The organism is Paenibacillus vietnamensis, from assembly GCF_020169515.1.
GTDB classification, from domain to species: domain Bacteria; phylum Bacillota; class Bacilli; order Paenibacillales; family Paenibacillaceae; genus Pristimantibacillus; species Pristimantibacillus vietnamensis.
This window is the reverse complement of record NZ_JAHMHW010000004.1, coordinates 172,469-287,811: the sequence shown is the minus strand read 5'-3', so window position 1 is coordinate 287,811 and position 115,343 is coordinate 172,469. Positions and strand designations below refer to the sequence as shown.

The window sequence follows — 115,343 nt, the reverse complement described above, 5'->3', positions numbered from 1 at the left end:
GTCGCCCCCGTAACGAGAATCGATTCCCCGAGTGCAATGATAATAAATAGGCCGCACCGCTCGGCCATATGCGACCCTTCCACGTTCCAGACCGTTGTCGGCGTCCGGCCGATGCGCGGCGTCCAAAACCCTAACGAAGGAGACACATATTCGATTACAAGCGCGATAATCCATAACGCAAGCCGCGTTTCGCCCTCCGCGATTCCCCCGGCAATCCAGAACACCCCCGACAGCGTAAGCCAGGAAAGTATCCGGACAAAATTGATCCTAAGCTCTTGAGACCCGTCGCGAAGAACCCATATGGTATATGCAGTACGTCCTACCTGTAATAAAGTGTAAGCGACGGCAAAATAAAGGCCGGCTGTTTCAAATGCCTTAGGAATCGAAGAAGACATGATAAGTCCAATCAGCATCAGAACGATCAGCATGACACGAACGTGCTTGCTTTCGGGATTAAGCGTGTTGATGACCCAAGCGGTGAAGATCCAGACCCACCAGACGGCCATCGTAATAAGCGCCAGCTCGACAGCGCCTGCCATCGTGAAATTTTCCAGGAAGGAATGCGACAGCTGCGTAACGGCAAATACAAAAATCAAGTCGAAAAACAATTCGATAAACGAAACTTTCCCTGAGTCGCTGTTCCCTCGGCTGCGAAGCAGCAGGGCTCTTGCGGATAACGGCTTCATCCTTTCACTCCTTAGCGATTTTGACGGATCCAATTTGCTATATTTCAAGATCCATTGTAGCACGGGTAGGAATTGGAAGTCTCGTATGGAAATCAAGGAAGAGGAGAAGAAGATGGACGATCAATGGAAGATATCAAAACACGATCCGGAGTGGAAAAATATTTTTAATAACGTCGCTTCAACATTAAGACATTCGCTCAGGGAAGCGGCTGTACGCATCGATCATGTCGGTTCGACATCGGTTGCCGGTCTGGATGCCAAGCCGATCATAGATATCCAAATCTCTGTTTTGGATCTCGATAACGATTTCTTGTATAGGCCGCAGCTGGAACAAGCAGGCTTTGTATGCAGAGAAGAGAACCCCGACATGACGAAGCGGTATTTCCGGGAACAGCCGGGAACTCGCAGAACACATATTCATGTCCGGCAAGCGGGCGGCATTTCGGAACAGTTGACCTTGCTCTTCAGAGATTATTTGCGCGTACATCCTGAAGATTGCTTAAGGTACGCTGTGGAAAAACATCGGCTTATGGAGCTATACCGAAACGAGCGGCCCAAATACGTGGAAGGAAAAGGGCCCATCGTTTGGGACATTTTGCAGAAATCGCATATCTGGTCGCAGGAAACGGGATGGAGGCCCGGAGAGCCGGATTGGTAGATTAATTTGTCCAATAGCAGACGTCCTATGGCTGAAAGAAAAAGCGATAGGACTCTTTGTTGGTTTATTTCCCGCGGAGCAAGCGATGCTGTCGATCGGAGCGGTTAAGGGAATCGAATTCGGTGCGGGGTTTGCGACTGCTTCCATGCTTGGAAGCGAGCATAATGACGGGATGGACGGCAGCGGCTTTCTAAGCAATCATTCAGGTGGAATCGTCGGCGGAATCAGTACCGGGCAGGACATTGTTTTTCGGATAGGCGTCAAACCGACCTCGTCCATTTCCGTGAAACAGAGCACGGTCAGCCTTAGCGGAGAAGAGCGGGAAATTCGGACGGAAGGCAGGCACGATCCGTGCATTTGCCCGAGAATCGTGCCCGATGTAGAGGCGATGGCGTGTTTGGTGCTGGAAGATATGCATAAAAGACAAGCGGCCTTGCTTGGCTAAATTTTTTTGATATATGGCGAAAAAAGAAGGGATTTACAGACCTGCTCTGTAAATCCCTTAATCCTAAGGCCTGATCGTCACCCTTGTATGAATGGGCACAAGTCTGGATAACTGCAAGACATCCTCGTTGTACATGCGGATGCATCCGTGGGACACCAGACCGCCGATGGAGGACGGGTCGTTGGTGCCGTGGATGCCGTAATGAGGCTTGGACAGCCCCATCCAGAGGACGCCGAACGGTCCGCCGGGATTCGGCTGCTTGTTTATGATAATATAATCGCCACTCGGCGTCTGGGTCACCATTCGGCCTATGCCGACGGGAAATCCCCGGACGACAATATTGTTGTCGAGCAGGTAAAGCTGACGATCGGAGAGATCGACGATAATCCGATAGGCTGGCATAGCCGCAGGCCCCCTCTCGCTTTATGCTATGTGCGAAAGGCGGCTCCTGTCTCCTCTATCAGGTAAATTAGGCTGAAACATTATGGAAGCGTGCAGGCTAATGCCCGGCAGCCTCATGATCGTTCGAAAGCTTCAGCACCTCGAACAGCTTGAACAGCAGGCTCAGCGCGATTGCAACGACTGTGGCGAGAGCCATGCCGCTCAGAGAGAAATCGCCGATCGTCATCTTGACGCCGCTTAAACCCGTGACGAGTACGATCGTGCTCAGAAACAAATTGGTCGGCTTGCTGTAATCGACCTTCGATTCGACGAGCATACGGAGCCCCGATGCGGCGATAACGCCGAACAGAAGCAGCGATACCCCGCCCATCACCGGACCCGGAATGCTGGAGATCAAGGCGGAAAACTTGCCGGAGAAAGACAGTACGATCGCTATGACGGCCGCGCCTCCGATGACGAAGGTGGAGTACACCCTGGTGATCGCCAGCACGCCGATATTCTCGCCGTACGTCGTATTGGGCGTGGAGCCTGCGAAGCCCGACAAAATCGTCGAAATGCCGTTGCCGAGCATCGAGCGGTGAAGTCCCGGTTCCTTCGACAGATCCTTCTCGACGATGTTGCCCGTGACGACCAAATGCCCGATATGCTCCGCGATTACGACAAGTGCTGCTGGCGCAATGGCAATGATCGCCGTCCACTCAAATTCGGGAAACGTAAATTGCGGAGCTTGCACGAAGGCTGTTCCGCTAACCTTGCTGAAATCCGTAAAATCCATGAAGTAGGCGATCATATATCCGCAGACGATGCCGAACAGAATCGGGATGATGCGCATAAAACCGCGGAACAGCACGGAGCCGAGCACGGTAATGGCAAGCGTGCTTGTAGATAGGATGACGGTTTTCGGATCCATGCTCCAGGCCGACGCATCCGCTCCCTGCTGCGGGATCCAGCCGGACATGGCTGCGGCAACGGGGATAAGCTCAAGGCCGATGATCGCGACAATCGCACCCATAGCGGCAGGAGGGAACACAACGTCAATCCAGCCCGTGCCTGCAGCTTGAATGATAAGCGCAACGATCGTAAAAATAACGCCAGCTGCAATGAACCCGCCCAGCGCTGCCGCATAATGGCCTCCGCCTGCCGCCTGGTCGCCGATGACAGCGCCGGCCGGAGCGAGGAAGGCGAAGCTGGAGCCGAGGTAAGCGGGTATTTGTCCTTTACAAATCCACAGGTACAGCAGTGTGCCGACCCCGTTCATCAGCAGGCATATGGCCGGATCTACGCCTAGAAGGTTCGGGACGAGCACCGTCGATCCGAACATGGCGAACAAATGCTGCAGGCTGAGCATGAAGCTTTGCCCGAGCGGGGGTCTTTCGTGAACCCCGATTGTTTTTTTCATATGGACAGGCTCCTTCATTAATAGTAATAATGTGCGAATGACCCTTGTCGATTCTACATAGTACAGCATCGGTTTGGCAAGGGTTTTCCTAAACTCGATGAATGTAAAAAGTTTGTCCCCGGTTTACGGCATGTTTCGTAAAAAATTTTTCTAAAGCTTCCTGCGTCTCGACTTCCTGCAGAAAAGTCTGATGATTTGGAGCATATATCGTAACATTCTTGGCTTATCAGCCGTCATTCCTCCCTTTAAAATGAACAAAGAAAGCGCTTAATTCAAATACTTGAGGGAGGTAAAACGATGGTAAGCAAAGGAAGGTTCGGCAAAGGGTGGCTCGTGCTGCTGGGCATCGCGCTGCTTTTGCAAGCTGCATTCACGGCGCCGATGGTCCGGGCTGTAGGACAGCAGGAAGCGGGTGCCGAAGAAGTGCTGTATTCCTACGAGGCGGAGGCTGCCGGGAATACGCTTAGCGGCAAAGCCGAGGCGAAGGATTGCGCCGCTGCCGCGGGCTGTTCGGGCGACCGGCTGGTCGGCGGATTATGGGGCGGCTCGGCCTTGCAGTTTAACGACGTGACGGTAAGTGCCGGTGGCGTCTATGTCATGTCGGTGCACTACATTTCGGGCGACCCGAGATCGTTTGCCGTCAGCGTGAACGGCGGAGCGGGCGACCATTACGATCTGCCGAAGACGGCGGATTGGAATACGCTCGGCAGCTATGAGCTGGAGCTGGAGCTGCAGGAAGGAACGAATACGATCCGCTTATATGACGAAGGCGGTTATTCGCCGGACATTGACAAGATCGACTTAAGGCTGTCGGACGGCGGAACGGGCACCGATCCGGGCACGCCGGCCGAGGGCACGGTATACGAGGCGGAAGCGGCCGATAACGTATTGACCGGCAATGCCGTCGTACGGGCGTGTAATGCGGAAACGGCATGCTCCGGCGGAAAGAAGGTAGGCGATGTATGGGGCGGCTCCACGCTGACCTTCCCTAATGTTGCTGTGGACACGGCGGGTGTCTATTTATTGAAGCTCAGTTATATTTCCGGCGATCCGAGGCCCGTTTCGATTCAGGTGAACGGCGGGGCATCCGAGACGTACACGCCTCCTAAAACCGCCAGCTGGGATACGCTCGGCGAATACAGCATCGAGGTCGAGCTGGCGCAGGGCAATAACACGATCCGCTTTGACGATAACGGCGGCTGGTCCCCGGATATTGACAGCATCGAGGTGATCAGCTCGGGCGGCGGCGGAGAGGATCCGGGTCCGATCGGAGAGATCGGCAATATCGGCGAGATGACCGATTCCGTCAAGTTCGGCAATATCAGTGTAGAGGAGCATGAGCGTGGGCTTACGTTCGGCAACGGCGTATACAGCATTACGTACAACACCGATTCCGGGCTGGCTGCATACGAGTGGGACGGGAAGACGGTTGCCAAGGGCATTTACAGCACCGTGCAGCTGGAGTCGTCGCTGAGCAGCCGGGATTATGAGGAGCATTCCTTTGAAATCGACCAGGTAGAACGCATGAAGGACGGACATGGCAAAGGAGTGCGCGTTACGGTCGTCAACCGGGAAGAGGGCTTGCCCGAAATGAAGCAAATTTACCGCGTTTACGATAAACTGCCTTATTTCCTTGTCAGTCAGGAGCTGAGCGGAGATAGCGAGCTTAGCACGAACGACATGGCACCGATCGTCCTGAATGCGGCCGGCGGCATCGATATCGGCAGCTATGAGGACAACCGGGTGCTGATCGCTCCGTTCGATAACGACATGTGGTCGAGATACCAGGCGCGCACGATCAATACAAGCCTGAATACGAGCAGCTATGTCAGCTCGGAGCTGACGGCTATTTACGACAACGGCAGCCGCAGCGGTCTGGTGCTCGGCTCGGTTTCGCACGATACGTGGAAAACGGGCATCTCCTGGAGCGGCTCGAACGACCGTATTAACAAGCTGAAGGTCTTCGGAGGCTTTTCGTCGCAAACGTCGACGCATGATGTGGTGCCGCACGGAAAGGTGACGGGCAAGACGATCGTTTCGCCGGTTATTTTCGTAGGCTATTATAAGGATTACCGCGACGGGCTCGAGGGCTTCGGCCGGGCGAACGCCGCAGTGGCGCCTCCGCTCGCATTCGAAAAGGGCGTACCGAAAGGCGTACCCGTCGGCTGGAACAGCTGGGGGGCTTACGAAAGCGGCTTGAGCTACGACAAAGTGGCGGCCGTGTCGGATTTCTTCAAGCAGGAGCTCGGCAAATCGGACTTCTCGAACAAAGGCACCGTGTACATTAATATGGATTCCTATTGGGATAACCTCTCAGACCAGCAGCTGAAGGATGCCGTACAGCTGATCCGGAACAACGGGCAGAAAGCCGGCATTTATTACGGACCGTTCGTCTATTGGGGCAGTAATATGAGCCAGCCGGTCGAAGGCACGGACGGGAAGTTTACGTACGGGGATATCGTTTTGAGAGATGCAAACGGAAATCCTCTGCCTACCGTGGACGGCGCTTATGCGGTCGATCCGACCCATCCGGGCTCAAAGCAGCGGGTCGAATATTATATGAACCGTTTCAAGGCATATGGCTTCGAATATATCAAAATCGATTTTCTGACCCACGGCTCGTTCGAAGGAGAGCATTACGACAAAACGGTGCAGACTGGTATTCAGGCTTACAATCAGGGAATGGCTCATCTTAATGAGACGCTGGATGGCAGCATGTTCATCAGCGCATCGATTGCGCCTCTGTTCCCGAGCCAGTACGCGCATGCAAGGCGCATATCCTGCGATATCGACGGCACGCTTGCGAAAACGGAATACCAGCTGAACAATTTAACCTATGGCTGGTGGCAAAACGGAACGATTTATTCGTACACGGATCCGGATTACATGACGCTGGTCAAGGCCGGATCGCTTGAGGGCGCCCGGACACGAGTGAATTCGGCCGCCATTTCGGGCACGGTCTTTATGAATTCCGATGACGTGCTGGATCCGAAGGCGCGCGAGTACATGCTGGAGCTGCTGACCGACAAGCAGGTGAACGCGGTTGCGCTGAAGGGCAAAGCGTTCAGGCCGGTCGAAGGCAACACCGGAACCGCCGCCGCCGATCAGTTTGTGCTGAAGGACGGGAAGGATTACTATTTGGCCGTATTCAACTATACGAACGAAGCCGTTGCGAAGACGGTCGATTTCCAGCGGGCCGGCATTCCGCGTGAGGCGGAGGTAACCGTGACCGATCTTTGGACGGACGAGGCTGTTCGCGTGACCGATGGAGGCTTGTCGGTCAGCCTGGAGGGCGCGCAGTCGAAGCTGTTTAAGATTACCGTGAAAGCCGGCAATAGTAACTAGACATCCGATAGCATAGTGAGCCGGAACAACGCTACTTTTTAGCGCTGTTCTGGCAGTTCGGGTTACTTTGGGGAGCAATAGTGATAGGTTTTATCGTTATGCTGCTGCTAATCAAAGCAAGCCTCGGGGCCATCCTTACGGATGAATGCCCCGAGGCTTTTTAATCGCGGAACGAGCTTATATCGCCGCCCAAGGACGGAGTACGCTTGGCCTGCTACCGCCCGGGAATGCGGATCGTCACAGAGGTGCCGATGCCGAGACGGCTGAAGACGGACACGCCGTACGAGTCGCCGAACATCAGCTTGATGCGGTTGTCTACGTTGCGGATGCCGTATCCGGTTAACATATCTCCGCTTTCAGGCAGCAAGCTTGATTTGCCGAGCCGGGGGATGCCCATTCCGTCGTCGATAACCTGCAGCACGATATCAGATCCTTCCCGGAAAGCTTTGATGATGATGTTAATGCCCTGCTGGTCGTCCCAAATCGCATGATTGATGCAGTTTTCCACGAACGGCTGCAGCGTCAGCTTCACGACCGGGCACGGCAGTACCGATTCGTCGATCTGGTAATGGACACGCAGCAAGTCGGCGAACCGGATCTGCTGGATGGAAATGTAATACCGCGTGAGCTGCAGTTCCTCGTTGAGCGACAGCTGACTCTTCCCTTTATTGAGAGAAATACGGTAAAACTTCGCCAGGTCGGTTACCATCTTGTTGATTCTCTCATCGGAATGGCGGATGGCGAGAGAGGAGATGGAGGCCAGCGTGTTGTACAAAAAATGCGGATTGATCTGCGCCTGCAGCACGTTCATTTCCGCTTCCCTTTTATCGATCTCCTTTTTATACACGTCGGAAATCAGGCTGTTCAGCCTTTGCGTCATTTTACGCAGCACGTTGCCCAGCTGTCCGATCTCATCCCGTCCCAGAGAACGGATATCGACGAGCTCAAATTCCTCGCGCTCGATGCGGCGCACCATTTTCACCAAATATTCCACTCTTATCGTAAACAGCCTGGCCGTTACGTAGATGAGCACAGCCATGACGCCGAGACTGATCAGCGCAAACATCAAGATTCGTTTTGCCGTATCGTTCGCTTTGGAGAGGAAGCTGTTGTAGGGCACAAGCGATACGCTTCTCCAGCCGTATTTGGTCGTGTTGTAGACGACAAGCATTTTTTCGCCGTTATAATGGCTGTCGAAGCGTCCCATGCCTCCCGAGGGAAGCTCGTCCTGGAGAAATTCGCCGAGCGGTTTGCTCAGCATGCTTTTGTCTCTTGCGGACATGATAATGCCGTGTTCGTTCACGATCAGCACCGTTTTGTCGGCCGTTTCCTTCTCCATGAGGCGGAAGATGTCCGATTCCAGCACGTTAAGCGTCAAAATGCCGTATGGGCTGTTAATATCGCTTATATTCAGCTTTCTGACGAGCGTGAACATCGGCGGCTGATCCGGATCGGGCGGAGTGGTGACGAAGCGGACATTGCCGTAGGTGTCTTCCAGCGACCGGTAAATGAGCGATTCGCGGAACGCCTTATCCATCCGCTTGACATAAAAGCCGTCCGTCGGCAGCGAGCTGTTGTTGATGTATACCGCTATCGAATGGAGGTCGGGATTGGTCGTGAGCATGTTCACGAACGTGTTGTTGATATATTTGTACGCGTCGACGAACAGGCTCGGATCCTTCGAATAGTTGTTCGTCAAATACGCCCGCAGCGTTTGATCCAAATACAGGGTGGCCGACAGCTTCGTATAAGAGTCGAGCTTGTTCTCCAGGTTCGTGTTGATTTGGGCGACCGATACGACCGTATTCGTATACATCTGGTCGGAGAGCTCCCCTTTGATCGTTTGATAGGAATACAGGACGAAGAACAGGAGCGGAATAATGGCCCCGAGCAAAAACATGACAAACAGCTTCTCCCGAAGGCGCAGGTTGTTCAAGGGCTTCGTCAAATTGCCAGCCAGCTTTTTCATGCGCTTCACTCCAGCCTATAAATACATTTTCCGGTATTCGTTCGGGGTGCTGCCCCGGTGTTTCTGGAAGACGGAGCAGAAATAAGAGACGTTCTCGTATCCGACCTTGTGCGATACCTCGCGCACCTTGAGCGATTTATCCTTCAGCAGCTCGGCCGCATGGTTCATTCTGACCTTCGTCAAGTAATCGAGAATCGTTTCGCCTGTTTTTTCTTTGAAAATCGTACGGATATAGTTCGGCGACAAATATACCTCCCTTGCGATTTCCTCCACCGTGAGAGGCTGATGATGCCGCTCGGCGATAATTTTGGCGATCTGCTCGGCCACCGCCTGATTGCGGTCGATCTCCCTGTCGCTTACGGCCTTTAACTGCTCATCGCAAATGTGCAGAACATAGCTTTCGATATGTGCGGCCGTGCCCATCGACGAAATTTCCTTCCAGTGATCGGCGAGCAGCAGCTCGTTCATGGCGCTTGCCAGCAGGGCGGAGAAATGCTGCTCCAGCGAGGCCAGCAGCCGGATGACGGCGCGAACGGCAAAGGAGCGGTCGACCCTGTTATCCCTGATTGTGGCGAAGAAGCCCCCCGCGAGCTTGCTTGCCTGCTCGGCATCCCCGGCTTGAATGGAAGCCGCCAGCTTCGCCGCCAGCGTATCCGCATCTTCATCCAGATGCGATACAGTCAGCGCTTCGTCCGGCGTGATGACCGATCCTTCCAGCCTGTAAAATTTCTCCGCGTTGCTGCGCCGGGCTTGCAGGCATGCTTCCCGGATCTGCCCGGGAGCGCTGCCCGGCTCTGATAAGCCTACGGTGACCTGCACGGCGGAATCGCCGGCGACCTGAGCGCGGAAGCGCTCCCAGCCAAATCGCGCCGCAGCCGTTTCCTCGCCCTTCGGCCGGAACAGCAGCAGGAACGCGTTCGGCTCGGGCTCGGCCAGAATATAGGCGGTATGCAATTGCTCAGCAGCGTTCCGAAGCCGCTCGCCGAAGCTGTCCGCCGGAGCGGATTCCGTTTTCAATGCGGCATATTGCCCAGGCAGCGGCTCTACGGTCACGTATGCGGCCGCATATTCCCGGTTGCCCGAAAACTCCGGTGCGGCGAGCTCCCATTTGCCGGCGAATTCCGGCTGCTTCTCCGCATCCGGCTCCCGCAGAAGGCGCAGCAGCAGCTTTTCCCGCACCCAGTCGCCGCCCTGGCCGGCCAGCTGCTCTTCCTCGCATTTTTTCTTTACTTTTTCCAGAAGAGCGAGCAGCTCCTCCATATCGATCGGCTTGAGCAAATAACCTGCCGCTTCCACATTAAGCGCCGCTTTTATATATTGAAATTCGTTATGCCCGCTCAAATAGATCAGCTTGACGTTGCGGTCGATTTGTTTGGCTCTTCTGCCGAATTCGAGCCCGTCCATAATCGGCATGCGAACGTCGGTAAGCACCATGTCCGGCTTCAGCTCGGCGAGCAGCCTCAGAGCGTCTTTGCCGTTGCGGGCCGTTCCGACGACTTTGATGCCCGTCTTTTCCCAAGGAACATAGTGCTCGATCGTTTCCAGCTCGATCGTTTCGTCATCGACGAGTAAGATGCTGTACATGCCTGGATCCCTCCTATTAATGTACCCTTCGCCTTTTATACCAGTTTATCTGCAATGACGCAATTCAACAATGGAACGGGCGGAAGTAAGGCGGATTGGAGCATGAATCGGTGAATGCTATTATAGAACTTCCGTGCATGCGAAACCTATAATAAAGTCACAAAGCAACGCAAGACAGGCAGGAGGCTGGCAAGAATGGATACTCTAATAAAAGCGGAAACAAGCAAAACCCGCATTCCGAAAGGAAAAAGCATGACGGGAAAAGCAAGCTTGCTGGCAAGGCTGAAAGAACAGCGGCTGCTGTTTGTGCTTATGCTGCCGGCGATTATCGCCACGCTTCTGTTCTCCTATGTGCCGATGTTCGGGATTTACATGGCGTTTATCAATTATTCGCCGGGAGGCGGCACGTTTTTCAGGCAGTTTTTTACGGCTGAATTTACGGGGCTGCAGTGGTTCGAATATTTTTTCACCAACGGTGATTTTTACCGCATCATGCGAAATACGCTGGCGCAGAGCGTGCTGTCGCTGCTGCTGGGCTTCCCGATGCCGATCATTTTGGCGCTGATGATTAACGAACTGCGGAACGGCTGGTTCAAACGAACGTTTCAGACCGTATCCTATATGCCGCATTTCATCTCATGGGTTATAGCCGCGAATATTATCATTACGCTGCTGTCCTCCGGAGGCGTAGTCAACAATATTTTGACGGGCCTCGGCATTGTGGACGAACCGATCCAGTTCATGCAGAAGGGACCGCTGTTCTGGTGGATCATCGCGATCTCGAACACTTGGAAGGACATGGGCTTTAACGCCATTATGTATTTGGCCGCGATTTCAGCGATCAACCCGGAGCTGTACGAAGTGGCGAAGGTTGACGGCGCTAGCCGGCTGAAGCAAATGCTGCACATTACGCTGCCCTCGATTAAACCGACTATCGTTATTTTGGCCATTTTGGCCGTAGGCGGCATCTTGAATGCGGGCTTCGACCAGCAGTACCTGCTTCAAAATAACACGGTGCTTCAGTATTCCGAGGTCATCGACACGTACACGTACAAATACGGCCTCCAGAACGGCATGTTCTCGTACGGAGCGGCCGTCGGCCTGTTCAAATCGCTGGTCGCCTTCATTCTAGTAATCAGCGTTAATGCGATGGCCAAAAAAATGAACGAGCAGTCGCTGTTCTAAGAATACCGGAAGAGGAGAACGCGCCATGGTGAAAGACAAAAAAGATTTTCTGTTTATGTCCGTCGTCTATTTGTTTATTATTTCCGTCTTTATCGTTACGTTTTATCCCTTTTGGAACATCTTCATTATTTCGTTGAACAGCGCCGAGGATACGCTGCGGGGCAATCTGTATTTGTGGCCGAGGGAGTTCAGCCTCGCGAGCTATCGGCAAATATTGAACGACCGCGAGATTTGGACGGCCATTCAGGTGACGGTGCTGCGGACGCTAGCCGGAACGCCGCTGGCGGTGCTCGTCATCAGTATGCTTTCCTTTTCATTAAGCAAGAAGGAGCTGGTAGGGGGCAGAGCCTGGACGCTGTACTTCGTCTTCACGATGTATTTCGGAGGCGGGCTGATCCCGTACTATATGGTGCTCAAGAGCTACAACCTGATCGACAACTTTATGGTGTTCGTGCTGCCGGGCATGATGAATGTCTTCTATATGATCATTGTCCGCACCTTTATGCAGGGATTGCCGCAGGAGCTTGACGAGTCGGCCAAGATGGACGGGGCGAACTACCTGCAGATTTTTTTCAAAATCATTTTGCCGCTGACCACGCCTGTCCTTGCAACGATCGGACTGTTCACGGCGATCGGCCACTGGAATTCCTGGTTCGACTCGTACGTGTTCACGTATAATCCGGATTTGAAGACGCTTCAGGCGGTGCTGGTCAAAATTTTGAATCAGTATCAGACCGGCTCGATGGTCGGAGATGCGCAGCAGATGGCGAACGCCTCCAAACGGATGGCCGTGTCGCCGGACACGATCCGGATGGCCGCGACGATGGTCGCAACGCTGCCGATCATTATGGTTTACCCGTTTCTGCAAAAATATTTCGTGAAAGGGATGACGCTAGGCGCGGTCAAAAGCTAACGCTTATTTACGGCCGCACCGGGAGGACGTTGATCCTGCAAGGGAGGTGCTGCAGCCGGGCCCGGAACCAGGGGTTCGAGAGTAAGTATAAATTTCACTTTATACTGGACTTATATTTCATCGCGAAACGAGCTTTTGCCGCCAAAGGACGGCGTCAGCCGTTTACGCTTGAGGGGGATGTTAGGCATGTATGCAAAAAAATGGATGCTGTCCATGCTGACGGCCATTATGACGATTACTTTAATGTCGGCTTGCGCTTCAGAGAAAACGAACAAACCGGATAATACAGCGCCTGCTGACGGCGAAACAGGGGATAACGTCGGCACGGAGCCGATTACGATTACTTTTTTTGACAAAAATACGGGCGACAAATTCGATAATGCCGTAGCGAAGGAAATTACGAAGCGTACCGGCGTGACGATCGAAATCCAGCAGCCGACCGGCAATCCGACGGAGAAGCTGAATCTGATGCTGGCGAGCGAGGATTTGCCGGACATCATCATGTTTGACCGCTCAAGCGACCTCGTTGCCAAGTATATCGAATCGCGCGCCATTATTCCTTTAAACGAGCTGATCGAGAAATACGGTCCCGACGTGTCCGAAATGTACGGCGATGTGCTGAATAAGACGCGCTACAAGGACGGCAACAACTATTATTTGTCAAACTGGTACGGCCTTGAGCATGAACCGGTGTTCGCGATCAATATGCGCAAGGACATCGTGAAGGAGCTGGCCCCGGCGAAGGCGGAAGGCGGCGAGCCGTTTACGGCCAGCGAGTTCAAGCAGCTACTGACCGATTTCAAAGCGAAGTATCCGCAAATCGACGGCAAGGCAACGACCGCGCTTACGATGGACGGCGAAAATTTCGGTGGCTCACTCGGCACCTTCAAAGGAATGTTCGGACTCAAAAATTTCTATGAAGTGGACGGCGCGCTGCAATATGACGTCAAAAATCCGAAATACCGCGAAATGATTTTGTTTATGAACGATTTGTTCCGCTCCGGCCTGATGGATAAAGAGTGGGCGATCAACAAACGCCAGGTGTGGGAGCAAAAAATTGCGACGGGCACCGTATTCGCCTCTACCGGCGCGTATTGGGACGTAGGCGGCGCCAACACGATTCTTCGCAAGGACCGCAGCGAGGACGCGCAACTGTTCCCTTATAAGGTAGTAGCTGACGGACTGGATCCTTCCAAGGCGACTTACGGCGGACGCAGCTCCCTTGGCTGGGATGCGATTGCGATTACGAAGAAAAACAAAAATCCGGAGCGCACGATGCAGTTCATCAACTTCCTGGCGAGCGAGGAAGGCCAATATTTGCTCATGTGGGGCATCGAGGGTCAGCACTGGGATATGAAGGACGGCAAGCATACTCCGCGTCCGGAAGTGCTGGAAGGCTTTAAGAACGACTGGAACGCCTATACGAAAGAAACGGGCATCCGCAAATGGACCTGGTTCGTGAAGACCGGCAAGGGCTCCGACGGTACGCCGTATGATTTGCCTGGCCGCTATGAGCGTTCGGTCATCGACCAGATGGCGCTGAAAAACCTGTCCGATACCGTTTACGATTCCGCGATTTATGACGGACTCAGCCCGCAGGGAGGCACGCCGGAGGCGCTGAACGAGCAGAAGATCAGCGATATTACGAAGCAGGCTCTCACGAAGGCGATCATGGCGCCGTCGGCCGAGGAGGCAGGAGCTATTTTCGATCAAATGCTGTCGGATATGAAGGCTGCCGGAGACGAGAAGGTTGAAGCCGTCTATACGAGCAATTACAAAACACGTCTGGAGCTGTGGAGCTAACTGCTTTGCGGAGTGCAGGTTTCAGGTTACGGGGGTCAGCTTAGCTGGCCCCTTTTCACTACTATGACAAACAGGGGAGATGGTTGAAATGGCAGTAAAGGAGATCAGGCTGGAGAACGAAAACGGCATTTGTAAAGCTGAAAACGGTAAAGTTGCAGTGGAAGTCAATTTGAACGATGGAACGGTTTCGCTGCAGTGGAGCGGCGGCGAGGAGCTGAGGGGGTTGCATGCGGAAGCCCGATTCGGGCAGGAACTTGTACGATCCGATCAATACGGCAGGCACGAGCTGCCGGAGTCCTCGGTTCATGTGCTGGACGACAGCTTCGGCAAGGGAATCGGCTGGACGGTTATCCACGAGGAACCGGGTAAGCCGGTGCTGATGCAGCATTGGCGGATGTATGAAGGTCTGCCTTATGTGTTAACGGAGCTTGAGGCGGCTTGCGCTCAGGACTGGGAAACAAACGAGCTGGCGCCGCTCGCGGCATATTTGAACGACGGCAGTTTAATGGGGTTTGGAGCTGAGCCGGATGAAGCGGCAAAGGAGGAGGTCAGGGCGCTGACCGTCCCTTTCGATAACGATAAGTGGGTGCGTTACGGCTCCAGCGCGATCCCAAGCAGCGTACAAAGTTACGAGGTAACCGCTGTCTATAGAGCCGGCAGCCGCAAGGGCTTCGTGCTGGGGTCGGTTGCACATGACACGTGGAAAACAGGCATCACCGTTGAGGGAACGTTCGCCGGTGAAGTAGGCCGATTGCGCGTATATGGCGGTGCGGCCGACATGCAGACGCGGGATACGGTTCCTCATGGCACGCTGCGCGGCAAGTCGATTTCCTCTCCACTTGTTTTTGTAGGAGCCTTTACGGATTACCGCGACGGGCTTGAGGCTTACGGTCAGGCAAACGCGCTTGTTGCGCCGGCTCTTCCTTGGAGCGAAGGTGTGCCTTTCGGCTGGAACAGCTGGTCCGCCGTCATGACGAAGCTGGATTTTGACGTCTATGTCCACACCTCCGACTTTTTTGCGGGAGAGCTGCAGCAGAACCATTTTGCCGGTCAGGACGGCAGCTTATATGTAAATTTCGATGCGTTTTCTGATAACTTGACCGAGGAGGAGCTTAAAGAGGCGGTTAAGCGTGTGAAGACGAACGGGCAAAAGCCGGGTACGTATTATACGCCGTTTGCTTTCTGGGGAAGCAACCCGGATACACCTGTGGAAGGGACTGACGGCAAGGTTATTTACCGGGAAATACTTCTTAAGGACCAGGCCGGAAGACCTTTGCCAAAGCTGGACGGCGCCTTTCCGATCGATCCGACGCATCCGGAGGCGCTAAAGCGCATTATGCGCAAGCTCGAAAGTGTCGTGGAAGCGGGCTATGAGTATTTGAAAATGGACTTTCTGACCCATGGCGCCATGGAAGGCGTTCATTACGATCCAAGCGTCCGAACAGGCATTCAGGCGTACAACGTTGGAATGGCCGCGATTCGCGACGCGCTTGCGCCGGAGAAGCTGGGGCGCCCGTTCCTGATCAACCTTTCGATTGCGCCGCTGTTTCCGCACGGGTACGCTCATAGCAGGCGCGTTTCCTGCGACGCGTTCGGGACGGCTGCCGATACGGAATATATGCTGAATGCGCTCACGTACGGCTGGTGGATTAACGATCACCTGTACCGCTTTAACGATCCCGACCATGTCGTGCTGTACAAGAGCCATAATCAGCGGGAGACGACCGAGCATGAAGGACGAAGCCGCCTGAACAGCGCGGTAATTGCGGGCACCTCCCTGCTTCTCGGCGACGACTACCGGGTGGAGGAAGCTGCGCGCAGGGCTAAGGAATGGATGACGAACCGCGAGGTGATGGCGCTTGCGCGGCGGGGTGAAACGTTCCGACCGGTCGAGGGCCGCAGCGGCAGCGGCGGCGAGGATCTGTTTATGCTGCGAGGCGCCGAAGGCACCTGGGTGGCGGCGTTTAACTTCAGCGAGTCGGCAGTCAAAACGATCAGCGCTTCATTTGAGCGTTTAAGCATCGATCCGCAGAACGGTCTGGCCGTCCGCGATTTGTGGAGCGGCGCGGAATGGATCGTCGAGAGCGGCGCGACCACCTGCCTCATTGAGCTTGAGCCGGCGGAATCGAAGCTGCTGCTTATTAAGAATTTTCCCTGCATTTAAGCGCCCCGAGCCAAGCTTTACGTAAATTTCGAGACCAACTCCTGCCGCGGGCGTATTACCCCTTATGACGAATTTTTCTCATAATTCTCAGAAGGGGAGAGGTGGCAGGAAGCATGGATCAGAATCAGGGTCCTAACGTAGCGCATGTGAATACGCGCAGGCCTCCGGAGCTAAAGCCGGGCACGGTGAAAAAGCTGGTGATCGGCATTGCGGCGGCAGTCATTGTTATTTTTCTAGGAGCTACGTCATTTTATACGGTACAGGAGCAGGAGCGCGCCGCTATTATGACTTTCGGCAAGTATACGGGGGAGAGCTCGGCAGGCCTTCATTTCAAATGGCCGTATCCGATTCAGCAGGTTCATACGGTGCCGGCCGAGCTGACGCAGCGCATCCATATCGGCTACCGCGTGGAAGGGGGCCAGGAAACGCCTGTCGAAGACGAGGCGATGATGATCACGGGCGACGAAAATATCGTATCCGCCGACGCGGTCGTGCAGTGGAAGATCAGCAATATCCGCGATTACATGTTTAATATCGACGATCCGGAGCAGTTTCTGCGCAACGCGGCCAGCTCGTCGATCCGCTCGGTTATCGGCTCGGAGAAGCTGGATTACGCGATTACCGACGGCAAGACGGTCATTCAGGATAAGGTGCGGGAGCGGCTCGTCGAGCTGCAGGCGAAGTATAATACCGGCATTCAAATCATTGATATCAAGTTTCAGGACATTGAGCCGCCAAGCGGTCAGGTCGCGGAGGCTTTCCGAGAGGTTACGAACGCAAGGGAAGAGAAGAATACGAAGATCAACAACGCGGCCAAATATGAAAATGACCGCATACCGAAGGCGCGCGGCGAGGCGCAGGCGCTGATCGAGAACGCGGAAGGCCAGAAGAAATCCCGTATATTGAACGCGGAAGGCGACGTCGCGAAATATAACGCGATTTACGGCGAATACAAAAATAATCCGAACGTGACGCAAAGCCGTCTGGTCATGGAGACGCTCGAGAAAATATTGCCGAACGCACAAATTTTCATCACCAATTCAAACGGCGACACGGTTAACTACTTGCCTCTGAACGAGCTGCTGCGCAGCGGTTCTAACAGCGGATCGTCACCGCAGGCATCGGCGCCTCCGGCTCAGGTTCCGTCTGCCGGCGAAGCTGCTGAAGGAGGTAAGGCGCAATGACAAAAAAGCAATGGATAGGTCTTATAGTCGGCGTACTGGCGATCATCCTGGTTTCCGGATCGATGTACGTCGTAAGGGAAGGCGAATATAAAGTCGTTTTGCGCTTCGGGGAAGCAATGAGGGCTGTCGGCGAGCCGGGCCTCAAATTCAAGGTACCGTTTATCGAGAACGTATCGACGCTGCCGAAGTACCAAATGACGTACGAGAGCACCCCGACGACCATTTTGACGAAGGACCAGAAGCCGATCGTTGTCGACAATTATACGGTATGGCGGATTACGAACGCATCGCAATTTTTGAGAACGGTTCAGACCGTAAGCGGAGGCGTCCAGCGTCTGGATGAGGCGGTTTACAACTCCGTCAGACGGAAGCTGTCGGAAGTGAACTACGACAATATTATCAGCGAGAACACCGCGAGAGGAAATATTAACGACGAAATTACGCTGGACGTCAAAGCCGCTTTGACGCGCGATAATTACGGCATCGAGGTCATCGACGTACGCATCAAGCGGACCGATTTGCCGGAGGAAAACAAGCAGAGCGTGTACAACCGGATGATATCCGACCGCCAGTCGATTGCGGCGCGGTACTTGTCGGAGGGCGATGAGGAATCGCGAAAAATTACGTCCAAAGCGGACCGCACCGCAACGGAGCTGATCGCGCAGGCGGAGGCCGACGCGAAGAAGATTATCGCCGAGGGAGAGCGGGAGGCTGCGAAAATTTATAACAAAGCCTACGGCAGCGATCCGGAATTTTACCAGTTTTACCGTACGCTCGAGAGCTACATTACAACGCTTCAGAACGAACCGGTGATCATGATGCCGATCGAATCGCCGTACGCGAAAATTCTGCTCGGCCAATAACGGATAAGAAGAAGAGACGGCTTGCCGGTCATGAACCGCAGGCCGTCTCTTTTTTTTCAGGAATGAATTGATGAATAATCGAGAAAAACGCCAATAATGTTAGCTTCCGAAAGGTTGATGTGTATGTAAGCGCTTTTCATCAACCTTTTTTTTCCCATTTGACGGAAAGCCGTCTGAATGTACGTTTTACATTAAGCACCGACAGGCGTAATATACAATTTGCGTTAAGAAAATATTGTTTCCAATTCTAAATCGCTGAATTTCCGCGAAAGGAAAACGGGGGAACCAACTATGACAACTGCCGGGTTGCGAGAAGCGCCAGGCAAGCGTCATGCGGGGTGAATCCTGACCGGCGGGCTCATGGAGTCCGTCGTCAGGTAGGGCGACTCTTGCCGTCCGAATCCGACAGCTAACCTCGTAAGCGTTGTTTGAGGGAGGGTTGTGAACTTGTGCCGAACACAGGGTCCATACCTGTGTTTTTTGCATGCCAAAAATAGCGCTGCGGCCGTTAAATGTCCATAATTTGTAAAATACACTCCGGTTCGGCAGTGGATTCAAAGGGTAATCTATAAAAAACATGGCGGTGAAACCGGTGATTTCTTTAAAACGTTTTTTAATCGGCCGGCCTTTGAAATCGACCGAATTAGGCGAACAGAAGCTCAATAAGACGAAGGCGCTCGCCATTCTGTCTTCCGATGCGCTGTCGTCGGTCGCGTACGGGCCCGAACAAATTTTGCTTGTGCTTATTACGGTAAGCGCCGCGGCCTTCTGGTATTCGATTCCGATTGCAGTAGGCGTGCTGGTCTTGTTACTCGCACTTATTTTGTCTTACCGTCAAATTATTTACGCCTATCCGCACGGGGGCGGTGCTTACGTCGTCTCGAAGAAAAATTTGGGTATCTATCCCGGTCTGGTGGCCGGCGGTTCGCTGCTCGTCGATTATATTTTGACGGTGGCCGTGAGCGTCTCTGCCGGCACCGATGCGATCACGTCGGCTTTTCCGAGCCTGCACGCCTACAATGTCATTATTGCAATCGCATTTGTATTATTCATAACAATATTGAATCTGAGGGGCGTGACGGAGTCCGCTTCCGTGCTGGCCTACCCGGTCTATTTGTTTGTGCTGGCCCTGTTCATCCTGATCGGTGCGGGTTTGTTCAAAATCGCAACCGGGCAAGTATCGACCGGGCTGCACACGGCGATCGGCACTCCGGTAGCGGGCATAAGCTTGTTCCTGCTGCTGCGGGCGTTCGCATCGGGCAGCTCCGCTTTAACGGGCGTTGAAGCGATCTCGAACGCGATTCCCAACTTTAAGTCGCCAGAGCCTAACAACGCATCCAAAACGCTGGTATCGATGGGCTTGCTGCTTGCATTCCTGTTTTCCGGAATCGTCTTTTTAGCGTACTATTACGGTGTCGTTCCCCGCGCCGAGGCGACCGTCGTATCGGAAATCGCCGAGGAAGTGTTCGGACGGAGCTTTATGTATTACTTCATTCAGGGAACAACGGCGTTAATTCTGATATTGGCCGCCAATACGGGGTATTCCGCTTTCCCGCTGCTGGCCGTCAATCTTGCGAACGACAGGTTTATCCCGAGAATGTTTACAATACGGGGAGACCGGCTAGGTTACTCGAACGGCATTATCATACTAGGTGTTCTTTCGATCATTTTAATTATTGCCTTTAAAGGCCAAACCGAGCATTTGATTCCCCTTTATGCGGTCGGTGTGTTTATTCCCTTCACTTTATCCCAGACGGGGATGATGGTGAAATGGATCCGGGAGAAGCCAAAGGGCTGGGTTCCAAAGCTCATCATTAACTCTGCCGGAGCGCTGATCTGTTTTTTGGTCACTATTATGTTCTTTTTGACCAAATTTCCGCAGGTGTGGCCGGTACTGGTGTTCCTGCCGCTTATTCTGTACCTTTTTCACAGAATCAGAAAGCATTATGAAGCGGTTGCCGAACAGCTGCGAATTACGACCTGCGAGCCTTCCGCACCGATCGAGGGGAACGTCATTATTTTGCCTGTAGCCGGCATCACCCATGTTGTGGAAAACTCGTTAAACTATGCCAAATCATTGGCCGCGGATCAAATTATCGCCGTCCATATCCCTTTCGAAAGAGAGAACGAAGCGGTCTTCGCGGAAAAATGGAACAAATGGCAGCCGGATGTGAGGCTGGTGACCCTGCATTCCCCTTATCGAAGCCTGATCCATCCGCTGACCAAATTTATCGATACCGTGCAGCGCAAGGCGGGGGAATCGAATTATCAGGTGACGGTCGTGATTCCGCAGTTCATTCCGAAAAAAGCGTGGCATAACATCCTGCATAACCAGTCCAGCCTTCTCATCCGTGCGCACCTGCTCTTCCGGAGAGATGTCATCGTGACGACCGTCCCTTATCATTTAAAAAAATAAACGCTGGAACGGTCTGTTTGCAGGGGAAAATTAACGCAAACCTAGCATTAATTTAGATTAAGGGTTTCTCATTTTATTTTAATAAATGGGCGCAAAAGCCCTTTAATGCTAGGTTTTTTCTCTCAGAGGAATAATTTATGAAACGCTAAACCTGCTATATTGTTACTACCACATCACAGGAGGTAACAATAAATGCAGCTTAGAAAAATCATCACGAAAACATTGATCGCAAGCATGTGCTTGACGACAGGCTTCACGGCATTTGAAATGGTACAAGCTCCGCAATCGGCAACGGTGTCGGCTGCGACTAGAGATAGAGTGGTTAGCATTGCGAAAAGCTATATCGGCCGCGTATCTTACGACTGGGGAACTAGAAGTCCTAGCCGCTTGGTATTCGACTGCTCGTCGTTTACGGAATTCGTATTTGCGAAAGTCGGCGTTGACTTGAAATGGGGCACGAAATACCAGTCCAAACAAGGGCGCTACGTAAGCAAAAGCAATCTTTATCAAGGCGACCTGATCTTCTTCGATACGATCGGCAGCAACAACCGCGTCATTAACCATGTCGGCATTTACATCGGCAGAGGCAAGTTTATTCACAACACGCCTTCCGTGGACGGAGTTACGATCAGCTCGCTTACGAGCGGATACTGGAAGGGCAGATACGTTACTGCTCGCAGAGTTCTGTAATAAATTAGAATAATCGCAGCCTTTCCTCATAAAAAAGCGGTCCAAGAGCATGTCAACATGCTTGCGGACCGCTTTTTTTGCAAATATAAGAAAGTATAAATTTAACTTTATACTGGACTTATATTTCATCGCGAAACGAGCTTTTGCCGCCAAAGGACGGCGACAGCCGTTTACGCTTGATTTGCATGACCGGGCGGGCTATTTATTTCTTTTTCGAGATCGTATATGATTTACTCCATTACGTTCCCTATGCATCACGACCGAAACGATCCGGAGGAAGCCATGCCAACGCCAAAACGGAATATACGCTACATGCCCTTCACGTACAAAATGATGATCCCGTATTTGATTCTCGTGCTGCTGACGGATGTTTTTATCGGGTACATTTCGTATACGATGCTTATTCAATCCAGAACGGAATTGGCCGAAACGAATATCCGCACGGCGATGGAGCAGACGCGCAACAATTTGAAATACCAGCTGGACGAAATCCAGCGCATGTCGGACACGTTTTTCGGCAGTCAGGCGTTTCAGCGCGCGCTTCAGACGAAGGGAGACCTTCTGGAGCAGTATTTGACGATGCTTGACGAGATCGTTCCCCCCATGCAGGCGCCGCTGCAGCTGTACGGCAACGATATCCGCCTCATCGTCTATGCGGCCAACGGGGATTTAACTTTTATCCAGGGCGATAATATGACGGAAGAAATAAAAGACAGCGATTATTACTTGCTTCCTTTCCCTGAAATTTCGGATAAGGAATGGTACAAGGAGCTTCAGCGCACCGGCAAGGATAATCTGTGGATGCAGGTAGAGACGGACCAGTCCCTTGAGAACATATCCCATATCCGCAAGCTTGTGACCTTTAGCGATTACAAAACGGTTATCGGTTATATCCGGATCGCGACTAGACTGAACGATTTGCTCGGCGATTTCAGTACGTTTCCAGTGGAGGAAGGAGTCGTCCTGCGGCTGCTGGACGAGACGTCCGGCACGAACCTGTACCAGCGCGGCGGGGCGGATGGCCATGTGTCTGAACAATCCTTTCTCGTCTTGCGGGAGAGCGTTCCGGAGACGGGCTTTGTCATCGAAACGCTTGTCCCTTACTCCTATCTGGCCAAGGATGCCGGACGGCTCCGGTCCGCCATTATAACGGTATGCGCGATCAGCTTTCTTGTTATGGCGGTTATCGGCTTTTTTGTGGCAAGGCTGTCGGGGCGAAAGATGAAGCGGATCGTCACCTTTCTCCGCTCCTTTCAGGAGGATAATTTCCAGAAGAGGCTGCGTTTCAGCGGCAACGACGAGTTTGTCCAGATCGCTGACGCCTATAATATAATGGCTTCGAACATTCAGGAGCTGATCCGAAGCGTCTACGTACAGGGCATCCAGAAAAAGCAGGCGGAGCTCGAAGCGCTGCAAGCCCAGATCAATCCGCATTTTTTGTACAATACGCTGTCTACGATAAGCAGTCTGGCCAACCTCGGCGAAACGCGCAAGGTGACGGGCATGGTCAGCGGCCTTGCGAAATTTTACCGGCTGTCCTTGAACCAGGGCAATGTGTACATTCCGCTTGCCAAGGAGCTGGAGCAAATTGAAACGTATCTGGAAATCCAGAGAATCAAGTACGCGGATGCTTTCACCGTCTATTTCGATATTGAGCCCGAAATAAAGGATTACCGGGTCATCAAATTGATTTTACAGCCGTTCGTCGAAAATATTTTCAAGCACGCCTGGTTCGGGGAGCAGATTGCGATCCGGATTGCAGGCCGGCAGGCAGGTGCCTGTATCGAGCTGAAGGTGATCGACAACGGGATCGGCATGAGGCCGGAAACGGTGGATAAGCTGCTCGTCGGACCGGTCCAATCGGACAGCTACGGCCTGAAAAACGTAGACGACAGGATCAAGCTGCGCTACGGCGACGAATACGGCATTCAAATCGGAAGCGTGTACGGCGGCGGGACGACGGTGCTGATCCGGCTTCCGGCGGACGCCGGAGGCTTGGCCGATTCCGATGAGGCATAAACGGGTATGAACGGAGAAGGAGCATGACATTCATGAACATATTATTGGTGGACGACGAAGCGGTCGATTTGGAATGGCTCAGGCGCAGGGTCGCAGGCAGCGGATTGGATCTGCACATCGTCGGAACGGCAAACAGCGGCTTCAGCGCGCTCAAAATCGTGCAGTCGGAGCAGGTCGACATCATTTTGTCCGATATTCGCATGCCAATCATGAGCGGCATGGAATTTGCGCGCAAGGCGAAGGAGCTGAACCCGCAGGTCCAGATCGTGTTTATCAGCGGCCACGAGGATTTCTCCTATGCGAAGGAGGCGCTGCAGCTGAGTGCATCCGGCTATTTGCTCAAGCCGGTCGATGACGGAGAGCTGTACGGCATGCTGGCGTCTTTGTGCGAGAAGGTAGAGAAGGAGCGCGCGCAGCACCGCAGCTTGGCGGAGGCGCTGTCGCTTGTTAACCAGGAGCTGCTGCTTCGCTGGTTGGACGACCCTCGGCAAGGGCAGGCGCTGGAGCAGCATGTCGGTGAATTTCTTGCTCCGTTTCTGCAGCGGGGTACGGCCGCAGCCATCATCGAAACCGACGATTTGGACTGGAAAATTCCGGAGTCGGACAGACGCTCCTGCCTTGCGGCAATAGGCGAATGCATGGAAGATTTCGCAGGCAAGAAGCAGCTTGGCACGCTGATCGGCAGCCGCGACTCCAGATTCGTCCTGCTCTCCTCCGTACAGGAGGAGCGCTACGCCGCTTTGCTGGAGGAGCTGATCGGCACAGTTCGCGGCGCTTTTCCGCTTACGATTACGATCGGAACGGGCATGTATGCCAAAGACATGGAGGGGCTGCACGAATCGTACCGCCAGGCTCAGGCCGCTTTAAGCGCGAAATGGCTGCTCGGCAAAAACCGGCTGATCAAGGACGGCTCCAAATCCTCTCCGAAAAGCCCGCTGCCGCCCAATCTGGAACAAACCGTCGACCGGATGCTGGCTGCCATTCTCGAATACGATCTGGTGACGATCGACGATTGTCTGCTGCTGCTCTTCGACCGGCAGGTTACGTTAAAGCAGAAGTCGGATATTTACGACCTTATTATTCGGATTACGTCGAAGCTGCATGCGGATTTGCTGCAGCAGAACGAAAATTTGTACGAGCTGCTCAGGTGGGAGTCGCATCAGCCCGCCGTCCTGTTCCAATTCGAGACGATGGACGATATCCTTTCCTGGATGAGAAGAAGGTTCTTCGAATTGTCGGAGCTGCTGTATGTGAAGAAGCAGAAGCAGAAACGCAAGCTGGTCGAGGAAATTATCAAATATATCGACGAAGGGCTGGAGCACCGGATCACGCTGAAGGAGGTGGCGGCGCATTTCGATTTTACGCCCAATTATCTCGGTACGCTGTTCAAGGAGGAAACCGGTACGCTGTTCAGCGATTTTCTGAACGAGAGGCGGATGAACCGGGTGTGCCAGCTGCTTGCCGACCCGACGTTGAAGGTATACGAGATCGCCGAGCGCGTCGGCTACAAAAACATTATCTATTTCAACCGCCAGTTCAAACAATCGACGGGCATGACGCCCGGGGAATACCGCAAGAAACATAAAATCTAAAACGCAAGCCCGCGTCCGGACGGATCGCGGGTTTCTTTTTTTGCCGTCCGGACCGGATATAAACTTCTTTTTTTCAAATCGTAGATTATGTATTACTTTTAGTTGTTTGGCTTCCTTATTTCAGCTCCCGGGTCTTTTATATAATAAAAACACAAACAAGAGAGAAACGGGAGGAGAGTACGGATGAACCGACAAGGATTTTGGGGCGAGGTGCGGAAAAACAAAGTGCTGCTGATGATGCTGGCGCCGGCGGTTCTGTTTTTTTTATTGTTTGCCTATGTGCCCATGGCCGGGATCGTGCTTGCTTTTAAACAATTCAACTACGACGGCGGCATATTCGGAAGCCCATGGAACGGGCTGGACAATTTCCGGTTTTTCTTCGATTCCGGCAATGCCTGGATGGTGACGAGAAATACGGCTTTGTACAACATAGCTTTCATAATCGTCAATAATGTGCTGCAAATCGCAGCGGCGATCCTGTTGTTCGAAGCGGTCGGCAAATGGTTCCGCAAGCTGACTCAAACGGTTATGTTTCTGCCGTATTTCATTTCCTGGGTCGTCGTCGGCGCCATCGCTTACAATCTGTTCAACTATGACGTCGGCACGCTGAATTCGATTTTGACGGCGATCGGGCTTGAACGGATTGACGTGTACAACACGCCTTCTTACTGGCCGTTCATTCTCGTTCTGGTATCGGCCTGGAAGGCGCTCGGCTACGGCTCGGTCATGTATTTGGCGGCGATTACCGGCATCGACACGGAAATGTACGAGGCCGCCGAAATCGACGGAGCAAACGTATTCCAGCGGATCTTCCATATTACGATTCCGAATCTGTATCCGACGATCATCATCCTGGTGCTGCTGGCGGTCGGCAACATTTTCAGAGGCGATTTCGGGATGTTCTACAACATGGTCGGCAATAACGGGCTGCTGTTCTCCTCTACCGACGTGATCGATACGTTCGTATTCCGGTCGCTGACGACGTCGAACGAAATCGGGCTATCGGCTGCGGCAGGCTTCTATCAGTCCATTCTCGGCTTTGCGACGATTCTGCTGGCCAACTATGCGGTACGCAAATACGACAAAGACCATGCTTTGTTCTAAAACGGAGGGATGACCATGAGTGCTACGATAACCAACGAAACGACGGCTCTGACCAGGAAAGGCGCCGGCAAAAAACAAGTGGACCGCCTGCTGCTGACGGTTCTCGGCTATGTGTTCATATCGCTGCTGGCGGTTCTATGCATCATTCCGTTTCTGCTGATCATTTCTTCCTCCCTGACGGAGGAAGCCAAAATCGTCGAAAACGGCTTCCAGCTGTTTCCGACCGCATTCTCGGTGGATGCTTACACGCTGCTGTTCAAATATCCCGCACAAATGGTGAAGGCGTACGGAGTAACGGTTGCCGTAACGGCGGTCGGAACGCTCGCCGGACTGTTTCTGACGGCAATGACGGCTTACGTGCTGCAGCGCAAGGATTTTAAATGGCGCAACAAATTTTCGTTTTTCTTCTTCTTTACGACGCTGTTCAGCGGGGGGCTTGTTCCTTGGTACCTGATGATCGTCAATTACCTTGATTTGAAGGACAGGCTGATCGTGCTTATTCTGCCGATGCTGCTGAACGTGTTTTATATTATCGTCATGAAGTCGTTTATGAGCGGCATTCCCGAAGCGATTACCGAATCGGCGAAAATCGACGGAGCGGGGGACTTCCGGATTTTTATCCAGCTAATGCTGCCTTTGTCCAAGCCTGCCCTGGCCACGATCGGCCTGTTCATCGCCTTGGCGTACTGGAACGATTGGTACAACGCGCTGCTGTTTGTCAGCAACGAGAATCTGATGCCGCTTCAATATTATTTGTATAAAATGCTGGGCAACATGGACGGCATGCGCCGAGCGATGGTCAGCTCGGGAGCAGTCGTAACGATGAACATCCCGACCGAGAGCCTGAAGATGGCCATGACAATCGTGGCTACCGGCCCGATCCTGCTCGCTTATCCGTTCATTCAGCGGTACTTTGTGCAGGGCTTGACGATTGGCGCAGTGAAAGGATGACCTCAGGGAAACCTGGTTATCATAAAAAAATACCTTACAGGGGGAAATTACCGGTCATGCAGAACAAAAAATCATTTATGCTATTATTCGTCTTCGTGTTCGTATTGGCAGCGGTTTTAAGCGCATGCGGAAGCAATCATAATGCCGGCGGCAATACCGGGGCGAGCAATACGCCTTCGGAAGGCTCGGCGGAGCAGACAAGCGGGGGTACGGGCGAGGCGCTTGTCATCAAGATGCTCCTGGTCGGCGGCAAACCGATCGAATACGACACGGTGTTCGGCGAGCTGAACAAAAAGCTGAAGGAAAAAGTGAATGCAACGGTGGAAGCCGAGTTTCTCGACTGGTCCGACTGGACGCAGAAATATCCGCTCAAGTTCGCGGCCAGCGAGGATTTCGACATCGCCTATACGGCAAACTGGGCGTTTTATAACGACCAGGCTTTGAAAGGCGGCTTCCTGGAGCTGACCGACGAGATGCTTAAAAAGAACATGCCGCTGACTTGGGAAGCGATGCCTGCCGTCGCTTGGGAGCAGTCGAAGGTAAACGGCAAGCAGTACATGGTTCCGAACAATAATCCGGAAGTCATTGACAAAGCGGTGCTGATCCGCGAGGATCTCCGCAAAAAATACAATCTTGATCCGGTCAACAGCCCTGAAACGTTTGCGAATTACGTGAAGACGGTTGCCGCTAACGAGAAAGGCATCAACGCTTACAACGCTAAAGCGGCCGACGGCTGGAAATGGCACGAGCTGGACCAAATTTTGCTGGAGCAGCAAAACGAGTGGAATCTGGTCGACTACAGCATGCCGCTTGCTTACAAGCTTGACGATGCAAGCGGAAAAGTATTCAACGTATACGATACGCCGGAATTCGCAGAGCTTTTGAACTACTACAAGGATCTGGCGGACAACAACGCTTGGTCGAAAAACGTTGTAAGCAACAAAAATGACGTTTGGCAGGATATGAAAGCAGGCAAAACGGCTTCTTACTCGCATAATCTGGGTACGCTCGCCATGAACCTGGCCGAGCTGCGCAGAGAGCAGCCGGAGGTAGAGCTGGCAATTGCGGATCTTACGCCTGACAAGAAGAAAATCGCGGCGATATCGACGCAAAACGGCTTTGCCGTCCATGCGACGTCCAAAAAGGCGGAGCGGTCGCTGATGGTGCTCGACCTGCTGCAAAACGATAAAGAAATTCATGACCTGTTCATGTACGGCATTGCCGGCACGCACTATGAGGCGGTAGGAGAAGATAAATTCAACGCGACGGCAGGCACGCCTAACTACACCGGCTTCTCCAACTGGGGCGCGAATTCCCCGCTGAACCGCAAGGACGCTTCTTATCCTGCGGAAGCAGATGCGATCGCCACAGAATGGGAGCAAAAGGTATACAACTTCGAACTGGAAACGTTCGTGTTCAACGACGCCAATGTGAAGAACGAAGTAGCGAACGTAGGCAACGTAATGCTTCGTTACGCGATTCCGCTCGAGTACGGTCTGATCAAGGATATCGACAAAGGCCGTGCCGATCTGATCAAGCAGCTGAAGGCAGCCGGCATCGACAAGCTGCAAACCGAGCTTCAATCGCAAATCGATGCGTTTCTGGCCAGCAAGTAAGAGCAGAAGAAGGAGGTGACGCAGGTCCCCTCCTTTTCTATTCCATTTCTTTCTATTACATATCCGCTGAGGAGGAAAAAAAGTGAAAAAGGCATGGAGTCGAAGAGGAATTCATCTTTTATTGTCTTTTGTGTTAGCGCTTACAACGATGGTTGCAGCCGTCCCTTCGCATAAAGTGGAAGCGGGGGCGGCGGAAAATGCGAATTTGGGGCAAGCGGAGGAGCCGGCCGGGCCGGAGGAGTTTATTAAAGGCGCCGATCTTTCCACGCTGCAGGCCATCGAGGATAAGGGGCTCAAGTATTATCAGGACGGTGCAGAGACGGATCTGCTTACGATTATGAAGGATCACGGCGTCAACTATGTGCGCTTGCGCGTCTGGAACGATCCGGTGCAGGCGGGCGGCTATAACGATAAAGCCAAGCTGCTGGAAATGGCTGAACGGGTGAAGGCGGCGGGGCTGAAGCTGCTCGTCGATTTCCATTACTCCGATTTTTGGGCCGATCCCGGCCAGCAGATCAAGCCGCAGGAGTGGAGCCAATTGCCGTTCGCCGAGCTGAAGCAAGCCGTTTGCGATTACACTGCGGAAGTGCTGACAGAGCTGGCGGCTTCCGGCGCATATCCGGATATGGTTCAAGTGGGCAATGAAATCAACAACGGCATGCTGCATCCGGACGGCTCGACTGCGAATTTCGCCAATTTGACGCAGCTGCTGAAGGAGGGCGTCCGTGCGGTGCGCGAGACGACGCCGGACGGGCATGAAACGAAGATCATGATTCATTTGGCCGAAGGCGGCGACAATGACAAGTTCGTGGGCTTTTTCGATCAGGTGGAGGCGGCCCAGGTCGATTATGACGTCATCGGCATGTCGTATTACCCTTACTGGCATGGCACGTTCCAGCAATTAAAGACCAATATGGACGATATGGCGGCGCGGTACGGCAAGCAGATCGTCGTAGCGGAAACGGCCTATCCTCATACGCTGGAAGACGGGGACGGCCTTGGCAATATTGCCGGAGAGGATCAGGTCCGCATCGCGGGTTTTGAGGCTTCGCCTGACAACCAGCGGCTGGTGACGGAGCTGGTCATGAATACGGTCGCACATGTGCGGGACGGTAAAGGGCTTGGCGTGTTTTACTGGGAGCCGGCCTGGCTGCCGGAAGTAGGCTGGAAGGTAGGGGAAGGCAACGGCTGGGAAAATCAGGCGATGTTCGATTTTGACGGAAATGCGCTCAGCTCGCTTGACGCGTTCAAGTTTACTCCAGGCAGCATGCCGGAGAAGCTTCCGGTCACGGTGTACGCATCTCCGGCAATCATCGTCGCGAAAGGCTCGGAGCCTTTGCTGCCCGCGACCGCCTCTGTGCTGTACAACGAGGGCTCGATTTCTCAGGCAGCCGTGGTATGGGATGAAATAGCCGAAGGCAAGCTGAGCAAGCCGGGTGTATTTACGCTCGAAGGCACGGTGGCCGGCATGGCGCAAAAGGCATCGGTCGACATTAAGGTGCTGGCGAATCCGAATATGGCGAAAAATGCGGGTTTTGAGGAAGGAAGCCTTGATCATTGGACGTTGAGCGGCACGGCAGGCTCAGGCAAAATCGAGAACAATGCAGGCAACGCGCATTCCGGAGCTTATGCCTTCAATTATTGGAACGGTTCGGCATATGCGTACCGGTTAGCGCAAACCGTTACCGGCCTTGCGGACGGCACCTACACGCTTAAAGCGTGGTCGTCCGGCGGCGGAGGCGAGACGAAGCTGAAGCTGTTCGCGGAGACGGCAGGGGCGGCTGTCAAAAGCGTCGACGTCGTCAACACCGGCTACAATGTATGGAAGCAGTATACGGTGGACGGCATTGTCGTGAAGGACGGCCAAGCGACGGTTGGCTTTGATGTCGAAGCGCCTGCGCAGGTATGGGGTTATTTCGACGATATCGAGCTTGTCATGGACCCGCAGGAGGATCCGGCGCCGGACACGGGGAATACGGGTACCGCTCCGGCGCCGGCTCCGAGTCCGGGCCTGGTAACCGTGACGGAGGAACAAATCGTGGAGGATACGGACGGTACGGCGACGGTCAAGCTCCCGGAGGACGTTACGGAGGTCGTGCTGCCGTCCGGCGTCTACGACAGGCTGAACCGGCAGCCGGTAACCTTCGAAGCCGGCGGGTTATCCGTCACCGTTCCGGTGGATCTGTTCCGGGAGCTGCAAAGCTTGGTACCTGCTGCGTCCGGCGGCTCCATCACGCTGAAGCTGAAGAAGGTCGCAACGGCGGATGTCGAGGAGCTTCTAGCGCAAAACGGCAAGCAAACGGAGCAGACGGAAATCAAAGCCGTCGGGCAAGCCTATGACTTCAAGCTGTCGATCCGTAACGGCGCAGGTGAGGAGGCGTCGCTGTCCCAATTCGTGAAGCCGGTCACAATCCGGTTGAAGGGGGACCCCGGCTTGAATGCCCGTCATACCGGCATCTATTATCTCTCCGAAGACGGAGCTTTGGAGTATGCGGGAGGAGAATGGAGCGAAGGCGAGTGGACCGCGCAGGTTGAGCATTTCAGCATGTATTCGGTGCTTGAAGTAACGAAGCGGTTCGGCGATGTGCCCGAGAGTTATTGGGCGCATGAGGCGGTCGGCGAGCTGGCGGCCAAGCAAATGCTTCTCGGCGTTACCGATTCCATGTTCGAGCCCGGCCGGGAGATGAGCCGTGCGGAATTCGCCGCATTGCTGGCAAGAGCTTTGAAGCTCAAAGAGCGGAAGGAGCATGCCTTCGCAGATGTCGCGCCGGAAGCCTGGTATGGCGGTGAGGTGTCGGCCGCTTACGCGGCAGGGATTATTCAGGGGCGCAGCGAGACGGTTTTTGCACCGGAGGCGCTTATTACACGCCAGGAAATGGCCGTTATGCTGGTGCGGGCTTACGCTTACCTGACTGGCGGCGATGCGGCAACCGGTAAGGAGCTTGCCTACGCCGATGCGGATGAAGCCGCCGAATGGGCGGTGCCGTCGATCCGGTCCGCGACGGAACTTGGCCTGCTGAACGGCCGCGGTCTCAGCCGATTCAAGCCGTGCTCGTACATGACCCGTGCCGAAGCGGCGCAGGCGGTATCCCGTTTGATCGGTTTGTAACGACGGAAGGATTCGACTTTATCCTAAGCAGGCAGCTTCGTTTAAGCGCAGCTGTTTGCTTTTTTCAAAGATTGGTATTGAACGAATTTCATTGCGAAAAGGATCAGATTCTATCTATGATGACTTATCAGATGTTTGGAAATGAAACAGGAAGGCAGCTGGGATCCAGCCGCCCTCCTATTTAATAATTAGATTTCCTTTTCGTAAGAAGAGGCTTTTCTGAGCAGTGAACTTTTCATAACGGATTCTTTTGTCTTTTGTTTTTGAATGTACTCGTTTTGATAATAAAATTCCTCATCTTGCAATAATTCGAACAAAGTTTGGCTGGCAGCTTGAGTCGCCAGTGTTTCATCCTGGAGTAAGTAATAAGCGACTTGATAACTGAAGACCTCGTACTGCTTTAATACGGCTGCTCGTTGTCGTAGTAAATCTTGCTTCTTAGGCGTAACCATCCCCAATACCATCGTATACCTTCCTTAACCCAATTACCTAATCGTTTTCCATGCATAAGTCATTTATGTAAACTTATTCTATCATTAGGATCTAATTTCCTCTATGTTCTTATATTCAACAAAAATATGTGCAGCCTTAGATCGATAATTGTAGAAAACCCCTCATTTTGTGAAAAGTCAGCCCCTCTAAACCGTGGATCGGACAGCAATTCGAAGCTAATCTAAGAAAACACAAAAACGGCCCTGTCGCAAATGAGGCGGATAGCGGCCGTTGCTATGCAGATCAGTAAGACTGATTTAGGAATGAAATTAACAAAATGACCATTCTGTAAATGGGTGAAAACGCATGTGGGTAGCTGAAAGCGGCTGCCAGCGATGCGTTTTTCGTTTTTTTCGGTCCCATAAAAAACTTGCACTTAACATTTTGATTTTATTGTATCATTTAGTTAAACATTTCGGGTCGGAGGAGGATTACCCCTGAGACCATCTTAAGGTGTGAATACCGTTCAGCCAATCACCAATCCGTGACCTGGAGAAGATCCGTCAAATAATTGGAATTACAGACGCATGATTGATGAGGCGATGCAAAACTTTTCTTTGTAAAGATGAGTTTAAAAATAAGACCGATACAGATGTCATTAAATACGTCTAAGATTATCCGCGGGGAATTGTACCATAAGCTAAAGTGCATAAACTTCATTATGACATCCTGAACTTTTATGACAAACCCAACACCAAATCATCAAATGGTGTTGGGTTTGATTGTATTCTGTATGGCTGGACTGGCAGAAATGGAGGCGGAGACAATTCGAGAAAGAACCCAGGCCGGCTTACAAGCCGCTCGGGCTCGAGGTAGAAAAGGAGGAAGACCGCCATTGGATAAGGACAAAGTGGAAATGGCGCTGCTTCTGTATGACAGTCGGAAATATACCATAAAAGAAATAACCGAACAGACCGGAGTGTCTAAAGCAAAGCTATATCAAGTTCTCAATGTCAGGTAATGTTAAGTATTACCTGTATGTCAGCACATACTCTGTGACTCATCAAGGAGCCGGCGAGGGGATCTCTTCGGGTACGTCATTAAGCTAAATGGAAGCAGGAAAGTTTAATAACTTCACGAATACCTTTAAGCATGGTGCGAAAAATCATTACAATGGAGATATAAAGATGGAAACCATTAATTTTTGGAGACTCAATCATCCTCAATATCAAAGTCAAAGACAGGAAGAATATATTAACGGTTACGGTGAACATCCATATGGCTTACCAGGCATCGATTGTAAAGGATGTGGTGAGATCTGGAGTAATGTAAGAATTCTTCCGATTTCATGTCCTGAAGAGTATAGGAAGAATAAACATATAACCAATGTTTCACCAACACCAGATCTAGTGCATCGTAATTTACAATCGGGAATTGCGATCGCCATAGGACAAAAAGAATTTAAGTTCCTTCCTGGTGATAAATTTCAACCAATTTACTTAGATATAAAAACTAAACCAAAGGCTGATTTTTTGTGGAGCACTTTAGGAAGTGTTCTTGTCTCAGAACGTATTAAGAATGAATTTGAGCATCTCCAACTAACTGGCATTCAATTTGCTCCTGTTACAATGAGAAAAGTCGGTGACAAATTAATAAAATACCCCTTTGAAATAAAACATGAAAATGAATTTTATTATGAAATGATCATCACAAGTTACTCGAAGTCTCCGTCAGGCGCGGAAATAATAACCACATGCGAGTATTGTGGTCGAGAAGCATTCGATCGTAACAAGAGGCGCATTGAAATGAAACAAGATATGTGGAACGGACAAGACGTATTCTTTTTGAATACAACGATCTGGATCATTGTAACTGACAGAGTAAAAAAAGTTCTCCAAGAGCTTGAGGCAACAAACATTGTTTTTGAGTCATTGAGCTAACAGATATACGTTAGACATTGAATGCCCGAGATATTATAAAGAACGGTGATGCCTTAATGATATTTGAACGGTTTATGAACGAAAAATTTCCATACCTCGTATTGAAACCACCATTATTCTATAACTGGGATATCGGAATTAGATTTGAACTGGGCGATCCACGTTTCTACGACTTAGATACAAATCATTATATGGAGCGAGTGTACTTTAGAGCTATTGAATTATTTAAAGCTCTTCATGACAACAATGATGAGATTGTTATTGTTACTAATGGCCATTTCGCTGATAAACAAAGAAACCAAGTGAAAAAGCTGTATCTATACAAAAGGTATATTAAGAGTAAACGTTTATTAAGAAATCTAAGGCTTGATGTAATACCGTATGTTTTTGCTGATGAAGACGAAAATCCTGACGAATTAACAAAGACTTATCGATATATGATCACTTGCAAAGTATATGAGCTGGATTATCGCAACTTATTAAAAGCTATCTGTAACCAGGATGTAGGAATAAAGCCTAAGACACATCATGATGTATTTTTTTTGAATATCAACAATGGAACGATATATCATGTCCATGATGATCGCGGATGCGATATAATTTCTCATTCTAATCAAGCAATTAAAGAGATTTATTTAAAATATAAAGACTGGATTTTAGATTATGATAGGGAAACAATTGATAAAACATTTGAAGAGTAATTCTATGACCTCGGCAACACGTGTACACCTTTCTCATTACGGGCACGTTAGTTTAGAGCCATCCAGGAGCAGTTTGCCACCGCGGCAGCTGCTCCTGCTGTCGTTAAGCTAAAGAGGGGGATATTTTAACCAGTTGAGTCCATATAATTGTGTAAAATGATGAACTTCATAAAAAGTAAGCCATGAAGTAAATACTCATCTAGAAGAAGTTGTCCAGACCATTCCAGAGGAGAGTATTTAATCATGGCTCAATATCAGGTTACACTAGATCACCAATTATTAAACCAACTTTTTATCGGAGAAAATCGAGATGCTGGTGTTGCTGCTTTGCTCGAGACGGTTTTGAATCAAGTGTTGAAGGCACAAGCGACGGAGCAATTAGCAGCTACGGAATACGAGCGTACACCCGAAAGGCTAGGACAACGAAATGGTAGCTACTCTCGCGGATTGACAACGCGTGTGGGCAGTATTAACTTGCAAATTCCAAGGTTCAGGGACGGGAAGTTCTCAACTGAGCTCTTTAAGCGTTACCAGCGTAGTGAGCAAGCGCTCGTACTTACGTTGATGGAACTTGTGATCAATGGCGTTTCTACCCGCAAAGTGGCTCGTGTCACCGAAGAACTGTGCGGCAGGGAATTTTCAAAGTCTACCGTTAGCGATTTGTGCAAGCAGCTTGATCCAATCGTTCAAGGATGGAATAACCGCTCCCTGGACGAGGTAGCTTACCCGTTTGTGACGGTAGATGCCATGTATGTGAAAGTGCGCGAAGATGGCCGAATTCGTTCCAGAGGTGTCTTCATTGGTTATGGCGTGAACACCGATGGCAATCGAGAAATCCTCGGACTTGCAGTAGGTGATACCGAATCAGAAGCAAGCTGGGGCACGTTCTTTAGCCAATTAAAAGAGCGCGGCCTGCGTGGCGTCGATTGTATAACCAGTGACACACATGGTGGTTTGGTCAAGGCGATTCGCCAGCACTTTCAAGGTGTTACGTGGCAACGATGCCAGACACATTTCATGAAAAATATACTGGATGCTGCACCAAAGTCACTACAAGGTAGCATAAAAGGCATGGTTCGCACGATCTTTGAAGCGCCGAACATAGACATCGCCAGGAAGTGTTTAAAGGACACATTAGACGCTTTTCAAGGCAAGGCGCCAAAGGCCATGAATACGCTCGAGAATGGCTTTGACGATGCAACAGCTATTCTTGTTTACCCTGAGGAGTACCGCGTACGATTACGTACTTCCAATGGGATTGAACGTGTTAACGGCGAGATTCGTCGACGCGAACGTGTCATTCGAATTTTCCCAAACCGTGAAGCCGTAGTGCGCATGATCGGCTCCGTACTCATGGAGATGGAAGCACAATGGGAATCAAACCGTAAATTCAAGGACATGTCTGCTTACCATGAATGGTGCAAAAACCGTTAATATCCATTCGTACGACGTAGATGGGATTTTACACATAATTATGGACTTGACCTTTTAACCAATTTTTATAATGTATTAAGATGTTTGAGAAGTTCGCTGAAATAGACGTTATCTGAAATTTGAAGTAAGATCATAATAAAGTTCAAAACAAGGGAAGATCTAATTCATGAGATACATAACACTTTCAATAATTTTTACCATTACTCTTTTAGTGGCATTTGCTTTCTTCTTCGGACCATTTGGTAGTTTTGTTTTACTAGTTGTTGCTGCAGGAATTATTGGTCATTTGTTCTCAATAACAAAAAAATTAGATTCTAGGGTTTATGAATTAGAAAAACTACAAGGAATCATTAAGGATGATGACTATAATTTAAGTAATGGAAAAATCGAAAAAGAGTTAGAACAGTATATTGAAAAAGACGAAAATAAATAAACGTTATGGTTTTTCAAAGATGACTTCAACTTCAGATAACACCATTTTTAACGCATCGATCCATTCGGTAAGGTCCTCTGCCTAACGGGAACTATAATTTAACACTCACCAAGACGAGGCTGTCTGCATATATAGTGCAACCGACATTCGTCGGAAGTATTGAATACAAGAACGGTATATGAAATACCTCAAACCAATTTAAGGCGGAACAACAGTGGAAAATCAAATAGTCTCTCTGAAATTAACATCAGACTGGGTAGTCAAATGGAATCACTTTTACGAGATCAATACTAATGAATTCATTGATGAATCATTCCCATGTCAGATGGATCTGATAGAGGATATTGTTTACTTTATAAATCAATCAAGAAACAGAATGCTTGATTTAGGGTGGTATCCTGAAGGAAACCCAAAAGGAAAATATAGATTGGTTCTCATTGAAATGGATGAAGAAGAAGATAAGCAAATAGAAAACTGGAATAATCCTTTAATTACATTTACATCAAGAGATAACATCGAAATCAAGAATAAAGTTAATGAAATATTGAACAAGGTAAGTGAAGGACTTCTATAAGAGAGAAAGATTTCATTGTAATTCAAGAAACCATCATCGAATGAACGGCACCTTGCGTTCAACTAACTGAGACGTTAACTGGATACTCCAATTGGTACTGGATGGCCATAAGGTTATTAAGGATTAGGTGAGAATATGGAAGATAGACGAAATAGAAGATGGAAATTAGAACAAGTCCTTGAGAAACAGAAGTTAAGACAAGAAAAAGTGTATGGCCAGTTGTTTGAGGAATGTATTGTGGCCTTAGGTGATGGTACTAGAATATTGTCAAATGAAATGAGCGAAAATGTATATGACTTGCTCCAAAATTTATATCCTTTTACATCCTGGTCGAGTATCGATTGGGAAAAGGTTAGGTTTAAAAGGGTTGTAGATGATGTTGCTGAAATGGAACATTTTCTAAATAAACAATATGGACAAGTAAATGCAGAAGACGTATTTGTTATCTGGAGTTATGGAGACTTCCCTGTAGTACAGACGCGGCTTCACAAAATCGTTGACTCTTTAGAAGATGTATTGGCGGTTAGTTCTGATACTTATGTTCTGTTCCCTTCAAAGTTCGTAGTTGAATTTCATCATGAAGGAAAAATCACTATTGGTCAGATAGCTGAATAAAGAAAGACTATCGCGGCAGCTACCCAAAAGGATGAGCTGCCTTTTCCACGTTAACGAGGCAGGATAATCCAGTAAATCTGCCGAACTATTGATCGAAAGATACCTTCCATAAGGTTAAAGGTGATTTCTTTGAAAACGTTTCGGAAAAGAGAAAAACAGATTATAATTAATGGTTATCGATTTCACATCGTTATTAATGAAATACCAAGTAATGAATTTGTCAATTTTAAGGTGTATTCATCTAATACCTCATATTTTGAAGTATTGTTTACATGGAAAGGCAGTTGGCACTTCAACCTTCATAGACCAAAGAATTGCGAACGTTTAATTAAATATGCAATTGCAAATGGGTGGGAATATAGTCTAGAAAAGAAAACTTTGAAAATCGGACAAGGTGATTTTCTAATTGAACAATTAGAATTGGATGTTTGATTTTTCGGATTAAGCTAAAGGGTAACTATACTTCAAATGGAGGCAAAATGATATGGATAAGAAAATGAATGATTATGATTGAGTTTGACATCTCCAGACCAAAACAGAAGGAACTTTACGATTGGCTCGAGAGAGTATCCAAAAAAGAATTTAACGAGGAAACAATTAGATATTGGTACGAAATGATGAATCTACATAAAAGAGGCCATAGCGATAGGATTCTTGAAGCCGAACACTGAACTGACGAAGACGATAGTTGAACGCTACATGAATTTTCGGTAACAAAAAATACGAGATTGATTGGCGGGAAAAATCTTTGACGAATCTCCAGAATCTAACCGATAAATATATTGAAGGAGCTAAAAAATATGGAACTGCAATAAACAGCGGAAACTCTCGAGTTGCGAACAAACAACATTCCATCGTTGAAGAAATTTGGCAATTTATGCAAAAATAAATTTGTCAGAATGGAACAAGAAGTAAAGGCTTCCTTGCTATAAAGCCAAGGCTAAACGAACGGATACGTTACTTAAAAAGGGATTGGTGGCTTTGCGCAGTCAGACGATCTCTTATTTATTGAATATTTGGCAGATTACGTTAGCAACTTATCTCAGAAATAAAGGAATTGAGATGTCTAACGAAAATTAGATTTTGGGTCCGGTACAGGCATAACCCAATTTGGAGGTAGTTATGAATAAGAACCAAATTCTAGATCTTCTAGTAACGTCCGGTCTTGAAGTATATAAAGACCGGTTCGATTCCTTGATCATTTCGTCGTATCAGATTCAATTGGAACCAGTTGAAGACTCCTACTTCCCCTTGGGTGTGAGCAAGATCGGCGGTCAACCAGACCTGGCTGCTGACGTTGAGTGGCCAAAATGGAAAGGGTACAATATGTCGTTCATAGCTCAAATAAATCTGGCCGATTTGCCCGATCCTACGCCACTTTCGCCGAGAGGTCTACTTTCTTTCTTTTACGCGGTAGAACCGATGTACGAAGATGAGGACTTCTATGATGATCCAAACACTTGCCATGTCATCTTTACGCCGGTCGAGGGGCTTTCAGGACTTACCCGCAAACCTCTGCCCGAACTCACAGAAGACGCCATCTTCAAGCCAAACGGGGTCACATTCTCGCCCGTACTTTCAGTACCTGCTCCAGAATCGGCCTATTTGGAGAGTATGGGGCTTGGATGGAACGGGAATCGTGAACATTTCGATAAATACTGGGAAGTCTTTATTGAGAAGTACAGAGAAATCACCGAAGCTAGTGATATGGTTCACCGATTGTTCGGCCATCCAGATCAAATACAAGGTGATATGCAAGTAGCTTGCGAGGTTATGACAACTGAACTCACATATGAAATGCTCAAGGATCCTGGAGTCAATGAACGCGCTATAAAGTCCGCGTTGAAATGGAGGCTGCTTCTTCAAATCGATTCAGAAGAAGAGAAAACCGGCATCATGTTCGGGGACGTCGGTCGCGTTTATTTTTGGATTCGAGAGGAAGACCTCGCGGAACAACGCTTCGATCGGGTTGTATGCGAGATGCAGTGCTACTAGTCATTACCCTCATTCGGAAGTGAAAGCTAGCTATCAATTTGTTCCGCTATAGGGATAACGTTAGTCAAACTCCGCTCATTGTACTTTTATTACGAAAACCGGATTTCCTGTAGAGTAAAGGGTCCGGTTTTTTCATGTGATGAATTTTTTTCCCCTCTAAGATAAGTTTTATAAAGCATGCTTTTTGAGACGAAGAAATAAAGTATGTTTTTACGTGTCAAAATTCCATAAAATGATTTTAGATACGTTCCATCATTTACATAGGTTTTTTGAGACATATTCTACGGATGCCAGGCTCTAGGCAGCACATCACCGAGCGGCTTAATCGTTTCTTACAATTTCTATAGACTTTAAAGAAAAATCCGACACCGTACGAACTAAATAAAGAAACGTAAAGTAAAGTAAAGTAAAAGTAGCCCCGCTTGCATCCTGAACGATAATTTCTTTATTAAGTTTCATTCGTTACTATAAGCCATACATGCATTTTTAATGGTACTACAGAAATATGGTACTGTTGCGGATGTAAGTTCATGGTGTATAGTTAGCTCATTCACAGTCGACTTATGGTCTTGCCGACAATAGGAAGGTGAATGCAGGGTGGAGCTGACAATCGATAAGAAGCAGGAGCTGCGCCGGAAGGCCGGTATCCTAAAGCAATATGAGATATACGGCTACCAGGTCGCTTATTTTTTGCTTGAAAACGAAGCTTTGGCCGAGCAAGCGGCTATGAATGCATTAACGGAAATGTTACATAACGCCCCTTTTTTTCTGCAATCCCCGCAGCAGCAGCAGCAATCCGCGAAGCAAGCCGTCATCAGGCACTCCCTGCTCGTTAAGGGAGCCGCTTCGAAATCAGATCCGATACCCCGATAATCTATTGAATCCCATCAGGCCCAATAGCCCAATTGGTATTTTTGAAGCTTCTAAACGTTCGTCCATAAGCTTGGCCCTCTATTCTCATAACATAGAATAGAGGTGAATGCAGTGTATAAGAGACGATATGCCAGTCAGAGAATAAGAGGAAAGCTGCTCGTGAACCGGTATTTATCGGCGAGCAGGAAGCTGAAGCCTCTTATTCCGCGCACGGCCTGGTTCAGCCTGAGCAATTTGGAAAGCATGATGAACCGTTTTGACGCCGTTTATTTGAAGCCGGATGTCGGCTCGCTTGGCAAGGGCATATTCAGGCTGAGCCGGTCGGAATCAGGATTCGAGCTGTACGAGATAAAAGATAACTTGCAGCTGTACGCAGCCTTCGGCACTCTAGCCGAGGCGTACGAGCATGTGGACCTCGCCCGAACATCCCGCCTCATTATTCAGGAAGCTGTAGCTTTGGATCGTTTGGACGGCCGTCCCTACGATATCCGGGTTATGGTGCAGCGCAGGCGGCGCGGTCCGTGGGTATGTACCGGCTTTATGGTGAAGGTGGGGGCTGAGGGGAAGATCGTCACGAATTACCATCAAGGCGGAGAGCTTATTACAATGGACCGGCTTGGAGATTTGCTGGCGTTATCGGCCGAGCAAACCGACGGACGCATCCGGCAGCTGAAACGGACGGCGCTGCGAATATCCCGTACATTGAGTGCGAGACGTTCCGGCATGCATGAAATGGGCATAGACTTTGCATATGATGACAAGCAGAGATTATGGGTGCTTGAGGTGAACTCCAACCATCCGCAGTTTCATCCGCTCAAGGAGCTTGACCCGCATGCATACGATCGGATGATGCGCTTCGCCGCAAGCTACGGCAGGCGCAGCGCGGAATAATGATGGGTATGGCTAAACCGCCTGCGGGCGGTTTTTTTTGTTGTGCGGCACGTCGGAAGGCAGGAGCTGGCAGCCGCTGCTGGCAGCTGGCATGCGCTTTGTGCAGCAAAATGAAGTATTGCCGGTGTGCAAACCACTGTGCCGAAATAAATGGATTTACTGTGTATAAATTCGGCTAATTTCCGCACATTCTCGAAATAACGGGATCCGGCACATTTATTTTTCTGAGTATAGCCCGATTCGGACAGAAGTGCCGGTTTTACATGCATCAATTCCATCTATTTCATCTCAACTTTCCTCTAACAGGATAATAAGGGCATTAAATACAGTAATGATTCCCCAGCTTGCTGGGCTCAGATTAACTGCCTAATCCGACAAATGTGTAATAATACCTTACATAAGTGTTGACAGGATGCGAAACCAGCCCTTATACTTCGTTTTAACGTTAGAAAACATTACAACTGAATAAAGGTTCTCATGATTGCCATTGAGAACGAAATCGCTGTCTAGGGTTCCGCTCCTTGCAGCTGACGGGAGGCCGGCAACGGCCGCCGAAGTCGGCTTCAAGCAGGCCAGGTCCGAGAGACGGCATATAGAGGGCGAAAGGCGGATTGCGCATCCGCGCCTCTATATAACACGGAAGGATAAAAGCCTGGGAGATTAATCTCCCGGGCTTTATTTTTTTATAACGAAGTTGAGGGGGATATGAACATGAGCATGAGCATGAGTATGAGTATGAGCTTGGACAGCATTTGGAGCACGACGATCGGACCGGGCGGCAAATGGTCGGGGACGGTCGGCCGCGGGAAATTGCTTCGGTTTACGGCTCTGGAAGCGGGGGCGAACGTTTCCTTGCTGCTCTACAACGCTAAGGATTTGACGGAAAGGTACAACATGCCGGATACGGTAAAAGCGCAGCATACGTCGCATCTGACGAAGGGCCATGTGCTCATGAGCGACAACGGGCGGGTGCTGGCAAGCATTGTGGAGGATGAGCTCGGCTGGCACGACACGTTCTGCGGGTACACGCTGCGGGCCGGGACGGATGCCAAATACGGCAAAACAAGCTACCAGGAGCTGAGAAACGATTGGCTGCGCAGCGGCCAGGAAAATTTTGCGGTGGAGCTCGTGAGAAACGGGCTTGGCGTTCGGGATCTTGTTCCCAACGTGAATCTGTTCTCGAAGGTGTACTGCGACGGTCAGGGGGCGATGCACTACGCTGAAGGCCACTGCCCGGCGGGAGCAAGCGTCACGCTCAGAACGGATATGGATGTGCTGCTGCTGTTGTCCAACACGCCGAATCCGCTCGATCCCGGCACGACCTATCCGTCCGTTCCGGTGAAGCTTGAGGTGCTCGAAGCCGGGCCGGTAAGCGGAGACGACTACTGCCTGAACTACCGGCCGGAGAACAGGCGCGCTTTTGAGAACAACGGCGAATATTACGCGCTGCTCGGCCTGCAGCATCAATTTACCGGATCGGGAGGAATGGAAAATGGCTGATTTTAACCGGGTGGAAAGCCCTCGCAAAATCGAGGATGCCGTTCTCGACGAAATCATTTTTGCAGGGGACGGCTGGATGCATGAGCTAAAGCCGGGGCAGGCGCTGAGGATCGTGGATCTGGAGGGGAATCAGGCGGCGGATACGCTGTTCTACGATGCGGATCATCCCGAGGACCATTACAGCGCGGTCGCGACGATCGCGGCCCAGGGCAATATTTATTTGACGGCGGGCTCGAAGCTGCTGTCGGAATCCGGCAAGGAGCTGCTGACCATCGTAGCCGATACATGCGGACGCCATGACACGGTCGGCGGCTCCTGCTCGGCGCAGAGCAACACGGTCCGTTATTCGCACGACAAGCTGCATATGCACAACTGCCGCGACACGTTCATGCTTCAGCTGGCTAAGTGCGGTGAAAGCTACACCAAACGCGATTTGGCGCCGAACGTTAACTTTTTTATGAATGTGCCGGTAACGGAGGAAGGCGGGCTACAGTTCGCCGACGGCGTATCGCATCCGGGAGCGTATGTGGAGCTGCAATCGATCGCCCGAACGACGGTGCTGATCAGCAATTGCCCGCAGCTTAACAATCCGTGCAACGCCTACAATCCGACGCCAGTGCGCGTGCTGATCTGGGAGCAATAGGGGAGCGAAAGGACATATTCATCGGAGAATAGAGGAGAGGGTATTATGTTCACAAAAGTGTTAATCGCAAACCGCGGCGCGATTGCCGTCCGCATCGAGCGCACGCTGCGCAGGCTCGGCATCGCATCGGTTGCCGTCTATACGAAAGCCGACCAGGACAGCAGGCATGTCGATGAAGCGGACGAAGCCGTGCTGATCGGCGAAGGTCCGGCGAAGGAAAGCTACTTGAACGCGGAGCTGATCCTGAAGACGGCGATCGAGACGGGGGCGCAGGCTATCCACCCGGGCTACGGCTTCCTGAGCGAGAATGCGGATTTTGCCCGGGCTTGCCGCGAGCGCGGCATTGTGTTTATCGGTCCGACTCCCGAGCAAATGGAGCTGTTCGGCCTCAAGCATTCGGCGCGCGAAATAGCCGAGCGTGCAGGCGTTCCGCTGCTGCCGGGCACCCCGCTCATTACGGAGCTGGCGGATGCGCTTGACCATGCCCGCCGGATCGGTTATCCGGTCATCCTGAAAAGCACGGCCGGCGGCGGAGGCATCGGGATGCGCGTCTGCGCGGACGAGGAGGCGCTGCGCTCCGCCTATGACGGCGTTAAGCATTTGGCGGAGACCAACTTCAAGAACGGCGGCTTGTTTTTGGAAAAATATATTGCCCGTGCCCGTCACGTCGAGGTGCAAATTTTCGGCAGCGGCAGCGGCGAGGTCGTCACGCTCGGGGAGCGCGACTGCTCGATCCAGCGGCGCAACCAGAAGGTTATCGAGGAAAGCCCGGCGCCGAATTTGACGGACGAGGTGCGCACCGCGATGTTCGAGGCGTCGCGCCGGCTCGCCGAGGAGGCCGGCTACCGAAGCGCGGGGACGGTGGAATATTTGTACGATCCGGAAACGGGCGGCTTCTATTTTCTGGAGGTGAATACGCGGCTGCAGGTCGAGCATGGCGTAACCGAGGAGGTGCTCGGCATCGATCTCGTGGAGTGGATGGTGCGCGAGGCGGCCGGCGAGTTGAAGGATTTACGTTCGCTGGTCAAGGAGCCTTCCGGCCACAGCATACAAGCCCGCATCTATGCGGAGGATTGCCTGCTAGGCTTCCGTCCGAGCGCCGGACAGCTGGATAAGGCCGTATTCTCGGCCGGCGCCCGCAACGAGTCGTGGGTGAGGGACGGCATGACGGTTACGACACTCTACGATCCGATGCTCGCCAAAATTATCGTGCACGGGGCCGACCGCGAGGAGGCGATTCAAAAGCTGATCCGCGCTCTGGAAGAAACGAGAATGTACGGGATTACGACGAATTTGCAATATTTGCAGGCGCTGCTCGCGGATGAGGACGTCGCCGATGGCAGCGTATATACGCAGCTGCTGAACGGCTTTGAGCCGGAAGAACGCGCGATAGAGGTGCTCGACGGCGGGGTGCAGACGACGGTGCAGGACTGGCCGGGCCGGGTCGGGCATTGGGATGTCGGCGTACCTCCTTGCGGGCCGATGGATCCGTATTCGTTCCGGATCGGCAACAAGCTGCTCGGCAACGCCGATGACGCGCCGGGCCTAGAGCTGACGCTGCGCGGAGGGGCGTACAAGTTCCGCAGCGGCGCCTGGTTCTGCGTCACCGGCGCGGATATGCAAGCGGAGCTGGATGGCGGCAGGATCGATCCGTACCGGCCGGTTTATGCGGAGCGGGGCCAGGTGCTGAGCTTCGGAGAAGCTAAGGCGGGGCTTCGTGCCTATTTGCTTGTGGCCGGCGGCTTCGATGTGCCGCGGATACTGGGTAGCGCGTCGACGTTTACGCTCGGCGGCTTCGGTGGACACGGCGGCCGGGCGCTGCGTGCAGGCGACGTGCTCGGAATGAATAAGGGCGCGGAGCCGGAGGTGCCGGCCGCTTTGGCGCCGGGTTTGCGCCCGGTCATAACGAGCGAATGGACGATCGGCGTCATTCCTGGACCTCATTGTACGGGCGAGTTTTTGAAGCCCGAATATTTGGAGCAGCTGGCCGCGACGACGTTCGAGGTGCACTTCAACAGCTCCCGCACGGGCGTTCGACTGATCGGGCCCGCACCGCTCTGGACGCGCGAGGACGGCGGCGAAGCAGGCCTTCACCCGTCGAACATTCACGACAACGCGTACGCAGTCGGTACGCTTGATTTGACCGGAGATATGCCGATTCTGCTCGGCCCGGACGGCCCAAGCCTCGGCGGTTTCGTTTGTCCGGTAACGACGGCGTCGGCGCAGTTCTGGAAAATCGGGCAGCTGCATCCCGGGGATAAAGTGCGCTTTCAGCTTCTTACGCTGGAGGAAGCCGATTCGCTGCGGGAGGAGCAGGAGCGTTATCTCGCGGCAATCGGCGCTCCGGCACGCGAAGGTCTGTCGCTTTCGGACCTTCCGGCCGCAAAAAACTCGATGTCGCCGGAATATCCGCTGCTTGTGCGCGAGACGGAAGGCAGGCGTTTTCCGATCAGCATCCGCTGCAGCGGAGACGAGAACCTGCTCGTCGAATACGGCGAGCTGGAGCTTGATCTGACGCTGCGTTTCCAGGCGCATGCGCTGATGCAGGCGATCGAGCGGTCAGGCTCCATTCCGGTGCTGGATTTGACGCCGGGCATCCGCTCCCTGCAGGTGCATATCGACCGTTCGCGAATTACGGTCGGCGAGGCTTGCAAGCTGATCCTGGAGCTGGACAGCTCGCTGCCGCCGCTGGAGTCGATTAAGGTGCCGTCGCGTATCGTTCGTCTGCCGCTTTCGTGGGACGATCCGGCAACGCAGCTGGCGATTGACCGCTATCAGCAGACGGTCCGTCCCGATGCGCCGTGGTGCCCGAGCAATATCGAATTTATCCGCCGGATTAACGGGCTGGACAGCATCGAGGACGTTCGGAAAATCGTATACGACGCGAACTATTTGGTTCTGGGGCTCGGCGACGTTTATTTGGGGGCGCCGGTAGCGACGCCGGTCGATCCGCGGCACCGGCTCGTGACGACGAAGTATAATCCCGCGCGCACGTGGACCCCGGAGAACGCCGTCGGCATCGGCGGAGCTTACATGTGCGTATACGGAATGGAGGGGCCGGGCGGCTATCAATTTGTCGGCCGCACGATCCAGATGTGGAACAGGCTCCGCAGCACGGAAAGCTTCCAGCCGGGCAAGCCTTGGCTGCTCCGCTTTTTTGACCAGATTCAGTTTTATCCGGTGGAAGCGGAGGAGCTGCTTCGGCTGCGCGAGGATTTTCTGCGCGGACGGTACGAGGCGGACATTACGGAGACGACTTTCGACCTCGGCGAATATTTGGCGTTTTTGGCGTCCATCAAGGACAGTGCGGCGGCGTTCAAGGAGACGCAGCAGGCTGCGTTCCAGGCCGAACGCGAAAGCTGGAAGGCGCTTGGACTTGCAGAATATGCAGCGGAGCCCGAGCCGTCCCGTCCGGAGCAGGAGGAGGAGCTGGCCGAAGGAGCGGCCGCAATCCGGTGCACGATGCCCGGCAGCGTGTGGAAAGTGCTCGTTCAGCCGGGCGAGCGGGTCAAGAAGGGCGATACGCTTATCATTGTAGAGAGCATGAAGATGGAGTTTTCCCAGCAGGCGTCCTGCGACGGCGAGGTTTGCTCGGTAAATGTGGCTCCCGGCGATCAGGTGCATAACGGACAATTGATCGTAAGTATTATGCAGCATAAGGAAACGGAGGCGATCGTATGAGTAAGGCTGGCTTGAAAATGCCGCAGAAGCTGTCGCTGAAATGGCTGCGAACAGGCTACGGGGAGGGAACGGTGACGCCGGAGGACGTAGCCGCTGAAATTGTGAGGCGTTCCGAGGCGGACGCCGGCATGAACGTGTGGATCGAGCCGCCTTCGCTTGAAGGCATGCGCCCTTATCTGGAGCGTCTTCGCTTCCTCGACATGGAGAGCGCCCCGCTTTGGGGCATCCCTTTTGCCGTCAAGGACAATATCGATCTGGCCGGATTTCGGACGACGGCGGGCTGCGCCGAATTCGCTTATACGCCCGTGAACCATGCAAGCGTAGTAGAGCGGCTCGTCGCCGCAGGGGCGATTCCGGTCGGCAAAACGAATCTCGACCAATTCGCCACAGGCCTCGTCGGCACCCGGAGCCCTTACGGGGAGACGCATAACGCTCTGCGCCCGGAGCTGATCAGCGGCGGCTCGAGCTCAGGCTCCGCCGTTGCGGTCGCACGCGGCCATGCGGCATTCTCGCTCGGAACGGATACGGCAGGCTCGGGACGCGTGCCGGCGGCGCTGAACGGGCTCGTCGGCTATAAGCCGAGCCTAGGCGCTTGGCCGGTGAAGGGGGTCGTTCCGGCATGCGAAAGTCTGGACTGCGTGACGGTTTTCGCTCATACGCTGGAGGACGCGCTCGCGGTGGATGCCGTTGCTCGCGGAGCGGATGAGCAGGATCCTTGGTCGCGCGGCGTGCAGCGGCTCTCGGCCGAACGGCCGGCGAAGCTGCTGCTGCCGAAGGGGGAGCCCGGCTTTTACGGCCCGTTCGAAGGAGCTTACCGGACCGCATGGGAGAAGGCAGCCGGCCGGCTGCAGCGGCTCGGCATCGAGGTCGAGGAAGTAGACGTTCAGCTGTTTGCGGATGCGGCCGCGATCTTGTACGGCGGCCCTTGGGTAGCCGAGCGCTGGGCCGGGTTAAGCGGTTTTATCGAGTCGCATCCCGGCACGGCGTTTCCGGTGACGGAGAGCATTCTGCGCTCCGGTGCGGCTGCGGAATACGATGCGGCTTCGGTATTCAAGGCGATGCACAATCTTCAAGCGTATAAGCTGGAAGCGGGCAAGCTGCTCCGGGGAGCCGTGCTCGCGATGCCGACCTGCGGCGGAACCTGGACCCGCGAGCAGGTGAGACGGGAGCCGTACAGCACGAACGGCGATATGGGAAGGTATACGAATCACTGCAATCTGCTGGATTTGTGCGCGGTCGCGGTGCCTGCAGACCCGGCGGAGGAAAGGCTTCCGTTCGGCATCACGCTGTTCGCGCTGGCGGAGAACGAGCATCTGATCACGGGTGCGGCCGCGGCGTTTTTGGGCGGTGCTTTGCCGGCGAAGGATTCGGCAGACGAGCAGTCGTACGCGCCCGCAAACGAACCGGCAAGCATGCCGGCGGATAAACCGGTGGGCGCGCCAGTAAACGGGTCGTCGTACGTGCAAGCTAACGGTCCGGCAAGCATGCCGGAGGATGAGCCGGTTGACGTGCCCGCAGACAAGCCAGCAGATGCGCATGCGATCGTGGCCTTGATCCCGACGGACGCCGCGGTGACGGTGGCCGTTTGCGGGCTGCATATGCGCGGTTATCCGCTTGAGAAACAGATGCTGGGGCTGCAGGCACGATTTGTCGGGGAAGCGAAGTCCGCTCCCCGCTACAAGCTGGTGAAGCTGGCGACGACGCCGGCGAAGCCGGGAATGATCAAGCAGGAGCAGGGCGGCGCTTCCATTGAGCTCGAGCTGTGGGAAATGTCCCCGGCCGCCTTCGGAACGTTTACATCTCTGATTCCGGCGCCCCTCGGCATCGGGAAGATCGAGCTGTCGGACGGACGCGAAGTGTCCGGCTTCGTCTGCGAAGCGTATGCCGCCGCAGGGGCGGAGGATATTACCGCTTACGGCGGCTGGCGTTATATTCCTGAAGCCTGATCGATGAAACAATTCATTTCGTTTGGTCAAGGTTAAGTTGTTCTCGCGAACATTTCTATCGCTCTTCTCGGCAGGGCCGCTAGTTTTGGCGGAATTGCGATAGTTTCTATCGTTATTACGGCTCTGCGGCGTAATGAAGAGGCGGTTGCGAAACCCGCCGTAACACATCCAAAGTGAATGAAGGTTCACGCAGGTTGCTCAAGGAAGCAGCTCCGCGAACTGCTTGGCGGCCGCGGACAAAGGGGCGCCGCGGAGCGTTGCGATGCCGATGCTTCGCGAAGGTATAGGCGGGTGCAGCGGGATTTCGACCAGCTCTCCGGCTGCCAGCTCGTCCGCAGCGTAGCTGCGGATAAGGAAAGCGAGCCCGAAGCCGCTTCTCGCAAACTGCGCAAGCAGGTCGGTGCTGCCAAGCTCCAGCTCCGGGGACAGCTTCGCGCCGTGCGCATCGGCATATTCGTCGAGAAAGCGGCGCGTGCTGCTTCCCCGTTCCAGCAGCAGCAGCGGATGCTTGTGCAGCTCCTCCAGCTTCAGCCCTTGCCTCGCGGCTTCGCTGTCCGCATAGGCTTTTCCACCGACGAGGCAGTCCTGCAGCGGCATGCTCTCGCGAAAGCTGACGAGGCTGTCGGACGCCGGCAGATGAACGATGCCCAGATCGATTTTGCCGTCCTTGAGCAGGGCGACCGTTTCCGGTGTCGTCCGGTTCGTCACTCGAATCCGGATGCCGGGATAACCGGCATGAAACCGCTCCAGATAGGGCATCAAAAAATGCTTGCAAAGCGTATCGCTGGCGCCGATATTGATCTCGCCGCTGAGCAGGCTGTGCATTTCCGCGATTCTCCGCTCGCCGACCTCCATGAAGCTGAACGCCTGCTCGATATAACGGTAGAGCACCTGTCCCTCCGTCGTCAAAGTGACCCCCTTCACGCTGCGCAGAAACAAGGGCCCTCCCAATTTCGCCTCAAGCTGCTTGATCGTATGGCTGACGGCTGGCTGCGTGATGTACAGCTGCTCCGCCGCCCGCGACAGGCTGCCGGTTTTGGCCGTCCAATAAAAGACGCGGTACCATTCCAGATTGGCTTGCATAACCATTACCTCATTTTATATTAGATATTAGAAATATCAATTTTTCTAATGTTGCTGAGCTTATTATAATAAACCGTGCAAGGCGATGACAAGATCGGAGGCGGTTTGGCATGACGGTGACGGCAATCGTCGGGGCAACCTGGGGAGACGAAGGAAAGGGCAAAATGACGGATGCGCTGGCGGCGCAATCGAGGTATGTCGTACGGTTTCAGGGAGGCAGCAACGCGGGGCATACGATCATCAACGAATACGGAAAATTTGCGCTGAGCATGCTTCCGTCCGGCGTTTTTTATCCGGAGGTAACGAACGTGATCGGACCGGGCGCGGCGCTCGATATCGAGTCGCTCCTGCGCGAGAAGGAGGCGCTGGCAGCCGGGGGCGTGCCGGCGTTTGCCCTTCGGATTTCGCAGCGGGCGCAAATCGTCCTTCCGGTTCACCGGCTGTTCGACGAGCTCGAGGAGCGGAGGCTGGGCGACAGCCGCTTCGGCTCGACCAAGCGGGGAATCGCCCCGTTTTATGCGGACAAATATGCAAAGCTCGGCATTCAGGCGGCGGATCTGGAAGACGGTCAAAGGCTGCTTCTTAAGCTGGAGCAATCGCTCGCAGCCAAAAACGTGCTCCTTCAACATTTATACGGATGCGAGCCGCTTGACGCCAAAGCGCTGCTCCCGGAGCTGCTCAAGCTGGGACAGCGGATTAAGCCGTACGTATGCGATACGACCAGGCTGCTTCAGGACGCTTGCCGCAGCGGCGAGCCGATTTTGCTGGAGGGACAGCTTGGAGCTCTGCGGGATCCGGATCACGGGATCTATCCTTATTCAACCTCGTCATCGACGCTGGCAGGCTTCGCTCCGGTCGGCGCCGGCGTTCCGCCCTATGCAATCACTCGCATTATCGCGGTCGTGAAAGCCTATTCGACCTGCGTCGGGGCCGGCCCTTTTCCTGCAGAGCTGGCAGGAGCGGAAGCCGACGAGCTGCGCCGCAGGGGCGGAGATGCCGGGGAGTTCGGCGTCGTGACCGGCCGTCCGCGGCGGGTTGGATGGTTTGATGCGGCAGCCGTCCGCTACGGCTGCAGGCTCCAAGGGGCGACGGAAATCGCACTGACGAATTTGGATGTGCTCGGCTATCTCGATGAAATACCGGTATGTACGGGATACGAGCTGGACGGGACAATAACCGGCGATTTTCCGGTAACCGCTCGGCTGGCCGAAGCGAAGCCGGTACTGCGCCGTCTGCCGGGCTGGAGGTGCGATCTGTCCGGAATCCGCGAGTTCGGCGAGCTCCCGCATGCGGCGAAGGAGTATGTCCGGTTTGTCGAAGCGGAGACGGGCGTGAAGGTGTCGAGCGTGTCGGTCGGTCCGAGACGGGAGCAGCTGATCCGGCTGTAAGGTGAACGAGGAAGAAGCAGCCCGGTCAGCGGACTGCTTCTTTTTCTTTGCGCGGCCAAAACGTATAGCTGAAGCTGATCAAAAAGTCGATGCCGACAATGAGAGACCACAGCCGCATAGTGCCTAATAGAGCTTCGGTTCGCGCCGCTTCGCCGGTCATGGCGATCATCCCGTACAAAATGGCGGAGCCGACCGCGAATGCGAGCAGGTGATGGAGCCAGGCGATCCGTTCGTGACGAGCATGCGCCTTACCGCTCTTCGGTTTTCCGGCCGGGGCGGGACCTCCTGCGAACCGGAAGGCGAAGCGCTCGTCCGCCCATTTGATCATCCGGTGGCCAAAGGCAACCGAAACGCCGATGTAGACGGCAGCGATGCCGTGCGCCATGGTCGCTTCGGCTCCTCCGCGCAAATCGTATGCCGCGGCGATAAGCAGGGCGAGATCGATCAGAGGCGTACAGATGAGCAGAAAAGCTCCGAGCTTTTTCCATCTTAATAAATAGCGGGCTGCCAAGCCGGCAATGACGAACAGCCAAAACCCGACTTCGCAAGCGATAATAAATGCGGTGATCATGTGTTCTTCGGCTCCTTCTGATAAAATGAGGGCATACCGTAAGGGTCCAGCCAATGGAAGAAAGGAATGTGCTTATGATGAAAAAGCTGCTCGTCGTCGGAAGCATCAATATGGATATTGTGAGCAATGTCGACCGGTTTCCGCTGCCGGGTGAAACGATTCACAGCGGCGAGGCGTTATTTTTCCCCGGGGGAAAAGGGGCCAATCAGGCCGTTGCGGCCGCGCGCGCAGGCGCCGGATGCGCGATGGTCGGTGCGGTGGGGACAGATCCGTTCGGCGACAAGCTGGTGCGAGGGCTGGAAGAGGATGGGATCTCCACAAATTTAATATTACGGAAGGAAGGCAGCTCCGGTTTCGCAATTATTACGGTTAACGGCGAAGGCGAAAATACGATCGTGCTGTCGCCGGGAGCGAACGGCCTGCTTACGGCCGGCGACGCGGCGGCCGCGATACCCGACTGGTCCGGCCTGCATGCGGTGCTGCTTCAGAACGAAATCCCGTGGGACACGACATGCTCGGTCATCCGCAGCGCGAGCGCCGGCGGTGCGCGCGTATTTTTTAATCCCGCCCCGGCCAGGGAGCTGCCGGACGAGCTCCTCTCCCGGATCGACACGCTAATCCTGAATGAGACCGAAGCGGCCGCCGTCTCCGGAACGGCGGTGAACGATATCGAATCCGCGCAGGCCGCCGCAGAGCGGATTATCGCCAAAGGGACGAATACCGTCATCGTGACATTAGGCGAGCAAGGCTGCTTCTGCCGAACCTCGAACGGCCGTGCGTTCCGGGTCCCTGCGTTCAAGGTAAAGCCGGTCGATACGACGGCTGCCGGCGATACGTTTTTCGGCGCCTATGCAGCGGCGGAGGCAAGCGGTCTCGGACTGCGGGAGGCGCTCGAATTTGCCGCGGCCGCCGCAGCGCTCGCGGTGACTAAAGCGGGAGCCCAGGCGTCCATACCGGCCAAAGCCGAGATTGAAGCCTTTTTGCGAAAGCTGGAGCCATAGGGGGAATGCCGGCCCCGCCTCCCGGAACGGAAAATAGGCTTGCAAAAACTAATACCATTAGTTTATCATAAAACTAATGTCATTAGTTTTTAAGAGGGGGCCGATTTTAATGAGATTTGTCCGCGAGAAAACGATCGTCCAGCTGACTTATTTGCCGAAGCTGTTTCCCGTTAATTGTTATCTGGTCGAGGAGAAGGACAGCTTGACGCTGGTAGACGCCGCTATGCCTAACAACGCCAAAGCGATTTTGCAGGCTGCCGAGCAGATCGGGAAGCCGATTGCGCGCATCGTGCTGACGCATGCCCATGCCGACCATATCGGCGCGGTCGACGGCTTGAAGGCGCTGCTGCCGGAAGCGCGCCTGTTCATATCCGGCCGCGAGGCAAGGCTGCTCGCCGGCGACGTCTCACTGGCCGCGGGGGAGCCGGATGCTCCGATCCGCGGCGGCGTGCCGAAGCCGGGCGCCATGGCGTCGAAGCCCGACGAGCTGCTGCAGGGAGGCGAGCGGATCGGCTCCTTGCTTGCTGTTCCGGCTCCCGGGCATACGCCGGGCTCGATGGCTTTTATCGATACGCGGAGCGATGCGCTAATTGCCGGCGATGCCTTCCAGACGAGGGGCGGGGTCGCCGTAGCCGGCCAGATGAAGCTGCTGTTCCCGTTTCCGGCGATGGCGACCTGGCATAAGCAGACGAGCATCGACACGGCCCGGAAGCTATCCGCTCTAAAGGCGTCGCTTCTGGCGACAGGCCATGGCGAGATGGCGGCCCATCCGCAGCGTCTCCTTGACGAGGCGATCGCGAATGCGGAAAGGGCGCTGGCCAAAGCCAAATAAGAAAGGAGGTGCAGCGCTCATGTCTCCGAGAAAAGGACTGGATTTGCCGGCCATCGTGGAAGCGGCCGCCGAAATCGCCGATGCATCCGGCTTCGAGGAAGTGACGCTCGCTTCGCTTGCCCAGAAGCTCGGCGTCCGTTCCCCTTCCTTATATAATCACGTAAACGGCCTGCCCGAGCTTCGCGTCCGGCTTGCCGTTCACGGCTTGAAGAAGCTGAACGAAGCGATCTCGGCGGCGTTAGACGGCAAAACCGGGGACGAAGCGATGCACGCCGTCGCCGCGGCTTACCTCTCATTTGCGAGATCGCATCCGGGGCTGTACGCGCTGACGCTGCGTGCGCCTTGCGCGGAGCATACGGAATACGCGGAAGCGGCGAGCGCGCTGGTCGATCTGCTTGTTCGGACGCTTCGCTATTATAACTTGGATGAGGAACAGGCGATTCATGTCGTCAGAGGACTCCGGAGCTATTTGCACGGCTTCGCCCATATCGAGAGCCAGGGAGGATTCGGCCTGCCTCACGCCGTCGACGAAAGCATGGAAATCGTCATGCAAATTTATTTGAACGGACTGCGCCAGTATAAAGCCTAACAAAATAACGAATGGACGAGCGGCCTGCTGACATATGGCAGACTTCCCGCCCTTGCACGACCGATTGACAAGCCTTATGGATGAAGCTTGCCGGGCGGTCGTGTTTTTTTGTGCGCCTGCTGACAGACAGCCCTATAAAAATGATTGCATTAGCCTATAAACGCACCTCCGAAACCGTGTAAAGTGGTTGTCAAACAAGCTTCCGGAAGAAGGAAGCAAAGCCGGATTCGTTTGCCAAAAACGAGAGATGGCAACGAGGGGAGAGGACAAGCATGGTTACGGGCCTGGCGCAATTGCGCGGTCGTTTTGCCGAGCCGGATCCGCATTACGGACCGGTGCCGTTCTGGTGGTGGAGCGGCGAGGAAGTGACGGAAGAAAGAATACGCTGGCAGCTTCGGAAATTCCGGGAGGGCGGCCTCCGCAATATCGGCATTATCCATCTGGCCCCGACCGGACCGCAATACGGCTCCTGCGGCGACCGTCCCGTCTTCATGAGCGAGGAATGGTGGACGCTGTTCGAGGTTGCGCTCAGGGAAGCCGAGCGGCTGGGGATGAGGCTGTGGTTTTACGATCAAATCGGGTTCTCCGGCGCCAACGAGCTCGCGCGACTTGTGGCTGAAAATCCGGAACATGCCGGATATCAGCTGCGCAGATACCTTTTATCGGAACAATTGCCTTCCGGCTCGCAGCTCTTGCTGGAGACGGAGGAATATCGATATGCCGCCGTCCGCCAAGGCTTTAACTGGCTGGATCCGCGGGCGTCGGCCGCCATTTTGGACCGGGTGCACGGCGAGCTCGAAAGACGCTTTCCGGACGACCTGGGACGGACGATCGCGGGCAGCTTTCAGGACGAGCTTCCGCCGCTGCCTCTCTGGTCGCCCGATGTTCCGCTCATTTACAGCGAACGTTACGGCGGCAATTTGTTGGATGCGCTTCCAGCGATGTTCGACGATATTCCCGGCGCGGCAGACGTTCGGCGCCGCGTCTATGCGATCGCGGCGGAGCTTGCCGAACGCGCTTTTTTCATTCCGCTTGGGGATTGGCACCGGAAATACGGCATGCTAATCGGCTGCGATCAAGCCGGTCCGGCGCGCAGAGTCGACGTTCACGGCGCGCAGCGGCTGTATCTCGACTATTTTCGGACGCATCGCTGGTACAATTCGCCCGGCGCGGATATGGACGGCGATTTGAAAGCCCATTCCTCTATCGTCCATCTGAACGGCGGATCCCGCGTATGGCTGGAAGCCTTCCATTCCAGCGGCTGGGGAGGAACGATCGAGGAGACGATGCATTGGCTCGTGCCGTGGCTGCAGACGGGCGTAACGCTGTTCAGCCCGCATGCCGTTTATTATTCCACCCGCGGCGGCTGGTGGGAATGGGCGCCACCGGATACGGGCTGGCGCCAGCCGTACTTTGAGCATTACGGCGTGTTCGCGGATACGGTCAGCCGGGTTTGCCGCCTGCTGAGCGAAGGGACCCATGTGGCCGATATCGCCGTTCATTATCCGTCATACGCAGCGGTAGGTTATTTGTCGCTTGACGATGTGAAGCCGCGCGAGCATCCGATGGGAGCTTCGAACCGGGATCCGAACGAGCGGATTACGCAGCTGCGGAAGGCGTACTGGAATGTAGCGGGAACCACTCACCGAAAGGATACCGAAACGTATGAGGGCACGCTGCGCTGCCGGGGGCTCGACTTCGACGTCGTGGACGATTCCGCGCTGGAAAGAAGCGGAGTGCGTGACGGGAAGCTCGAAATTGCGGGCGAGCGGTTCCAGGTGCTGGTGCTTTGCGGAACCGCCGTATTGAATGCCCCTGCGCTTGCGAAGGTGCAAGCCATGGCGAAGCAGGGCGGGCTGGTCGTCGGGGTGGATGTGCCGGAGGATGAACGCAGCATGCTTCCGGGCGTCGTGTTTGTCAGTACCGCGGAGGAAGCGGCCGCCCTCATCGAGGAGAAGCTGGACAAAAGGGTCGAAGGTCCCGGCCAATCGCTTCACCGGCGTACGGACGAGGCGGATATCTTCCTCCTGCTGCCGGAGAACGGCGCTCTGCTTCGGATGCACGAGCCTGCAGGAGAGTCCGCCAAGCCGCTTCCGGCTGCCGTTTACCGGCTGCGGACGGCAGGCGTTCCGGAGCTGTGGGATCCGGTAAGCGGCCGGACCGAGCCCGTTGCTTACACGCGCGAAGGCGAATGGATTCGCGTGGAGGCGGTCTTCGACCATTGGCCGGCCGCGCTGATCGTCTGTGCGAACGAATTGGATGCGTACGCACCAAGTCCGGCTATCCCGGCCGCGGGAAGAGAGCGCTTTCCCGCCGATCCGGGCGAATGGACGGCAGGCGGCGGAGAGATCCGGACGCTGGACGATTGGCGCGTACGGGTCGAAGCGACGCTGGACAACCGGTACGGCGATTTCGACCTGCATAACGACCAGCGGGGCATAATGCCGCCCGAGCGGCGCATCATGCAGGTCCGTACGGAGCGGTCAGGCGAAGACGGGATAGCGGAAGGCTGGCATAAGCCGGAGATGCCGGAAGCGGACTGGGAAGAGCGGCTGTGGAGCGAATCCGCCTATTGGCATGTTCATAAGGGGGAGGCGTTCGATGCGGGCAAAGCGAAACCTCTCGTCTACAGCACGGTGTTCGGAGATTTGGCGTTCCGGTCCTGGGCCGGCCGGATGGGCCGCGTGCCGCGCAGGTTTTTGCATCTGGGCGAAGCGGCGAAGGGCGAGCATGTATGGGCCGTCACAAACGCCGTTGCCCCGAAGGAGGGGCAGTACTGGATCAGGACGGAAAGCAATGCCGAGCTGATCGGCTGGGTGAACGGAAAACCCGTCGAATTCAGCGGCGGTCCCGAAGAGAAGACCGCTTCGGTTTGGCTCGCCGAAGGTCAGAATAAGGTCGTGCTTCGCGCGGAATCCAGAAAGGACGGCATGCAGAGGGCCGGAATCGAGATCAACGAATCGGCTGCGGAGCCGCTGCCGAAATGGATTTATGCCGGGCAGCCGAATTCCGAATCAAGCTTGAGCAAGCTGCTGGCAGCTCCGGAGGACCGTCCGGTGAAGCGCATTCGCCTTGTTTTCGCCGCAAAGGGAAGGGCGGTGCTGCAGGTGAACGGCGTCTCCGTCACCGAGCACGGGGATTTTAATCCGTACATTCGCCAGGGCCAGGAAGAGGTCGATATTACCGCCTATTGGCGCGAAGGCCGGAACGAAATCAGGTTCCTGCTGCCCGAAGGCAAAGGCGAGGTGTTCGCGGACGGACGAATCGAGCTGCTGGACGGAACGGCGATTCCGTTCTGCACCGGTCCGGACTGGCTGGATGAACAGGGGCAGCCTTCGCTGGCGCTTCACGCGGGAGTGCTGCAGTTTGCCGAGACGGAATCGCTCTGGATCAACGATCGTCCTCATCCGCTTCCGGATGTGGGGTGGCTCATGCCCGGCTCGGCGCCTCAAGTGCCGCCCGTCCCGTTTGTCCTTGACATTGACGCGATCGGACGGCCGGTCTGGCTGAGGTTCCCTCTGCCGGCAGGCGCGCATCGGCTGCGTCTGGAGACTAAGGGCAAGGTACGGCTGTGGATCGGAGGACAAGAGGTGCCGTTTGCGGGCGGCGGCTCCGAATTCGCTCCGCAGGATGCGGGCACGATAGCCGCCGTACGGATCGAACCCGACGGCGCCTATACGGAAGCCGCGGTCTTGAGCGCTCCGGTGCGGTTCGAGATCGTTCCCCACCGCGGGCAGCTGGGCGACTGGCGAACGGCGCTGCATTTGCCGCATCACAGCGGAGCCGTGGAATACGAAACCAGGCTGGAACTGGCGGAGGAAAGCGCAGTTACGCTTGATCTGGGCCATGTCCGGGGAACGGCCGAGGTCTGGGTAGACGGAGCGCCGGCCGGTATCCGTGTGTGGAGGCCTTATCGCTACGCGATCGGGACGATGCCTGCCGGCTCGCACAAGCTGCGCATCCGCGTCACGAATACGCTTGGCACGCACTACGAGCACGGACGTCCGACGAGCCTCGTCGGCGCGAATCCGGCCGTCACTTATTGGGACAGGACGCACCGTCCGGAATGGCAGGCTTCTTTTCCGACAGGCGGCTTATACGGTCCCGTGCGCGCATCGATTACAAAACCGGGGGAGAGCAGCAAATGAATATCGATAACTGGTTAACGCCTTATAAATGGGGCAAGCCCGTCCTTGTCGGCTCCGGCGAGAAAGGCGCCTTCGATTATCATGCGGTTGATTGCCCATTCGTGTTCCGTCACCGCGGCCGCTTCTATATGATGTACGTCGGCTTCGACGGGGCCGGCTATCAGACGGCGCTTGCGGTCAGCGACGACCTGCTGAACTTTGAGCCTCTGTCGACGATATTGCGCCGTAACGAAGGCTCGGACTGGGATTCGAGAAACGTGGCGGGAACCTGGCTGCTGCGGGATAACGATATGTACGGTCCCGGCACGTTGAAGAAATGGAACGGCAAGTATTGGCTTGCTTATCATTCCTATCCGGGGGACGGCTACGAGGAAGGCTCCGCCAAAATCGGTCTTGCGTGGACGGAAGACGAAAACCTGCTCGAATGGCACCGCCTGCCGGAGCCGATTCTGACGCCTGAGGAAGGGGAAGAGTGGGAGCGAGGGGGGCTCTATAAGGAGTGCCTGCTGGAGCACGAAGGAACCTTCTATCTGTTCTATAACGCCAAAAACAAAAACCGCGGCCGCTGGATCGAGCAGACCGGACTTGCAACTTCGCAGGATTTGATCCGCTGGACGAGGCATAAGGACAATCCGGTCATCCGCGTCACGCCGGAAGCCTGGGACAGCGGCTTCGTCAGTGACCCTTGCGTGCTCCGGGACGGAGACCGCTGGGCCATGTTCTACTTCGGCTTCGATTACAAGAAGGCGCAGGAGGGAATCGCCTATTCCGACGATCTCCTGAATTGGACGAAGCATCCCGAGCCGATCATTGCGGTCGGCGATCCGGGCGAGCTTGACGAAAGCTATGCTCATAAACCTTCCGTTATCGCTCATGACGGCGTTTTATATCACTTTTATACGGCATGCAGAAAGCCGCAGGAAGGCGATAGAACCTGCAATTTTTTCCCCGAATACCGGACGATAGCCGTCGCGGCCTCGCGAAAGCTTTGACCGGGCCCGGCTTCTTGCCGGCGGGCCTGACCGGCGTTTGAAGCAATGAAGCGGCCGCTTCCGGGCGGTCATAAGGAGGAGCATGGAGCATGGTGGCATTGGCTGCGATCGAAATTTCGGCATTACGTACGGAGGGAATACAAAATCCGCTCGGCCTCGACGTCGGCAGACCGCTGCTCGGCTGGTCGTTCGGCAAGCCGGACGCGGCCGGAGGGGGCCAAAGCGCCTACCGGATTGCCGTTGCAACCGATGAGGAACGGCTGAAGGCGGATAAGCCGGATGTCTGGGACAGCGGAATGGTGAGAATCGGCGCGCACACGTCCATCCTTTACGAAGGAGCCGCACTGCTGCCGAGGCAGCGGTATTACTGGCGCGTGACGGTTTGGGACGGGCAAGGGCAGCCTTCGACAAGCGGCACGGCGTGGTGGGAGACGGGCATGCTGGACGAAGAGCAATGGCGGCCGGCACGCTGGATCGGCGCCGCTGGAACGTCCGGCGGAAAGCCGCTCGTTCAGCTCCGCCGCTCCTTCCATGTAAAGGGCCCGGTTGCCCGTGCGCGAGCATACATTTCCGGACTCGGCCATTACGAGCTGCGTTTGAACGGAGCGAAGGTTGGCGGGCGGGAACTTGAGCCGGGCTGGACGGAATACGATAAAACCGTGCTGTACTCGGTCTATGATTTGACTTCCATCGTCCGGCAGGGGGAAAACGCGGCCGGCGTTATTCTCGGCAGCGGCTTTTACCATGTGCCCGGCGGACGTTATACAAAGTTCAAAGACAGCTACGGCGAGCCGAAATGTCTGGCCGCGCTGATCATCGAATATGCTGACGGCATTACGGAAACGATCGACACCAATTCGTCTTGGTCGATGTGCGAAAGCCCCCTCACCTTCTCCTGCATCTACGGCGGGGAGGATTACGATGCCCGGCTGGAGCAGGAGGGCTGGGACGAGCCGGGCTTCGAGGAGCATGAAGACTGGAGGCCGGCCTGCGTGCTGCAGCCGCCTGCGGGCAAGCTGTCGGCGCAATCGGCGCCTCCGCTTGCGGTAACGAAGCGGTTTTCGGCGTCCGGCGTAACGGAGCCCCGCAAAGGCGTTTACGTATACGATCTTGGCCAAAACTTTTCGGGCTGGCCCTCTATCCGCGTCAGCGGGCCGCGGGGAGCGCGGGTCAAGCTGAAGCCTGCGGAGCTGCTGACGGAAGAGGGCTTGGCCAATCAGAAATATTCGGGCTCGCCATACGAGCTGAACTATGTCTTAAAGGGCGGACGCGTCGAGGAATGGCAGCCGAGGTTTACGTACTACGGCTTCCGCTACGTGCAGGTCGAAGGCGCGGTTCCCTTCGGAGCGGAAAGCGGCGGGGAAGCGGAGCTTCCGGTGCTCCATGCGCTTGAAGGCCAATTGATCGCACCGGACCTTCCCTTAAGCGGCGGCTTCCGGTGCTCGGATTCGATGCTGAACCGGATTCACGAGCTGATCGATTGGGCGATTGTCAGCAACATGAAGAGCATCTTCACGGACTGCCCGCACCGCGAGAAGCTGGGGTGGCTGGAGCAGCTTCATCTGATGGGTCCATCCGTCATGTTTAATTACGATATTGAAGCGCTTATGGGCAAAATCATGCAGGATATGGCCGACGCCCAGCTTCCGAACGGCATGGTGCCGACAACGGCGCCGGAATACGTCGTGTTTGAGGAGCCTTGGCATATGTTCCGCGATGCGGCCGCCTGGGGAGGCTCTTATGTTCTGGCCGCCTGGGAAATGCTGCAGCGGTATGGAAGCAAAGGCCCGCTCGCCAAACATTACGACGGGATGCGCCGCTACATCGAGTATTTGACCGAAGCTGCGGACGGGCTCATCCTCCGGAACGGACTCGGCGACTGGTACGACATCGGACCGAAAGGGCCCGGTTTTTCGCAAAATACGCCCGTCGAGCTCGCGGAGACGGCCATCTTCTTCGGGCTGGCCCGCGCAATGCGGCAAATTGCGCTCGTCTTGGGCAAGGAGAAGGACGCTTCCGCCTATGAGCAGCTAGTCGAAAACATTAAAAAAGCGTTTAACGCAGCGTTCTACGATTCTTCCGCCGCGCAGTACGCCGAAGGAAGCGACGCGGCCATCGCCATGCCGCTTGCGATCGGCCTTGCCCCGGAGGAACGGCGCGGCGAGCTGCTGGACCGACTCGTCCGGAACATCGCGGAGCGGGGATGGCGGACGACCTCGGGCGACGTCGGCCACCGGTATGTGCTGCTGGCGCTCGCCCGCGGCGGACGTTCGGATGTTATTTTCCGAATGACGCGGAACACGGATACGCCCGGCTACGGCTACCAGATCGTGCACGGCGCAACGGCGCTGACCGAAGCGTGGGACGGACCGAGCGTAGGAAAATCGCAAAACCATTTGATGCTCGGCCATCTCGAGGAATGGCTGTACAGCGGCCTGGCCGGTCTGGATTACCGTTACCGGCCCGATACCGGACGCTTCCTTGTCACGGTGAAGCCGGCAATCGTCCCGGACGTCGCCTGGGCGGAAGCGTGGCAGCAGCTGCGTCCCGGCAGGGCGGGCGTGCGATGGGAGCTCGGTCCGGCGCGCACCGTTTCGATAAAAGCCGACATTCCCGCAAACTGCGAAGGCCGCATCTGCGTTCCTGCCGCGCCGGACGCAGAGGTGCGCATGAGCGGACCGGACGCCGAACGTCTCGGGTACGAGAACGGCTATGCGGTATACCGCACGGGTCCGGGCTCTTATTACTTTACCGCCGCTTACTGAAGCGTGCGGCTGACGGCCTTGGGCCGGCGCTTTCGGCCGGTTCAGGGCCGCCGCGATATTTTGAACGCTTAAGCCGGAAAGGAGCAGTAAACCTATGAGATTGCGATTCAATCGGAAATCGCCGGATTATGAGAACCCGGACATCCTGCAGATTCACGCCGAGCCGGCAGAGGCGCGCGGCATTCCTTTTCAAGACAGGGAGACGGCGCTCGCGGCCGCGGCCGAGTGCGATAAATACGCCTCCTCGTACGTCCAGTCGTTAAACGGCGAATGGAAGTTTCATTATGCCCCCAGTCCCTATGATGCGCCGGAGCTTTTTTATGAAGAATCGTATGCAGGCGAGGATTGGGACCGGATTCCGGTTCCGTCGAACTGGCAGCTGCTGGGCTACGGAACGCCTTTGTACAGCAGCAGCAAATATCCGTTCCCGGTCGATCCGCCGCATATTCCGAAGCTGAACCCGACAGGCTCTTACATGCGCTCGTTCGATCTGCCGGAGCATCGGGCGGACGGCGACGTTTTTCTTGTTTTTGAGGGCGTAGACTCGGCCTTTCACGTCTGGATCAACGGCGAGGAGGCCGGCTTCGGCCAAGGCAGCCACAACCGGATGACGTTCAAGGTAACGGACCTGGTCCGGCCGGGGGTTAACAAGCTTGCCGTCCGCGTTTATCAATGGTCGACCGGCAGCTATCTGGAGGATCAGGACAAATGGCGGCTTAGCGGCATTTTCCGGGAAGTGTACCTGCTATCGTTCCCTTCCGCCGTCCGCCTGCAGGACACCCGCATCCGGACCCGGTTATCCGAGTCGTACGACAGCGGAGCGCTCGAGCTCGAACTAAGCTTTGCGGCGTCGTCCGGCAGCACCGGCGAGGGGTATCGGATCCGTGCGGAGCTGCTGGATGCCGGCGGATCGAAGATTGCAGCCAGCGAAAATGGCGTTCCCCTCTTGACCGGGAGCTCGCAGGAAGCAGACCTTCGGATCGAGCTGCCCGTGATCGCTCCGCTGCTTTGGTCGGCGGAGGAGCCAAATCTTTACACACTACTGGTCACTATATCCGGCGGGGCGGGGCAATCGGAGGAGGTCTATCGTTACGCTGTCGGCTTCCGGGATATCCGGATTCAGGGAGGCCGGCTGCTCGTTAACGGCAAGCCGGTCATCATCCGCGGAGTGAACCGGAACGAATTTGATCCCGAGCTCGGCCACGTCACGACGATGGAAGCGATGCTCGAGGATATCGAGCTGATGAAGCGCCACAACATCAATACGGTACGCTGCTCGCATTATCCGAACGACGAGCGCTGGCTCGACCTGTGCGACCGCTTCGGTCTGTTCGTCGTCGACGAAGCGGATTTGGAGACGCACGGCTGCGTCTTTCTCGGGGAAATCAGCCGCTGGATCGACAATCCCGACGAGAAAACGGCCTTCGAGAGCACGCTGGCGAACGATCCAGCCTGGAAGGAAGCGTTTATGGACCGGATCGTACGGGTTGTCGAGCGGGACAAAAACCATCCGTCCGTCATCGTATGGTCGCTTGGCAACGAATCGGGATACGGGCCGAACCACGACGCCATGGCGGACTGGGTACGGGAGAACGATCCGACGCGTCCTGTCCATTACGAAAGGGCTTACGACGCGCCTGTCGTCGATATTGTCAGCAGCATGTATCCTTCGGTGGATATGCTGATCGCGGAAGGCGAGAAAACGGACGAGGACCGGCCATATCTGATGGTCGAATTCGGGCATGCGATGGGCAACGCGCTCGGCAACCAGAAGGAATATTGGGATACGGTATTCCGCTATCCGCGCCTTTGCGGAGGCTTGATCTGGGAATGGGCGGACTTGTCCTTGCTCCGGTGGAAGCCGGACGGAGGTTTTCAATACGCTTACGGCGGAGATTTCGGCGACAGCCCGAACAGCGGCCATTTCTGCATCGACGGTCTGCTCTTTCCGGACCGGACCGTCAAGCCGGCGCTGCTGGAGTTCAAGAAGGCGATCGAGCCGGTTCAAGTGCTCCCGGCCGGTACGGACCGCCAGCTCAGGGTCCGCAACCGGTATGATTTTCTGACGCTGGAGCATTTGGCTGTCCGTTGGATCGTTTACCGGGACGGCAAAGCGGCCGAGGAAGGAATGCTGCCGCCCCTTGCGATTGCTGCGGGTGAAGAAGCGTACATTACCGTTCCTTACCGGAAGGAGCCGGAGCAGCAGGGCGGCGGGGAATATTGGCTTCACCTGAGCTTCTCGCTTCGCGAGGAGACAGGCTGGGCGTCCGCCGGGCATGAGGTCGCCTGGGCGGACATTCCCCTTACGTACCCGGAAGCGGCAGGAGCTGCCTTGCAGCCCGCACCGGAGGAGACGATGAACGAAGTCGCTCTGGAGGATGCCGGCCGCTCCATCAAGGTGACCGGAGCAGGGTTCTCCATTACGTTCGACAGGCTGAGCGGCGCGATGGACCGGTGGGAGCATGACGGCCAAAGCCTGCTGGAGTCCGGACCGCGGATCCAGCTTTGGAGGGCGCCGGTCGACAATGACGTCCATCTGGCGAAGAAGTGGCGGGAGGCCGGTTATCATGAGCTGGAGGCTCATGTCAGGAGCATGGAGGCCCGTCATGCCGCGGGAGGCCGGGCTGTCCAGGTACGGACGGAGTTGGTTCTGGGCGTGAACGGCCTGCGGCCGGCGTTCGCAGCCCTTCAGCTGTACACCGTCTATGGAAGCGGCGATGTGACGGTCGAAACGGAAATCAGGCCGCTCAGGGAAGGGCTCCCTCCATTGCCGCGGGCCGGACTCCGGTTCGCGATGCCTTCCCGGTTCGGCCATATGTCCTGGTTCGGCCTCGGCCCTCACGAATGCTACGCCGACCGCAAACAAAGCGGCAAGCTCGGCGTATACGAAGGAACGGCCCTGGAACAATTCGTTCCGTACATTAAACCGCAGGAGAACGGGAGCAAGGCCGATGTCCGCCGGGCGAGCATAACCGATGCCGGCGGAGCCGGGCTTCTCGTTACGGGAATGGATGCCCCGCTCGGACAAGTCAGCGCGCGGCCGTATTCGACCGAAGCGTTAAGCGCCGCCCGGCACCATTCGGATTTGAAGCTCTCCGGCAAAACCGAGGTGTGCGTCGACTGGCGCCAGTCCGGCCTCGGCAATCACAGCTGCGGTTATGCGCCAACGATGCCGGAGTATTTGATCGCGGCGGAGCCGGTTACGTTCTCGATCCGGTTGAAGCCGATCGCGGCGGGAACACCGCGGGATATCGCCGCAAGCCCGGTTTTGCCGGAAAAAATCGAGTGGGAGCAGAAGAAGGAGGAGCAGGTTCGATGAAAGGCTTGTCAAACAAAATTTTGTACGGCGGGGACTACAACCCCGAGCAATGGCCGCGCGACGTGTGGACAGAGGATATGAGGCTGTTCAAGCTCGCCGGCATCGATATCGCCACGGTTAACGTCTTCTCCTGGGCACGGAACCAGCCGGACGAGGAAACGTACCGTTTCGAATGGCTGGACGACGTCATGGATATGCTGCACGCAAACGGGGTTCACGCCTGCCTCGGGACCGGCACTGCGGCCCATCCCGCCTGGATGGCGCGCAAGTATCCGGACGTGCTGACCGTAGACTCGCAGGGCCGCAAGAAAAAATTCGGCCGGCGTCACAATTCCTGCCCGAACAGCCCGACCTTCCGCCTCTATGGGGAGCGGCTGGCCGGGAGGCTGGCGGAGCGGTACAAGGACCATCCGGCTCTGCTGCTATGGCACGTCAACAACGAAATGGGCTGGCGGTGCTATTGCGACAACTGCGAGCGTGCGTTCCGCGTCTGGCTGCAGGAGCGTTACGGAACGCTTGATGCGCTAAACAGCGCCTGGTACACCTCGTTCTGGGGGCATACGTTTTACGACTGGGAGGAGATCGTGCTGCCAAGCCAGCAGAGCGAGCATTTCAGTGCCTTCGGCCATGAAGCGACCGCTTTCCCGGCGATGTCGATCGATTACGACCGCTTCAACTCGGACAGCTTCCTGGCGTGCTACAAGCTGGAGCGCGACGCGATCAAATCCGTCATTCCGGACGCAGTGGTGACGACCAATTTCCAGAGCAACGGCACGTATAAGCCGCTAGATTATTTCAAATGGGCAAAGGAGCTCGATGTCGTCGCGCTGGACAGCTATCCGACGAACGACACGCCGATGAGCCAAATTGCGATGCGGCACGATCTGATGCGCGGGCTGAAAAACGGCGATCCGTTTCTGCTGATGGAGCAAAGCCCGAGCCAATTGAACTGGAAGGACGTCAATCCGCTGAAGCGGCCGGGCGTCATGCGGCTGTGGAGCTATCAGGCGGTCGCGCGCGGCGCGGAGGCGGTTATGTTCTTCCAGCTTAGACGTTCCGCAGGCGCCTTCGAGAAGTTTCACGGGGCCGTTATCGACCATGCCGGCCATGAGCATACGCGGGTATTTTCCGAATGCGCAGAGCTTGGCCGAGAGCTTCAGGAGCTGGGGGATAAGCTGATTGGAGCAAGAACGGCTTCGAAGGCGGCCATCGTCTTCGATTGGGACAATTGGTGGGCGATCGAGCATTCCAGCGGCCCGACGACGCGACTCAAATATTTAAATCAAATTCAGCGTTATTATGATGCCTTCTACAGCCTTAACTTGCAGGTAGATCTGATCGGGACGGACGCGAAGCTGGACGATTATGCGTTAGTCATTGCTCCGGTGCTGTATATGGTCAAACCGGGCTTCGCCGAGAAGCTGGAGGCGTACACGGCAGGCGGCGGCACGTTCGTGACGACGTTCTTCAGCGGCATTGTGCAGGAAACCGATCTGGTGACGCTCGGGGGTTATCCCGGCGAGCTGCGGAAGCTGCTCGGCATCTGGGTGGAAGAGCTCGACCCGCTGTTCCCGGGACGGACGAACTCGTTCGTCATGAACGAGAACGCAGGCCCGCCGGGAGAGACGTATTCCTGCTCCTTGCTGTGCGAGCGTCTGCATACGGAAGGGGCGGAAACGGTTGCCGTCTATGGCGGCGACTTCTATGCGGGCATGCCTGCTCTTACGCGCAACCGGTTCGGCCAAGGGGAGGCCTGGTACATTTCGTCCGATCCGGATGCGGACTTCCTGGTTGATTTTTCCAAATATTTGTCGGAAAAGTTAAATATCAAGCCGGTCGCCCAAACTCCGCCCGGTGTGGAAGCGAGCGCACGGGTGAAGGAGGGGCGGCGATATACGTTCCTGCTCAATCACAACGATCACCCGGCAGCGGTACAAATCGGGGAGGTGCCGACTACTGAGCTTCTCAGCGGCATGCAATTGACCGGGGAAGCGACGCTCCCTGCATATGGCGTCTTTATTCTTGAAGGTCCGATAAATTCGTAAAGTGAAAGGAGCGGCTCCGAGCGAATGAGCGATAACAATTTAAAGATGTGGTACCGCAGGCCGGCCTCCGAATGGGTGGAAGCGTTAGCCGTCGGAAACGGGAGACTGGGCGGAATGGTATTCGGCGGAGCGGGACGCGAGCGCATCCTGCTGAACGAGGATACGCTTTGGTCCGGACATCCCTACGATCCGAATAACGATGGAGCGGCGGAATACCTGGAAGGTGCGCGCCGTCTCATTTTTGAAGGAAAGTACCCGGAAGCGCAGCAATTGATCGAAGAGCATATGCTCGGCCCGTGGACGGCTTCCTACCAAGCTATGGGAGATTTGTATATACAGCTCGACGCGAACGGCGAAGCGTCCGATTACCGGCGGGAGCTCGACTTGAACGATGCCGTCAGCCGTACGCAATTCTCGATGAACGGAGTCCTGTATACCCGCGAAACCTTCGTATCCGCGGTCGATCAGGTGATGGTCGTCCGGATGACGGCGGATCAGCCGGGCAAACTGTCTTTGCAGGCGTCGCTGGACAGCTTGCTTAATCACAGCACGCGCAAGGGAGCGCACGATTCGATCAGACTGACCGGGCAATGCCCGAGCAAAGTCGAGCCCTTTCATTACCAGAGCGCGGATCCGGTCATCTATGAGGAGGATAAAGGAATCCGTTTCGAGGTGCAGCTTCGAGCGCTGCCGGAAGGCGGCCGTGTGGAGGCGCATGGGAACCGGCTTTGGGTTAGAGGAGCGACGGCCGTGACGTTCCTTCTGGCTGCGGCATCCAGCTTCAACGGCTACGACAAGGATCCGCGCAAAGAAGGCAAAGATCCCGACCGGCTGTGCCGGGAATGGGTGGCGCATGCCGCCGAATACTCGTATGATGAGCTGCTGCACCGGCATCTGGCCGATTACCGGGAGCTGTTCGGCAGAGTAACTCTGAAGCTGAACGCGCCGGGGCTTCAGGAGCTCCCGACGGATGAACGGATACAGGCGCTGCGTGACGGCGAAGCCGACGAGCAGCTGGCCGTGCTGTTTTTTCAGTTCGGCCGCTATTTGCTCATCGCAAGTTCAAGGCCGGGCACTCAGCCGGCTACTCTCCAGGGAATATGGAATGACAGGGCAAGGCCCCCTTGGGCATGCAATTATACGGTTAATATAAATACGCAGATGAACTATTGGCCCGCCGAGACGTGCAACCTGGCCGAATGTCATCTCCCTTTATTCGATATGCTCGAGGATTTGCGTACGGCAGGGAAGGAGACGGCGCGCGTCCATTATAAGGCCAGAGGCTGGGTAAGCCATCACTCGGTCGATCTCTGGCGCTTAACGACCCCTTCCGGAGGCCCGTCGAAGGGGCCGGCGAGCTGGGCGTTCTGGCCGCTGTCGGGGGCGTGGCTGTGCCAGCACCTCTGGGAGCATTACAGCTTCGGCGGCGACAGGGCTTTTCTGGCCGACCGGGCATATCCGGTCATGAAGGATGCCGCTTTGTTTTTCCTGGATTTTCTGGTAGCCGATCCGGAAGGGTATCTGGTTACGAATCCGTCCACGTCGCCGGAAAATACGTTCATTGGACCGGATGGCAGGAAGGCGGCGGTCAGCCTGGGCTCAACGATGGACAACTCGCTTATTTGGGAGCTGTTTACGCACTGCATCGAGGCTTCCGCCATCCTCGCTACCGATGAAGAGCTGCGAGCGGAGCTGACGGCGGCCCGCGCCCGTCTCCGGCCGCTTGCGGTCGGCCGCCACGGCCAGCTTCAGGAGTGGTTCGAAGACTTTGAGGAGGCGGAGCCCGGACACCGTCACATGGCCCATCTCTATCCCCTGCATCCCGGACACCAGATTAACAACCGCTCCGATTCCTTGCTTGCGACCGCTTGCCGGGTATCCATTGAACGCAGGCTGGTGTACGAGAAGGAAGACGCGATCGGCTGGTGCTTTGCATGGCTGGTCAGCCTGTTTGCCAGATTGGAAGATCCGGGGATGGCGCACCGTTATTTGATCAAGCTGCTCAAAAATCCATTCCCTAATCTGTTCAATGCGCATCGTCATCCGAAGCTGACCTTTTACCCGCTTACGATCGAAGCTAATTTCGGCGCGACGGCAGGTATTGCCGAGCTTCTGCTGCAAAGCCACGCCGGCGAGCTGAGCCTGCTTCCGGCGCTGCCCGAAGCTTGGCAGGAAGGCCGGATTAGCGGTCTTCGGGCGCGGGGCGGGTTTACCGTTCATATGGAGTGGAGCAAAGGAAAGCTGAAGCGGGCCGTAATCGAATCGGCAAACGGAAATGTGTGCCGCATCCGGGCGGGGGCGCCCGTTCAGGTAAACGAGGGAGCCGTCGAAATGCTGGAGACTGAACCTTCGGTCGTACAATTTAATACGGAAGCAGGTGCTGCCTACATCCTTACCCCGCTCGCTTAACGACGCGAGAGCGGCAGCCATTCCCCATTTTGCGATGTCCGCCGGACGGCATGAAAGCAGCTCGACTGAAAGCCGTTCGGGCGGGCATCGCTTTACTTCTGGTTGAAAGCGCCTACAATATGCTCGTAAACCCCTATTGGATCCCATTTCCAGAACGTATATTTTATAATAGATTCTCATTCTGTCAGGGGGTGAATGATGTAAAATCCGGTATACGATGCAGCTAATCCAACGCCAAAAAATTTACCAATTGGAGGTTATGAAACGATGAAGAACAGGATCGGTCTAGCGCTTGTACTGACAATGGCAATGATTGGATCTATCGGATGCACCGAAAATAGTAACGGCCAAAACATAGAGGAGGCAGTGGACAATCAGCCAGAAACGGTAGATGCCCCGGATAACGAGGTGTTTATTTTTACGGCATGGCCCGCGTTCTATGTCGACGAAGCTATTTTTGAAGAGCAGGTCGGTCAATACGTCAAAAAGAAGTTCCCGGATATCACCCTGAAGCATGTTGCCTGGAACGACGGAACGAGATATGAGGATTTGATTGCCAAAGGAACGATCCCGGATATCGTATTCGACGATATCGGACGCAACACGTACCGGCAAATTAAAAAGTTCAAGCTGGAATACGACATGAGCGACCTGGTCAAAAAATACAATTTCGACACGAGCAAATTGAATCCGTCGGATTTGCAGCATTCCTTAAATACTTCGGATGGAAAGCTGTATTCGCTTCCTTTTAATACAAATGATTATGTACTGGTTTACAACAAGGACGTATTCGACAAGTTCGGCGCGGACTATCCGAAGGACGGCATGACATGGGACCAGGCTTACGAATTGGCCAAAAAATTGACTCGTCAGGAAGGGGACACCACGTACAAGGGCTTTCAGATGAATCCGGCTCATTACATGAGGTTCAATCAGCTTTCTGAGCCTGCGCTCGACCCGAATGAAGAAAAAGCGGCCATGACATCCGACAATTGGCTGAAAATCGTAAACAATATTCGAAGATTTTACGAAATTCCCGGCAATCAATTGGTGAAAACGAATGATTTTGTCCAAGGCAATATCGCTATGATCGTGGATTCGATGGAAAATGCCTTCCGGATCGTCAATGAGAACAAGGATATCAATTTTGATATTTCTTCCGTTCCCGTATTTCCGGAAGCGCCGGATTCCAAGTTCCAGCCGAGCACAAACGGTATGTTCATCACGCAGCAATCGGACAATAAGGATCTTGCCTTCCAGGTTATCGCCTATTTGCTGTCTTCGGAATATCAAACCGAGCTGTCCAAGCAGGGCGTCCTGTCTCCGCTCGCAGATCCGGCGGTTCAACAGGCATTCGGGAAAGGCATACCGGAATGGAACGGGAAGCATTTCGAATCGCTCTTTTATTTAAAAGGCGCCAAGCCTCCTGCACGCAAACCGGGGTTGACCTATATATACGCCCAAATGGACCTGGCATGGAATTCGATAGCGAAAGAATCCAAGGACACTCAAACTGCGCTTCGGATCGCCAATGAATCGATGGATAAAGCGATCCAGGAGACGATTGCGGTTCACAAGCAGGGCGGTGACAGTCCTCACGAATAAACGGCAGGGCTCTGAAACGGCTTCATCAGCGTGAAAAGCCTATAATGAGGATGATGTCAGCCTATAAATACGCTGAAGCCTCCGTATACAATTACTCCTAGAGGGGGAGGGATGTTATGGTTGACGGATAACGGGCACGGAACTTCTGAAAGCGCTTATATTTTATAACAACCTTGAAGGAAGTGTGAAGGATGAAGCGAATTTACGGGTTTCTGTCTTTTCTGCTTTTGTTTTACACGTTCTGTTCCCCCGCCGTAATGGCGGAGGAGGCCGTTCCGGCGGCGGAGGAAGCTGCGCCTGCGGCAGAGGAGGCTGCACCTGCGGCAGAGGAGCCGGCTGAGCATCCGGCGGACCGTTTCATTGATCTGAAGGAGCTTTCGGACGAAATAAAGGCCAAGTTCGACGTTCTGATCGGCTCCGGCATATTTAACGGCATTTCGGCTGACCGGTTCGGACCGGATTTAAATATGAACCGTGCGCAGATGGCTAAAGTGGCCGCCCTTGCTTTCGAACTGCAGGTCGACCAAGAGCTGACGGCTTCCAGCTTCTCGGATGTTTTGCCTGACGGTGCAAACGGCTATGCGCTTCCGTACATCGAGGCGCTGAAAACGGCCGGTATGACCAAAGGCTCCGATGCGGAAGGAACCCGTTATAATCCGTCAGGCCAGGTCGGCCGCCAGGAGCTCGCGGCGTTACTGGTCAGGGGACTCGGATTGGAGGAGGCAGCCCTGCAGGCCGAACCGGTCGATGACCAGACGGTTAGCGAGTGGGCGCGTTCTTATATAGCGCTTGCACTGGAAAATAAATTGCTCCTGAACAAAGACGGGGGACCGACTTTTGAAGGAGCGGCGCCTGCAACCCGGTACGAGCTTGCATTAGCCGTTTTCGAGGCGCGGAATATGTTTCTTGCAAACAAAGAGCCGGATAAAGCATCGATTTTGGAAGTGCAGCCAACCGGCGCGAAAAAAGTATCGGTCAAGCTGAACAAAGAGGTCGATATCGAAAAGGCAAAGCTCGGCGTTACGAAAGACGGCTCGGAGCTGTCCGGCGAAACCGAATGGGCGGAGGATAAAATGTCTGCGGCGATTACGCTGGATGAGAAGCTGATCCAGGGTACTTATCAAGTCAAATTATCCGGTTTGGACGAGGGTACCGTCGATAAAGCGGAAGCGGAATTTACCGCGGAGGACGAGCGGCTTGCGACCTTGGAGTTTGCCTCGCCTTTGGATATATTGCCTCAATCCAAAGTCATCATTCCGTTTAAAGCGGCAAACCAGTACGGCGAGGAATCCGACTGGACGGCAAGCGATTTTCGGATTGAAACGGGAGCTGCGGATATGAAAGCCGTCCCGATCGTCGGCAAGCAGGCCTTTCAGCTGGATTTGAGCCGCCAGCCCAAAGGCGCTCCGGTATCCGTTATCCTCATTTTAAATCCGGTAACAGCGGACACCAAGCCGGTTACCAAGATGTTTACCGTCGGCGATCCGCAGGCGGCTTCGAAGGTCGAACTGGGCGAGCTTAAATTGTTCGGAGAGGATAAGACGTTAAAGCCCGGCGGGAGGGGTTACCTGCTCTTCTCCGTAATCGACCAGTACGGCTTCCGTATCAGCGACACCGATATCCTCAATGGAGACCGGGGAATCGTCACAGCTTTTTCGGAACAGGGCGTATTTAGCGACAGCCCGGCGATGGGCAAGCTGTTCGATTACGACAACGACGGCTATCCCGACTTGTCCTTGGAGGTTTTACCGGATGTGAAGCTCGGCAAAGAAGTCAATTTAATGATGTTCTCCCGAATTTACGGCCAGCCGTCATCCGCAAAGCTGAAGATTACGGCGGTGCGTATTCCGGCTTCCGTTGAATTCGACTTCTCGGATACGCTTACGGTCGGAGACGAGGATGCCTATATCCCGATTATCGTCAAGGATGAAGAGGGCAATGCCCTTACTCCATCGCAAATCGTGGATGCGGAGACGGCCGGCCTCATTCAGGTCGTAAACTCCAGTCAGCTGGTGCTGGAAGCGGATCCGTCTTATCGGACCGATTACAGCGTCATTCCGAACGTGAGCCGTAAAGCGGCTATACAAGCGACCGGATCGGACCGGGGCAAAATCCGGATCGCACGTGTAACAGGCTCCGGTCAGGCGGTCGTCACCGTACTTTTGCCGCTAATAGGCAAAAATGCGCAGCTGAACGTCAATATTCAGGATGTGAAAGACCGGTTGCCCGTCTCCGTTAAGCTGGACGGCGACAACAGCATCCTGCTGCTTTCGGGGACCGAGCAGCAGCTGAAATTCAAAATTTTGGACCAGCACGGCAATCAATTTAATACGGCGCTTCCCGACTATAAAGTCGAATACAAGCTGGTGAAGACCGCAGGCGAACCTGGTGCGGTCACAACCAAAGGAGCGGCTGTACTGAACGACACGAGCCCTGTGTCCAGGAGCGAAATTAACAACAGCTCCGGAAAAGGGGTTACCGTCGTCGCCGATCCGGATAAAACAGGCTCCTACCGGCTCAGCGCCTCGCTCATAAGAGTGGATTTGTCCGGCGCCGTCATCAGTGTCCTGTCTTCGGCATCGGCCATTGCGGAAGTGTTCACGGAAAGACAATCGCTGACCTATGAAATGGATCTTGACGATACGTTGTTCGCCGCCGGCAAATATTATTATGATAAGAAGGTCATAACGTCTGCCGACGATGCGGTGTATCTGCTGAACAACAAAGACGTGTTCGCAAGGGAAATCGAGATCAGCGCCAAGGATTATCAGGGCAGAGACGTGGCCCTTCCTGACGGTATTATTAGGCGGATCGTGACATCCGACCCGGATTTGATCGGGGATGACGATGCGTCCCGGATTATCGGCCTGAATGCAGGCAAGGCGTCGGTTACCGTCATTTTTGATACTCCGACGGGGGCACGAATGCTGAGCAAGGAAGTGGAGGTTAAATACGAGCGTCCGGCGGTTCAAGGAATGAAAGTCGACAAGTCCGCGAACGCGATCGACAGCAGTGTTCTGAACGGCCTTCTTCCTTGGGATGCAAATCTGATGAAAAAGCTTACCGTAACCGACCAGTTTGGAAACAGCTTTGCCAATGATAAAATAACCCAGTATCACGAATTATTCGGCGTTACTTTCATGATCGGAGACATTCATTACAGACCGAATACCTCTCCGGCTGTGAAAGATAAAATTTATATCGACAACAACACCAACCGGATCGTGTACATGCCGGGCAGCGGAGATGCGGGCAATAACAATATCATCGATTTCACTTTGACCGCTGTCGCTCCAAACGGTAAAACGATCTCGACCTTCATATCCGTGCAATAAACCATAGCTGCTTATTTCCGCCCCTGCCGGCACCGGCAGGGGCAAATCTATTTATCGGGGCATCCCGGAATGCGAATATAGGTCGGGGAAGGACTGACAGGCCGGCAAATACGGATTTGAAAAGCAGAATTCCCCCATAGTTCAGGCAGAATCCACCAATGTTAGGCAAACTCATTGTTATATACTGATTTTGACAGTTGTGCACGATATTCGAAATTGCAAAATGGGAGGGGGTCTCATAGTGAAAGCAGGACGCATCGATGAACAGCTCCGTGCGGGAAGAAAAGCGCTTCGCACATTACCGGGCGCATTATTGCTCGGTTCGACGGGAGCCCGCCTATGGGCCGATTATTTGGATCCGAAGCCCGGCTTCAGCGGCAGGTTCGATTTTATTCACAAGGTAAACATTCCGCTGCTCTATGCGGTGTCGGCATCCGGAACCGAAAGCTTTGAGCCGTGCCGTACGGCATGGTACCCAAGCCATCTTCGAATGGAATATGAGGATAACCGGGTATCGTTCCGGGAGCAGAAGTTTATTACGTGGGACGATTGCGCCGTGTCCTTCCAGTCGTGGACCAACCTCGGTACGGAGGAGCTTGTCCTGAGGCTTGAAACTTACGGGGATGTTTTTCATCAAACAGGCAACGGGCTTTACGGTACGTTTCAGCTCCGGCACCTCAGCTTTCACATCGATGCCGCACTTGTTTCGAGCGATGAAGATTTGTTCCGCGAAATACGCCTGAAGCCGGGGGAAACAAAAGACTTCATGATTGCCGCGGCATTTGGAATAAGCGGACAAGACCTGCCGGACGTGCTGACGCGAAGAGCGTGCGGATATGCGCTCAGCGGCCGCCCCCATGCAGAGACGGTTGCCGATTATATCGATGCTTATAACGAGTGGTTTGAGCATATCCCGGATTTCCGCTGCAGCGACCCGCTGCTGAACAAAACATGGACATACCGCTGGTTTTTGCTTCGCCACAATTTAGCCGATCCGAAATACGGACATCTGAGCTGCTGCCTGGTCTCAAAGCCCAGATCTCAGCCTGGAAGCGGGCGCACGGCAGCGACCGGGACGAATTGATGATCGAATACCGCCATACCCGAACGGGTAAGGAATACCAGCCGAGCTACCGGTATTTTCATCAATACCCAAGAAACCCTAAAGATCCTGAAACTTATACGTATGTCAAACGCGTCGACCGGACGGTATACCATTATTTGAATGCGCTTGCCGTAGCCAGGTTGTGCAAGGAATTGGGCGATCCCGATGCCGATGCTTACCATGAGCAGGCAGAGAGCATCAGAGCGGATATCCTGCAAAAAATGTGGGATGTTGAAAGCGCATTCTTCTATGATCTGCATCATGAGACGGATGAAAAAGCGCTGGTGAAAAATATCGTCGGTTTCTATCCGGCATGGGCACAAATAATCGACGGCGAGCATGATGCGCTTATTGCCTTTGAGTGAATTGCGGTGACGAGCTGAAGGGGGAGATTGGCATGAACGGAATTGTGGCGGAGCTGAAGGGGGAAAGCTTCTTTGATCTTGGCATCGATATTTTCGTCAACAGGGAGCAGGAAGCGTTTTCTCTTGGCCAGCACACTCACGATTTTGTCGAAATCTGTATTGTCGGAGAAGGCTGCGGTTTTCATTACATCGAGGATAAGGTGATACAGGTCAAGCAAGGGGATGTATTTCTCATCCCGATCGGAACCTCTCATGTATTCCGCCCCTCCTCTCCGGAGCGCGACAAGGTGCTTGTCGTTTACAACTGTATATTCCGGGATAAGGCGATGGAAAACTGGAGCCATTATTTTACCGAAAATTCGGAAACGGTTCGCTTGATTCATTATCCGCATGAGCGAAAAGGGAGATGGCTTCAGTTTCATGACAAGCACAATACGCTTCAGAATATGATTCACAATATGCACTGCGAATATTTGAAGCGGAATCAAGGCTGCGAAATCATATTGAACACCACTCTGATCCAGATGCTGATTATGCTGCAGCGTCTGGAGATGGAGAAAGAGTATATGCCTTCCACCAACGACAAACTGGACGACGTCATGCATTATATTAAAAATCATTACTCCAAAAACATTACGGCGCAAAATGTGGCGGACCATTTTTATATGAGCATCAGCCACTTTCAGCGGCAGTTCAAAAAATTGACAGGGCATACGTTTATCCAATACCTGCAAAATATCCGGATTCAAAAATGCTGCGAGCTGCTCGAATCGACGGATATCTCCATCCACGAAATCGCCAACCTGGTAGGCTATCTGGACATGAAGTTTTTTCACGCTTTATTCCGCAAGAAGACCGGTGTCACACCGAGAAAATACCGGCAAAACTTCCAGGAGGCCAGAATCGAATAATCCAGTGCAAAAGCGGAAACCGCCTATAGAATGTGCGAACCGCACCTATAATACAATCAAGATGCCAATATATAATGAGTACCATACAAAGAAAGTTGTAACCGTTAACATAAAACACGAATCGGGAGGTGCCAATGTGGGCTGTATCATACTGAATCACGTAGAAAAACGATACGGTAAGGATAAACAAAGCGCCGTGCAGGATTTTAATCTGGAAATTAAGGATGGGGAATTTCTCGTCATGGTTGGCCCGTCCGGATGCGGCAAATCGACGACCTTGCGGATGATTGCGGGGCTCGAGAACATCTCATCCGGCGAAATTTATATCGGCGATCGTCTGGTCAACCATTTGCCTTCGAAGGACCGCGATATCGCGATGGTATTCCAGAACTACGCTTTATATCCGAACATGAACGTTTACGAGAATATCGCGTTCGGTCTGCGGATGCGGAAGCTGCCCAAGCACGAAATCGATATGGCCGTCAAAAAGGCGGCCCGCACGCTGGAGATCGAGAATTTCCTCGAGCGGAAGCCGAGACAGCTGTCCGGCGGCCAGCGGCAGCGTGTCGCGCTCGGCCGGGCGATCGTCCGGAATCCGTCGGTCTTCCTGATGGATGAGCCGCTGTCTAACCTGGATGCCAAGCTGCGGGTACAGATGAGGACGGAAATTATCAAGCTGCACAAGCAGCTCGGCGTGACGACGGTCTATGTAACGCATGACCAGGTTGAGGCTATGACGATGGGTGACCGCATCGTTGTCATGAAGGACGGAATTGTCCAGCAGGTCGATACTCCGAAGCGAATCTACAGCAGCCCGAAGAACATGTTCGTGGCCGGTTTTATGGGAGCTCCGCCGATCAATCTGGTGGAAGGCAAGCTGCTTGAGACGTCCAGAGGCACACTTGAGTTCCATACCCGGAAGTTCTCGCTCGCCATTCCCGAAAACCAGTCGAGGGTGCTGATCGATAAAAGAAAAGTGAACAGAAACGTCATGCTCGGCATCCGAAGCGAGCACGTTCATTTGGATCCCGCTATGCAAGAGGCACACCCGCACTCGCAAGTTCCGGGCATTCATAAGCTCAGCGAATTTATGGGAGCGGATCTATATTTATATGCCGAGATTGGGGCAAGCAATTTGATGACCGCCCGTTCCGGCATCGAACTGGGCAGCCAGGAAAACGAGAAGGTTATTCTCACGCTTGATATGCGGAAAGCTCTCTTTTTCGATCTGGAATCGGGAGACAATTTACTGCACAACGATGAGCGCGTGGAGGGATGAATAGTGAAAACGTTTTTGCGGTTTCGGCGGATCGGGATCGCGATGGTTTTGTTGTTTCTGTTCAGCACGTCCATTTATGGTTATGCGTTGCCGCTCCCGACGGGCGAGAACGCTACCGTAACGGAGGATGAGGCTCCGCCAGGGGCGCCCGAAGCTCCGCCAGGGGAGCTCGAAGCCGCTTTCCCCCTCAGCAGCGGGGATGCGGCGGCGGATAACGGCGAGCCCTATTATGCCGAAATGCTTGAGCAGTGGAAGCAAAAAGGAATTTCTGCGGAGCACGGTCAAATCACGATTCAGGGAGCGGCGTTCACCGGAACATCGGACAATGCGAAAGCAAATGCCGGATCCTACGAAAACAAAAATAATGTGCTTATATGGAGTACGGAGTCAGACGAATGGATCGAATATGAATTCGATGTGGAACAGGAAGGCCTGTATGCAATCGATATTTCCTATCATCCGTTCGTAGGGGAAAAATACCGCAAGCCGATTACGCTGAATCTTATGTTCGATCACAAAAACCAGTATCTGGAATCCAGATCGATTCAGCTGTACCGCAAATGGCAGGACGTCATGCCGCCGAAGAAGGACCAATACGGCGATGAAATCAGGCCTCCTTCGCAGGATATCAGCGACTGGATGTCCGCCAGTCTTCGTGATTCGGGAGGCACCTACGAAGAGCCGCTGCTTTGGCATTTGACGGCAGGCAAACATGTGCTTCGCCTGTCAGGCAGCGATCCGCTGGCGATCGAGTCGATCAGCCTGCACGCCCCGGAGTCAATCGACGATTACAAAACCGTCGTAAGCAAGCGGAGCGGAACGGCGGACGTATCCGGCGATCCGGTAGAAATCGAGGCGGAGCGGGCGGACTGGAAAAACGACTCTTCCATTTCGCTGACTTATGACAACGACGTCGCTTCCTCTCCTTACGAAAGAGGGAAACTGATCTACAACGCCATTAATGGAGAGCGCTGGTCGACAGGCAATCAAGAACTGACCTGGACCTTCGACGCTCCTGAAAGCGGTTTATACAAAATTGCGATGCGCTTCAATCAGTCTTATTCCTCAAACCGTTCGACGTTCAGGTCCATCTCGGTTAACGGGAAGGTGCCTTTCTCGGAAATGGAAGCATACCGGTTCCCTTATACGACCGGCTGGAGAGGAATGACTCTCCAGGATGAGAACGGCGAGCCGTATTTGTTCGAGCTGCAGAAGGGGACGAACACGCTGACGATGCGTGTAACGCAAGCTCCTCTGAAGCCGATTATGGTCGAATTGGACAAAATTATTGCCGGCCTGAAGGATCGGGCGCTTGATATTACCGCGCTCACCGGCGGAGCCGTGGACCCGAACCGGACATGGAACATCGAACGCGATTTGCCCAATTTCGTCACCCAATTCCGGGACCTTTACGATCGGCTTCGCAGCGTTGAGGAGCGCCTCATTTCCTTAAACGGCAGATCGGACGCCCTGACGCAGGGGATGGCGACCGTTGAGAAGGATATGCAGGAGCTTCTGGACAACATCAATCATGTTGCGTATGAAGCCGACAAGCTGACGAGCATGCAGGGCAAGCTCGCCGATTATTTGCAGCAGCTGAGCTCGCAGCCGCTTCAGCTGGACCGTCTGTACATCGTGCCTTCAAAGGAAGACGTTCCGAAGATGAAGGCAAGCTTTTTCCAGGAATTTAAAGGCGGTTTGTTCGATTTCTTCCATACCTTCAAGCCGAAGTCGAAGCTTGGCAACGGGGAAAAAGGAGAACTGAACGTCTGGGTCCAGCGGGGCAGGGATTATATTAATCTGATCCAGCAGCTGGCCGATGAAATGTTTACCCCGGCAACGGGGATCAAGGTGAAGGTGAACCTGCTGCCAAGCTCAGACCAGCTCGTGCTCATGAACGCGGCCGGAATAGCGCCGGACGTCGCACTTGGTTTGTCGCAGGATTTGCCGTTTGAATATGCCGTACGGGGCGGCTTGTATGACCTGACGAAATTCTCCGATTTCAATCAGATGTACGAGCGGTTTGCTCCGGGAACATGGATTCCTTTTTATTACGACGGAGGTTATTTCGGAGTACCGGAAACACAGACGTTCGAGATGCTGTACTATCGCAAGGATGTCTTAAACCGCCTGGGACTGGAGGTTCCGGATACGTGGGAAGACGTCTACAAGATGCTGCCGACGCTGCAGCAGAACAACTTGAATTTGCCGCCGGTATCCAATGCTGCGTTTATTTACCAGAACGGCGCCGAATTTTTTGAGCAGGACGGAATAAAAACCGCTTTGGCTACGCCGAAAGGGTTTCAAGGCTTTAAAGAATGGACGGATTTATACAACGTTCATGCGGCCGACCAGCAGCTGGCGAGCTTCTTCCAATCGTTCCGCAGCGGCTCGGTCCCAATCGGAATAGCCGATATAACCGCCTACATTCAGCTGATGGTGGCGGCGCCGGAGTTGAACGGACTTTGGGGAATCGCGCCGATCCCGGGCAAGAAGCAGCCTGACGGAACCGTTGCCCGCTGGATGAGCGGCGGCGTTCAAAGCGGCGTTATCTTCAAAGACACGAAGATGGCGGAGGAAGGCTGGGAGTTTCTGAAATGGTGGACGTCCGCCGAGGCGCAGGAGAGGTTCGGCAACGATATCGAGATGCTGAACGGACAAGCGTTCCGCTGGAATACGTCCAACATCGATGCGTTTATGACGCTTCCGTGGAAGCAGGAAGACGCGGCCAGCGTTCTGGAGCAGTGGAGATGGTTCAAGGAAGTTCCGAACGTCCCGGGCTCCTACTATTTGGCCCGCGAGCTTCAAAACGCATGGAACCGCACCGTACTGGACGGCATCAATCCGCGAAGCTCGCTTGAAACCGCCGTCAAGGACATCGAGCGGGAAATGACCCGTAAATTGCAGGAATTTAATTTCATCGACGCTAACGGCAAAGTTGTCAAATCATTGGATTTGCCGGTAGTGACGGAGCCTTGGAAAGGAGTGGAGCCGTATGTTAAAAGCGGAACCGAAACCGATAACCAGCCTTGATGCGACTGCTGCCTTTGATACGGCGCGCAAAACGCAGACGCTCCTTCAGAAGATTTGGTCCTACCGTATCTCTTATATTTTTATCGCGCCGTTTATGATCTGCTTTATTCTGTTTATCATGATTCCGGTATTCGCCGCCTTCTTACTCAGCTTTACGTACTTTAACTCGCTGCAGCCGCCGCGGTTTGTCGGATGGGACAATTTCCGTTACATGATTTCGCAGGACCTGCTGTTTATCAAATATGCACTTCCGAATACCTTCAAGTTTTCCGTCATTGTCGGTCCCGGCGGTTATTTGGCCGCGTTTTTCCTGGCCTGGCTGATTTCGATTTTGCCGCGGACATCGCGCAAATGGTTTGCGCTGGCGATGTACTCCCCGTCTCTGACGGGGGGGATCGCAATGGCTATCGTCTGGCAGCCGATGCTGTCCGGCGACCGCATAGGTTATTTGAACAGCTTCCTGCTTAAGCTCGGCCTGATCAGCGAGCCGCATTTGTGGGTGACGAGCAAAGAGTATTTGATGACCTCGATGATTGTCGTCACCTTGTGGTCCAGTATGGGGATCGGCTTCCTGGCCATGCTGGCCGGCATTTTGAACGTAAACTCCGAGCTGTATGAAGCCGGTAAGCTGGACGGAATCCGAAGCCGGCTGGAGGAAATCTGGTACATTACGATTCCGTCGATGAAACCTCAGATGCTGTTCGGTGCGGTCATGGCCATTGTCGGCACGTTTAAGGCAGGGGGAATCGGCAGCCAGCTGTCCGGCATGAATCCGACGCCGGAGTATTCAGGACATTTGATCGTCAACCATATTAACGATTATGGCTTTATCCGAATGGAGCTCGGTTATGCAACTGCTTTATCCGTCTTCCTCTTGCTCTTGATGTATGTAGCCAACAAGTTTTGCTGGAGTTTGTTCGGAACGAAGGAGGATGAATGATGAAAACGACTTCAGCGTTTCGGTTGTCCGGGCTTTGGAGGAGAAAAGCAAAGCCGTTCCGCCTGACTCCGACGGAAAAAATATCGGCGGTGCTGCTCGTTTTTCTCAGTATTTTTATGCTCGCACCGCTCGTTTACATTTTTAACAACGCACTTAAGCCTTATCAGGAGCTGTTTAACTACCCGCCGACGCTGTGGGTGCGTAGCCCGTCGCTGCAAAACTTCATTGAATTGTGGGCAATTACGAAAAATTCGGCGATTCCGATGTCACGGTACATCTTCAACAGCGTGTTTGTGGCCGTTGCGACTGTCGTGCTCGTCACGGGAGTAAGCGCGATGTGCGCTTATCCGATCTCCAAGCATAAATTTCCCGGACATAAGATCGTATTCGGCTCCATTCTCGTAACGCTGCTGTTCGCTCCGGAAACCGTCGCAATTCCAAGGTATTTGGTCGTCAGCAATTTGGGAGTGATGGACACCTATTTCGGGCATCTTCTCCCGATGGTTGCCGTCCCGGTCGGCGTGTTCCTGATGAAGCAGTTTATCGACCAGCTTCCGGATGAATTGCTGGATGCGGCCAAAATCGATGGCGCGCGGGAATTTACGATTTTTTTGAAGGTCGTCATTCCGATCTGTATGCCCGCAGTGGCGACGATCAGCATTATCGCCTTTCAGGACGCATGGGGAAATACGGAAACGTCAGCCCTTTTTATGCAGGATGAGACCATGAAAACATTTCCGTTTTTTATTTCCACGCTTACATCCAATATGGCCAATAATGTAGCGAGGCAAGGCGCAGCGGCAGCGGCAGCGCTGTTCATGTTCCTGCCGAATCTTATCATATTCCTTCTCTTTCAGAGCAAGGTCATTACAACCATGGCTCACTCAGGCATCAAGTGATGCGGAGCAAACGGAGGTCTAAAGCATGAACTATAAACGCGGCGGGCTGTGGTTGTTCCTTTCGCTGATCATCTTGAGCACCGTACTTCTTCCACAAGCAGCTAAGGCCGACGTCAAGTACAACACGTTCACGAAGAACAGCGCCGGCAACCTGATATGGCTTCAGCCAGCCTACATTCCGATCGATGTCATCGGAGAAGACCTGTATATGGCCGATCCGAACGATCCTTCGGTGAAGACGGTATCGTCCATGTCGCATCCGAAAGACATTTTTATCGATGACACCAACCAAATGTACATTGCGGATACGGGTAACAACCGGATCGTGCAGCTCGACAGCAGCGGCCGGCTCGTCCGATTCATAACGGTTCCGGAAAGCGCGCTTAACAAGCCCGAAGGGGTGTTTGTCACCAAGGAAGGCGAAATTTTCATCGCTGATACGGGCAACCGGAGAATCGTAAAGCTGGATAAGGACGGAAAGCTGGTTCAGGAAATCACAAAACCGGACTCCCAATTTATTTCCGACACGTTTGTCTTTACGCCGGTGAAGCTGATCGTCGACGAGCGCGGATTTCTTTATGTCGCTTCTCAAGGCAGCTACGAGGGACTGCTGGTGCTCGATCCAAACGGCAATCTCCAAGGGTATTTCGGGACGAACCAAACGTTACTGTCCGCTATGGATGCTTTAAAAAAATGGCTGTACACCGAAAGCATGTACGCCAAAGAAGTGCTGAAAAGGCCGGAAACGATCAACAGTCTGGCCAGTGACGGCAGCGGCTTCATCTATACGGTTACCGGAGGATCGATTTCGAGCAACCAGCTGAAGAAATTGAATTCCCGCGGGGACAATATGCTGCGGAGCTCCCAGGGCACGTTCGGCGAATACCGTCCGTCCGATACGAGAGGGCTTGCGCCGACCGCCGTCAAAACCCCGCAGCTGATCGACGTCGCGGTTGACAGCGACGGAAATATCGCAGTTGTCGACCAGCAGTTCAAATATATCAGCCATTACGACGGCAACGGAAGCTTGCTTTACTTCTGGGGCGGACCGTCCGCTGCGGGCACCTCGCAGATCGGTCTCATGAAAAGCCCGGTTGCGCTTGATTTCAACTCCAAAAATGAATTGTTTGTCCTGGACGACCAGGAAAATATTATTCAGAAGTTCCGGATGTCGGAATTCGGGCAGAACGTCGTTGAAGCGAACAAGCTGACCTTGTCGGGCTTCTATGAGGAAAGCGAGAAGCTTTGGCAGGACGTGCTTCGTCTGAACGCCGAATTTACACCGGCCATTCAAGGTCTGGCTCATGCCGCGTTCAAAAAGGAGCAGTTTGCCGAAGCGAAAAGGCTGTTTAAAGCCGCGGGTGACCAGGAAGGGTTTTCCGAATCCTATTGGCAAATCCGGCTGTTCTGGTTCCAGCAAAACTTTTCATGGATTGCCAGTCTTGTATTAGTAGGCATTTTCCTGATGGTAGCGCTTGAGAAGTGGAGCGTGACAAAGCGGCTGAAAGCGAAGTGGCGCAGCCGGGAACGTTCGAAAAACCCGCTGATTACCCATTTCAAGCATGCGTTTTTTGTTCTCCGGCATCCGGTTGACGGCTTCACCGCCATCCGCTATGAAGGAAAAGGAACGTATTGGAGCGCAGCTGTCATTATCGTGGTGACGTATTCCGCACTCCTGATTCGCGAATATTTTACCAGCTTCTCGTTCCAGCTCGTCCATTTTGTCAATGTATACAATGTGTTTACTCAATTTTTCGTTGTGTGGATCATGTGGGTCATCTCGAATTATTTGGTCAGCTCGATTTATCGGGGCGAAGGCAGGTTCCGGGATATTTTCATAGGAAGCGCTTATGCACTTGTTCCATACATTCTGATCGGCATTCCGCTGGCCATCGTGTCGAACGTCATGACCTTATCGGAATCCTCGGTTTACAATTTCGTTTCCGAAGGCATTGTCATTTGGATCGGCTTGCTCATGTTCTGGAATACGCAGTGGATTCACAATTACACCGTCGGTGAAACGATCATTAATATCGTGCTGACTCTGGTTACGATGATCGTGATCGGTATTCTGATCTTTATTACGGTTGGATTGACAAGCGACTTGTTCTCCTTCCTATATGAAATCTTCCAGGAGGTGACTTTGCGATGAAGTGGATCAAATTGCTGCTCACCAAACAATCTCTGCCCACTGTAATTGCAGCCGTCCTGATTATCGTTGCCGTTACTCTGATTGCCGCCAATACGGAATTTGTCTGGAAATCGACGGCTGGGCCGACGATCGTGCCGGAGGATGAAGGCACCAACTTCACTCAACCCGAAAAAAATCCTGTGCTGCCCGAAGAGAGCGGCTTCAGCAAGGTGGCGGAGTCGGATGTGCTCAGCCTGAAGATGGACGCCAAAACCGGTCATTTCATTATGGAGGACAAAAGAAACAACGAGGTCTATTACTCCTATCCCGATCCTAAGTATTGGTCGAAGGAAGAGATCTCCAAGACCTGGAAGCAGCATTTGTCTTCTCCAATTATGATCCAGTACGTCGATTTCTCGGAGCCGATTCTGAATCCGAAGGAACTCAGCTTTACCCCCGGCGTTGACAGCATTAAGGATTTGAAGACGATTGACGGAGGTTTTCAGCTGACGTTCGAACTGCCGGAGGCCGGCTTTACAATACCGGTTGAGGTAACCGTCGACGGCGATTACGTCCAGACGAAAATCATCCGGGAAGGCATCAAGGAAGATAAGCTGGGACTGATCTGGGTCAGACTGTATCCGTTTTTCGGAGCGACTCATACGGACGGCCAGGAAGGTTATTTGTTTATCCCGGACGGACCGGGCGCGCTCATTAATTTCAAGGATAACCAGCTGAATGTCAACAAGCTGTATGACGAGAGCGTGTACGGCTCGGATATGGTTTATCAAGGTCTCGATAACAACCGGAGTCAGGTTTCCATGCCTGTCTTCGGAATGAAATCCGGCAGCAAAGGGTTTCTTGCCGTTCTGAATGACGGCGAGGCGTATGCCAACATCGTTGCGTCGCCTTCAGGCGTATTCAGTAAATACAACTGGGTAACGGCCCAGATGAACTTCCGCTCGAGCTTCCTTCAATACACGAGGAAAAATTTCGCGGATTCCGGTTTCGTTGATTTTAACCGGGATGAGCTGTTCGGCAGCGACCGGGTCGTCCGGTACTACATTCTCGATAAGGAGAATGCGGATTATGTCGGAATGGCCAAGCGATACCGCCAATATTTAATAGAAGAAAAGGGTCTGAAGAAGCTGGAGGCCGATACTGCCGGCGTGCCACTGCACTTGACCGTTGTCGGTGGCGACCAGGAGAAGGGAACGTTAGCGAACCGTTATATTAAAGGCACGACGACCTCCGAAGCGGAGCAGATGGTGAAAAAGCTGCACGAGCTTGGGGTCGGAAATATGTCCGTCACGTATACGGGCTGGCAGGAGGGCGGTTACAGCGCGTACGGGCGAACGCTGCCGGTCGATTCCAGCATCGGCGGCGACAGTGGAATGAAGTCGTTCGTCGACTTTGCCCACAGCCTGAACGTACCTGTCTATCTGGATACGGAATATGCGTTGAACAATACCGGCGCGGGAGGATTCGAGAAGGAATTTGCCGGCGTGACGAATTTGGCCGGTCAAACGATCGATGTGCGCATGCTTTACAACGAGGACAACGTTTCTGCGGTCAGCGATAAATTCAATTTGAAATCGGTCAAAAGCGACTTGGAAGGCTTTAAGAAGCTTGGCATCGACGGCCTTGTCGTAGGCCGTACGGGTCAGGAGCTGTTCAGCGATTACAATACCAAATACGGCTCGTCCAGGGATGAGGCGAAGGATGTCCAGGTCGATATTCTGAAAGCGATTCAGAGCAGCCTCGGCGGCGTGCAAGGCATAAAGTCGAATTTTTATTCCCTGCCTTATGTTCACCATATTCAAAATATGGTTTCCGACTACTCCTACGATTTGTTCTCGGACGAGGCGGTTCCTTTTGCACAAATCGCGACGCATGGACTCATTACGTATTCGTTTAATTATTCGAACAACCGCGATGAGAACGGCAACGGCTTTTTGCGGGAAATCGAGTACGGGGCCGTTCCGTCTTTCGTATTCACCCATGCGGATACAAGCGATTTCCTGAGCGCTTACGGAATCCGTTTCTACAGCACGAAGTTTTCGGACTGGGCTTCGTATGCGGCGGAAGAATACAAGCGCTTCAACGAGACGCTTGGCGACGTTCAGAACCAATTTATCGCCGAGCACCGGACGCTCGCACACAATGTGAAGGAAACGGTGTACGAGAACGGCAAACGGATTATCGTCAATTACAATACGGAGCCTTATAAATACGGCAACTTGGAAGTCCCGGCGAAAAACTTCATCGTCTTGGACGAGGAGGCGGTGAAGCAATGACCAGAGCGACAAAACTTAAAGCGGCGATGATGGAATATGTCGAAGGGACGATTTTCATTGCTCCCTGGTTTATCGGCTTCGTCATGTTTATGGGCTTTCCGCTCGGATTTTCTCTCTACATGAGCTTCCGCAAAGTGAATGTAGTGGCGACAGGGATGACAAGCTCTTACGTCGGGCTGAAGCATTACAAGGATATTTTGCTGGAGGACGGCAGCCTGCTGTATAACGATTTGATTCCGTTCCTCCAGAAGACGTTGTTTATGGTTCCGGTTATCGTCATCTTCGCTTTGCTGATCGCGATTGTCCTGAACCAAAAATTTGCCGGACGTTCGCTGTTCCGAGCCATTTTCTTTCTGCCGGTCATTTTGTCTACGGGACAGGTCGTCAGCGAGCTTCTGACGCAGGGCGAAGGCGCCCTCGGCTTTATGTCCAAATATAACGTGTCGGGCTTGATCAGCGGGAACTTGCCTTCCACGTGGGCGACCCCGCTCATCTGGATACTCGATTCCTTCGTCTTGATTTTATGGTACTCCGGGGTTCAAATTTTGATCTTCCTGGGGGGACGGCAGACGATTTCCAATTCGGCGTATGAGGCGGCGCGCATCGACGGGGCGGGCCCGTGGGCGACCTTCTGGAAGATTACGCTTCCTGCGATGACGCCGTTTGTATTCCTGAACATGATCTATACGGTCGTAGATTTGTTTACCTTTCCGACCAACCCGATCATTATGCGGGTGCGCGATAGCGAATACGGGCAGTTCAGCGCGCTCATCTGGCTTTACTTTTTGATTATCAGCGTCTTTTTGATTATTATTTTTATTCTTTTCAGCAGGGCGACAAGATCGCAGCGGATGACCGCCTAGCGGTCAAAAATGAGGGAAGAGGTGAAGAAGGATGGACAAAATGCTGGCCAAAATCGGCATGCGGACCAAACGCGCGGAAATTTCCACGCGTTTGGAATCAAGTCGTATGGAAATGTCCGCAGTTACAGGTTGGTTGAGCAAGGTCCGGTATAAGATTTTCGGCAGGGAGGCGGACAAGGGCCTCCTATTCAAAATATTCATCTATCTGATTCTGATCGATGCGGCGTACATTTACTTAAAGCCTGTTCTGCACATGGTCACATCTATGGTGAAGGACGCGCCGGATTTGCTGGACCCTTCGGTAAATTGGATACCGCGGGTCATTTATTTCGGCAATCTTCAGGACGCCTGGGAATGGCTGCAATATCCGAAGGCGTTCGGACTCAGCATGCTGCTGTCTACCTCTGTGGCCTTGCTGCAAACGTTCTCCTGCGCAATTGCCGGTTATGCTTTTGCAAGGCTGAAGGTGCCTTTCAAACCGATTTTGTTTTTCTTTCTGCTGATTACGTTTATCGTGCCGCTCCAGCTAACGATTTTGCCGAACCTGGTTTTTGCCAGAGTGCTGGGCGTATTGGATACGGTCGTCCCGATCATCGTTCCGGCTTTGTTCGGGCTTGGGCTGAAAGGCGCGCTGTTCATCATCATTTACCGCCAATTTTTCTCCACCCAGCCGAAAGAGCTTGAGGAGGCGGCAAGAATTGACGGCGCAAACGTCTTCAAGGTGTTTTTCCGGGTGATGATGCCGCTTGCCAAGCCGGCCATTCTGGTCGTCTTCCTGTTTTCCTTTGTATGGACCTGGAACGACTTTTATTTGCCGAGCATGTATTTGGCCAATACCGATACGCCGCCGCTTTCGCTTGGCATTTCGCGCATTGCTTCCATGATCCGGGAACAAGCGGAAATTAGCGGTCCTTCCATCTTCACCGAGCCGATCAGTATGGCGACAACGTTCCTGATGATTTTGCCGCCGATCGTCCTCTATGTGTTCGCGCAGCGGTGGTTTATCGAGGGTGTTGAACGGACAGGAATTGTGGAATAGGAAAAAGCAGTAAAAATAGCCTATAAAAGCGCATTAAATCGCCTACAAGTAAAAGAGACATTCGATATACATTTGAACTAACGGCAGGCAGGAGAGGAGGGAGTGCCCCGATTGAAAGGATTAAATGCGTCAGATGAGGGGGAGGGCGAATGAACGCCGCTGAGCGGTCGCTAATCGGAAATCCGCTTGTTAAGGCTGAAGGCATTACGAAAGTGTTCGGACACGGCGCCGGCAGCGTGCAGGTGTTAAAAGGTGCGAGCCTAACCATTCAGCCGCAAAGCCTTGTGGCGATCCGGGGAAGATCCGGATCCGGAAAAACGACGCTCATCAATATTTTGGGAGCGCTCGACCGGCCTACCGAAGGTACGGTGTATTTTAAAGATGCGGAAATCGTCGGACTGTCGGAATCCAGACGGAACAAGCTACGCCGGACCGACATCGGGCTGATCTTCCAGTCTTTTGCCCTTGTTCCGATGATGACGGCCTACGAGAACGTCGAGTTCGGCCTTCGCATCGCAGGAGTTCCCGCCGCTTTCCACCGCGAATATGCGGAGAGAGCTCTCGATCTCGTCGGCCTTAAACAGCGGATGAAGCATCGCCCGTTTGAAATGTCGGGAGGCGAGCAGCAGCGCGTCGCCATTGCCAGAGCGATCGCCCATAAGCCTTCGCTCATCTTGTCGGATGAACCGACGGCGGAGCTCGACAGCAAAATGGGGCTTCAAGTCATGAAAGTATTTACCGAGCTGGTCAAGTACGAGGGATTAACGATTATTTTGACGACACACGACGCAGCAATTATGGAAATTGTGGATCATGTTTATGCATTGGAGGATGGTCGCATTGCCGAGGAAAGGTAAAAGGATCCGAATCGTTATTGGCCTATCCGCCGTAATGCTGTGCCTGTCGGGCTGCTCGCTGCTTCCGGCTGAAGAGCAGCAGCTCAAGCCGCCTCTCGCCAAACCGGCCGAACAGAATATTGAGACTGTAGAAGTGAAAAAGGGCGACATCGTAAAACAGGTTACCGGCGTAGCCACTTTCGTTTCGGACAAAATGGATTATTTGTTTTTCAAAGAATCTGGCGGAAGGCTGTCTCAAATCAACGTTCAATTGGGTGCCAAAGTGAAGGCTGGGGACATTCTCGTCTCTACCGAGACGGATGAGCTGGAAGCGAATGTGAAGCTGCAGGAAATCGAAATCGAAAAAATCAGGATTGAGCTTGAGCAGGCAAAGGCCGAGAAGGGACAGGGCGATCCGTCGGTCAAAATGAAGCTGCTCGATCTTGAAAGCGCTCAAATTCAGTTGAATCTGCTTAAGAAGCAGCTCGAACAGACAAGGCTGATTTCAACCGTAAACGGCATCGTCACTTATATCGAACCGATGGAGCTTGGCGAGCAGGTTTCGGCCTACAAGAAGCTGGTGACGATTTCCGACCCTGCCGAGAGGAAGCTTCTTTACGAAGCTTCGGACCGCGGCAATCTGGCCGGCGTCCAGATCAATATGAACGTCAGCGTCAAGCTGAAGGACAAAACCTATCAAGGAAAAGTGGTCCAGACTCCTTCCACGGCTCCGGATAGCAAAAACGAGGCCATTGAAGCCCGCAACGGCAAATCGATCGTCATCGACGTACAGGGACTGCCGGCCGAGGTAAACATCGGCGACCAGGCGGACATCACGGTTGTGACGGAGAAACGGGATCAGGTGCTGATCATTCCGAGATTGGGACTGCGCACCTATCTGGACCGCAGCTATGTGCAGGTGCTGGATGGCGAAAGCCGAAAAGAAGTCGATGTGGAGACAGGAATCGTGACCGATACCGAAGTCGAGATCAGAAAGGGCTTGTCCGAAGGGCAAAAGGTGATTTTGGCTAATTAGGGGGCTTATGCATTGGCGCTGTTAATTATGATTTTGCGCAAAATGATAAAAAACAAATGGCTGCAGCTCAGCCTGCTGTTCGGCCTCGTCCTAACCGTCGCTTTATCAAGCAGCATACCGATCTATACGAACGCCATCCTGCAGCGCATGTTAAGTCAGGAGCTGCAAAACCTGCAATCGGACAGCGGACAGTATCCGGGCACATACTGGCTGTCTGCCGATAATCCGACTGCTGAAGGCAAGAGCCCTCAGGACGGTGGATTTTTCTCTACGGATGACTATTTAAGCGAGAAAGCGTCCGGCCGTTTCGGGCTGCCGGTGCAGCAGTTCGCCCGGGAGAGAGCTTCGGATGTTTACAGCTTTCTGCCGTCCGATACCGAGCGGATGGATGTCAACAAGATCCGCTGGGCGAATTTTGCCGCGATCAGCGATTTGGAGCAGCATGTGAAGCTGAAGGACGGACGACTTCCGAAGAAAGAGCCGGAAGGCGGCGTCTACGAGGCGCTTGTCGTGCCGGAGGCGCTGACGGAGCTGAATCTGGTGCTCGGCAATGTCTTTACGATAAAAGACGATAACGTCAAGACGGAGATTAGCGTCAAGCCTGTAGGCGTGATCGAACCAAGCGATTATGCGGATCTGTTCTGGTACAATTCCACGGTCAGCTATAAAAGCAGCTTCCTTATCGACCTGGATTTGTTCGATAAGTCCTTTACGGAAGGCCAAGCGCTGAAGGTCAAAGCAAGCTATTGGTATTTTGCCCTCGATTACACGAAAATGACGCTGAGCACGGCCAAGGAGTTCATCGCAGAAAACGGGCGTATTACCGCCCATATGAAAGGGCAGTACGATACGTATTCGAAAAATGCGCCGGCTCTCCGAACGCTAAGCCTGTATAAGGAGAAGGAAGCGAAGCTCAAGATCCTGCTTCTGTCTCTGAATGTGCCGGTTATGCTGATGTTAGGATTTTACCTTTATATGGTCGCCAACCTGATTACGGACCGCCAGAAGACGGAAATCGCCGTGCTGCGAAGCAGAGGCGCAAGCCGGCTGCAAATCGTACTCGGATATACGGTGGAAGGTTTGGTGCTTGGCATTATTGCATTTTTCGCAGGACCGTATGTAGGGGTTATGATCACCAAGGTGCTGGGCGCTTCCAGCGGGTTTCTGGAATTCGTCCAAAGAGCGAAATTGCATGCAGAGGTCGGCAAGGATGCATTCCAATACGCGCTGATCGCCGTTGTATTGTCGCTGATCATGACACTGATCCCGGTGCTGCTTGCGACCCGATTCTCGATTGTAGCGCATAAGCAGCAAATGGCACGCGTTCAGAAGCAGTCGTTCTGGCACAAGTATTTTATCGATATTATTCTGATCGGCGTATCGCTGTACGGCTTGCAAAGCTATGAAACGCGGATGAGCAAGCTGCTTTCCATCGGAGCGAATACGGCTGACCTGTCGATCGATCCGCTTCTGTTTCTCATTCCGGCGTTTTTCGTCCTGGGGCTGGCCCTGAGCCTGCTTCGGCTGTACCCCTGGTTCATCCGTCTCGTTTATTTGATCGGAAGACGATGGTGGCCGCCGTCGCTTTATTACACGTTAATTCAGGTCGGCCGGACGTCGGCTTCGTTCAAATTCATTATGGTGTTTATGATCATAACGATCGCCACCGGCATTTTCAGCGCGAGCGCCAACCGGACCATCAACAAAAATGTCGAGGACAAAATCGATTACCGGATCGGCGCGGACATCACGATGAAAGTTCACTGGGAGAGCGACGCACCGCCTATTCTATTGTCCGGCGGGGCGGGCGGCGAGGAAGGGGAGGCATCGGAAGAGAACGGTTCCTCCGTCAAAGCGGCGCCGCGCAAGACACAGTACAGCGAGCCATCCTTTTTGCCTTTTACTCAGATGCCTGATGTAGAGCATGCGGCTAAGGTTTTCATCAAGCAGGACGCTTCCTATTACACTCAGGGAAACAGGAATAAGGAAGGCACATCGAAGCGGCAGGAGCAGGATAAAGTCAAATTGATGGGGATCGATACCTATGAATTTGGCATGACAGCCTGGCTCAGAGACGGCCTTCTTGATTATACGTTTAATTCTTATTTGAATCTGCTTGCTTCCGAGCCGTCCGCCGTCCTTATATCCAGATCGATGGCCCTCCAGCATGGCCTAAAAACAGGGGATTTGATCCAATTGGGCTGGTACGGTGCGGATACGGCGGAATTTATCATCTATGGAATCGTCGATTATTGGCCGACCTGGAATCCGGGCACCGGCGGGATTTCGCAGCCCGCAGCGGGCAATGGCGGCAACGAAGCCAGAGCGGCCATGCCGAATCTGGTAATCGGCAACCTTTCCTATATCCAGAACAACATTGCCCTGGAGCCTTATGAGGTATGGCTGAAGCTGAAGGAAGGGGCGACGAGCCAGCATGTCTATCAAGCGATAACGGATAAAGGGTACGATATTACTTCATTGTCGGACGCGAATCAGGAGCGGATCAGGGCGGTCAACGACCCGTTCCAGCTTGCGATTAACGGTGTCATGACGCTTGATTTCCTGATCTCGATCGTGATTACGTTTGTCGGTTTTTTGCTGTACTGGGTACTTTCCCTGCTCGCACGGACGCTCCAGTTCGGCATCCTTCGGGCGATGGGAATATCGTTCTTCCAGCTGATCGGGATGCTGGTCGCCGAGCAGCTTCTTATTTCCGGCGCAGCGATCGGATTGGGGATTCTAAACGGGAATTTGACGAGCCGGCTTTTCGTAAGGCTGTTCGAAATGTCCTTCGATCCGAAAACGCAAATTTTGCCGTTCGAAGTGACGTTTAATCCCAGCGACCAGATTGGATTATACATCATCGTGACGATCATGATGCTGCTTGGAATCGGTATCCTCGGTTTAACCGTATCCCGGATCCGTATCCATCAGGCTCTTAAGCTGGGGGAGGATTAGGATGATCCGGTGTGAAAATCTTGTGAAAATTTATAAACAGGCCGACCTGGAAGTGGTTGCCCTGCAAGGACTTGACCTGCAGGTGGAAGCCGGCGAATTAATGGCGATCATCGGCAACAGCGGCAGCGGAAAATCGACGCTGATGAACGTCCTCGGAGGACTCGACCGGCCAACGGCGGGATCGGTCTTCGTGGACGGCAAGGATCTGCTTACCATATCGGATCAGGAGCTGGTCCATTATAAACGGGAAACGGTAGGCTTCGTCTGGCAAAATAATGCGCGCAATCTGATCCCGTATTTGACGGCGCAGGAAAACGTGGAGCTGCCTATTCTGCTTAAAGGGCGGCGAAAGCGCGAGCGCGCGCAGGAGCTGCTTGAAGCGGTCGGGCTCAGTCATCGGCGTCAAAACCGTCTTAACCAGCTTTCCGGCGGCGAGCAGCAGCGTGTCGCCATCGCCATTGCGCTGGCCAACCATCCGAAGCTGCTGCTTGCGGATGAGCCGACGGGATCCGTTGATACGAACATGGCGAATCAAATTCTTGATTTATTCCGGCATTTATCCCAGTCGCTCGGTCTGACGGTCGTCATCGTTACCCACGATCCTCAGCTTGCCCAAAAAGTGGACCGCGTCGTCGCGATCCGCGACGGCAAAACCTCGTCGGAGATGGTCAGGCGAACGTCCTATGCCCAGGAGCTGGATGAACTTGGAAGCGCCACCGCCGAGGAGGACACGCATATTGAATACGCCGTTCTTGACAGGGCGGGGCGTCTGCAAATCCCTGAATCTTATTTGGACGCAATCGGGATGAAAAGCAAAAATAAGATTCGTGTCACGCTGGAAGAAGGGAAAATCGTCTTATCGCCTCCCGTTCCTTGACGGTGGAACGGGGGCAGCTTTTACCTATAAAGTTTTTATTTATTCTATGTACTGGGGGAATCGTATCCATGAAACGTCGTTCTATGATTTTGTGCGCGGCTTTGGTGGCAGTGACTACCGCATTATCGGCTTGTTCATCCTCTACGGCATCTACAAATGAAAAGGAAGAGCCGAAAGAGAAAACGGTTATTTATGTCGGCAGCGACACGATCGGCGATACGCTGACAAAAGACCATTTGACTAAGCTTGGATTTGAAGTGACCGAAATGACGGACCGGGAAATTACGGACAAAAAAGCAAATAACTATTCGCTCGTTTACGTTAACTCCACGATCAGCAGCGCGGGCAATATCGGCACAAAGCTGTATAATACGCCCGTTCCCGTCATTTATGCTCAAGGCAAAGTGACGAGCTACAACGACATGACGGGGACGAACGAAAACGCCGATTTCGGCAGAGTTCTCGGGACAGCCTTGAACATTAAAGACGACAAGCATCCGATCGCCTCAGGCTTGAGCGGCAGTGTGAACGTATACAAATCGAACGGCGGCTTTGAATATATCGTGCCTACCGGCGATGCCGCCATCATTGCAACCGCTGCGGATGACGACAAAAAAGCGCTGATCGCCGTTTACGATAAGGGAACCAAAAACGGGATCGGCAACGCTGCGCCTGCCCGCCGCGTGTTTATGTATATGGCGCCGGAGGATCTCATTTATACGACAGACGACGGCTGGAAGCTCTTTGATTCTACCGTGCAATGGGCGATCGGCGAGAAGTAAGCAAAAAAAAGCGGTTGCAGAAAATAGCCTATAAAGCTGGAATAAAAGACCCATAAATCTGCTCGGAAGCTATGATAATTTTAAGACAAGCAGTAACGCATTACCCATTAGATAGATTCCGATGAGAGGGGATACGTCGAAACGGTAAAAAGGTAGACATACGTTTGATGCATTGAAAGCGCTTCTATTGTGTTGACCAAGTGATTGCGGTGATGCCGAAAGATGCAGTTACGACAATAAAAACAGGAGGTCTTCCATTACGTATGAAAAAGAAATTAATGATTTCAGCCCTTGCAGCATGCTTTGCCGTTACAGGATTGGCAGGCTGCACCAACAGCACGAATGCCCCTGAAGAGACGAATAGCGCAAATAACGTGAATGCGCCAAGCAACGATCCCGCGGGTACGGAAGGCTCCGATTCCGGAGACAACACGCTTTTCTTCTACACCGCACAAAACCCGGTTTACGAAGACGAAGCGAATTTCGACCGGCTGATCGGACAATACATCAAGAAAAAGTTTCCGGATATCGAGCTTAAGCACGTGCACTGGAACGACGGTACACGATATGAGGATTTGATCGCCAAGGGTACCATTCCGGATATCGTGTTCGAGCAGGTTCGCCGTAACACTTCCAGAATGATCAAGAAGTTCGAAATGGAATACGATATGAGCGATCTGATCAAGCAATTTAATTTCGATACGAGCAAATTGGATCCGGCAAGCATGGAGGTCGTTAAGACGGCTTCGGACGGCAAAATCTACTCGCTTCCGTTCGAGATGAGCGATTTCGTGCTTGCTTATAACAAAGATATTTTCGATAAATACGGGCTTGATTATCCGAAGGACGGCATGACGTACGACGAGGCTTATGAACTGGCCAAGAAGCTGACTCGTCAGGATGGCGACATTACCTATAAAGGCTATCAGCAGCATCCGAGCCATTACATGATGTACAACCAGGTTTCCGAGCCTTCGCTTGACCCTAACGAAGACAAAGGCGCTATGGATTCGGACAACTGGCTGAAAATCGTCAACAATATCCGCCGTTTCTATGAAATTCCGGGCAACCAGTTCACCACAACGGGCGACTTCCCGAAAGGTCAAATGGCGATGTCCGTAGATGTCGTAGAAAATGTGCTTAAATGGGCAACCGAATTCCCGGATCTGAATTTCGACCTTGCGTCCGTACCGGTATTCCCGGAAGCATCGGGCTCGAAATATCAGCCGAACCTGAACGGCCTGTTCATTACAAAACAATCGAAGAATAAAGAGCTGGCGTTTGAGGTTATTCAATATCTCCTTTCCGACGAGGTACAGGCTGAGCGTCAGAAGGAATCCATTATCGGACCGCTCAATGTTCCTGAGGTTCAGCAGGTATTCGCTCAAAACGTTCCGCAAATGAAGGACAAACACATTCAAGCTTTGTTCGCACTGAAAAGCGCAATGCCGGCACCGCGCAAGCCGGGCCTGACATTTATTAACCCGCCGGTTGCGCAGGTGTTCCAGCCGAACATTTTCGAGCAATCCAAAGACAGCGCGACCGCGCTGCGGGTCGTCAACGAGATGATCAACAAGCAGCTTGCGGAAACAAAGGCGGCGGTTGAAGCCGGCGGCGACGGTACCGCTTATCAATGATCAGTTAAGCAGGAAGGCCTCTCCGGATCGGGGAGGCCTTTACACCTAAAAATGGAGGGAAACAAAGAAAAATGAAAAAGACAGCGGCATTTGCATTATCAACCATTCTCACCTTCTCGGTGCTGACCGGCTGTACGGACAATACGGGCGGTGAAAGTGTAAATGAGGGGGGAAATCAAGTTGCAAACGAAAGCGGAAACGGGAATGCAGGCTCCGCTTCGGATGATCATACATTGTTTTTTTATACCGCCCAAAACAAAGTCTACGAGGATGAAGCAAATTTCGACCGGCTGATCGGGCAGTACATCAAAAAGAAGTTTCCGGATATTACTCTGAAGCATGTGCATTGGAATGACGGCACACGGTATGAGGATTTGATAGCCAAAGGAACGATTCCGGATATCGTATTCGAGGAGGTATACCGCAATTCGCGCCGGATGATCGAGAAGTTCGAGCTGGAGTACGATATGTCGGAGCTGATCAAAAAATTCAATTTTGATACAAGCTTGCTGGATCAAGGCAGCCTGGAACGGATCAAAACGGCTTCGGGCGGCAAAGTATACGCGCTCCCGTTCGAGCAGAGCGATTTTGTCCTGGTCTATAACAAGGATATTTTCGATAAATACGGCTTGGACTACCCGAAGGACGGCATGACTTATGACGAAGCTTACGAACTGACCAAAAAGCTGACTCGTCAGGACGGGGACATTACCTATAAAGGCTATCAGCAGCACCCGAGCCATTATATGTACTATAATCAGCTTTCCGAGGCCGTGTTCGATCCGAATGAAGACAAAGGGGCACTGGATACCGATGCCTGGCTGAAAATCGTCAACAATATCCGCCGTTTCTACGAAATTCCGGGCAACCAGTTCACGACGACCGGCGACTTCCCGAAAGGTCAAATGGGGATGTCTGTGGATGTTATCGAGAATGTCCTTAGATGGTCGCAGGAATTCCCGGATTTGAATTTCGATATTGCTGCGGTTCCCGTATTCCCGGAAGCTCCGGAGAGTAAATATCAGGCCAATGTGAACGGACTGTTCATTACGAAGCAATCCAAAAATAAGGATTTGGCGTTCCAGGTTATACAATATCTGCTTTCGGATGAAGTCCAGGAGGCCCGGGCGAAAGAGGGGATTATCAGCCCGCTTAACAGCCCGAATGTGCAGCAGGCTTTCGCACAAAACGTTCCGCAGCTGAAAGACAAGCATGTTGCGGGCATATTCGCTCTGAAAAGCGCGATGCCGGCGCCGCGCAAGCCGGGTCTCACGTTCATCAATCCGCCGGTGCAGCAGGTATTCCAGCCGAATATTTTTGAGCAGTCGAAGGACAGCGCAACCGCGCTTCGGGTCGTCAACGAAATGATCAACAAACAGCTTTTGGAGACGAAGGCTGCGATCGATGCCGGCGGCGATGGAACTCAATATCAATAAGTGAAATAACGAAAATTGATTGATATCACCTAAGTTGGTCATCGATCGGTACCGTTTTTACGAATTCCCGCAAAATGGGGCGCTTCCGGCGCCCCATTTCTTTATTGGAAGCAAGCCGGCAGCAGGTCCGGCGAAAGCACGAATCACCTATAGATTAAGTGCCCACCACCTATAATCGGTGAAATGGGAAGCAGTATAATGAATCCATCGGATCGTATAAAAGAAGGTACAATCGAACAGAAGATCTAATTCTTATCGACTATAAACACGCGTCTATACATTGAAAGGAGTGCTCATGGATTGACGGAATTGCAGAAGCAACCAACGGAAGCGGAAAAATGGGGGATTTTCGAGCTAAGCCTGAACGGGCCGTCCGATGGAAATCCGTATCAGGAGGTACGTCTATCCGCCCGCTTTCAGTATAAAAACCGCATAGTCGAGCCGGAAGGCTTCTATGACGGAGACGGCGTTTACCGCATCCGGTTTATGCCGGACGAGATCGGCGTCTGGCGGTATAAGACGTCAAGCAGCAGCCCCGAGCTGGACGGCCGTTACGGCGAGTTTACTTGTACGCAGCCGTCATCCGGCAATCACGGACCGGTCAGGGTGAAGGACGGCTATCATTTTACCTATGAAGACGGCACCGCATATATGCCATTTGGCACGACCTGCTATCACTGGACCCATCACGGCGATGAGCGGAATGAAGAACTGACCCTGCAATCGCTGGAGTCATCTCCTTTCAATAAGGTGCGGATGTGCTTGCTCCCTACCCGCGGCATGAGGCCGCCTCAGCTGGCCTTTGCGGGAACCGGTCCTGAGGATGCGGACCGGACACGCTTTAATCCGCAGTTTTTTGCCCATTTGGAGAAACGTATCGCGGATTTGGGCAGGCTTGGCATCGAAGCGGACCTGATTTTGTTCCACCCTTACGACAAAGGCGAATGGGGCTTCGACAGCATGGACCGGGAAACCGATCACTATTATTTGCATTACGTCATCGCCCGTTTGGCAGCGTTCCGCAACGTTTGGTGGTCCCTGTCCAACGAATATGATTTTAATAAATGCAAGACCGTCGAAGATTGGGACCGGCTGATCCAATTTGTTCAGCGCCAGGATCCTTACCAGCATCTTCGTTCGATTCACAACGGCACCAAAATGTATGAGTCGTCTCCGCTTTATGATTTCTCAAAGCCATGGATTACCCATCAAAGCATCCAGCATTGGGATCCCGAGCAGACGACGGAATGGAGACTGGCGAACCGCAAGCCGGTCGTCATCGATGAAATCTCTTATGAAGGCAACAGCTCCCGGAGATGGGGCAACATTTCCGGAGAAGAAATGACGCACCGATTCTGGGAAGCGATGGCAAGAGGCGGCTACGTCACACACGGCGAGGCGTATATCCATCCGGATAAACGGGCCTGGATATCTTCAGGGGGAACGCTGCAGGGCGAAAGCTCCGGGAGAATGGCTTTTTTGCGCCGGATCATGGAGGAAGGACCCGCGGATTGGCTGCAGGCCGCCGAGGACGGCGACTATTATTTGCACTATTTCGGCCGACATCAGCACGCCTATTATGAGCTGCTTCTCCCCGAGGGGACGGAATATGCCGTCGAGATCATCGATGCATGGGACATGACGGTCACTCCGCTTGACGGAGTCTTCAGCGGTCCAAGCAGGATCGAGCTTCCGGGCAAGCCGTATACTGCGCTGCGCATACGTAAAGCTGCACAGCCGTCAGAGGGAGGCGAGTGCTTATGAATACAATGAAAGAAGTGGAGCGCTGGGGGCTGTTCGAGCTGAGCCTGAAAGGTACGGAAGAAGGCAATCCGTTCGTCGATATAAGTTTCGGCGCCCGGTTCAGACAAGGGGAGCAAGTGTATGAGGCCGAAGGCTTCTACGACGGCGGCGGAACGTATAAAGTCCGTTTCATGCCGGAGACGGAAGGGACGTGGACCTTTACGACTTCAAGCAGCTGCCGGTCGCTCGACAAAATTACCGGCGAATTCAAGGTTCTTCCGGCATCGAACGGGAATCACGGTCCGGTCCGGGTCAAGGACGAAGTGAAATTCAGCTATGCCGACGGTACCCGATACTCACCGGCAGGTACAACGTGTTACGTTTGGCATTTGCAGGACAGCGGACTGCAGGAGGAAACGCTTCGTACTCTGAAGCAATCTCCTTTCAATAAGCTTCGAATGTGCGTATTTCCAAAATCGTATTTGTTTAATCAAGCCGAACCGGCCTCCTATCCGTTCGAAGGGTCGCCAGAAGAAGGCTTCGACCTGTCGCGGATGAACCCGATCTATTTCGCTCATTTGGAGCGAAAGATCAAGGAGCTTTCGGACCTTGGCATCGAGGCGGATCTGATTTTGTTCCATCCCTACGATGAAGGAAGATGGGGCTTTGACCGGATGTCGGCCGAACAGGATGAACGGTATCTCCGGTACGTCGTGGCGAGGCTGTCCGCATTCCGGAACATCTGGTGGTCGCTGGCGAACGAATATGATCTGATGACGGAAAAGACAGAAGACGATTGGGACCGTTATTTCCGGATCGTCCAGGAGTACGATTATGGAAGACATTTACGATCGATTCATAATTGCAAGCAATTTTACGATTACGGCAAGCCGTGGGTTACTCATATCAGCATTCAAACGGATGATGTGAAAGCGGTTTCTGCCTTCACGAGGAATTTTGCCAAGCCGGTCGTTGTCGACGAATGCGGCTATGAAGGAAATATCCATAAGCGCTGGGGCAGCCTGACGCCGGAGGAAATGGTATGCCGGATTTGGGAAGGCACGTTTCGCGGAGGGTATGTGACGCATGGCGAAACGTACGCGCATCCGGACTCTGTTTTATGGTGGTCTCATGGCGGAACGCTGCATGGAGAAAGCGTCCAGCGGATCGCATTTATGAAACGGCTGCTGGAGGAATCGCCCGAAGAGATTAAATATTGCACCGCCCGCCATGACGCTTCGACGCTGGAAATTGCGGGTGTTCATTACTTTCAATATTTCGGTCCGCACCGGTTCTCTTTCCGCCATTTTTCACTGCCGGAAGGGATATACAAGGCGGAGCTGATCGATACCTGGAATATGACGGTGACGCCGCTCGGGGAGCGATTCGAAGGATCGTTCCGCATCGATTTGCCCGCCAAACTCTATTATGCCTTAAGAATTCAAAGGGTTACGGCTGAAAACGTACAAACGGGAGAGTGAATCGGCCTTGGACAAAACAAAAGAAACCGCAAAAAATTCGGCGGATAAGATCTGGTACGACAAACCGGCAAAAGTTTGGGAGGAAGCGCTGCCAATCGGGAACGGCCGGCTTGGAGCCATGATATTCGGGAAGGTGTACTCGGAACGGCTGCAGCTGAACGAGGACTCGGTGTGGTACGGAAGCATGAAGACCGGCGACAATCCTGAGGCAAAGCGGTATTTGCCGGAAATACGCAGGCTGCTAAGGGAGGGCCGGCAGCAGGAAGCGGAAGATCTCGCGCAGATGACGATGATGTCCATCCCGAAATCGCTTAATCCGTATCAGCCGCTTGGCGATTTGAATCTTTACCATAACGGGGAGAGAGGCATGATCGCGGATTATTACCGGGATCTCGATATCGAGCAGGGAATCGCCCGCGTCAAATATAGCCTGAACGGCATCCGGTATGAGCGGGAAATATTCAGCAGCGCGGTTGATCAGGTCATTGCCATCCGGATTACGAGCGAAGTGCCCGGGGAGCTGAACCTCCGGCTTCAATTAAGCAGACGGCCTTTCGATACCGGAACGGAGACGCTTTTCGGCGATACTCTGCTGATGAACGGGGAATGCGGGAAGGAAGGCGTAACGTTTTGTACGGCGCTCAAAGCGGTGTCCGAAAGAGGCTCGGTCCAGACGCTCGGCGATTTCCTGCTTGTTCGTCACGCCGATGAAGTTACCCTGTATCTTTCCGCAGCAACGACATTTCGCCATGAGAATCCGCAGGCGGAATGCATCAGGCAGACGGAAGAAGCGGCCCGCAAAGGGTTCCGCAAGCTGAGGGAGGATCATATCGGCGAGCATACGTCCAAGTACCGCCGCGTCCGGCTTCGGCTCGGCACGGAACAGGAAGCCGCCCGCGCGCAGTCCGTTCCGACAAACGTACGGCTGGAACGCTTCAAAGAAGGAAAAGCGGATCCTGCGCTTGCGGCCCTGTATTTCCAGTTCGGCCGTTATCTATTGATGTCTTGCTCGAGGCCGGGAAGCAACCCTGCGAATTTGCAGGGAATATGGAATGAAAGCTATACGCCCCCCTGGGAGTCGAAATATACGTTAAACATAAATACGGAGATGAATTATTGGCCGGCCGAGGTAAGCAATTTGGCCGAATGCCATGAGCCCTTGTTCGATCTGATCGAGCGAATGCGGATCAACGGCAGAATAACGGCCTCAAAGGTTTACGGCTGCAGAGGCTTTGTCGCTCATCACAATACGGATATGTGGGGCTCGACCCAAATCGAAGGGAACCACATCCCGGGGTCGATCTGGCCTCTCGGAGGAGCATGGCTGTCGCTGCATTTGTGGGAGCATTACCGCTTCGGAATGGATGAGGCTTTTTTGCGGGAACGGGCTTTTCCGGTCATGCGGGAGGCGGCGGAGTTTTTTCTGGACTATATGACAGAGGATGAGCAAGGACGGCTGTTAACAGGTCCGACGACATCGCCCGAAAACCGGTTTATCCGCTCCAACGGAGCGATCGGCTCTCTCTGTATGGGGTCTTCCATGGATTCGCAAATCATCTATACGCTGCTGAGCGCCTGTCTGGAGGCGGCGAAGCTGATCCCGACGGATGAGGCGTTGTGCCGTCAATGGGAGTACGTTCGCAGCAAGCTGCCGAAGCCTCAGATCGGGAGAAAGGGGCTTCTGCAGGAATGGCTGGAGGATTGGGACGAGGCAAAAGCGGGTCACCGTCACATGTCCCATCTGTTCGGCTTATATCCGGGCGAGATCATCCATGTCCGGGAAACGCCGGAGCTGGCTGAGGCGGCGCGCCGTTCGTTGGAGCGCCGGATCGAAAACGGCGGCGCGCATACCGGCTGGAGCCTGGCATGGGTCATCAATTTCTGGGCGCGTCTGGAAGAGCCGGAAAAGGCATACGAAAGCGTGAAGCTGCTGCTTGCCGATTCGACGCTTCCGAATTTGTTCGATAACCATCCTCCGTTTCAGATCGACGGGAATTTCGGCGGAACCGCGGGCATTGCCGAAATGCTGCTGCAGTCGCATAGCGGGCTGTTGAATGTACTGCCGGCACTGCCGGCCGTCTGGAAGCAAGGCAGCCTTCAAGGTCTGCGCGCGCGCGGCGGATATACCGTTGATCTGGAATGGGCGGAAGGCGAGCTGACAAGCTGCCGCATTCATGCGTCAATGGGCGGAACGTGCCGGATCGTTTGTGCGCGTCCCGGCAAACCGCTTCGTATTACCGCGGACGGTCTGGAGGTTGCAAGCCGTTCGGACGGACCGGTTACGGAATTCGAGGCTGCGGCGGGAATGACTTATATCCTTGAGCCGGAACGGATCGGCAGCACCGTTCAAACGCTTTTGAGCAGCTAATGTTGAGGTACATCAGATAAAGGAGGACGAGAAGTTGGACCGGCAGCATCAACACGACCAGTTCGCCGAAATCGCTTTCCGCGAACACCCGGCTTACGATCATTCCATACACGAAATTCCGCCGATCGCGTATGAAACCGTTTATTTTACAACAGGGATGGACAAGGCGGATAAGCCGAAGGAAGCAACCTATGAAGAAAGCTTGTCCCGCTTTCATGTTCAGCTGCAGGAGCTTCGCAGCCGATATGCCCCTTTTCTGCAAAATTTGGCGCCGGATCCCGGCATTCGCCGCTGGAAACAGCCTTTGACCGAATTCATGTTCCGTTACCGGACGGAGGAAGACAACCGGTTTCAGCGCGTATTGGAAGGAAGCGGCGATTGGGAGAAGGTGTCGATTCCGGATTTCCGGGGACCGACCGATGAAGAGGGCAGATGGACCGGTTATTACCGGACCGAATTCGAATACCGTCCGAACGGTTCTAAGAACCGGGTTTTCATCCAGTTCAAAGGCGTCGATTATAAAGCGTCCGTATACTTGAACGGTAAATGCCTGGGCAGCCATGAAGGCTTCTTCTCGCCCTTCGATTTCGACGTGACGGACCTGCTTCAGGCGGAAAATACGCTCATCGTCGAGGTGCAGAACGACTTTCCGATGATGGGCGTCGGAGGCTCCCTGCTTGATGGAGACAAAATTTATGCGGCAACCGGTCCGGGCTGGGACGATCCGGAAAAAGGCTGGCATCACTGCCCGCCGGGCGCAGGCATTTACGGAGCCGTCTATCTGGAAGAGCGTCCTCCGCTCTTCATTCACGATCTATTCGTCAGGCCGGATATCGACGGGGATAGTGTGGAGATATGGATCGATGCGGTGAATACGACGGATTCGCTGATCGAGCATGCGGAGCTTCTGATCGATATCATGCCGAAAAATTTCACCGGCGACGCCTACGGTCCCTTCCGCTTTACTGCGGCATACGCAGGTCCCGGATTAAATTATTTCCGGTACCGGATCGAGCTTCCGTCCTTCAAGCTGTGGGAAACGGAATCGCCTTACCTGTACGCGGCCAGGGTTCGGCTAAGCTCCGGCCTATCATGTCCGGACGTCCGCGACCTCCATTTCGGGATGCGGAAGTTTCATCAGGACGAGCAATCGGTGCCGAAAGGCACGCTGTACTTGAACAACCGCCCGGTCATCTTGCGGGGCGCTAACGAGATGGGGCATCTGCAGCAGTGCATCATGCAAAATAATACCGGGCAATTAATCGACGATATTCTGATCGCCAAAATGGCAAACATGAACTTTTACCGCATTACGCAGCGGCCGGTTCAGGAAGAAATCTACGACTATTTCGACATGCTCGGAATGATGCATCAATGCGATTTGCCGACGTTCGGATTTATCCGCCGCAACCAGTTTTGCGAAGCGGTCCGGCAGACCGCGGAGATGGAACGGCTGATCAGGAGCCATCCGTCCTCGATTATGGTATCGCTCATTAATGAGCCTTCGCGGACGGAGAAAAGAAGGAAAGGGCACCGTTTCCTGCACAGGGACGAATTGGAGGCTTTCTTCGTCGCAGCCAGACAGGCGATTTATATCGAAAACCCGGACCGCGTCGTGAAAAACACGGACGGGGATTACAATCCGCCGACGCGCGAGGGGCTTCCTGATTTTCACTGCTACAACATGTGGTACACGGACAATATCCTGACCGTCGGAAAAATGCACAAAGGTTTTCTGCCTCCGGTCAAAGAGGGCTGGAAGGCGGGATGCGGCGAATACGGGACGGAGGGGCTGGACAATCTCGATGTCATGCTGAAGCGTTATCCGCCGGAATGGCTTCCGGCAGGCCTCCACGAGCCGTGGTCGCCGGCCGAAATTGTGAAAGCTCAAACCTATACGCTGCACGGCGATTGGTTCGCGGAGCAGAATACGATTGCGGAGTGGATCCGCGTCAGCCAGCGGCATCAAAGCCTGGCTACCAAATGGATGACCGACGCATGGAGGAGAAGAGCCGATTATATCGTTTCTACCGCTATCCATCTGCTGATCGACGCCTGGCCTTCCGGCTGGATGAAGGCGCTCGTAGGCGTGGACCGCATCCCTAAACCGGCTTATTTCGTTTATCAGGCCTGTCTGGAGCCGGTTCGCGTTCATTTGCGGAGCGACAGATGGAAGGTTTACGGAGGCGAACAGCTTGAGATTGATGCCTGGCTGCTGAACGATTCGGCTCAAACGCTGGACGGATGCCGCATCATCGCGACTCTGAGAGACGATGCGCAGGACTATGCCCATTATGAATTGCCGGCCTGCGGCGTTTCGCATACGTCATCGAATTATGCGGGCACAATCCGGATCGACGTGCCGGAGCCGGCAGCAGGCAGGGGAGAGCTGTACGTAGATGCGTGTCTTCTGAACGAACGAGGGGAAACGTTAAACCGGGAACGGTTCACATTCGAGGCGTTCGCCGCCTCCGCTTTGCCGGAAGACAAGGCCGTGCCTTCGGTTGCTTTTCTCGGAGCCGAGGCAGAGAGGCTATGCACCAGTCTCCGTTTGTCGGCCGAGCCGTTCGACGAAGGGCGCTGGACAGGCGGCAGCGGTCCTCTCGTCATTTCCTCCGGCGCGCTGTTCGAGGCGCATAAAACCCTTATTCTGGAGCGGGTGAAGGCCGGGGCTGCGGTTGTGCTGCTCCGGGGTAACGACGGCGGGCAGGACATGTGGGACATTGAGGGCTCACCGGTCAGAACGGTCAAAATGAAAAGCAGATATGTGCTGGCGTTTCAATCAGGCAAACCGGAGCTGCAAGGGCTGCAGGAAGATGATTTCTCTTATTTCTATGATGCAGGCAAAGACAGGATCGAAGGGATAGCCGACTGCCATCTGGAAGGCGAAGGGCTGGAGGAGCTTGTTTTCAGCTATTATTACAGCCGCTCCGCCAAGAAGAAAGGAACGCTGCCCGTCGTCGCAAATAAACGTTTCGGAAGCGGCGTTCTCAGCTTTGTCGGACTGCCGCTCGACGGGCGGGCAGGCTTTAACCCGGCGCTGGATAAATTTATGTGCGCTTTGCTGCATCGTCACGCCCCGCAACCGGACGGCGCCGCGGCGGCGTCTGCGGTCAAAATCGGCTGCGAGGAGTTGAACCGGATTGTTTAGCAAATGGGAAAATAGTTCGATTTCGGGTTTCGATGTGAAAAGCATGCTGCCGCGCTGGACGTACGAAAGGGCGATGAAAGCCGCCTTCGAAGGAGAGCGGGAGCGGAGCACCATTCAAAGCACCGCCGACCTGGAGCGGCGCCAAAGGGCTGTCCTCGAAGGGATCGAGCGCTGCGTCGGCGGCATGCCCGACAGGGAGACGCCGCTTAACCCGCGCGTGACCGGAACGGTCCGCGGAAACGGCTTCCGGGTCGAAAAGGTCATTTTCGAATCGCGGCCGTCCGTATATGTGACCTCAAATGTGTACATTCCTGACGGAATCCGGGAGCCGCGCGGCGCGGTGCTGCTGCTCTGCGGCCACCGGGAGAAGGCGAAGCATTGCGACGAATACCAGACTGCCTGTCATTACCTCGTCCATTCGGGACTTGTCGTCATGTCGGTCGATCCGACCGGGCAGGGGGAGCGGTTTAACCGGTACGACCCGGTATCGAAGCAGGCCGCCATGACCGGCGTGTGGGATCATGAGAACGTCGGGCGCCAGTGCCTTCCGCTCGGCGACAGCCTTGCGCGCTATATGCTTCATGACGCCGTAAGGGCGATCGATTATTTATGCACCCGGCCGGAGGTCGATCCGGACCGGATCGGGGTTACCGGACATTCCGGGGGAGGCATGCAGACCTCGCTTGTGATGATGTACGATCTACGTATCGCCGCGGCCGCCCCGGGAGGCTTCATCATGAACCGGCCATGGTTTCTGCTCACAGGCAAAACGCAGGACGCCGAGCAGAAATGGCCCGGCTTCTCCGCGCTCGGCTTCGACCATGAGGATATTTTGCTCGCCATGGCTCCGAGGCCGGTTCTCGTCCTTGCCACGACGTTCGATTCCGTTCCCATCGAGGGTCCCCGGCATACGGTTGACGTTAACCGCCGGTTCTGGGAAATGTTCGGGCAAGGCGACCGGATCGGACTCGCCGAGGACGAGAACGCTCACCGGTTTACCGTGCCTCTGATCCGGGCGGCGGCCCGCTTTTTCTCGGCGCATCTGCTTGACGCCGCTGCAGCTCCGCCGGATGACCGGATCGAGCTGCTCCCGCCGGAGAAGCTGCTGTGTACCCGCAGCGGTCAGGTGCTCGGGGAGCTGGAGCGGGCGAAAACCGTCTGCGATGAAAATGAGCAGCGGCTCTCTTATTTCGAAGCCGTAAGAGAGGCCATGCCGGAAAGCGAGCGCAGAAGCAAATCTATCGACTGGCTGAGGGCCGCCGTCCATTCGGGCCGGCAGCCGGCCGAGCCTAACCCGCGGTATGCGGGCGCCGGAGAGGCGGACGGAATTCAGGCGGACCGTATCGTCTGGTGGAGTCAGCGTGGGCTGCTTAATCATGCTCTGCTCTTCACCGGCGTACCGCAGGCTGACTGCAAACGGCCCGTCACGATCGCCATTTGGGACCGGGGGACAAACGGGCTTGAGCTGCATGCCGATTGGATAAAAGAGGTGTGCGAGTCGGGCAGAACGGTGATGGTTCTTAATCCGACCGGAGTCGGGCCGCTGCTGCCGCATCTTGATGTGCCGGGAGACGACCCGTACAAGATGTTCGGGGTGCTCGACAAGCATACGGATGAATTAATGTGGCTTGGCGACAGTATAGCCGCGGTTCGCGTCTACGAAATTGTTCGCGCGGCGGAGGTCGCAAGAGGCACGTCTTTCCTGGACGGAGAGGACATAGAGCTTTATGGCTTTGGCCGGTATGCCGTTTACGCCGGATTGGCCGCACTGCTCGATCCCGGGATCAGAGGCGTCCGGATGGAACGCCCTTTCCGCAGTCTGGCGGAATGGATCCGCACTCCGGATTATGACCGGGAGGATTCGCTCAGCTTTATATTACCCGGCATGCTGCGGCTGTTCGATTTTCCGGATATGGACCGGTGGCTCGAAGATGAGGGACGTCTGATATGCGCGTCCGGGAATTCCGGCATGAACCTGCAGAGCTGATGACTATAAAGAAGGAAACGAAAGGAGAGGTTGGCATGAAACTGCTGCAAGGCGTTATTCCTGTATTGATGACCCCTTTTACGGAGCAAGAGGAATTGAACGAGCGCGTGCTTCGCCAATATATAAGCCGTTATTTGAACGCCGGCGTACACGGTCTTTTTTGCCTCGGCACGAACGGAGAATTTTTCTCCCTCACGCAGGAGGAAAAAATCAGGATCATAGAAATCGCCGTCCAGGAGGCGAAGGGAAAAGTTCCGATTTATGCAGGCACGGGCGGTATCACGACAAGAGAAGCCGTCCAGCTATCCGAGAAAATGGAGGAGCTTGGCGCGGATGCGCTGTCGGTCATTACGCCGTATTTTCTTCCGCTTTCCCAAGCCGAGCTGATCGGCCATTACCGGAGCATTGCCGCCTCGGTGTCGCTGCCGATTGTGCTGTACAATTTTCCCGCCCGGACAGGCCTCACCATTGAGCCCGAGACGGTCGCGGAGCTGGCGAAAATACCGAATATTGTTGCGATCAAGGACAGCAGCGGCAATTTTGAATTGATTGAACGATATATAGCAGCGGCAGGGCCGGATTTTGCCGTATTGGCAGGCTCGGACGCCCTGCTTCTGAAGACGCTGCAGGCTGGCGGAAAAGGCGGCGTCAGCGGGTCGGCCAACGTGCTGCCGGAGCTTATGGTATCGATATACACCCATTGGCAAAACGGTAATATCGAAGCGGCCGAGGCGGCGCAGTCGCTGCTCCAGCCGTTGTCGCAGGTTTACCGGATGGCGACGCTGCCTTCTGTATTTAAGGAAGCGATGAACCGGATGGGACTGGAAGCGGGTCCGTGCCGGGCGCCGATCGGCCCGCTGCCTGCGGAAGCATCCGATGAGCTTGACCGCGTGCTCCGCCATTATCGCGAGCTTGGCTATATTCAAGGGGAGCCGAACGAGTCGTAGTTATTAATCTGTATGGGAAGGGGACGATCACGTTGGCAAGGATTGTTGTGGATTGTCGCGGAGGCGGCGACTTCCGGACCGTGCAGGAGGCGGTAATGGCGGCTCCGGAGCATTCGGACGAGAGGACCGTCATTGAAATCCGCAAAGGGATTTATGAAGAAAAAATCGTCGTTCCGGAAAGCAGGAAATTAATCAGCTTCATCGGCGAAAGCCGGGAGGGCACCGTGCTTGTGTCCTCCGATTATGCCAACATGCTCGGACCGGACGGTCAAAAGATTGGCAACGACAAGTCTGCAAGCACGTTTGTATACGCCGATGACTTCTACGCGGAGCGGCTTACATTTTCCAACCAGTCGGGCTTGTATAAAGGGCAAGCGGTGGCGCTTGCCGTCTCCGGCGACAGAGCCGTCTTCCGCGACGTGTGCATTCGCGGAAATCAGGATACGTTGTACACGCCGGGGCAAGGACGCCAGTATTACGAGAACTGTTACATCGAAGGCACGGTGGATTTCATTTTCGGTTCGGCGACGGCCGTGTTCGAGGGTTGCGAGCTGCACAGTATCCGGAGACATAACGGTTATGTAACGGCGGCTTCCACGACGGAGGAGCAGCGTTACGGTTATGTGTTTCTAAACTGCAAATTGACCGGCGCTGCACCCGAGCATAGCGTTTCTCTCGGCAGGCCGTGGAAGCCTTATGCCAAGGTTGTGTTCATCGATTCGTGGATGGACAGCCATATCCGGCCTGCAGGATGGGATAATTGGCGGGACCCGGAACGGGAGAGAACGGCCACGTTTGCGGAATACGGCAGCAGAGGGCCCGGTGCGCGGCCGGCAGAACGGGCTCCGTGGGCCAAGCGGCTCGGCAAGCCGGAAGCCGGAGGCATAAAGGCTGCCGCGCTGAGGGGAAGCGACGGCTGGGATCCGGCGTCGGCCATGACCGCAAACGTATAGCGATTACGTTACAGACGCGGGACAAAGGGGGAGGCAGCGAATGTCAAGAGCAAGCGGGTCCGCGGAACAACTGATGGAGGCTGCAATCAATCATACGGATTATGTGCTGGAGCGTGCGGCGGATCGTACCGGCGGGACACCGTTGTTCGTCAATGCGCTGGATGCGGACAGCGGGAAGCCTGTACGCCATGATTATGACCATGTCGACCAAACGGCCATGTTATCCAGTCCGGCCAGCCAGCAAAACTGGTTTCGGACGCTTGACGCCTTAACCGTCTTAACCGGAAAGACCGGGTACAGGGACGCGGCGGAAAACGTCTGCCGGTATATGCTGAAGGAGCATACCGACCGGAACGGCCTTATTTACTGGGGCGGCCATACCTCATTCGATCTGGAAGCGCAGCGACCGGTTTTCGCCGCCGATAAAGCGCTCGTGCATGAGCTCAAATGCCATTACCCGGATTACGAGCTGATGTGGAACGCCGATCCTGCCGGCACCAAACGCTACATCGAGGCAGTTTGGAACGCCCATATTATCGACTGGACCAATCTGGACTTTAACCGTCACGGCCCTTACGATTCGCCGAGCGGTGCGCTGTGGGCTAACGAATTTGAAGGCGGGGACATTTTTTTCTGGGGCAGGGGCCTTACGTTCGTCAATGCGGGCAGCGATCTTTATTACAGCGCGTCCATGCTCGCGAAATTGGCGGGAGAGGCCGCTCCGCTCGATTGGGCGATGCGGCTGGCGGAGCGGTATATACAGACGCGCCGAAGCGGCGTCGGAATCAGCGGCTACCAGTTCAGCCAATCGTCCTCCGCATGGTGCGACGGCCCGGCGGTCCGCGGCGATCGGGCGCAGTATCAGCTGGCTCCGTTAATTCCGGAAGGACATCTGGTATACGAGGGCACTCTGTTTAAACCGCGTCCCTCCGTTCAGCGGTGCCAGCTTGCAATCGGGGAAGCGCTGGGCGACAAGGGCAGAGCATTCCTGGAATGGTCCTGCGGGGAAATGGCCGCCTGGGGACGGGCCGCTTACCGCAGCGAAGACAACAGCTTCATTCCGATGCTGACCGACGGATGGAGCCTGGAGGGCCTGACCTTGGACCGGAAGGGATATTTTGGCCGGAAAGGTACGGTCTTTAAGGCCATTCCGGCAGGTCCGGAGTTTTTCTGGATGTACGCGATGGGTTACCGGCTGTCAGGAAATCCGTTTCTTTGGTCGATGGCCAAAAATATCGCGGCCGGTCTCGGCCTTGGAGATATCGGCGAGCCGGACGGAGGAAGCGGCGGAGTAAGGATGCCGGACACCTTCCCTGAAACTGCCGATCACCGGATCATTTTCGGTATGATTGAGCTGTACAAGGCAACGGACAGGGATGCCTATATCGGTATGGCTGCTCAGGCGGCAAAGCAATTGCTGGCTTCCCGTTACCGTAAGGGACGATTTGAGACAGGGGGCAAAGTGCTGATTAATGATCCGGCCGCGCTCGCCCTTCTTCATCTCGCCTCCGCGGAGACGAATGCCGGCCAAAATCTTCGGAGCGTGTTTCAGACTTAATTCCGTTATGAAAAGCCGGCCGCATTGTGCGGCCGGCTTTTCCGTTTGTGCGCAGCAGTGCAGGATATCCCTATAGATACGGCGGATTCCGCCTAAAACCCGCTTTTTTCCTCACGTTATAATGAATTATAACAGGAGGAATCAGGACGATCTCCTGCAATCAATACGAGTTAGAGGGTGGAATCCGGCGAGCTCCAGAAAGCCGGGAGAAGGAGGAACCGCGTTGAACCGAACAGGTGCATTCGGGCTCGGCCCGCAGACGCAGCAAACGCCGGAAACGCCAATATTTCCGGAGAAGCAATATTCAATTGTCGATTTCGGCGCAATCGGCGACGGTTTTACGATGAATACCGAAGGGGTTAACCTCGCGATCGAAACCTGTTCTTCCGAAGGCGGAGGAACGGTCCATATTCCTCCGGGCAATCCCTGGTATTCGCAAAACGGTGCTGGGCTCGATCTGGATTCCTGCCGTTATGTAGAAGTATCCGATTCGCAGTTCGATGTGGGTGACGACGCGATTTGCATCAAATCCGGCAAGGATGCGGACGGGCGGGACCTGGGCGTTCCGTGCCAGGATATCAGCATCCGGGGTTGCGTCGTTTATCACGAGCACGGCGGCTTCGTCATCGGCAGCGAAATGTCCGGAGGCGTGCGGAATGTCAGCATTTCGGACTGTTTATTCATTGGTACCGATTTGGGCCTCCGCTTCAAAAGCGCAAGAGGACGAGGAGGCGTGGTGGAGAAAATCCGGATCCGCAACATCCGGATGACCGGCATTCCAAAGGCTGCGATCACGTTCAGCATGTTCTACAGCCATGGAGGCTCCGACCAGCCGGCAGCCGAGCAGGTGTCCGAGAAGTCGCCGATCTTCCGCGATTTTCTGATCGAGCACGT

General features: G+C 54.0%; 77 protein-coding genes, 1 pseudogene and 2 riboswitches (2 of these 80 running past the window's edge). Of the genes and pseudogenes, 70 read left to right on the top strand and 8 right to left on the bottom strand.

All coding sequences use genetic code 11. The annotated features are described in order from the left end of the window. Positions 1 to 686, bottom strand: partial view of a low temperature requirement protein A gene (locus KP806_RS11555; protein WP_224723749.1) — the 5' portion only. It extends 535 nt beyond the left edge of the window; 686 of the gene's 1,221 nt are visible here — the first part of the coding sequence; its start codon is at positions 684 to 686; its stop codon lies beyond the left edge, outside the window. A gap of 85 nt (positions 687 to 771) precedes the next feature. On the opposite strand from KP806_RS11555, the gene KP806_RS11550 reads away from it, so the two are divergent. Continuing rightward, the gene (locus KP806_RS11550; RefSeq protein ID WP_318153581.1) at positions 772 to 1,344 is read left to right on the top strand and encodes a GrpB family protein; all 573 of its coding nucleotides are present in this window, start codon (positions 772 to 774) and stop codon (positions 1,342 to 1,344) included. A gap of 79 nt (positions 1,345 to 1,423) precedes the next feature. Beyond that, a pseudogene (locus tag KP806_RS11545) lies at positions 1,424 to 1,789 on the top strand (chorismate synthase); the annotation flags it as partial. Positions 1,790 to 1,852: 63 nt separating this feature from the next. Here KP806_RS11545 and KP806_RS11540 read toward each other — a convergent pair. Beyond that, complete coding sequence (locus KP806_RS11540; protein WP_224723748.1) at positions 1,853 to 2,191, bottom strand: L,D-transpeptidase; 339 nt, start codon at positions 2,189 to 2,191, stop codon at positions 1,853 to 1,855. Positions 2,192 to 2,288: 97 nt separating this feature from the next. Then, positions 2,289 to 3,590: a uracil permease gene (gene uraA, locus KP806_RS11535; RefSeq protein WP_224723747.1), complete on the bottom strand. Its 1,302-nt coding sequence runs from the start codon at positions 3,588 to 3,590 to the stop codon at positions 2,289 to 2,291. A 297-nt stretch (positions 3,591 to 3,887) separates the two neighbouring features. Here uraA and KP806_RS11530 point away from each other — a divergent pair, with 297 nt between their 5' ends. Beyond that, positions 3,888 to 6,935 carry a carbohydrate-binding protein gene (locus KP806_RS11530; RefSeq protein ID WP_224723746.1) on the top strand — a complete coding sequence of 1,016 codons (3,048 nt, stop codon included), beginning with the start codon at positions 3,888 to 3,890 and terminating at the stop codon, positions 6,933 to 6,935. A 214-nt stretch (positions 6,936 to 7,149) separates the two neighbouring features. Here KP806_RS11530 and KP806_RS11525 read toward each other — a convergent pair whose 3' ends face one another. Both KP806_RS11525 and KP806_RS11520 read right to left on the bottom strand, forming a co-directional pair. After that, complete coding sequence (locus KP806_RS11525) at positions 7,150 to 8,904, bottom strand: sensor histidine kinase (protein WP_224723745.1); 1,755 nt, start codon at positions 8,902 to 8,904, stop codon at positions 7,150 to 7,152. A gap of 15 nt (positions 8,905 to 8,919) precedes the next feature. Further along, positions 8,920 to 10,488: a response regulator transcription factor gene (locus KP806_RS11520; RefSeq protein ID WP_224723744.1), complete on the bottom strand. Its 1,569-nt coding sequence runs from the start codon at positions 10,486 to 10,488 to the stop codon at positions 8,920 to 8,922. Between the two features lie 252 nt (positions 10,489 to 10,740). Between KP806_RS11520 and KP806_RS11515 the strand changes: the two genes are divergently transcribed. From KP806_RS11515 to KP806_RS11450, 14 genes are all read left to right on the top strand, one after another. Next, positions 10,741 to 11,673, top strand: coding sequence for an ABC transporter permease subunit (locus KP806_RS11515; RefSeq protein ID WP_224724024.1), 933 nt, complete (start codon positions 10,741 to 10,743; stop codon positions 11,671 to 11,673). A gap of 25 nt (positions 11,674 to 11,698) precedes the next feature. Beyond that, positions 11,699 to 12,586 (top strand): carbohydrate ABC transporter permease, encoded by an 888-nt coding sequence (locus KP806_RS11510; RefSeq protein ID WP_224723743.1) that lies wholly within the window; start codon positions 11,699 to 11,701, stop codon positions 12,584 to 12,586. 186 nt (positions 12,587 to 12,772) lie between these two features. Then, positions 12,773 to 14,389: an ABC transporter substrate-binding protein gene (locus tag KP806_RS11505; RefSeq protein WP_224723742.1), complete on the top strand. Its 1,617-nt coding sequence runs from the start codon at positions 12,773 to 12,775 to the stop codon at positions 14,387 to 14,389. A gap of 88 nt (positions 14,390 to 14,477) precedes the next feature. Then, positions 14,478 to 16,553 carry an alpha-galactosidase gene (locus KP806_RS11500; protein WP_224723741.1) on the top strand — a complete coding sequence of 692 codons (2,076 nt, stop codon included), beginning with the start codon at positions 14,478 to 14,480 and terminating at the stop codon, positions 16,551 to 16,553. A 113-nt stretch (positions 16,554 to 16,666) separates the two neighbouring features. Then, positions 16,667 to 17,737, top strand: a complete 1,071-nt coding sequence (gene hflK / locus KP806_RS11495) for an FtsH protease activity modulator HflK (RefSeq protein ID WP_224723740.1) — start codon at positions 16,667 to 16,669, stop codon at positions 17,735 to 17,737. Continuing rightward, on the top strand, positions 17,734 to 18,600 hold the full coding sequence (gene hflC / locus KP806_RS11490) for a protease modulator HflC (RefSeq protein ID WP_224723739.1): 867 nt from the start codon (positions 17,734 to 17,736) through the stop codon (positions 18,598 to 18,600). The genes hflK and hflC overlap by 4 nt, the downstream gene beginning before the upstream one ends. A gap of 243 nt (positions 18,601 to 18,843) precedes the next feature. Further along, positions 18,844 to 19,039: riboswitch (cyclic di-AMP (ydaO/yuaA leader) on the top strand. Between the two features lie 153 nt (positions 19,040 to 19,192). Beyond that, positions 19,193 to 21,016: an APC family permease gene (locus KP806_RS11485; RefSeq protein WP_224723738.1), complete on the top strand. Its 1,824-nt coding sequence runs from the start codon at positions 19,193 to 19,195 to the stop codon at positions 21,014 to 21,016. 192 nt (positions 21,017 to 21,208) lie between these two features. After that, positions 21,209 to 21,706 (top strand): C40 family peptidase, encoded by a 498-nt coding sequence (locus tag KP806_RS11480; RefSeq protein WP_224723737.1) that lies wholly within the window; start codon positions 21,209 to 21,211, stop codon positions 21,704 to 21,706. Positions 21,707 to 21,988: 282 nt separating this feature from the next. Beyond that, positions 21,989 to 23,725: a sensor histidine kinase gene (locus KP806_RS11475; RefSeq protein ID WP_224723736.1), complete on the top strand. Its 1,737-nt coding sequence runs from the start codon at positions 21,989 to 21,991 to the stop codon at positions 23,723 to 23,725. 32 nt (positions 23,726 to 23,757) lie between these two features. Further along, positions 23,758 to 25,317, top strand: coding sequence for a response regulator (locus tag KP806_RS11470; RefSeq protein ID WP_224723735.1), 1,560 nt, complete (start codon positions 23,758 to 23,760; stop codon positions 25,315 to 25,317). Positions 25,318 to 25,500: 183 nt separating this feature from the next. Then, positions 25,501 to 26,421, top strand: coding sequence for an ABC transporter permease (locus KP806_RS11465; protein WP_224723734.1), 921 nt, complete (start codon positions 25,501 to 25,503; stop codon positions 26,419 to 26,421). Between the two features lie 15 nt (positions 26,422 to 26,436). Beyond that, positions 26,437 to 27,372, top strand: a complete 936-nt coding sequence (locus KP806_RS11460) for a carbohydrate ABC transporter permease (RefSeq protein WP_224723733.1) — start codon at positions 26,437 to 26,439, stop codon at positions 27,370 to 27,372. A gap of 56 nt (positions 27,373 to 27,428) precedes the next feature. Beyond that, positions 27,429 to 28,988: an extracellular solute-binding protein gene (locus KP806_RS11455; RefSeq protein ID WP_224723732.1), complete on the top strand. Its 1,560-nt coding sequence runs from the start codon at positions 27,429 to 27,431 to the stop codon at positions 28,986 to 28,988. Between the two features lie 82 nt (positions 28,989 to 29,070). After that, on the top strand, positions 29,071 to 32,097 hold the full coding sequence (locus tag KP806_RS11450) for a glycosyl hydrolase 53 family protein (RefSeq protein ID WP_224723731.1): 3,027 nt from the start codon (positions 29,071 to 29,073) through the stop codon (positions 32,095 to 32,097). A 188-nt stretch (positions 32,098 to 32,285) separates the two neighbouring features. Here KP806_RS11450 and KP806_RS11445 read toward each other — a convergent pair whose 3' ends face one another. Further along, a complete protein-coding gene (locus KP806_RS11445; RefSeq protein ID WP_224723730.1) occupies positions 32,286 to 32,561 on the bottom strand; it encodes a hypothetical protein in 276 nt (91 codons plus the stop codon). Between the two features lie 707 nt (positions 32,562 to 33,268). On the opposite strand from KP806_RS11445, the gene KP806_RS11440 reads away from it, so the two are divergent. The 14 genes from KP806_RS11440 to KP806_RS11375 all read left to right on the top strand — a co-directional run bounded on the left by KP806_RS11440 (position 33,269) and on the right by KP806_RS11375 (position 49,755). Beyond that, on the top strand, positions 33,269 to 33,550 hold the full coding sequence (locus KP806_RS11440; protein WP_318153577.1) for a recombinase family protein: 282 nt from the start codon (positions 33,269 to 33,271) through the stop codon (positions 33,548 to 33,550). Positions 33,551 to 33,716: 166 nt separating this feature from the next. Beyond that, positions 33,717 to 34,469 (top strand): double-CXXCG motif protein, encoded by a 753-nt coding sequence (locus KP806_RS11435; protein WP_224723729.1) that lies wholly within the window; start codon positions 33,717 to 33,719, stop codon positions 34,467 to 34,469. A 56-nt stretch (positions 34,470 to 34,525) separates the two neighbouring features. Beyond that, complete coding sequence (locus KP806_RS11430; protein ID WP_224723728.1) at positions 34,526 to 35,170, top strand: DUF3885 domain-containing protein; 645 nt, start codon at positions 34,526 to 34,528, stop codon at positions 35,168 to 35,170. A 243-nt stretch (positions 35,171 to 35,413) separates the two neighbouring features. After that, positions 35,414 to 36,604, top strand: a complete 1,191-nt coding sequence (locus tag KP806_RS11425) for an IS256 family transposase (RefSeq protein WP_224723727.1) — start codon at positions 35,414 to 35,416, stop codon at positions 36,602 to 36,604. Positions 36,605 to 36,770: 166 nt separating this feature from the next. Continuing rightward, entirely contained in the window at positions 36,771 to 37,037 is a 267-nt protein-coding gene (locus KP806_RS11420; protein ID WP_224723726.1) for a hypothetical protein, read from the top strand. 214 nt (positions 37,038 to 37,251) lie between these two features. Then, positions 37,252 to 37,611, top strand: coding sequence for a hypothetical protein (locus tag KP806_RS11415; RefSeq protein WP_224723725.1), 360 nt, complete (start codon positions 37,252 to 37,254; stop codon positions 37,609 to 37,611). Positions 37,612 to 37,746: 135 nt separating this feature from the next. Then, positions 37,747 to 38,226, top strand: a complete 480-nt coding sequence (locus KP806_RS11410) for a CDI toxin immunity protein (protein WP_224723724.1) — start codon at positions 37,747 to 37,749, stop codon at positions 38,224 to 38,226. Positions 38,227 to 39,348: 1,122 nt separating this feature from the next. Continuing rightward, positions 39,349 to 40,221, top strand: a complete 873-nt coding sequence (locus KP806_RS11405; protein WP_224723723.1) for a YwqG family protein — start codon at positions 39,349 to 39,351, stop codon at positions 40,219 to 40,221. Positions 40,222 to 40,818: 597 nt separating this feature from the next. Next, entirely contained in the window at positions 40,819 to 41,094 is a 276-nt protein-coding gene (locus tag KP806_RS11400) for a hypothetical protein (protein WP_224723722.1), read from the top strand. 111 nt (positions 41,095 to 41,205) lie between these two features. Then, the gene (locus KP806_RS11395) at positions 41,206 to 41,985 is read left to right on the top strand and encodes a YheC/YheD family protein (protein ID WP_224723721.1); all 780 of its coding nucleotides are present in this window, start codon (positions 41,206 to 41,208) and stop codon (positions 41,983 to 41,985) included. Positions 41,986 to 42,480: 495 nt separating this feature from the next. After that, a riboswitch (guanidine-I (ykkC/yxkD leader) is annotated at positions 42,481 to 42,646 on the top strand. A gap of 50 nt (positions 42,647 to 42,696) precedes the next feature. Then, the gene (locus KP806_RS11390; protein WP_397376385.1) at positions 42,697 to 43,485 is read left to right on the top strand and encodes an urea amidolyase associated protein UAAP1; all 789 of its coding nucleotides are present in this window, start codon (positions 42,697 to 42,699) and stop codon (positions 43,483 to 43,485) included. Beyond that, entirely contained in the window at positions 43,478 to 44,128 is a 651-nt protein-coding gene (locus KP806_RS11385) for an urea amidolyase associated protein UAAP2 (RefSeq protein WP_224723720.1), read from the top strand. The genes KP806_RS11390 and KP806_RS11385 overlap by 8 nt, the downstream gene beginning before the upstream one ends. Positions 44,129 to 44,173: 45 nt before the next feature. Beyond that, the gene (gene uca / locus KP806_RS11380; protein ID WP_224723719.1) at positions 44,174 to 47,809 is read left to right on the top strand and encodes an urea carboxylase; all 3,636 of its coding nucleotides are present in this window, start codon (positions 44,174 to 44,176) and stop codon (positions 47,807 to 47,809) included. After that, complete coding sequence (locus tag KP806_RS11375) at positions 47,806 to 49,755, top strand: allophanate hydrolase (RefSeq protein ID WP_224723718.1); 1,950 nt, start codon at positions 47,806 to 47,808, stop codon at positions 49,753 to 49,755. The genes uca and KP806_RS11375 overlap by 4 nt, the downstream gene beginning before the upstream one ends. A 198-nt stretch (positions 49,756 to 49,953) precedes the next feature. Here the strand turns inward: KP806_RS11375 and KP806_RS11370 are convergent, their stop codons facing one another. After that, on the bottom strand, positions 49,954 to 50,838 hold the full coding sequence (locus KP806_RS11370; protein ID WP_224723717.1) for a LysR family transcriptional regulator: 885 nt from the start codon (positions 50,836 to 50,838) through the stop codon (positions 49,954 to 49,956). Between the two features lie 110 nt (positions 50,839 to 50,948). Here KP806_RS11370 and KP806_RS11365 point away from each other — a divergent pair, with 110 nt between their 5' ends. Next, positions 50,949 to 52,226, top strand: coding sequence for an adenylosuccinate synthase (locus tag KP806_RS11365; protein ID WP_224723716.1), 1,278 nt, complete (start codon positions 50,949 to 50,951; stop codon positions 52,224 to 52,226). Between the two features lie 25 nt (positions 52,227 to 52,251). On the opposite strand, the gene KP806_RS11360 is transcribed toward KP806_RS11365, so the two are convergent. Next, on the bottom strand, positions 52,252 to 52,797 hold the full coding sequence (locus KP806_RS11360) for a hypothetical protein (RefSeq protein WP_224723715.1): 546 nt from the start codon (positions 52,795 to 52,797) through the stop codon (positions 52,252 to 52,254). A 53-nt stretch (positions 52,798 to 52,850) separates the two neighbouring features. Here KP806_RS11360 and rbsK point away from each other — a divergent pair, with 53 nt between their 5' ends. The 38 genes from rbsK to KP806_RS11170 form a co-directional block, all read left to right on the top strand. Further along, positions 52,851 to 53,798 carry a ribokinase gene (rbsK, locus tag KP806_RS11355; protein WP_318153574.1) on the top strand — a complete coding sequence of 316 codons (948 nt, stop codon included), beginning with the start codon at positions 52,851 to 52,853 and terminating at the stop codon, positions 53,796 to 53,798. A gap of 109 nt (positions 53,799 to 53,907) precedes the next feature. After that, positions 53,908 to 54,630 carry an MBL fold metallo-hydrolase gene (locus tag KP806_RS11350; protein ID WP_224723714.1) on the top strand — a complete coding sequence of 241 codons (723 nt, stop codon included), beginning with the start codon at positions 53,908 to 53,910 and terminating at the stop codon, positions 54,628 to 54,630. Positions 54,631 to 54,649: 19 nt separating this feature from the next. Next, on the top strand, positions 54,650 to 55,219 hold the full coding sequence (locus tag KP806_RS11345; protein ID WP_224723713.1) for a TetR-like C-terminal domain-containing protein: 570 nt from the start codon (positions 54,650 to 54,652) through the stop codon (positions 55,217 to 55,219). Positions 55,220 to 55,491: 272 nt separating this feature from the next. Beyond that, positions 55,492 to 59,367 carry a glycosyl hydrolase family 2 protein gene (locus KP806_RS11340; RefSeq protein WP_224723712.1) on the top strand — a complete coding sequence of 1,292 codons (3,876 nt, stop codon included), beginning with the start codon at positions 55,492 to 55,494 and terminating at the stop codon, positions 59,365 to 59,367. Then, positions 59,364 to 60,359 carry a glycoside hydrolase family protein gene (locus KP806_RS11335; RefSeq protein ID WP_224723711.1) on the top strand — a complete coding sequence of 332 codons (996 nt, stop codon included), beginning with the start codon at positions 59,364 to 59,366 and terminating at the stop codon, positions 60,357 to 60,359. The genes KP806_RS11340 and KP806_RS11335 overlap by 4 nt, the downstream gene beginning before the upstream one ends. 89 nt (positions 60,360 to 60,448) lie before the next feature. Next, complete coding sequence (locus KP806_RS11330; RefSeq protein WP_224723710.1) at positions 60,449 to 63,124, top strand: family 78 glycoside hydrolase catalytic domain; 2,676 nt, start codon at positions 60,449 to 60,451, stop codon at positions 63,122 to 63,124. 94 nt (positions 63,125 to 63,218) lie between these two features. Then, on the top strand, positions 63,219 to 66,443 hold the full coding sequence (locus KP806_RS11325; RefSeq protein WP_224723709.1) for a glycoside hydrolase family 2 TIM barrel-domain containing protein: 3,225 nt from the start codon (positions 63,219 to 63,221) through the stop codon (positions 66,441 to 66,443). Then, complete coding sequence (locus KP806_RS11320) at positions 66,440 to 68,488, top strand: beta-galactosidase (RefSeq protein WP_224723708.1); 2,049 nt, start codon at positions 66,440 to 66,442, stop codon at positions 68,486 to 68,488. The genes KP806_RS11325 and KP806_RS11320 overlap by 4 nt, the downstream gene beginning before the upstream one ends. A 24-nt stretch (positions 68,489 to 68,512) precedes the next feature. Beyond that, positions 68,513 to 70,897 carry a glycoside hydrolase family 95 protein gene (locus KP806_RS11315; RefSeq protein WP_224723707.1) on the top strand — a complete coding sequence of 795 codons (2,385 nt, stop codon included), beginning with the start codon at positions 68,513 to 68,515 and terminating at the stop codon, positions 70,895 to 70,897. A gap of 366 nt (positions 70,898 to 71,263) precedes the next feature. After that, the gene (locus KP806_RS11310; protein WP_224723706.1) at positions 71,264 to 72,502 is read left to right on the top strand and encodes an ABC transporter substrate-binding protein; all 1,239 of its coding nucleotides are present in this window, start codon (positions 71,264 to 71,266) and stop codon (positions 72,500 to 72,502) included. Between the two features lie 191 nt (positions 72,503 to 72,693). Beyond that, on the top strand, positions 72,694 to 75,837 hold the full coding sequence (locus KP806_RS11305) for an S-layer homology domain-containing protein (protein WP_224723705.1): 3,144 nt from the start codon (positions 72,694 to 72,696) through the stop codon (positions 75,835 to 75,837). Positions 75,838 to 76,078: 241 nt separating this feature from the next. Continuing rightward, positions 76,079 to 76,921 (top strand): hypothetical protein, encoded by an 843-nt coding sequence (locus KP806_RS11300; protein WP_224723704.1) that lies wholly within the window; start codon positions 76,079 to 76,081, stop codon positions 76,919 to 76,921. Continuing rightward, positions 76,837 to 77,307, top strand: coding sequence for an MGH1-like glycoside hydrolase domain-containing protein (locus tag KP806_RS11295; RefSeq protein WP_397376390.1), 471 nt, complete (start codon positions 76,837 to 76,839; stop codon positions 77,305 to 77,307). The genes KP806_RS11300 and KP806_RS11295 overlap by 85 nt, the downstream gene beginning before the upstream one ends. 32 nt (positions 77,308 to 77,339) lie before the next feature. Then, a complete protein-coding gene (locus KP806_RS11290) occupies positions 77,340 to 78,218 on the top strand; it encodes an AraC family transcriptional regulator (RefSeq protein WP_224723702.1) in 879 nt (292 codons plus the stop codon). A gap of 136 nt (positions 78,219 to 78,354) precedes the next feature. Beyond that, positions 78,355 to 79,497 (top strand): ABC transporter ATP-binding protein, encoded by a 1,143-nt coding sequence (locus KP806_RS11285; protein WP_224723701.1) that lies wholly within the window; start codon positions 78,355 to 78,357, stop codon positions 79,495 to 79,497. A gap of 3 nt (positions 79,498 to 79,500) precedes the next feature. Then, positions 79,501 to 82,530 (top strand): extracellular solute-binding protein, encoded by a 3,030-nt coding sequence (locus KP806_RS11280; RefSeq protein WP_224723700.1) that lies wholly within the window; start codon positions 79,501 to 79,503, stop codon positions 82,528 to 82,530. After that, entirely contained in the window at positions 82,493 to 83,470 is a 978-nt protein-coding gene (locus tag KP806_RS11275) for a carbohydrate ABC transporter permease (RefSeq protein WP_224723699.1), read from the top strand. Before KP806_RS11280 ends, KP806_RS11275 begins: the two co-directional genes overlap by 38 nt. Beyond that, on the top strand, positions 83,470 to 84,369 hold the full coding sequence (locus KP806_RS11270) for a carbohydrate ABC transporter permease (protein WP_224723698.1): 900 nt from the start codon (positions 83,470 to 83,472) through the stop codon (positions 84,367 to 84,369). Before KP806_RS11275 ends, KP806_RS11270 begins: the two co-directional genes overlap by 1 nt. Positions 84,370 to 84,394: 25 nt before the next feature. Then, a complete protein-coding gene (locus KP806_RS11265) occupies positions 84,395 to 86,521 on the top strand; it encodes an SMP-30/gluconolactonase/LRE family protein (protein ID WP_224723697.1) in 2,127 nt (708 codons plus the stop codon). Further along, complete coding sequence (locus KP806_RS11260; protein ID WP_224723696.1) at positions 86,518 to 88,797, top strand: DUF5696 domain-containing protein; 2,280 nt, start codon at positions 86,518 to 86,520, stop codon at positions 88,795 to 88,797. Before KP806_RS11265 ends, KP806_RS11260 begins: the two co-directional genes overlap by 4 nt. Then, the gene (locus tag KP806_RS11255) at positions 88,794 to 89,660 is read left to right on the top strand and encodes a carbohydrate ABC transporter permease (protein ID WP_224723695.1); all 867 of its coding nucleotides are present in this window, start codon (positions 88,794 to 88,796) and stop codon (positions 89,658 to 89,660) included. Before KP806_RS11260 ends, KP806_RS11255 begins: the two co-directional genes overlap by 4 nt. A 31-nt stretch (positions 89,661 to 89,691) precedes the next feature. Then, entirely contained in the window at positions 89,692 to 90,699 is a 1,008-nt protein-coding gene (locus tag KP806_RS11250; RefSeq protein WP_397376384.1) for a carbohydrate ABC transporter permease, read from the top strand. A 149-nt stretch (positions 90,700 to 90,848) separates the two neighbouring features. After that, entirely contained in the window at positions 90,849 to 91,556 is a 708-nt protein-coding gene (locus KP806_RS11245) for an ABC transporter ATP-binding protein (RefSeq protein WP_224723694.1), read from the top strand. Continuing rightward, positions 91,540 to 92,571 (top strand): efflux RND transporter periplasmic adaptor subunit, encoded by a 1,032-nt coding sequence (locus KP806_RS11240; protein WP_224723693.1) that lies wholly within the window; start codon positions 91,540 to 91,542, stop codon positions 92,569 to 92,571. Before KP806_RS11245 ends, KP806_RS11240 begins: the two co-directional genes overlap by 17 nt. Before the next feature lie 12 nt (positions 92,572 to 92,583). Then, the gene (locus tag KP806_RS11235) at positions 92,584 to 95,529 is read left to right on the top strand and encodes an ABC transporter permease (protein WP_224723692.1); all 2,946 of its coding nucleotides are present in this window, start codon (positions 92,584 to 92,586) and stop codon (positions 95,527 to 95,529) included. Between the two features lies 1 nt (position 95,530). Beyond that, positions 95,531 to 96,406, top strand: coding sequence for an ABC transporter ATP-binding protein (locus tag KP806_RS11230; RefSeq protein WP_224723691.1), 876 nt, complete (start codon positions 95,531 to 95,533; stop codon positions 96,404 to 96,406). Between the two features lie 68 nt (positions 96,407 to 96,474). Further along, the gene (locus KP806_RS11225) at positions 96,475 to 97,188 is read left to right on the top strand and encodes a hypothetical protein (protein ID WP_224723690.1); all 714 of its coding nucleotides are present in this window, start codon (positions 96,475 to 96,477) and stop codon (positions 97,186 to 97,188) included. Positions 97,189 to 97,451: 263 nt separating this feature from the next. Further along, entirely contained in the window at positions 97,452 to 98,825 is a 1,374-nt protein-coding gene (locus KP806_RS11220; RefSeq protein ID WP_224723689.1) for an extracellular solute-binding protein, read from the top strand. 71 nt (positions 98,826 to 98,896) lie between these two features. Continuing rightward, a complete protein-coding gene (locus KP806_RS11215) occupies positions 98,897 to 100,261 on the top strand; it encodes an ABC transporter substrate-binding protein (protein ID WP_224723688.1) in 1,365 nt (454 codons plus the stop codon). Between the two features lie 300 nt (positions 100,262 to 100,561). Then, the gene (locus KP806_RS11210; protein WP_224723687.1) at positions 100,562 to 102,025 is read left to right on the top strand and encodes a DUF5060 domain-containing protein; all 1,464 of its coding nucleotides are present in this window, start codon (positions 100,562 to 100,564) and stop codon (positions 102,023 to 102,025) included. Then, positions 102,022 to 103,485 carry a DUF5060 domain-containing protein gene (locus KP806_RS11205; RefSeq protein WP_224723686.1) on the top strand — a complete coding sequence of 488 codons (1,464 nt, stop codon included), beginning with the start codon at positions 102,022 to 102,024 and terminating at the stop codon, positions 103,483 to 103,485. The genes KP806_RS11210 and KP806_RS11205 overlap by 4 nt, the downstream gene beginning before the upstream one ends. 7 nt (positions 103,486 to 103,492) lie before the next feature. Next, on the top strand, positions 103,493 to 105,853 hold the full coding sequence (locus KP806_RS11200; protein ID WP_224723685.1) for a glycoside hydrolase family 95 protein: 2,361 nt from the start codon (positions 103,493 to 103,495) through the stop codon (positions 105,851 to 105,853). A gap of 34 nt (positions 105,854 to 105,887) precedes the next feature. Then, the gene (locus KP806_RS11195) at positions 105,888 to 109,004 is read left to right on the top strand and encodes a glycosyl hydrolase 2 galactose-binding domain-containing protein (RefSeq protein WP_224723684.1); all 3,117 of its coding nucleotides are present in this window, start codon (positions 105,888 to 105,890) and stop codon (positions 109,002 to 109,004) included. After that, on the top strand, positions 108,997 to 110,991 hold the full coding sequence (locus KP806_RS11190; RefSeq protein WP_224723683.1) for an alpha/beta hydrolase family protein: 1,995 nt from the start codon (positions 108,997 to 108,999) through the stop codon (positions 110,989 to 110,991). The genes KP806_RS11195 and KP806_RS11190 overlap by 8 nt, the downstream gene beginning before the upstream one ends. Positions 110,992 to 111,026: 35 nt before the next feature. Continuing rightward, positions 111,027 to 111,938 (top strand): 4-hydroxy-tetrahydrodipicolinate synthase, encoded by a 912-nt coding sequence (dapA, locus tag KP806_RS11185; protein WP_224723682.1) that lies wholly within the window; start codon positions 111,027 to 111,029, stop codon positions 111,936 to 111,938. A gap of 32 nt (positions 111,939 to 111,970) precedes the next feature. Next, positions 111,971 to 112,891 (top strand): pectinesterase family protein, encoded by a 921-nt coding sequence (locus KP806_RS11180; protein WP_224723681.1) that lies wholly within the window; start codon positions 111,971 to 111,973, stop codon positions 112,889 to 112,891. Between the two features lie 40 nt (positions 112,892 to 112,931). After that, positions 112,932 to 114,449, top strand: coding sequence for a hypothetical protein (locus tag KP806_RS11175; RefSeq protein ID WP_224723680.1), 1,518 nt, complete (start codon positions 112,932 to 112,934; stop codon positions 114,447 to 114,449). Positions 114,450 to 114,672: 223 nt separating this feature from the next. Further along, positions 114,673 to 115,343 carry the 5' portion of a glycoside hydrolase family 28 protein gene (locus tag KP806_RS11170; RefSeq protein ID WP_224723679.1) on the top strand. The gene runs 112 nt beyond the window's last position, so 671 of the gene's 783 nt are visible here — the first part of the coding sequence; the start codon lies at positions 114,673 to 114,675; its stop codon lies beyond the right edge, outside the window.

What these genes read in the sequence shown, in the direction of transcription:
- KP806_RS11520 (WP_224723744.1), bottom strand. Translation starts at nt 10,488, where the DNA reads ATGTACAGCATCTTACTCGTCGATGACGAAACGATCGAGCTGGAAACG.
- KP806_RS11255 (WP_224723695.1), top strand. Translation starts at nt 88,794, where the DNA reads ATGACCAGAGCGACAAAACTTAAAGCGGCGATGATGGAATATGTCGAA.
- KP806_RS11500 (WP_224723741.1), top strand. Translation starts at nt 14,478, where the DNA reads ATGGCAGTAAAGGAGATCAGGCTGGAGAACGAAAACGGCATTTGTAAA.
- KP806_RS11425 (WP_224723727.1), top strand. Translation starts at nt 35,414, where the DNA reads ATGGCTCAATATCAGGTTACACTAGATCACCAATTATTAAACCAACTT.
- KP806_RS11220 (WP_224723689.1), top strand. Translation starts at nt 97,452, where the DNA reads ATGAAAAAGAAATTAATGATTTCAGCCCTTGCAGCATGCTTTGCCGTT.
- KP806_RS11205 (WP_224723686.1), top strand. Translation starts at nt 102,022, where the DNA reads ATGAATACAATGAAAGAAGTGGAGCGCTGGGGGCTGTTCGAGCTGAGC.
- rbsK (WP_318153574.1), top strand. Translation starts at nt 52,851, where the DNA reads ATGGAAGAAAGGAATGTGCTTATGATGAAAAAGCTGCTCGTCGTCGGA.
- KP806_RS11405 (WP_224723723.1), top strand. Translation starts at nt 39,349, where the DNA reads ATGAATAAGAACCAAATTCTAGATCTTCTAGTAACGTCCGGTCTTGAA.
- KP806_RS11260 (WP_224723696.1), top strand. Translation starts at nt 86,518, where the DNA reads ATGAAGTGGATCAAATTGCTGCTCACCAAACAATCTCTGCCCACTGTA.
- KP806_RS11455 (WP_224723732.1), top strand. Translation starts at nt 27,429, where the DNA reads ATGCAGAACAAAAAATCATTTATGCTATTATTCGTCTTCGTGTTCGTA.
- uca (WP_224723719.1), top strand. Translation starts at nt 44,174, where the DNA reads ATGTTCACAAAAGTGTTAATCGCAAACCGCGGCGCGATTGCCGTCCGC.
- KP806_RS11505 (WP_224723742.1), top strand. Translation starts at nt 12,773, where the DNA reads ATGTATGCAAAAAAATGGATGCTGTCCATGCTGACGGCCATTATGACG.
- KP806_RS11275 (WP_224723699.1), top strand. Translation starts at nt 82,493, where the DNA reads ATGTTAAAAGCGGAACCGAAACCGATAACCAGCCTTGATGCGACTGCT.
- KP806_RS11340 (WP_224723712.1), top strand. Translation starts at nt 55,492, where the DNA reads ATGGTTACGGGCCTGGCGCAATTGCGCGGTCGTTTTGCCGAGCCGGAT.
- KP806_RS11525 (WP_224723745.1), bottom strand. Translation starts at nt 8,904, where the DNA reads ATGAAAAAGCTGGCTGGCAATTTGACGAAGCCCTTGAACAACCTGCGC.
- KP806_RS11250 (WP_397376384.1), top strand. Translation starts at nt 89,692, where the DNA reads ATGGACAAAATGCTGGCCAAAATCGGCATGCGGACCAAACGCGCGGAA.
- KP806_RS11320 (WP_224723708.1), top strand. Translation starts at nt 66,440, where the DNA reads ATGAAAGGCTTGTCAAACAAAATTTTGTACGGCGGGGACTACAACCCC.
- KP806_RS11385 (WP_224723720.1), top strand. Translation starts at nt 43,478, where the DNA reads ATGGCTGATTTTAACCGGGTGGAAAGCCCTCGCAAAATCGAGGATGCC.
- hflK (WP_224723740.1), top strand. Translation starts at nt 16,667, where the DNA reads ATGGATCAGAATCAGGGTCCTAACGTAGCGCATGTGAATACGCGCAGG.
- KP806_RS11390 (WP_397376385.1), top strand. Translation starts at nt 42,697, where the DNA reads ATGAGCATGAGCATGAGTATGAGTATGAGCTTGGACAGCATTTGGAGC.
- KP806_RS11370 (WP_224723717.1), bottom strand. Translation starts at nt 50,838, where the DNA reads ATGCAAGCCAATCTGGAATGGTACCGCGTCTTTTATTGGACGGCCAAA.
- KP806_RS11530 (WP_224723746.1), top strand. Translation starts at nt 3,888, where the DNA reads ATGGTAAGCAAAGGAAGGTTCGGCAAAGGGTGGCTCGTGCTGCTGGGC.
- KP806_RS11410 (WP_224723724.1), top strand. Translation starts at nt 37,747, where the DNA reads ATGGAAGATAGACGAAATAGAAGATGGAAATTAGAACAAGTCCTTGAG.
- KP806_RS11350 (WP_224723714.1), top strand. Translation starts at nt 53,908, where the DNA reads ATGAGATTTGTCCGCGAGAAAACGATCGTCCAGCTGACTTATTTGCCG.
- dapA (WP_224723682.1), top strand. Translation starts at nt 111,027, where the DNA reads ATGAAACTGCTGCAAGGCGTTATTCCTGTATTGATGACCCCTTTTACG.
- KP806_RS11230 (WP_224723691.1), top strand. Translation starts at nt 95,531, where the DNA reads ATGATCCGGTGTGAAAATCTTGTGAAAATTTATAAACAGGCCGACCTG.
- KP806_RS11445 (WP_224723730.1), bottom strand. Translation starts at nt 32,561, where the DNA reads ATGGTATTGGGGATGGTTACGCCTAAGAAGCAAGATTTACTACGACAA.
- KP806_RS11430 (WP_224723728.1), top strand. Translation starts at nt 34,526, where the DNA reads ATGATATTTGAACGGTTTATGAACGAAAAATTTCCATACCTCGTATTG.
- KP806_RS11550 (WP_318153581.1), top strand. Translation starts at nt 772, where the DNA reads ATGGAAATCAAGGAAGAGGAGAAGAAGATGGACGATCAATGGAAGATA.
- KP806_RS11435 (WP_224723729.1), top strand. Translation starts at nt 33,717, where the DNA reads ATGGAAACCATTAATTTTTGGAGACTCAATCATCCTCAATATCAAAGT.
- KP806_RS11460 (WP_224723733.1), top strand. Translation starts at nt 26,437, where the DNA reads ATGAGTGCTACGATAACCAACGAAACGACGGCTCTGACCAGGAAAGGC.
- KP806_RS11375 (WP_224723718.1), top strand. Translation starts at nt 47,806, where the DNA reads ATGAGTAAGGCTGGCTTGAAAATGCCGCAGAAGCTGTCGCTGAAATGG.
- KP806_RS11225 (WP_224723690.1), top strand. Translation starts at nt 96,475, where the DNA reads ATGAAACGTCGTTCTATGATTTTGTGCGCGGCTTTGGTGGCAGTGACT.
- KP806_RS11465 (WP_224723734.1), top strand. Translation starts at nt 25,501, where the DNA reads ATGAACCGACAAGGATTTTGGGGCGAGGTGCGGAAAAACAAAGTGCTG.
- KP806_RS11365 (WP_224723716.1), top strand. Translation starts at nt 50,949, where the DNA reads ATGACGGTGACGGCAATCGTCGGGGCAACCTGGGGAGACGAAGGAAAG.
- KP806_RS11330 (WP_224723710.1), top strand. Translation starts at nt 60,449, where the DNA reads ATGGTGGCATTGGCTGCGATCGAAATTTCGGCATTACGTACGGAGGGA.
- KP806_RS11175 (WP_224723680.1), top strand. Translation starts at nt 112,932, where the DNA reads ATGTCAAGAGCAAGCGGGTCCGCGGAACAACTGATGGAGGCTGCAATC.
- KP806_RS11420 (WP_224723726.1), top strand. Translation starts at nt 36,771, where the DNA reads ATGAGATACATAACACTTTCAATAATTTTTACCATTACTCTTTTAGTG.
- KP806_RS11215 (WP_224723688.1), top strand. Translation starts at nt 98,897, where the DNA reads ATGAAAAAGACAGCGGCATTTGCATTATCAACCATTCTCACCTTCTCG.
- KP806_RS11315 (WP_224723707.1), top strand. Translation starts at nt 68,513, where the DNA reads ATGAGCGATAACAATTTAAAGATGTGGTACCGCAGGCCGGCCTCCGAA.
- KP806_RS11325 (WP_224723709.1), top strand. Translation starts at nt 63,219, where the DNA reads ATGAGATTGCGATTCAATCGGAAATCGCCGGATTATGAGAACCCGGAC.
- uraA (WP_224723747.1), bottom strand. Translation starts at nt 3,590, where the DNA reads ATGAAAAAAACAATCGGGGTTCACGAAAGACCCCCGCTCGGGCAAAGC.
- KP806_RS11245 (WP_224723694.1), top strand. Translation starts at nt 90,849, where the DNA reads ATGAACGCCGCTGAGCGGTCGCTAATCGGAAATCCGCTTGTTAAGGCT.
- KP806_RS11270 (WP_224723698.1), top strand. Translation starts at nt 83,470, where the DNA reads ATGAAAACGACTTCAGCGTTTCGGTTGTCCGGGCTTTGGAGGAGAAAA.
- KP806_RS11265 (WP_224723697.1), top strand. Translation starts at nt 84,395, where the DNA reads ATGAACTATAAACGCGGCGGGCTGTGGTTGTTCCTTTCGCTGATCATC.
- KP806_RS11440 (WP_318153577.1), top strand. Translation starts at nt 33,269, where the DNA reads ATGACAAACCCAACACCAAATCATCAAATGGTGTTGGGTTTGATTGTA.
- KP806_RS11515 (WP_224724024.1), top strand. Translation starts at nt 10,741, where the DNA reads ATGACGGGAAAAGCAAGCTTGCTGGCAAGGCTGAAAGAACAGCGGCTG.
- KP806_RS11510 (WP_224723743.1), top strand. Translation starts at nt 11,699, where the DNA reads ATGGTGAAAGACAAAAAAGATTTTCTGTTTATGTCCGTCGTCTATTTG.
- KP806_RS11480 (WP_224723737.1), top strand. Translation starts at nt 21,209, where the DNA reads ATGCAGCTTAGAAAAATCATCACGAAAACATTGATCGCAAGCATGTGC.
- KP806_RS11360 (WP_224723715.1), bottom strand. Translation starts at nt 52,797, where the DNA reads ATGATCACCGCATTTATTATCGCTTGCGAAGTCGGGTTTTGGCTGTTC.
- KP806_RS11540 (WP_224723748.1), bottom strand. Translation starts at nt 2,191, where the DNA reads ATGCCAGCCTATCGGATTATCGTCGATCTCTCCGATCGTCAGCTTTAC.
- KP806_RS11290 (WP_224723702.1), top strand. Translation starts at nt 77,340, where the DNA reads ATGAACGGAATTGTGGCGGAGCTGAAGGGGGAAAGCTTCTTTGATCTT.
- KP806_RS11335 (WP_224723711.1), top strand. Translation starts at nt 59,364, where the DNA reads ATGAATATCGATAACTGGTTAACGCCTTATAAATGGGGCAAGCCCGTC.
- KP806_RS11475 (WP_224723736.1), top strand. Translation starts at nt 21,989, where the DNA reads ATGCCAACGCCAAAACGGAATATACGCTACATGCCCTTCACGTACAAA.
- KP806_RS11345 (WP_224723713.1), top strand. Translation starts at nt 54,650, where the DNA reads ATGTCTCCGAGAAAAGGACTGGATTTGCCGGCCATCGTGGAAGCGGCC.
- hflC (WP_224723739.1), top strand. Translation starts at nt 17,734, where the DNA reads ATGACAAAAAAGCAATGGATAGGTCTTATAGTCGGCGTACTGGCGATC.
- KP806_RS11470 (WP_224723735.1), top strand. Translation starts at nt 23,758, where the DNA reads ATGAACATATTATTGGTGGACGACGAAGCGGTCGATTTGGAATGGCTC.
- KP806_RS11305 (WP_224723705.1), top strand. Translation starts at nt 72,694, where the DNA reads ATGAAGCGAATTTACGGGTTTCTGTCTTTTCTGCTTTTGTTTTACACG.